Origin of the sequence: Puniceibacterium confluentis (assembly GCF_007923445.1) — a bacterium.
GTDB classification, from domain to species: Bacteria; Pseudomonadota; Alphaproteobacteria; order Rhodobacterales; family Rhodobacteraceae; genus Puniceibacterium; species Puniceibacterium confluentis.
On the sequence record NZ_VOJI01000008.1, the window covers coordinates 115,344 to 218,501 of the forward strand.

At 63.7% G+C, this 103,158-nt stretch carries 94 protein-coding genes and 1 pseudogene (1 of these 95 cut by a window edge); 46 read left to right on the top strand and 49 right to left on the bottom strand.

Annotated elements, in window-relative coordinates; all coding sequences use genetic code 11:
• Together FOY53_RS10930 and FOY53_RS10935 are read left to right on the top strand one after the other, a co-directional pair.
• Positions 1–392, top strand: partial view of a dihydrodipicolinate synthase family protein gene (locus FOY53_RS10930; RefSeq protein WP_146588687.1) — the 3' portion only. It extends 523 nt beyond the left edge of the window; only the last 392 of its 915 coding nucleotides appear in the window; its start codon lies off the left edge, out of view; its stop codon occupies positions 390–392.
• A gap of 109 nt (positions 393–501) precedes the next feature.
• Complete coding sequence (locus FOY53_RS10935; protein ID WP_246107357.1) at positions 502–1,434, top strand: LysR family transcriptional regulator; 933 nt, start codon at positions 502–504, stop codon at positions 1,432–1,434.
• A 197-nt stretch (positions 1,435–1,631) separates the two neighbouring features.
• Here the strand turns inward: FOY53_RS10935 and FOY53_RS10940 are convergent, their stop codons facing one another.
• The gene (locus FOY53_RS10940; protein ID WP_146588689.1) at positions 1,632–2,297 is read right to left on the bottom strand and encodes a TetR/AcrR family transcriptional regulator; all 666 of its coding nucleotides are present in this window, start codon (positions 2,295–2,297) and stop codon (positions 1,632–1,634) included.
• A 169-nt stretch (positions 2,298–2,466) separates the two neighbouring features.
• Here FOY53_RS10940 and FOY53_RS10945 point away from each other — a divergent pair, with 169 nt between their 5' ends.
• The 13 genes from FOY53_RS10945 (at position 2,467) to FOY53_RS11005 (ending at position 14,917) form a co-directional block, all read left to right on the top strand.
• A complete protein-coding gene (locus FOY53_RS10945) occupies positions 2,467–3,375 on the top strand; it encodes a shikimate dehydrogenase (RefSeq protein ID WP_246107358.1) in 909 nt (302 codons plus the stop codon).
• Entirely contained in the window at positions 3,372–5,264 is a 1,893-nt protein-coding gene (locus tag FOY53_RS10950) for a bifunctional sugar phosphate isomerase/epimerase/4-hydroxyphenylpyruvate dioxygenase family protein (RefSeq protein ID WP_146588691.1), read from the top strand. Before FOY53_RS10945 ends, FOY53_RS10950 begins: the two co-directional genes overlap by 4 nt.
• Positions 5,265–5,310: 46 nt before the next feature.
• The gene (dctP, locus tag FOY53_RS10955) at positions 5,311–6,300 is read left to right on the top strand and encodes a TRAP transporter substrate-binding protein DctP (protein WP_222435245.1); all 990 of its coding nucleotides are present in this window, start codon (positions 5,311–5,313) and stop codon (positions 6,298–6,300) included.
• Positions 6,301–6,359: 59 nt separating this feature from the next.
• Positions 6,360–6,866, top strand: a complete 507-nt coding sequence (locus tag FOY53_RS10960; RefSeq protein WP_146588693.1) for a TRAP transporter small permease — start codon at positions 6,360–6,362, stop codon at positions 6,864–6,866.
• The gene (locus FOY53_RS10965) at positions 6,866–8,164 is read left to right on the top strand and encodes a TRAP transporter large permease (RefSeq protein ID WP_146588695.1); all 1,299 of its coding nucleotides are present in this window, start codon (positions 6,866–6,868) and stop codon (positions 8,162–8,164) included. The genes FOY53_RS10960 and FOY53_RS10965 overlap by 1 nt, the downstream gene beginning before the upstream one ends.
• 4 nt (positions 8,165–8,168) lie before the next feature.
• On the top strand, positions 8,169–8,606 hold the full coding sequence (locus tag FOY53_RS10970; RefSeq protein WP_146588697.1) for a type II 3-dehydroquinate dehydratase: 438 nt from the start codon (positions 8,169–8,171) through the stop codon (positions 8,604–8,606).
• A gap of 204 nt (positions 8,607–8,810) precedes the next feature.
• Entirely contained in the window at positions 8,811–9,863 is a 1,053-nt protein-coding gene (gene nadA / locus FOY53_RS10975) for a quinolinate synthase NadA (protein ID WP_146588699.1), read from the top strand.
• A gap of 7 nt (positions 9,864–9,870) precedes the next feature.
• Positions 9,871–11,439 carry an L-aspartate oxidase gene (locus tag FOY53_RS10980; protein ID WP_146588701.1) on the top strand — a complete coding sequence of 523 codons (1,569 nt, stop codon included), beginning with the start codon at positions 9,871–9,873 and terminating at the stop codon, positions 11,437–11,439.
• Positions 11,436–12,281: a carboxylating nicotinate-nucleotide diphosphorylase gene (gene nadC, locus FOY53_RS10985; RefSeq protein WP_146588703.1), complete on the top strand. Its 846-nt coding sequence runs from the start codon at positions 11,436–11,438 to the stop codon at positions 12,279–12,281. Before FOY53_RS10980 ends, nadC begins: the two co-directional genes overlap by 4 nt.
• 60 nt (positions 12,282–12,341) lie before the next feature.
• Positions 12,342–13,094 carry an energy-coupling factor ABC transporter ATP-binding protein gene (locus FOY53_RS10990; RefSeq protein ID WP_186766576.1) on the top strand — a complete coding sequence of 251 codons (753 nt, stop codon included), beginning with the start codon at positions 12,342–12,344 and terminating at the stop codon, positions 13,092–13,094.
• Positions 13,069–13,668, top strand: a complete 600-nt coding sequence (locus tag FOY53_RS10995; protein WP_146588705.1) for a CbiQ family ECF transporter T component — start codon at positions 13,069–13,071, stop codon at positions 13,666–13,668. Before FOY53_RS10990 ends, FOY53_RS10995 begins: the two co-directional genes overlap by 26 nt.
• 26 nt (positions 13,669–13,694) lie before the next feature.
• Positions 13,695–14,237: a biotin transporter BioY gene (locus FOY53_RS11000; protein WP_146588707.1), complete on the top strand. Its 543-nt coding sequence runs from the start codon at positions 13,695–13,697 to the stop codon at positions 14,235–14,237.
• Complete coding sequence (locus FOY53_RS11005) at positions 14,234–14,917, top strand: nitroreductase (protein ID WP_146588709.1); 684 nt, start codon at positions 14,234–14,236, stop codon at positions 14,915–14,917. Before FOY53_RS11000 ends, FOY53_RS11005 begins: the two co-directional genes overlap by 4 nt.
• Here the strand turns inward: FOY53_RS11005 and FOY53_RS11010 are convergent.
• Positions 14,892–16,007, bottom strand: coding sequence for a thiolase family protein (locus FOY53_RS11010; RefSeq protein ID WP_146588711.1), 1,116 nt, complete (start codon positions 16,005–16,007; stop codon positions 14,892–14,894). The genes FOY53_RS11005 and FOY53_RS11010 overlap by 26 nt on opposite strands.
• Positions 16,004–17,248, bottom strand: a complete 1,245-nt coding sequence (locus FOY53_RS11015) for an AMP-binding protein (RefSeq protein ID WP_146588713.1) — start codon at positions 17,246–17,248, stop codon at positions 16,004–16,006. The genes FOY53_RS11010 and FOY53_RS11015 overlap by 4 nt, the downstream gene beginning before the upstream one ends.
• A 198-nt stretch (positions 17,249–17,446) precedes the next feature.
• Between FOY53_RS11015 and FOY53_RS11020 the strand changes: the two genes are divergently transcribed.
• Complete coding sequence (locus FOY53_RS11020) at positions 17,447–18,697, top strand: lytic murein transglycosylase (RefSeq protein ID WP_146588715.1); 1,251 nt, start codon at positions 17,447–17,449, stop codon at positions 18,695–18,697.
• Between the two features lie 9 nt (positions 18,698–18,706).
• Here FOY53_RS11020 and FOY53_RS11025 read toward each other — a convergent pair whose 3' ends face one another.
• The 8 genes from FOY53_RS11025 to chvE all read right to left on the bottom strand — a co-directional run bounded on the left by FOY53_RS11025 (position 18,707) and on the right by chvE (position 30,462).
• Positions 18,707–21,220 (bottom strand): heavy metal translocating P-type ATPase, encoded by a 2,514-nt coding sequence (locus FOY53_RS11025; protein WP_146588717.1) that lies wholly within the window; start codon positions 21,218–21,220, stop codon positions 18,707–18,709.
• A 122-nt stretch (positions 21,221–21,342) separates the two neighbouring features.
• A complete protein-coding gene (locus FOY53_RS11030) occupies positions 21,343–22,362 on the bottom strand; it encodes a cation diffusion facilitator family transporter (protein WP_146588719.1) in 1,020 nt (339 codons plus the stop codon).
• 542 nt (positions 22,363–22,904) lie between these two features.
• On the bottom strand, positions 22,905–23,822 hold the full coding sequence (locus tag FOY53_RS11035; RefSeq protein WP_146588720.1) for a dihydrodipicolinate synthase family protein: 918 nt from the start codon (positions 23,820–23,822) through the stop codon (positions 22,905–22,907).
• A complete protein-coding gene (locus FOY53_RS11040) occupies positions 23,819–24,769 on the bottom strand; it encodes a Gfo/Idh/MocA family protein (protein ID WP_146588722.1) in 951 nt (316 codons plus the stop codon). The genes FOY53_RS11035 and FOY53_RS11040 overlap by 4 nt, the downstream gene beginning before the upstream one ends.
• A complete protein-coding gene (gene araD / locus FOY53_RS11045; RefSeq protein WP_146588724.1) occupies positions 24,769–26,514 on the bottom strand; it encodes an L-arabinonate dehydratase in 1,746 nt (581 codons plus the stop codon). The genes FOY53_RS11040 and araD overlap by 1 nt, the downstream gene beginning before the upstream one ends.
• 24 nt (positions 26,515–26,538) lie before the next feature.
• Entirely contained in the window at positions 26,539–27,750 is a 1,212-nt protein-coding gene (gene mmsB, locus FOY53_RS11050) for a multiple monosaccharide ABC transporter permease (RefSeq protein ID WP_146588726.1), read from the bottom strand.
• A 14-nt stretch (positions 27,751–27,764) separates the two neighbouring features.
• A complete protein-coding gene (mmsA, locus tag FOY53_RS11055) occupies positions 27,765–29,282 on the bottom strand; it encodes a multiple monosaccharide ABC transporter ATP-binding protein (RefSeq protein ID WP_146588728.1) in 1,518 nt (505 codons plus the stop codon).
• Between the two features lie 127 nt (positions 29,283–29,409).
• On the bottom strand, positions 29,410–30,462 hold the full coding sequence (chvE, locus tag FOY53_RS11060; RefSeq protein ID WP_146588730.1) for a multiple monosaccharide ABC transporter substrate-binding protein: 1,053 nt from the start codon (positions 30,460–30,462) through the stop codon (positions 29,410–29,412).
• A 161-nt stretch (positions 30,463–30,623) separates the two neighbouring features.
• On the opposite strand from chvE, the gene FOY53_RS11065 reads away from it, so the two are divergent.
• Entirely contained in the window at positions 30,624–31,550 is a 927-nt protein-coding gene (locus tag FOY53_RS11065) for a LysR family transcriptional regulator (protein WP_146588732.1), read from the top strand.
• Between the two features lie 141 nt (positions 31,551–31,691).
• Here FOY53_RS11065 and FOY53_RS11070 read toward each other — a convergent pair.
• From FOY53_RS11070 to FOY53_RS11085, 4 genes and pseudogenes are all read right to left on the bottom strand, one after another.
• Positions 31,692–32,479: pseudogene (locus FOY53_RS11070) on the bottom strand (TRAP transporter large permease subunit).
• A 121-nt stretch (positions 32,480–32,600) separates the two neighbouring features.
• Positions 32,601–33,083, bottom strand: coding sequence for a TRAP transporter small permease subunit (locus tag FOY53_RS11075; protein WP_342784180.1), 483 nt, complete (start codon positions 33,081–33,083; stop codon positions 32,601–32,603).
• Between the two features lie 71 nt (positions 33,084–33,154).
• Positions 33,155–33,418 carry a hypothetical protein gene (locus FOY53_RS23075; protein WP_186766577.1) on the bottom strand — a complete coding sequence of 88 codons (264 nt, stop codon included), beginning with the start codon at positions 33,416–33,418 and terminating at the stop codon, positions 33,155–33,157.
• A gap of 64 nt (positions 33,419–33,482) precedes the next feature.
• Positions 33,483–34,517 carry an L-idonate 5-dehydrogenase gene (locus tag FOY53_RS11085; RefSeq protein WP_146588735.1) on the bottom strand — a complete coding sequence of 345 codons (1,035 nt, stop codon included), beginning with the start codon at positions 34,515–34,517 and terminating at the stop codon, positions 33,483–33,485.
• Positions 34,518–34,519: 2 nt separating this feature from the next.
• On the opposite strand from FOY53_RS11085, the gene FOY53_RS11090 reads away from it, so the two are divergent.
• Together FOY53_RS11090 and FOY53_RS11095 are read left to right on the top strand one after the other, a co-directional pair.
• Entirely contained in the window at positions 34,520–35,497 is a 978-nt protein-coding gene (locus FOY53_RS11090; protein WP_146588737.1) for a TRAP transporter substrate-binding protein, read from the top strand.
• A 59-nt stretch (positions 35,498–35,556) separates the two neighbouring features.
• A complete protein-coding gene (locus FOY53_RS11095) occupies positions 35,557–37,164 on the top strand; it encodes a TRAP transporter large permease (protein ID WP_146588739.1) in 1,608 nt (535 codons plus the stop codon).
• A gap of 146 nt (positions 37,165–37,310) precedes the next feature.
• Here the strand turns inward: FOY53_RS11095 and FOY53_RS11100 are convergent, their stop codons facing one another.
• Complete coding sequence (locus tag FOY53_RS11100) at positions 37,311–38,063, bottom strand: FadR/GntR family transcriptional regulator (protein WP_146588741.1); 753 nt, start codon at positions 38,061–38,063, stop codon at positions 37,311–37,313.
• A gap of 206 nt (positions 38,064–38,269) precedes the next feature.
• On the opposite strand from FOY53_RS11100, the gene FOY53_RS11105 reads away from it, so the two are divergent.
• Together FOY53_RS11105 and FOY53_RS11110 are read left to right on the top strand one after the other, a co-directional pair.
• A complete protein-coding gene (locus FOY53_RS11105) occupies positions 38,270–39,418 on the top strand; it encodes a mandelate racemase family protein (protein ID WP_146588742.1) in 1,149 nt (382 codons plus the stop codon).
• A gap of 34 nt (positions 39,419–39,452) precedes the next feature.
• The gene (locus tag FOY53_RS11110; RefSeq protein WP_146588744.1) at positions 39,453–41,042 is read left to right on the top strand and encodes an ABC transporter substrate-binding protein; all 1,590 of its coding nucleotides are present in this window, start codon (positions 39,453–39,455) and stop codon (positions 41,040–41,042) included.
• A gap of 162 nt (positions 41,043–41,204) precedes the next feature.
• Here the strand turns inward: FOY53_RS11110 and FOY53_RS11115 are convergent, their stop codons facing one another.
• The 11 genes from FOY53_RS11115 to FOY53_RS11165 form a co-directional block, all read right to left on the bottom strand.
• The gene (locus FOY53_RS11115; RefSeq protein WP_146588746.1) at positions 41,205–41,951 is read right to left on the bottom strand and encodes an ABC transporter ATP-binding protein; all 747 of its coding nucleotides are present in this window, start codon (positions 41,949–41,951) and stop codon (positions 41,205–41,207) included.
• Complete coding sequence (locus FOY53_RS11120; protein WP_146588748.1) at positions 41,948–42,787, bottom strand: ABC transporter ATP-binding protein; 840 nt, start codon at positions 42,785–42,787, stop codon at positions 41,948–41,950. Before FOY53_RS11120 ends, FOY53_RS11115 begins: the two co-directional genes overlap by 4 nt.
• A 4-nt stretch (positions 42,788–42,791) precedes the next feature.
• Positions 42,792–43,688 carry an ABC transporter permease gene (locus FOY53_RS11125; RefSeq protein ID WP_146588749.1) on the bottom strand — a complete coding sequence of 299 codons (897 nt, stop codon included), beginning with the start codon at positions 43,686–43,688 and terminating at the stop codon, positions 42,792–42,794.
• A 2-nt stretch (positions 43,689–43,690) separates the two neighbouring features.
• A complete protein-coding gene (locus FOY53_RS11130; protein ID WP_146588751.1) occupies positions 43,691–44,716 on the bottom strand; it encodes an ABC transporter permease in 1,026 nt (341 codons plus the stop codon).
• Positions 44,717–45,283: 567 nt separating this feature from the next.
• A complete protein-coding gene (gene pqqE / locus FOY53_RS11135) occupies positions 45,284–46,393 on the bottom strand; it encodes a pyrroloquinoline quinone biosynthesis protein PqqE (RefSeq protein ID WP_146588753.1) in 1,110 nt (369 codons plus the stop codon).
• On the bottom strand, positions 46,390–46,668 hold the full coding sequence (gene pqqD, locus FOY53_RS11140) for a pyrroloquinoline quinone biosynthesis peptide chaperone PqqD (RefSeq protein WP_146588755.1): 279 nt from the start codon (positions 46,666–46,668) through the stop codon (positions 46,390–46,392). The genes pqqE and pqqD overlap by 4 nt, the downstream gene beginning before the upstream one ends.
• A complete protein-coding gene (gene pqqC, locus FOY53_RS11145; RefSeq protein ID WP_146588757.1) occupies positions 46,665–47,426 on the bottom strand; it encodes a pyrroloquinoline-quinone synthase PqqC in 762 nt (253 codons plus the stop codon). The genes pqqD and pqqC overlap by 4 nt, the downstream gene beginning before the upstream one ends.
• Positions 47,423–48,319 (bottom strand): pyrroloquinoline quinone biosynthesis protein PqqB, encoded by an 897-nt coding sequence (gene pqqB / locus FOY53_RS11150; RefSeq protein WP_146588759.1) that lies wholly within the window; start codon positions 48,317–48,319, stop codon positions 47,423–47,425. The genes pqqC and pqqB overlap by 4 nt, the downstream gene beginning before the upstream one ends.
• 22 nt (positions 48,320–48,341) lie before the next feature.
• Positions 48,342–48,437, bottom strand: a complete 96-nt coding sequence (gene pqqA / locus FOY53_RS11155; protein ID WP_146588761.1) for a pyrroloquinoline quinone precursor peptide PqqA — start codon at positions 48,435–48,437, stop codon at positions 48,342–48,344.
• A 98-nt stretch (positions 48,438–48,535) separates the two neighbouring features.
• Positions 48,536–49,237, bottom strand: a complete 702-nt coding sequence (locus tag FOY53_RS11160; protein WP_146588762.1) for a response regulator transcription factor — start codon at positions 49,235–49,237, stop codon at positions 48,536–48,538.
• A 9-nt stretch (positions 49,238–49,246) separates the two neighbouring features.
• On the bottom strand, positions 49,247–50,872 hold the full coding sequence (locus FOY53_RS11165) for a sensor histidine kinase (protein ID WP_146588764.1): 1,626 nt from the start codon (positions 50,870–50,872) through the stop codon (positions 49,247–49,249).
• A 159-nt stretch (positions 50,873–51,031) separates the two neighbouring features.
• Between FOY53_RS11165 and FOY53_RS11170 the strand changes: the two genes are divergently transcribed.
• From FOY53_RS11170 to iolB, 13 genes are all read left to right on the top strand, one after another.
• A complete protein-coding gene (locus tag FOY53_RS11170; protein WP_146588766.1) occupies positions 51,032–51,235 on the top strand; it encodes a hypothetical protein in 204 nt (67 codons plus the stop codon).
• A gap of 431 nt (positions 51,236–51,666) precedes the next feature.
• The gene (locus tag FOY53_RS11175; RefSeq protein WP_146588768.1) at positions 51,667–52,698 is read left to right on the top strand and encodes a LacI family DNA-binding transcriptional regulator; all 1,032 of its coding nucleotides are present in this window, start codon (positions 51,667–51,669) and stop codon (positions 52,696–52,698) included.
• A gap of 160 nt (positions 52,699–52,858) precedes the next feature.
• Complete coding sequence (locus FOY53_RS11180) at positions 52,859–53,671, top strand: TIM barrel protein (RefSeq protein ID WP_146588771.1); 813 nt, start codon at positions 52,859–52,861, stop codon at positions 53,669–53,671.
• Positions 53,672–53,750: 79 nt separating this feature from the next.
• Positions 53,751–54,695: a sugar ABC transporter substrate-binding protein gene (locus tag FOY53_RS11185; RefSeq protein ID WP_146588773.1), complete on the top strand. Its 945-nt coding sequence runs from the start codon at positions 53,751–53,753 to the stop codon at positions 54,693–54,695.
• 84 nt (positions 54,696–54,779) lie between these two features.
• The gene (locus tag FOY53_RS11190; protein WP_146588775.1) at positions 54,780–55,862 is read left to right on the top strand and encodes an ABC transporter permease; all 1,083 of its coding nucleotides are present in this window, start codon (positions 54,780–54,782) and stop codon (positions 55,860–55,862) included.
• 14 nt (positions 55,863–55,876) lie between these two features.
• Complete coding sequence (locus FOY53_RS11195) at positions 55,877–56,653, top strand: ATP-binding cassette domain-containing protein (protein WP_146588777.1); 777 nt, start codon at positions 55,877–55,879, stop codon at positions 56,651–56,653.
• Positions 56,654–56,798: 145 nt separating this feature from the next.
• Positions 56,799–57,791 (top strand): inositol 2-dehydrogenase, encoded by a 993-nt coding sequence (gene iolG, locus FOY53_RS11200; protein ID WP_146588779.1) that lies wholly within the window; start codon positions 56,799–56,801, stop codon positions 57,789–57,791.
• Positions 57,792–57,839: 48 nt separating this feature from the next.
• Positions 57,840–58,961 carry a Gfo/Idh/MocA family protein gene (locus tag FOY53_RS11205; RefSeq protein ID WP_146588781.1) on the top strand — a complete coding sequence of 374 codons (1,122 nt, stop codon included), beginning with the start codon at positions 57,840–57,842 and terminating at the stop codon, positions 58,959–58,961.
• Entirely contained in the window at positions 58,958–60,862 is a 1,905-nt protein-coding gene (locus tag FOY53_RS11210) for a bifunctional 5-dehydro-2-deoxygluconokinase/5-dehydro-2-deoxyphosphogluconate aldolase (protein ID WP_146588783.1), read from the top strand. The genes FOY53_RS11205 and FOY53_RS11210 overlap by 4 nt, the downstream gene beginning before the upstream one ends.
• A complete protein-coding gene (gene iolD, locus FOY53_RS11215) occupies positions 60,859–62,691 on the top strand; it encodes a 3D-(3,5/4)-trihydroxycyclohexane-1,2-dione acylhydrolase (decyclizing) (RefSeq protein ID WP_146588785.1) in 1,833 nt (610 codons plus the stop codon). The genes FOY53_RS11210 and iolD overlap by 4 nt, the downstream gene beginning before the upstream one ends.
• 11 nt (positions 62,692–62,702) lie before the next feature.
• The gene (gene iolE, locus FOY53_RS11220) at positions 62,703–63,608 is read left to right on the top strand and encodes a myo-inosose-2 dehydratase (RefSeq protein WP_146588787.1); all 906 of its coding nucleotides are present in this window, start codon (positions 62,703–62,705) and stop codon (positions 63,606–63,608) included.
• Between the two features lie 3 nt (positions 63,609–63,611).
• Positions 63,612–63,821 carry a hypothetical protein gene (locus FOY53_RS11225; RefSeq protein ID WP_146588789.1) on the top strand — a complete coding sequence of 70 codons (210 nt, stop codon included), beginning with the start codon at positions 63,612–63,614 and terminating at the stop codon, positions 63,819–63,821.
• The gene (gene iolB, locus FOY53_RS11230; protein ID WP_146588791.1) at positions 63,814–64,620 is read left to right on the top strand and encodes a 5-deoxy-glucuronate isomerase; all 807 of its coding nucleotides are present in this window, start codon (positions 63,814–63,816) and stop codon (positions 64,618–64,620) included. The genes FOY53_RS11225 and iolB overlap by 8 nt, the downstream gene beginning before the upstream one ends.
• A gap of 12 nt (positions 64,621–64,632) precedes the next feature.
• Here the strand turns inward: iolB and FOY53_RS11235 are convergent, their stop codons facing one another.
• Positions 64,633–65,703: a LacI family DNA-binding transcriptional regulator gene (locus tag FOY53_RS11235; protein ID WP_246107359.1), complete on the bottom strand. Its 1,071-nt coding sequence runs from the start codon at positions 65,701–65,703 to the stop codon at positions 64,633–64,635.
• Between the two features lie 99 nt (positions 65,704–65,802).
• Between FOY53_RS11235 and FOY53_RS11240 the strand changes: the two genes are divergently transcribed.
• A complete protein-coding gene (locus FOY53_RS11240; RefSeq protein WP_246107360.1) occupies positions 65,803–66,915 on the top strand; it encodes a fatty acid desaturase family protein in 1,113 nt (370 codons plus the stop codon).
• A gap of 10 nt (positions 66,916–66,925) precedes the next feature.
• Positions 66,926–67,237 carry a MocE family 2Fe-2S type ferredoxin gene (locus FOY53_RS11245; RefSeq protein ID WP_146588796.1) on the top strand — a complete coding sequence of 104 codons (312 nt, stop codon included), beginning with the start codon at positions 66,926–66,928 and terminating at the stop codon, positions 67,235–67,237.
• A gap of 148 nt (positions 67,238–67,385) precedes the next feature.
• Here FOY53_RS11245 and purU (FOY53_RS11250) read toward each other — a convergent pair whose 3' ends face one another.
• The 11 genes from purU (FOY53_RS11250) to FOY53_RS11300 form a co-directional block, all read right to left on the bottom strand.
• Complete coding sequence (gene purU / locus FOY53_RS11250; RefSeq protein WP_146588798.1) at positions 67,386–68,270, bottom strand: formyltetrahydrofolate deformylase; 885 nt, start codon at positions 68,268–68,270, stop codon at positions 67,386–67,388.
• A gap of 130 nt (positions 68,271–68,400) precedes the next feature.
• Positions 68,401–69,426, bottom strand: a complete 1,026-nt coding sequence (locus FOY53_RS11255; RefSeq protein WP_146588800.1) for a Gfo/Idh/MocA family protein — start codon at positions 69,424–69,426, stop codon at positions 68,401–68,403.
• A 5-nt stretch (positions 69,427–69,431) separates the two neighbouring features.
• Positions 69,432–70,256 carry a 3-methyl-2-oxobutanoate hydroxymethyltransferase gene (locus FOY53_RS11260; protein ID WP_146588802.1) on the bottom strand — a complete coding sequence of 275 codons (825 nt, stop codon included), beginning with the start codon at positions 70,254–70,256 and terminating at the stop codon, positions 69,432–69,434.
• Between the two features lie 20 nt (positions 70,257–70,276).
• Positions 70,277–71,461, bottom strand: a complete 1,185-nt coding sequence (locus tag FOY53_RS11265) for an NAD(P)/FAD-dependent oxidoreductase (RefSeq protein ID WP_146588804.1) — start codon at positions 71,459–71,461, stop codon at positions 70,277–70,279.
• Between the two features lies 1 nt (position 71,462).
• Positions 71,463–71,774 carry a MocE family 2Fe-2S type ferredoxin gene (locus tag FOY53_RS11270; RefSeq protein ID WP_146588806.1) on the bottom strand — a complete coding sequence of 104 codons (312 nt, stop codon included), beginning with the start codon at positions 71,772–71,774 and terminating at the stop codon, positions 71,463–71,465.
• A gap of 12 nt (positions 71,775–71,786) precedes the next feature.
• Entirely contained in the window at positions 71,787–72,746 is a 960-nt protein-coding gene (locus FOY53_RS11275; protein ID WP_146588808.1) for a sugar phosphate isomerase/epimerase family protein, read from the bottom strand.
• Entirely contained in the window at positions 72,743–73,747 is a 1,005-nt protein-coding gene (locus FOY53_RS11280; RefSeq protein ID WP_146588810.1) for a Gfo/Idh/MocA family oxidoreductase, read from the bottom strand. Before FOY53_RS11280 ends, FOY53_RS11275 begins: the two co-directional genes overlap by 4 nt.
• A 97-nt stretch (positions 73,748–73,844) precedes the next feature.
• Positions 73,845–74,663: an ATP-binding cassette domain-containing protein gene (locus FOY53_RS11285; RefSeq protein WP_146588812.1), complete on the bottom strand. Its 819-nt coding sequence runs from the start codon at positions 74,661–74,663 to the stop codon at positions 73,845–73,847.
• 10 nt (positions 74,664–74,673) lie between these two features.
• Entirely contained in the window at positions 74,674–75,669 is a 996-nt protein-coding gene (locus FOY53_RS11290) for an ABC transporter permease (protein ID WP_146588813.1), read from the bottom strand.
• Between the two features lie 105 nt (positions 75,670–75,774).
• Positions 75,775–76,740, bottom strand: coding sequence for a substrate-binding domain-containing protein (locus FOY53_RS11295; RefSeq protein ID WP_146588815.1), 966 nt, complete (start codon positions 76,738–76,740; stop codon positions 75,775–75,777).
• A 156-nt stretch (positions 76,741–76,896) separates the two neighbouring features.
• Positions 76,897–77,919, bottom strand: coding sequence for a sterol desaturase family protein (locus FOY53_RS11300; protein WP_146588816.1), 1,023 nt, complete (start codon positions 77,917–77,919; stop codon positions 76,897–76,899).
• 219 nt (positions 77,920–78,138) lie between these two features.
• Here FOY53_RS11300 and FOY53_RS11305 point away from each other — a divergent pair, with 219 nt between their 5' ends.
• Complete coding sequence (locus tag FOY53_RS11305) at positions 78,139–79,176, top strand: LacI family DNA-binding transcriptional regulator (RefSeq protein ID WP_186766578.1); 1,038 nt, start codon at positions 78,139–78,141, stop codon at positions 79,174–79,176.
• A gap of 75 nt (positions 79,177–79,251) precedes the next feature.
• On the opposite strand, the gene FOY53_RS11310 is transcribed toward FOY53_RS11305, so the two are convergent.
• Together FOY53_RS11310 and FOY53_RS11315 are read right to left on the bottom strand one after the other, a co-directional pair.
• Positions 79,252–80,013 (bottom strand): potassium channel family protein, encoded by a 762-nt coding sequence (locus FOY53_RS11310; protein WP_222435246.1) that lies wholly within the window; start codon positions 80,011–80,013, stop codon positions 79,252–79,254.
• Positions 80,014–80,061: 48 nt separating this feature from the next.
• The gene (locus FOY53_RS11315) at positions 80,062–81,168 is read right to left on the bottom strand and encodes an endonuclease/exonuclease/phosphatase family protein (protein WP_146588821.1); all 1,107 of its coding nucleotides are present in this window, start codon (positions 81,166–81,168) and stop codon (positions 80,062–80,064) included.
• Between the two features lie 261 nt (positions 81,169–81,429).
• Here FOY53_RS11315 and FOY53_RS11320 point away from each other — a divergent pair, with 261 nt between their 5' ends.
• The 3 genes from FOY53_RS11320 to FOY53_RS11330 are packed head-to-tail and all read left to right on the top strand — an operon-like array spanning position 81,430 to position 86,705.
• Complete coding sequence (locus tag FOY53_RS11320) at positions 81,430–82,452, top strand: hypothetical protein (protein ID WP_146588823.1); 1,023 nt, start codon at positions 81,430–81,432, stop codon at positions 82,450–82,452.
• Positions 82,452–85,469, top strand: a complete 3,018-nt coding sequence (locus FOY53_RS11325; RefSeq protein WP_146588825.1) for an AAA family ATPase — start codon at positions 82,452–82,454, stop codon at positions 85,467–85,469. Before FOY53_RS11320 ends, FOY53_RS11325 begins: the two co-directional genes overlap by 1 nt.
• 21 nt (positions 85,470–85,490) lie before the next feature.
• Positions 85,491–86,705, top strand: coding sequence for a trypsin-like peptidase domain-containing protein (locus FOY53_RS11330; RefSeq protein WP_146588828.1), 1,215 nt, complete (start codon positions 85,491–85,493; stop codon positions 86,703–86,705).
• 17 nt (positions 86,706–86,722) lie between these two features.
• Here the strand turns inward: FOY53_RS11330 and FOY53_RS11335 are convergent, their stop codons facing one another.
• The 4 genes from FOY53_RS11335 to FOY53_RS11350 all read right to left on the bottom strand — a co-directional run bounded on the left by FOY53_RS11335 (position 86,723) and on the right by FOY53_RS11350 (position 90,346).
• A complete protein-coding gene (locus FOY53_RS11335) occupies positions 86,723–87,475 on the bottom strand; it encodes a hypothetical protein (protein WP_146588829.1) in 753 nt (250 codons plus the stop codon).
• 7 nt (positions 87,476–87,482) lie between these two features.
• Complete coding sequence (locus FOY53_RS11340; protein WP_146588831.1) at positions 87,483–88,349, bottom strand: zinc metalloprotease; 867 nt, start codon at positions 88,347–88,349, stop codon at positions 87,483–87,485.
• A 61-nt stretch (positions 88,350–88,410) separates the two neighbouring features.
• Entirely contained in the window at positions 88,411–88,929 is a 519-nt protein-coding gene (locus FOY53_RS11345) for a hypothetical protein (RefSeq protein WP_146588833.1), read from the bottom strand.
• Positions 88,892–90,346, bottom strand: coding sequence for a tyrosinase family protein (locus FOY53_RS11350; RefSeq protein ID WP_146588835.1), 1,455 nt, complete (start codon positions 90,344–90,346; stop codon positions 88,892–88,894). The genes FOY53_RS11345 and FOY53_RS11350 overlap by 38 nt, the downstream gene beginning before the upstream one ends.
• A 569-nt stretch (positions 90,347–90,915) precedes the next feature.
• Between FOY53_RS11350 and purU (FOY53_RS11355) the strand changes: the two genes are divergently transcribed.
• From purU (FOY53_RS11355) to FOY53_RS11365, 3 genes are all read left to right on the top strand, one after another.
• Positions 90,916–91,800 carry a formyltetrahydrofolate deformylase gene (gene purU, locus FOY53_RS11355; protein ID WP_146588838.1) on the top strand — a complete coding sequence of 295 codons (885 nt, stop codon included), beginning with the start codon at positions 90,916–90,918 and terminating at the stop codon, positions 91,798–91,800.
• Between the two features lie 478 nt (positions 91,801–92,278).
• On the top strand, positions 92,279–92,992 hold the full coding sequence (locus FOY53_RS11360) for a GntR family transcriptional regulator (protein WP_146588839.1): 714 nt from the start codon (positions 92,279–92,281) through the stop codon (positions 92,990–92,992).
• Positions 92,993–93,065: 73 nt separating this feature from the next.
• Entirely contained in the window at positions 93,066–93,962 is an 897-nt protein-coding gene (locus tag FOY53_RS11365; RefSeq protein WP_146588841.1) for a dihydrodipicolinate synthase family protein, read from the top strand.
• 233 nt (positions 93,963–94,195) lie between these two features.
• Here FOY53_RS11365 and FOY53_RS11370 read toward each other — a convergent pair whose 3' ends face one another.
• From FOY53_RS11370 to FOY53_RS11385, 4 genes are read right to left on the bottom strand one after another with little or no spacing between them, the layout of a single operon-like run.
• Positions 94,196–95,269 (bottom strand): tartrate dehydrogenase, encoded by a 1,074-nt coding sequence (locus FOY53_RS11370; RefSeq protein ID WP_146588843.1) that lies wholly within the window; start codon positions 95,267–95,269, stop codon positions 94,196–94,198.
• Positions 95,270–95,279: 10 nt separating this feature from the next.
• The gene (locus FOY53_RS11375) at positions 95,280–96,362 is read right to left on the bottom strand and encodes a tartrate dehydrogenase (protein WP_146588845.1); all 1,083 of its coding nucleotides are present in this window, start codon (positions 96,360–96,362) and stop codon (positions 95,280–95,282) included.
• Positions 96,363–96,376: 14 nt separating this feature from the next.
• Complete coding sequence (locus tag FOY53_RS11380; RefSeq protein ID WP_146588847.1) at positions 96,377–98,383, bottom strand: tripartite tricarboxylate transporter permease; 2,007 nt, start codon at positions 98,381–98,383, stop codon at positions 96,377–96,379.
• Between the two features lie 12 nt (positions 98,384–98,395).
• Positions 98,396–99,349 (bottom strand): Bug family tripartite tricarboxylate transporter substrate binding protein, encoded by a 954-nt coding sequence (locus FOY53_RS11385; protein WP_146588849.1) that lies wholly within the window; start codon positions 99,347–99,349, stop codon positions 98,396–98,398.
• A gap of 225 nt (positions 99,350–99,574) precedes the next feature.
• On the opposite strand from FOY53_RS11385, the gene FOY53_RS11390 reads away from it, so the two are divergent.
• The 3 genes from FOY53_RS11390 (at position 99,575) to FOY53_RS11400 (ending at position 102,751) form a co-directional block, all read left to right on the top strand.
• A complete protein-coding gene (locus FOY53_RS11390; protein ID WP_146588851.1) occupies positions 99,575–100,507 on the top strand; it encodes a LysR family transcriptional regulator in 933 nt (310 codons plus the stop codon).
• A gap of 59 nt (positions 100,508–100,566) precedes the next feature.
• On the top strand, positions 100,567–101,481 hold the full coding sequence (locus FOY53_RS11395) for a LysR family transcriptional regulator (protein WP_186766580.1): 915 nt from the start codon (positions 100,567–100,569) through the stop codon (positions 101,479–101,481).
• A 106-nt stretch (positions 101,482–101,587) separates the two neighbouring features.
• Complete coding sequence (locus FOY53_RS11400; RefSeq protein ID WP_146588855.1) at positions 101,588–102,751, top strand: mandelate racemase/muconate lactonizing enzyme family protein; 1,164 nt, start codon at positions 101,588–101,590, stop codon at positions 102,749–102,751.
• The last annotated feature ends 407 nt before the right edge of the window (positions 102,752–103,158 follow it).

The window sequence follows — 103,158 nt, forward strand, 5'->3', positions numbered from 1 at the left end:
TGCGCCAGCTGATCGCCGAAGGCGGCGACGCCATAGAGGGACCGTTTGACGGCGAAGAGGGCATCACCCTGCTGGCCGATCTGGACGCCGGGGCGCGGGGGTCGATGACCTCGGGGATGATCGTCGATCAGATCAAGCCGGTGATCACCCATCATCTGGCAGGACGGACACAGGCGGCGGTATCGGCATATGCCCGGGTGCTGCCCGCCATCAACCACGAGAACCGCCAGTGCGGCTGGCGCTCGTGCAAGGCGGCGATGGTCGAGGGCGGCGTGATCGCGTCGGAATTCTGCCGTCACCCGATCGAGCCGCTGCACCCGGCTGTCCGGGCCCGGCTGATCGACCTGCTGCTCCCGCTGGAACCTGTGGTGCTGACATGGGGCCGGACATGACGCCCCGGCCAAGAACAGGCTCGATAACAGCGGCATGAGGATGCTAGACACACCCCAGAGTGCAACTCGGTCCGCCCCCGCGCGGCCAGCTTCGCAAAGGGTGGTGTCGGTGAGCGACAGATTTGACATGTCGACCCTGACACGGCTGCGCTTCAAGCAGCTGGCGCTGGTGGCCAGCCTGTCGGACACGCGCAACCTTCATGCCTCGGCGCGGGATCTGAACCTCTCGCAGCCCGGCGCGACCAAATTGCTGCAAGAGATCGAACGCATTCTCGGCGTCGACCTGTTCACGCGCGGCCCCAAGGGGATGGAGCCGACAGTCTTCGGCGTGACTGCCGCCCGCCACGCCCGCGCGATTCTGTCCGAGATGGACCGCCTGACGCAGCAGATGGGCGCGATGGCCCGCGGTGAACTGGGAAGCGTGCGCCTGGGTGCGATCATGGAGGCCGTCCCCGGCGTGCTGACCGAGGTCTTCAACACGCTGGCAGTGGCGGGAACCGGGCCGCTGATCACGCTGACGGTGTCCACATCCGACCATCTGGTTGCGGCGCTGACCGAAGGCGAGCTCGACCTGGCACTGGGTCGCCCGGTCGAACATGTCGATATGGGCAATATCCGCTTTGAACCGCTATGGGCCGAAGAGCTGTCCATCGTCGCCGCCGCAAATCATCCGCTGTTCAGCGCGGGTGCGCTTTCGCTCGAGCAACTGCTGGATTTCGAATTCATTCTCCAGTCGCGTCCCAGCCCGATGCGCACCGCCATCGAACTCACCTATGCACGGGCCGGCCTGCCGTTGCCGAACAGCCGCCTGGAAACTTCGTCAATGCTGATGACGACAAATCTGGTCAGCTGCAGCAATCTGCTTGCCGTCCTGCCCCGGTCCGTCGCACGATTTTACATCGACACAGGCCTGATTGCCGAGATCGGCGTCGGTCTCGACGGGTTCATGGGGCGCTACGGACTTCTGATCCCGAACCGCGATGAACCGGACCCCGGGGTCGAAGCGTTGATCCGTCACATCCAGTCTGTGGTCACCCCCTAGCAGAAAACCCGCAGCGCGACTGGACCCGGCCCGGCCTGACTCCCGCGCCAGGGTTGCCGTGGCGATACCGGGGTGACAGTGGATGTGCGGCTCTGTGACAGCGCCCGGGTCATGCTCTGGCGCGATCCGCGCCCGGGCGGCGTTTCGTGTCGCGGGCAGGCTGGTGCGACCGTTCGCGGCAAGGCCCCCCCATGGCGTCAGGCCAGCACAAGTTTCAGCACCATTTCCCCGATGTGGCGCCGCAGCGCGTCCTGCCCCGGTTCCTCAAAAAGCTCATTGCCAAAAATGCGCGAAAACGTCGCCCGGTTCGAGACGTTGAAATAGCACAGCGCCGAGATGTGCCAGTGCAGTTCCAGTGCGCTCAGGCCCGGACGAAACAGCCCCGACGCCAGACCGCGTGCATAGATCTCCTCGAGCAGGCGGATGGCCGACGAGTTCTCTCCGGCCATATCAGCAGAATCGGGCATGTGACGGCCGCCATGCACGTTTTCGATCATCACCAGCCGAATGAAATCCTGCGACCGGCGGTGGTGATCAAAGGTGAATTCCGCCAGCCTGCGCAGTGCCTCATCCGGAGCAAGCCCGCCCAGTGCCAGCGCGTCCTCGGCCTTTCGGGTCTGGCGGTAAGCGTCCGCCAGCACTTCGCGGTACAGTCCCTCCTTGTCACCGAAATAGTAGTATATCATCCGCTTGGAGGTCGAGGTGCGGGCGGCGATCTCTTCGACCCGGGTGCCGGATAACCCCTTGTCAGCAAAGACTTGTCGCGCAACAAGCAGGATATTGGCCCGCACGCGGTCGGGATCCTGTTTCCAGCTGCGCCGAGGCTGATCCGCCGCCTTTCCAGAGGTTTCGGCCTTGTCCATCGCGTCCCCCAAATCCTGTTGGTCTGCATACGGGATTGTCCCGGACTTTTGCACGAATTTTTCGCCACCGCAAAGATAATTAACTGTAGCGAACATTCTGTTGACTAAATTAACCGAGTTGAACAATATACCGCAAAAGCGGCCAACGCCGTCGCAAGGGGAGGAGACCGTGAGCGTGCCAATGCACTGGATGCCAATGCTGATCGACCGCAGCGACTCCGACGCCCCGCACGTGCGCGTCGGTCTGCTGGGGCATGGCATTTCCGCCTCGCGGACACCGCGGATGCACATGGCCGAAGGGCGCGCGCAGGGGCTGGTTTACGACTACCACCTGATCGACCTCGCGGATTGCACACCTGCGCCTGCCATTGGCGACATCCTCGGTGAGATCGAGGCGGCGGGGTTTCGCGGCCTGAACGTGACCTATCCCTACAAACAGGCGGTGATCGCCCATCTCGACACGCTGTCAGACAACGCGCAGGCCGTCGGGGCGGTCAACACGGTTGTGTTCGGCGATGGCGCACGGCGCGGGCACAACACCGATTACTGGGGCTTTGCCGAAAGCTTCCGCCGCGGCCTGCCCGGGGTCAAACGCGACGTCGCGCTTCTGATTGGCGCTGGTGGTGCGGGCGGGGCTGTTTCGGCCGCGCTTCTGGGTGCGGGTATCGGGCGGCTGATGATCCTTGACACAAATCCGGATTCTGCCGAGCGTCTGGCACGCTCCCTGTGTAGCCGTTTTGGCCCCGGACGGGCCGAAGTGGCACCGGAAGTCGAAGCCGCCGCAGCCCAGGCAGACGGAATCGTCAACGCCTCACCGGTAGGAATGGCAAAATTGCCTGGTTTGCCGCTCTCAGCCAGCCTGGTCACCCCCCGCCACTGGGTGGCCGACATTGTCTATTTCCCGCTTGAAACAGAGCTTCTGGCCACTGCCCGCGCCAAAGGGTGCGCAGTGCTGCCGGGGTCGGGAATGGCATTGTACCAGGCGGTGCGGGCGTTCGAGCTGTTCACAGGGTTGCCCGCCGACCCGCAGCGGATGCAGGCGACATTCGACAGTTTCACGACAGGATCCGCGACATGAAAACCTCAATCGCAACTGTCTGCCTTGCCGGTGACCTGCGCGAAAAGCTGTCAGCAATCGCGGCGGCCGGATTTGACGGCATCGAGATTTTCGAACAGGATTTCATCGCCTTCGACGGTGGTCCGAAAGAGGTCGGCGACATGGTGCGCGATCACGGGCTGGACATCACCCTGTTCCAGCCGTTCCGCGACTTCGAAGGGCTGCCGGAACCGCTGCGCGCCCGCGCCTTTGACCGGCTCGAACGCAAGTTCGATCTGATGCAGGAACTGGGCACTGACCTGGTGCTGGTCTGTTCGTCGGTGCACCCCGAGTCGCTTGGCGGAATTGACCGCATGGCTGCGGATTTTGCCGAAGTCGGTGAGCGGGCAGCGCGACGCGGCCTGCGGGTCGGCTTCGAGGCGCTGGCCTGGGGCAAACACGTCTGGGACCACCGCGACGCCTGGGAAGTGGTGCGCCGCGCCGATCATCCGAACGTCGGTCTGATCCTCGACAGCTTTCACACACTGGCCCGCAAGATTGCACCCGACACCATCCGTTCGATTCCCGGCGACCGCATCTTCTTTGTCCAGCTGGCGGACGCGCCGCAGGTGGAAATGGATCTGCTGTACTGGTCGCGGCACTTCCGCAACATGCCGGGCGAGGGCGATCTGGATGTCTCGGGATTCATGCGGGCGGTGGCGGCTACCGGCTATGACGGGCCGCTCAGTCTCGAGGTGTTCAACGACCAGTTTCGCGGCGGCAGTCCGCGCACCATTGCCGTCGACGGGCACCGGTCGCTGGTGTACCTGATGGATCAGGTCGCCCGCCGCGAGCCTGGCATTGCACTGCAGCCGCCGCAGATGCCGGACCGCATCCGCAGCGCAGGCGTTGCCTTTGTCGAATTCGCCGCGTCCGAACGCGAGGCTGCCGATCTCGCCGGCCTGCTGCACAGCATGGGTTTTCTGCGGGTGGGACGGCACATCGCCAAGGCTGTCGAGCTCTGGCAACAGGGTGAGATCCGCATCGTGGTCAACACCGACCCCGAGGGATTCGCCCATGCCGCCCACGTCGCGCACGGGCTCAACATCTGCGACGTCGGCCTGTCGGTCAACGATGCAGGCGCCACGGTCGAACGGGCCAAGGCGCTTGGCGCCACGACATTCCGCCAGCCGGTCGGCCCGGGCGAGTTCGAAATTCCCGCGATCCGAGGTGTCGGCGGCGGGCTGTTGCATTTCATCGACGACCACAGCGGGCTGTCCGAGGTCTGGAAGACCGAATTCCAGCCGATCGAGGATGATGCGCCTTCGGAACCGGCGGGTCTGCGGCGCATCGACCATATCGCCCAGACGATGAACTACGAAGAGATGCTGACCTGGTCGCTGTTCTACATTTCGCTGTTCGACGTGGCCAAGCAGCCGATGGTCGATGTGGTCGACCCCCACGGGCTTGTCCGTTCGCAGGCGATCGAAAGCCCGGACGGCGCCCTGCGCCTGACCATGAACGGTGCCGAAACCCACCGCACCTTTGCCGGCCGCTTCATTGCGGACAGCTTTGGATCGGCGGTGCAGCATGTGGCGCTGGCAACGGACGACATCATGGCGGCCGCGCGGGCGCTGGAACGAAACGGGTTCCAGCCCCTGCAGATCCCGAAGAATTACTACGACGACCTCGCGGCCCGGTTCGGCCTCGATGACGCCTATGTTGCCGAGTTGCGCGAACTGAACCTGCTGTTTGATCAGGTCGGGGACAGCAGCTTCTTGCAGCTCTATTCCAAGCCTTTCGGCGACGGCATCTTTTTCGAGATCGTCGAGCGGCGGGACGGATACAGCGGGTACGGCGGACCGAACGCGCCCTACCGCGTAGCAGCCCAGGCCCGCCTGATGCGCCCGTCCGCGATCCCGCACAGCTGAGCAGAAGACCACTGGCCAGACAGACATATCATCAAGGAGGAGACAGATGATGAAAACCACCCGCAGAACCGCCCTCGGGCTGATGACCGCCGGCGCCCTGGCGCTGAGCACCGCGCTTCCCGCCTTTGCCCAGGACAAGCCCAAGCTGCGCTTTTCGGCGGTGTTCTCCGAGCAGGACATCCGCGCGGAAATGATGCAGAAGCTGCAAAGCGCCGTGGCGGACACCGCCGAGCTGGAGCTTTTTTACGGTGGCAACCTGTTCAAGCAGGGCACCGAGATCATTGCGATCCAGCGTGGCAACCTTGAAATGGGCAATGTCGCGCCGCAGGACATCGCCAACCAGATCCCGGCCTTTTCGATCCTGACCTCGGCCTACCTGTTCCGCGATGCCGAACATCTGAAGAATTTCTTCGCCAGCGATGCGGGCGCCGAGATGAAGAAGCTGGCGGAAGACCAGCTTGGCATCCACATTCTGGGCGCGACCTATTTCGGCACGCGCCAGGTCGGCCTGCGGATCGACAAGGAAATCAAGACCCCCGCAGACATGGCCGGCGTCAAGCTGCGTATGCCCGGCGGCGATTCCTGGCAGTTCCTTGGCGAGGCTCTTGGCGCCAACCCGACGCCGATGGCCTATGCCGAGGTTTACACCGGTCTGCAGACTGGCGCGATCGACGGTCAGGACAACCCCTACCCCAACGTCGAAAACATGAAGTTCTACGAAGTGATGAACCAGATCGTGCGCACATCGCATCTGGTCGGCTACGACCTTCTGGTGATCTCGAAGAAAGCCTATGAAGCAATGAGCGACGAGCAGCGCGCCGCCTTTGACAAGGCCGCCGACGAGGCCATCGCCTGGAGCACCGAGCAGCACATCGCCCGCGAGAACGAACTTGGCGCCTTTTTCGAAGAGAAGGGCCTGAAGATCTCGACACCCGATGTCGATGCCTTCCGCGCCCATGCGCAGGAGCTTTATCTTGGCTCGGACCTGTCGAAAGACTGGCCCGAAGGCATGATCGAGCGCATCAACGCGCTGTAATCGCGCAGGCCCTGCCCGGTGCACGCCGGGCAGGGTTTTCTTACGGGGGAGTAACGGCAATGGAACGTCTGAGGACGCTTGGCGGCTGGCTGCACCGACGTGCCGGCGATGTCGCGTCGATCATGCTTGCGGTCATGTTCATCGCGTTCATCTGCCAGGTGGTGTTCCGCTATGTGCTGAACCTTCCCGTCGGCTGGGCGTCGGAGCTGTCCATCGTGATGTGGCTCTGGCTCGTGTTGTGGGGCGCGGCCTTCGTGGTCCGCGAAGAAGAGGAAATCCGCTTTGACATCCTCTACAGCTCGGTCAGCCCGAAGGTGCGCCGGGGGATGGTGATCTTGTCGGCGCTGGCGGCCCTGTTCCTCTATGGGTATTCCTTGCCCGCCACCTGGGACTTCGTGACCTTCATGAAGGTGACAAAGACCTCCTACCTCGACATCCGCTATGACTGGCTGTTCTCGGTCTACATCCTGTTCGTGCTCGCCGTTCTGGTGCGCTACACCTACCTGCTGATCCAGGCCATCCGCGGCCGCGGCGGCGACAGCGCCAAGACCGGGGACCAGTTCTGATGTTTTTCGACCCCTTCGCCCTGAGCGTTCTGTCCATTGTCGCGCTGGCACTGCTGGGCCTGCCGATCGGTCATGCGATGATCTGTTCGTCGGTCCTGTATATGCTGCTCGAAGGGCAGGATATGGGCATCGCCGCCGAACAGATCCTGAACGGGCTGTTCACCAGCTATATCCTGCTTGCGGTTCCGCTGTTCATCCTCGCTGCCGAACTGATGAACTCGGGCTCGATGACGCTGCGGCTGCTGGCCTTCTGCAATGCCTTTGTCGGACGGTTCCGCGGTGGTCTGGCGCTGGTCAACGTCGTGCAGTCGGTGATCTTTGCCGGCATGTCCGGGTCGGCCATCGCCGATGCGGCGGGCACCGGCAAGATGATGCAGAAGATGATGACCGAGGGCGGCAAGTACCCGCCCGCCTTCGCCGCGGCCCTCACCGCCAGTTCCGCGGTGATCGGGCCGATCATCCCGCCCTCGATCCCGGTGGTGATCTACGCCCTGGTGTCTGACGCCTCGATCGGCTTCCTGTTTCTGGCCGGGGTGGTTCCCGGTCTGCTCATGGGGCTGTCGCAGGCCGGGATCATCGTATCGACCGCGCGACGCCGGAACTTCCCGGTGGAAGATCCGGTGCCCCTGCGTGAATTGCCCGGCGTCACCTTCCGCGCCCTGCCTGCCCTGATGATGCCGGTTGTCCTGCTCGGCGGCATCTACGGCGGCGCAACCACCCCGACCGAAGCCGCCGCCGTTGCAGCCCTTTATGCGCTGCTGGTCTCGACTCTGCTGTACCGCAGCGTGACCTTTGCATCCCTGCGGGAATCGCTGTCGTCCTCGGCCCGGACCACCGCGTCCATCGGGATGCTGATCGCCGGGGCGCTGGTCTACAACTACGTCGTCACGATCGAAAACATCCCCGCCAGCCTCAGCACCTGGCTGGCCGGGTTCGACCTGAGCCCGGTCGCGTTTCTGCTGATGGTCAACGTGATCCTGCTGATCCTCGGCTGTCTGCTCGAAGGCACGACCATCCTGCTGGTGGTGGTTCCGGTCTTTATTCCCACCGCCAATGCACTTGGCATCGACCTTGTGCATTTCGGCATCGTCTGTGTGGTCAACATCATGCTGGGCCTGATCACGCCGCCCTATGGCCTGCTGCTGTTCGTGATGACCACCATTTCGGGCCAGCCGCTGGGCCGCATCGTCAAAGAGGTGATGCCGTTCCTGCTGATCCTGATCGCGTCGCTGGCGCTGATCACGCTGGTGCCCGGCGTCTCGCTCTGGCTGCCGCGGCTCTTTGGTTACAACGGATAACGCCATGCCCGCACCGATCTACATCCTCAACGGTCCCAACCTCAACCGCCTGGGTCGCCGTGAGCCCGAGATCTACGGCCATACCACTCTGGCCGAGGTCGAGGTGCTGTGCCGGGACGCCGCGGGCGACTGGCCGATGGAGTTCCGCCAGAGCAATTCCGAATCCGAACTGATCGGCTGGATTCACGAGGCGACGGACAACGGCGCGGGGATGATCATCAACCCCGCCGCCTTCACCTTCTACTCGATGGCGATCATGGACGCGCTCAAGATGTTCCCCGGCCCGCTGATCGAGTTCCACATCTCGAATATCCACAGACGCGAAAAGATCTATCACAACTCTCTGGTGTCCGGCGTTGCCACGGCGGTGATCGCCGGGCTGGGCGCGCAGGGCTATCGCGTGGCGGTCAGCGAACTGCTCCGGCTGATCCGCAAGGATTGAACCTGCACCCTGACCATTGCGCCCGGGCGGCCCGATGGCCGTTGCCCTGACGGCGCGCGCGGCCAAGGGGCGGTTTGGCCAATCTGTCACCGCACTCTTGCCGTCGGGTCAACCTGCGCGTACACAGCCGCCGTGCCACCACCGGCACGGGATTGCGGCCGACCGCCGTGCTACAGACACACATGCAACAGAGGTTTCAGACCATTGCTTGACCAGCCTGCCTTCCGCGCCGAGCTTTCCGCGCACTATGATCTCGCGCCGTCGACCGCTCTGGCGCAAAGCATGTCAGACGCCTACGCCCGGATGTCACGGGTTGTCTCGCCCCCGGATTTTGCCGTTCACGCGCCGTATATCGCGGCGATCAACCGGCTCAAGGTAGAGCGCAACGCGGTGATCCTCGCCCACAACTACATGACGCCGGAAATCTATCATGGGGTCGCGGATGTTGTCGGTGACAGCCTGCAACTGGCAATCAAGGCGACCGAGGTCGAGGCCGATGTGATCGTGCAATGCGGCGTGCACTTCATGGCCGAGACCTCGAAGATCCTGAATCCCGCCAAGACGGTGCTGATTCCCGACATGGAGGCCGGCTGTTCGCTGGCGGAAAGCATCACCGCAGAGGGCGTGGCCGAAATGCGTCGCCGCTACCCCGGTGCGCCCGTGGTGACCTATGTCAACACCACGGCCGAGGTCAAAGCCGCTTCGGACATCTGCTGCACCTCGTCCAACGCGGCGCAGATCGTCGCCGCGATCGAGGGCGACACGGTGATCATGACGCCCGACAAGTATCTGGCGCAGAACGTCGCCAAACAGGTCCCTCACAAGCGTATCGTCTGGTGGGACGGTGCCTGCATCGTGCACGAACGCTTCACGGCACAGGATCTGCGGGATTTCCGCGACTGGAACCCCGACACCCGCATCATCGCCCATCCCGAATGCCCGCCCGACGTGGTGGCCGAGGCAGACTTCAGCGGCTCGACCAGCGGCATCATCGACTATGTCACCCGCGAACGGCCGGGCAAGGCCATGCTGGTGACCGAATGTTCGATGGCGTCCAACATTGCCGACGAACTGCCGGATATCGACTTTGTCGGACCCTGCAACATGTGCCCCTACATGAAGAAGATCACCCTGGAAAAGATCCTCTGGTCGCTGCACACCATGCAGGGTGCCGTCGAGGTTGACGCCGCGGTGGCCGCCCGGGCGCGTATCGCGGTCGAGCGGATGATCGACATGTCCCGCCGTCTGGCGGCCTGAGACCGCCATGCAGGAACTGGCCACCGAACGTGTCGTCATTGTCGGCGCGGGGCTGGGGGCGCTGTATGCTGCACTCAGGCTGTCACCCCGCCCGGTGCTGGTGATTTCGCCCGAAGCGCTGGGAACCGGCGCAAGTTCGGCCTGGGCGCAGGGTGGCGTGGCCGCTGCCATGGATCCGGCCGACAGCGCCGAGGCCCACGCCGCCGACACCGTCCGCGCCGGGGCGGGCACTGTTGATGCCGATGTGGCGCGGGCGGTTGCCGCCGAGGCGCGGGCGCATGTCCTGGACCTCACCGACCTTGGCACCTGTTTTGACCGGGCCGATGACGGCGCATATGTGATGTCACGCGAGGCGGCGCACAGCTTTGCCCGTGTGGTCCGTGTCAAGGGTGATCAGGCCGGGGCCGAGATCATGCGGGCGCTGATCGCCGAAGTGCGCCGCACGCCGTCGATCCAGGTGCTGGACGGTGTGATCGCGACCGGACTTGCGGTGCACGCGGGCGGGGTGCAGGGGGTCGAGGTGTCGCTGTCCCGGCCGGGCGGCTCCGTGCCCTGTCTGATCCGCTGTCCGGCAGTCCTGCTGGCGGGGGGCGGTTCGGGCGGGCTTTTTGCACAGACCACCAACCCGTCGCGCATCCGCGGACAGGTGATCGGGCTGGCGGCGCGGGCCGGCGCCGTCATCGCCGACGCCGAGTTCGTCCAGTTCCACCCGACCGCGATCGCCACCGGGGCCGACCCCGCGCCGTTGGCGACCGAAGCGTTGCGCGGCGCGGGGGCGACGCTGATCAATGCCGACGGGGTCCGGTTCATGGCCGCGTGGCATCCGGACGGCGAACTGGCGCCGCGCGACATCGTCGCCCGGGCAATCTATGCGGAGACGCAGGCCGGACGGCGCCCGATGCTGGACACCCGCGCCGCGCTGGGACAGCGGATCCTCGGCGAATATCCCGCCGTGGCCGGGGCCTGCCAGGCTGCCGGGATCGACCCGGTGCGGGATCCCATCCCGGTCGCCGCCGCCGCGCATTACCACATGGGCGGCATCGCCTCGGATGCCCGGGGCCGCGCCTCGCTGGACCGTCTCTGGGTCTGCGGCGAAGCGGCTTCGACCGGGTTGCACGGCGCCAACCGGCTGGCGTCGAACGGCCTGCTCGAAGCGCTGGTCTATGCCCGGCGCTGCGCGCTCGACATCGAGGCCGCCCTTGCCCCCTGCGCCCTTGCGCCTGCGGTCACGCTTCCCGATCTGGCGCCGCAGGCATCCCCCGATCCGCACCTTGTTGCCCGGTTGCGCCGCGCCATGACCGACGGTGTCGGTGTGGTCCGCACCGCGGCGGGTCTTCACCAGGCTCTGGGCATCATCGCGTCGGTCGAATCGGCACAGGCGGATTGTGCCGAGCTGCGCAACATGACGGCAACCGCCACGCTGATCGCCGCCGCCGCCCTGCTGCGCGAAGAAAGCCGCGGCGGCCACTATCGCGCCGATTTCCCCGACATGGACGGCGCCACCGGCAGCCGCAGCCATATGACGCTGGCACAGGCGATGACCCTGCGTGCCCGCACCGCACTGGAGACGACATGACTGCGCCCTTGCCCGACCTCATCCTTGAACCGCTAGTCCGTGCCGCGCTGATGGAAGATCTGGGCACCTACGGCGACATCACCACCCGCACGGTCATCCCGCAGGGCACGCGCTATACCGCCCGGATCCGCGCGCGCGAGGCCGGTGTCGTGTCTGGGATGCAGATCGCCACCATCGCCTTTCGTCTTGTCGATCCGGGCCTGAGCCTGCGGACGCTGTGCCGGGACGGCAGCGACATCGCACCCGGCGATACCCTGATGGAGATTACCGGCGACGCCGCCGCGATCCTGTCAGCGGAACGGGTGGCGTTGAACTTTGCCGGACGGCTGAGCGGCATCGCGACACTCACAGCGGCCTTTGTGTCGGAGACCGCCGGCACCGACACCCGCATCACCTGTACCCGCAAGACCACGCCAGGCCTGCGTCTGGTCGAAAAGCTCGCGGTGCTGCACGGCGGCGGCTTCAACCATCGGTTTTCGCTGTCCGATGCGATCCTGATCAAGGACAATCACATCGCCGCGGCCGGCGGCATCCGGCCGGTGTTGGCTGCAGTCAAGGCCAGTGCGTCGCACATGATCCGGGTCGAGATCGAGGTCGATACCCTGGCACAGCTTGACGAGGTGCTGGACGCGGGCGGCGCCGACGTGGTGCTTCTGGACAACATGGACACCGCGACCCTGCGGCAGGCGGTCGTCCGGGCCGACGGCGCGGTCGTGCTCGAAGCTTCGGGGAACATGCGACGCGAGCGCATTGCCGAAGTGGCGGCCACCGGCGTCGGCTATATCTCGTCCGGGGCGCTCACTCATTCTGCACCAACGCTCGACCTTGGTCTGGATTTCTGATTAGCACGGAACCTGCAAGGAACGGCAACCCGCTGCCCCGCCAGTAACAGAGACTCCGTAGTGCCCGCAAACACCGCTTCCAGACCCGCCGCCTGGCCCGAGCTGTTGCTCGAGGATGTTGGGCTGCGGCTGTCCGGTCGTGCGGTGCTGCAAGGCCTGACGCTGCGGGCGCGCGAACGTCGCATCGGCATCGTCGGGCGCAATGGCTCGGGCAAGACATCGCTGGCGCGGCTGATCGCCGGGCTGATCCCGCCCACCTCGGGGCGCATCACCGTCGCCGGTGTGGACATGGCGCAGGACCGCAAGGCGGCGCTGCGCATGGTCGGCATCCTGTTTCAGAACCCGGACCATCAGATCATCTTTCCGACCGTGGCCGAAGAGATCACCTTTGGCCTGACCCAGTTGGGTCACAACAAGGCCGCGGCAGCACAGCAGACCGCAGCGGTTCTGCACCGGTTCGGCAAGGCGCACTGGGCAGATGCCGCCACCCACAGCCTGTCGCAGGGGCAGAAGCAACTGGTCTGCCTGATGGCGATCCTGGCGATGGACCCCGGGCTGATCATCCTGGACGAGCCGTATTCCGGGCTGGACATTGCAACGCGGCAGCAGTTGATGCGCTATGTCGACCGCACTCCGGGCGGCGTCATCCTTGTCTCGCATGATCCCGATGCCCTTGCCGGATTTGACCGGGTGCTCTGGCTGGAACAGGGTAAGATTTTGGACGACGGTCCGGCTGACAGGGTTCTGCCACGGTTTCAGGCGCAGATGCAGGCATGGGGAGGGCAGGATGATCTCACTCACCTCACCGGTTAGGATCTGGGCCCATTCGGCCCGCGCGGGCGTCAAGCTGGGCCTGCTTTCGCTGGCCACAGGGGCGCTGTTTGCCACCGAAAGCCCCGTGCTCCTGGGGGTTGCGGCCGCGGGGGCCGGGGCGCTGTATGTCAGTGGCGGGACCGAGTTCGCCCGCGCCGGTCTGCGCAGTCTGCGCCTGCTCTGGCCGTTCCTGCTGGTGATCGCGATCTGGCACGGGCTGACCGGGCAGATTGCGGCCGGTATTGCGGTGACGCTGCGCCTGCTGACCGCAGTGGCGCTGGCGAATTTTGTCACCATGACCACCCAGCTCAGCGACATGATCGCGGTGATGTCATCCCTGCTGGCACCGGTGCGCCGCCTCGGTCTGTCGACCCGGGCGCTGGAACTGTCGGTGGCACTGGTGGTGCGCTTTACCCCCACGCTGGCCCGGAAAGGTCAGGATCTGGTCGAATCGTGGCGCGCCCGGTCGCCGCGTCGGCCCGGCTGGCAGATCGTGATTCCGATGGCAGCGCTGGCCATTGATGATGCAGAACAAGTTGCCGAAGCGCTGCGGGCGCGCGGCGGCATGGAATGATTCCCAAATCTGAAGAGGACCACTGAATGGAACGTAACCTTGCTCTTATCGCCCTGTTTGCCGCGTTGATCGCGGCACTCGGACTGATCCCGAAACTCACGCTGGCCTTTGGCGTGCCGATCACCGCGCAGTCGATGGGCGTCATGCTGTGCGGCACCGTTCTGGGCGCGCGGCGGGGGGCGCTGGCGGTGCTGCTGTTTCTGGCGCTTGTCGCGCTTGGCCTGCCACTGCTGGCCGGTGGGCGCGGCGGTCTTGGCGTGTTCGCCTCGCCCACGGTCGGGTTTCTGATCGGATTTCCCGTCGCCGCCTTCGTCACCGGCTTCATCGTCGAGCGCTGGCGCGGCAATCTGGCGCTGGTCTCCGCCCTCGCCTCGGTCATCGGCGGGATCCTGGTGCTCTATGTCTTTGGTATCGCCGGTCTGGCCTTCATGCTGGACAAGACACTGACCGAGGCCGCCCTTCTGGTCACCGCCTTCATTCCCGGCGACCTGATCAAGGCCGGACTGGCCGGCGGGATCACTTCGGGTCTGGCCCGTGCACGCCCCGAAAGCGTGCTGTCGCGGGGATGACCCCGACCGAGGCATTGCTTGCGGGGCGCCGGTCGGTCCGCGGGTTTCTGCCGGAGGCCGTGCCGCTGCAGGATCTTGAAAGGATCCTGCGCGCGGCACGGTCCGCGCCCAGCGGTGCCAATCTGCAACCGGGCCGGTTTCACGTGCTGACCGGCACGCCGCTTGCCGACCTCGGCCGCGCATTGACCCGGGCCGACCGGGACGGGCGGCCGCCGGTGGCCGAATATTCCTATTTCCCGCAGCCCATGCCAGCGGAGCTCAAGGAGCGACAGCGGGTGGCGGGTTTCGCGCTTTATGCCGCGCTTGGCATCGGGCGGCGCGATCTGGCGGCCCGCAAGGCGCAGTTCAGCGCCAACTACAGCTTTTTCTCTGCACCGGTGGGCATCGTGGTGACGATCCATCCCGACATGGGCAAGGGCTGTTTCATGGACCTGGGCATGGCGCTGATGGCGCTGATGGTCGCCGCCGAAGCGTTGGGGTATGCCACCTGCGGTATCGGCGCCCTGGCAAATCACGCCGACGTTGCCCACGACCACCTGGCCCTGGGCGACGACGAAATGGTGGTCTGCGGCATCGCGCTGGGACGGGCCGACCCGGACGCCGCAATCAACACCGTCACAACCGAGCGCGCGCCACTGGCGAGCTATGCCAGTTTCACCGGCTTTGATCCGCAGACATGAGCACCGCCGTGCCCAGTCCGCCGGCCGCAGCGATCGCAGCCAGCCCGATGCCGCCACAAAGTTGCAGTTCATGGAACAGCCGCACCGCATTGATGGCACCAGAGGCGCCGATGGGATGACCCCGCGCAAGGGCTCCGCCGCTGCGGTTGACGATACCGGGGGCAATTCCGGCAAGGCGAACGCAGGCCATCGCCTGAACCGCGTAGGCCTCCATCACTTCGGCCACCGCCAGATCAGTGGCCCGCAGGGATTGACGCGCCAACACCCGGTTGATCGCCGCCACTGGCGCGATGCCGGGGCAATCCGGTGTGTCGCCCACGGTTGCACCGTCCAGCAAGATCACGCCTGCCCGAGATTGCCCGGCCGCGACACGCTCTGACACCAGAATGCAGAAGGCCGCCGCATCCGCTGCCACCGCGGCATTGGCCACGCTGATCGTGCCGGTCAGCTGCGCAGCCCGGGCGCAGGTCCGGGCCGTCAGGTTGCGGGCAAAGCTGTCGTGGTCGAGCCCGCCCAAGGGCAGCAGTTCCTGTCGGCCGGGCAGAGAGGCCCGCGACTTGCGGTGGCTCTCCACCGCCCAGGCGTCCTGCTCGGAACGGCTGATGCCGAGCCGCACGGCAAGACCGTCGGCGGCGGCGTCCATTTCGGGGTCCTGCCCGGGCCAGGGCACGAACGCCGGGCGGTCATAGGGCAGCGGCGCGCCGCCATCCGGATCGGTGCGCAGGCGCAGCGGACGGCGCGAATAGGATTCGACGCCCCCCGCCACCACCACATCCGCCTGCCCCGAAGTGATCAGCGCCGCCGCCAGAACCAGCGCATCCATGCCGCCACAGCATTGCCGGTCGATGCTCAGCCCGGCAACACGTTCGGGCAGTCCGGCGGCCAGCGCGATCATCCGCGCCGGATTGCCGCCTGCGCCCAAAGCATTGCTGACGATCACCTCATCCACGGCGTCCGCGGCCAGCCCGGCGGCGCGGAGCGCCGCCTGCAGCACCGGCGCACCCAGGGCGTGCAGTTCGAAGCGCGCCAGGTCTCCGCCGCGCGGCGCCACGGGCGAGCGCATGGCCGCAAGGATGCGAACGCCGCTCAAGCGAGATCTTCCAGTCTTTTGGCGATGGCGCGCAGATCCGGCTTGCCCGACGGCAAAAGTGGATAGTCCGGCAGGGAAATCACCCGCCGCGGGGCGGCCAGCGGACCAAAGTGCGCGCGACAGAGATCCAGCAGGTCTTGCTGGCGGCTGGCGTTCGCCTTACCCGCGACCACCGCGACCAGCACCGTGCCGCGCAGCGGGTCGGGCACCGGCATCACCGCGCAATGGGCAGTGCCGGGGTGGCTTTGCAGCAGGGCCTCGATGTCCTCGGGAAAGACGTTCTGACCGGCGATGCAGACCATCCGGTTCTGCCGCCCCGCCACAAACAGGAATCCCTGCGAGTCCTGTCGGCCGACTTCGCCCACGGTAACGAACCCGTTGTCCCAGCGGGTTTCCGGGCTGTGCCCTTCTGCATAGCCGTCAAACAGATAGGGGCTGCGCACCCAGATCTCGCCGAGGCCATCGACCGGATTGCGGATGTCGATCTCGACCCCGGGATACGCCCGGCCAACCGACCCCGCAGGCCCGGAGCCATCCCCCCAGGCTATGAAACTGGTCTCGGAGGTGCCATAGAACTCGGTCACGACCGCTTGCGGGCAGAGCGCGGCCAGACGGGTGGGCAGGCCCTCTGGCATGCGTCCGCCGCCACACAGGATCTGCCGCAGCGACGGCAGCGCCTTGCCCGCGTCGCACAAGAGCTGCAACTGCGTCGGCGTGGCATAGAGCACCGTGCCCCCGGACCCGGCGATCTGCATCGCCTGCTGGCGCGGGCGCAGACCTGCCAGCAGGTGCAGGTCGGCGCCCAGATGCGCGGCCTCTGCAATGGCGTAGAGCGCCAGCGAGTGGACGGGCGCGCTCAGCACCGCATAGACATCCTGCGCCCCCAGCCCAAGGTGCTGGCGGGCGATCTCGAAGCTGGCGATCCAGGACCGGTGGCTGCGGCGGATCGCCTTGGCGGTCCCCGTGGTCCCGCCCGAGCGGCTGTGGAACTGCCCCGCCGCGCTGTCGGCCCGCGCCGACACCGTGACGCCCGCGGCCCCGGTGGCAAAATCATGCCCGCCCGAAATGGCCTGCCGCAGCGCCAGCACGTCCTTCTCTAACCCGGTTGCGCCGGGTACCCCCGGGGCGCAGAGCCGCCCCTGAACGTACAGGCGGGTGGCGGCGTGCCAGCCAAACCGACCCTGTTCGCCCTCTCTCGACGAGTGGGTCAGACCGACCAGGCCCTGCCCTGCATCCGACATTGTGTGTGCCCTTCCCTGCGGCGCCCGGGTGCATGCTAATGACTTGGCGGCACGGCCTCCAGCCGGTTTTCACGCGCCTGGCGCCACGGTTCGCCAACGGGCAGAATTCCGCGAATACCGGCGTCACGCGACGCGCGCCCCTTGTGCCGGGATGCGGTTGCGCACACTCTGCAAAAAACGGGCAGAAGGATCCATGAAATGCGCATCACACGGCGTTGGGTGACACTAGCAGGCGTTGCCGCGCTGCTGTCGGGTTGCGGCGCGGGTGGACGGGTGGGCCCCGTCGCCTCGGCGCGCAGCGCGCCGGACCCGGGCCTTATGCCGCAGCCGAACGCCGGATATGACGCCTGGGTCGCGGCGTTCCGCAACCGGGCGCAGCAGCAGGGTCTTTCGGATCAGGTACTGGGCAGCGCGTTCCGCTCGGCCGGATTTCTGCCCGGCGTGGTGGAACGCGACCGCAACCAGACGGAATTTTCGCGCTCGCTCGAGGATTACCTCGCGATCGTCGCCTCACCCGACAAGGTGGCGACCGGCCGCTCTGCCTTGTCGCAATATGGCAGCCTGCTGAACGAGATCGAAAACCGCTACGGCGTGCCGGCCCGCGTCACCGCGGCCGTCTGGGGCATGGAAAGCAACTATGGCGCCCGGCGCGGGGACATCCCGGTGATCTCGGCCACCTCGACCCTGGCCTATGACGGGCGGCGTGGGGTGTTTTTTGAAAAGCAGCTGATCGCCGCGCTGAAGATCCTGCAAAACGGCGATGTGACACCGGCCGGGCTGGTCGGAAGCTGGGCGGGCGCGATGGGGCACACGCAGTTCATTCCGACCACCTATCAGGCGTATGCCGTGGACTTTCGCGGCGACGGGCGACGGGACATCTGGTCGGACGATCCGACCGACGGGCTGGCGTCTACCGCGGCCTATCTTGCGGCGTCGGGCTGGCGGCGCGGCGTGCCCTGGGGACAGGAGGTGCGGGTGCCTTCCGGCTTCGACGCATCCCGGGCCGGGCGTGGCAACCGCCGCGCCGCCGGGGAATGGTCGGCTCTGGGGGTGCGCCCCGCAAGTGGCGGCGCACTGCCCGATCATGGACCGGCGGCGCTGCTGTTGCCGGCCGGTCCAAACGGACCGGCCTTTCTGGCGTATCGCAATTTCGACGTCATCCTGCGCTACAACAACTCGGAAAACTACGGCATCGGCGTCGGCTACCTGTCGGACCGCATCGCGGGCGCCGCGCCGCTTGCCGCCCGTTTCCCGCCCGACCGCAATGGTCTGACCATCGACGACCGTCAGCGTCTGCAACAGCGCCTGACCGCGCGCGGCTTTGACACCGGCGGCACGGATGGCGTCATCGGACCCAAGAGCGAGGCGGCAATCCGCGCCTATCAGGCCAGCGCCGGTCTGCCCGTCACCGGGCAGCCTTCGCCCGCGATGCTGGCGCAGCTCGGCTGATCGCCGGCACTACTGCGCCGGGACCGACACGGGCGCCACGCGGCTTTCCCGGCTGGGAGAGCCGTCGGCAACGGCCGCCGGACGGGTCCAGCGCAGGCGCAGCGCGTTGCTGAGAACAAACACCGACGACAGCGCCATTGCCCCCGCCGCCAGCACAGGGGACAGCAGGGTGCCGTTCCACGGGTACAGCACCCCTGCCGCTACCGGAATCAGCGCCACATTATAGCCAAAGGCCCAGAACAGGTTCTGGCGGATATTGCGCATCGTCGCCCGGCTGATGGCAAAGGCATTGACCACGCCGGTGATTTCACCGGACATCAGCACCACATCGGCGCTTTCGATCGCGACGTCGGTGCCGGTGCCGATGGCGATGCCGACATCCGCCGTGGCCAGCGCCGGAGCATCGTTGATGCCATCGCCGACAAAGGCAATTCCACCCGCGCCGCGCAGCCGCTCGACCGCCGCCACCTTGCCGTCGGGCATGACCTCGGCGACCACCGTGTCGATGCCCAGTTCCTGCGCGACGGCATCGGCCGTTGCCTGCCCGTCGCCGGTGATCATCGCAACATGCAGCCCCTGCGCCTGCAAGGACCGGACCGCCTGACGGGCCGACGCCTTTACCGGATCCGAGACGCCGACAACCGCCGCAATCCGCCCGTCCTGCGCCACGAACAACGCGCTGCGCCCGGCCTTTGCCAGTTCCGCCGCCCGCTCGGCCAGTGCGCCTGTGTCGATGCCCTCACGTGCCATCAGACGCGCGGCCCCGATCAGCAGATCATGGTCGCCAATCCGCGCCGCGACTCCCAGACCGGTCAGTGTCTCGAAGCGCTCTGGCGCCACCGGGGTCAGCCCCTCGGCCCGGGCACCGGTCACGATGGCACGCGCGATGGGATGTTCGGACTTTTCTTCGGCACCGGCCACCGCCGCCAGCAGCGCGGCGCGATCCACTCCCTCGGCAACCTCAAAGGTGGTGAGGGTCGGGCGGCCTTCGGTCAACGTGCCGGTCTTGTCCAGCGCGACAACGGAAACATCGCGCAGCCCCTGCAATGCATCCCCCCTGCGGAACAACACGCCCATCTCGGCCGCGCGCCCGGTCCCGACCATGATCGAGGTCGGGGTTGCCAGCCCCATCGCGCAGGGACAGGCGATGATCAGGACCGCCACACCCGCGACCAGGGCATGAGTCAGCGCCGGCGTCGGCCCGAGCAGCAGCCAGACCAGCACTGTGAGCGCCGCAAGAGCCATCACCGCCGGAACGAAGTACAGCGTGATCCGGTTCACCAGTCCCTGAATCGGCAGCCGCGCACCCTGTGCCTCTTCGACCATGCGGATGATCTGGCTCAGCACCGTGTCGGCCCCCACATGCGTGGCGCGAAACACCAGCGCGCCGGTGCCATTGATCGTGCCGCCGGTCACCCGGTCACCTTCGGATTTGCCCACCGGGATCGGTTCACCGGTAATCATCGCTTCATCGACCCATGAGTGCCCGCCCGTCACCGCGCCATCGACCGCGATCTTTTCACCGGGGCGCACGTGTACCAGATCTCCGGCGAGGATCTGCGCAATCGACACCTCGACCACGGCACCGTCCCGCTCGATCCGCGCCGTCTTGGCCTGAAGACCTGCCAGCTTGCGGATCGCCTCGCCGGTGCGGCCCTTGGCCCGCGCCTCGAGAAACCGGCCCAGGAGGATCAGCACCACGATCACGGCCGCCGCTTCGAAATAGACGTTGCGCGCGCCTTCGGGCAGCAGTCCGGGCAGGAAGGTTGCCACCACCGAAAAACCATAGGCCGCAGAAGTGCCCAGGGCGACCAGAGAGTTCATGTCTGGCGCCCCTTTGAGCAGCGCCGGGAAACCTGTCGCGTAGAACCGTCGTCCCGGCCCGAACAGCACCAGGGAGGTCAACAGGAACTGCACGATCCAGGAGGTCTGCAGCCCGATCGTCTGACCGATCCAGTGGTGAAAGGCTGGCAGCATGTGGCCGCCCATTTCCAGCACCAGAACCGGCAGCGCCAGCAGCGCCGCCAGCGTCGTGTCGCGCCGCAGCGCCGACAACCCAGCATCGCGACTGTCCTGGTCATTGCCGTGCGCCGGGACGCCCTCATGTACACGCGCCGCATATCCTGCCGCGGTCGCCACCGCCGCGATCTGTTGCGGTGTCAGCGATCCGTCGGTGTAGCGTACGGATGCCTGTCCGGTGGCCAGGTTCACCGTCGCCTCGGTCACGCCGGGCGCAGCGTTCAACGCCCGCTCTACCCGACCGACGCAGGAGCCGCAGTTCATCCCCGAGACATCCAGCAGCACGGTGCCCTGGCGCGCCGGATAACCTGTCGCGTCCAGCACCGACGCCACCATCACGGCTGTCACAGTGCCGTCGTGCGTGACTTTGGCAGTTTCGGTCGCAAGGTTGACCTGGGCCAGTGTGACACCCGGCATCGCCGCCAGCGCCCTTTCAACCCGTCCGACACACGACGCGCAGGACATTCCGTCAACCTGCAAGGTCAGTACTTTGTCATTTGTCATCGTCCGAATCCTACGGTTTCACTGCTGTTGGGCGCAGACATAACCATTCCAGTAACTGGAAGGTCAAGCTCTGTTGGCGCACCCCTGCCCTGGCGCTGCTCGGGAAGGATCCCCGTGTTTTGTCAGGCCACATTCCTGGTTGCCGGACCATGATGGTGCGCATGTCCAGGGTCAATGCCGGCTTCCGGGTCGGGGGCGGCCGGTCCCGCTTGCCCGGCATCCAGGACGCACGCGCCGCCGCTTTGGCCAAAGTCGACTTCGATGGTTGCATGTGCGATGCCAAAGTCCCGGTCCAACACGGCCTTGATCTTGCCGACAACGGTGGCAGGATCGGCGCCAGCCCCAAGTCTGACATCCATGGTTGCCAGCGGCTGGCCAGAGGTGATTGACCAGACATGGACGTGATCCAGACTGACCAGCCCCGGGGTTTTTTCCAGCAACGTCGCTTTCAGCTCGGCGAGCACGATATGGCTGGGCGTCCCCTCCATCAGAACGTTGAGCGATGCCTTGAGCAAGCTCCAGGCCGCGCGCAGGACGATGGCGGACAACACCACCGACAGGATCGGGTCAATCGGCGTCCAGCCTGTAAAATAGATGGCTGTTGCGGCGACGATGGCGGCCACGGAACCCAGCAGGTCGCCCAAGACATGAACCATGGCACCTTTGATGTTCACATGCTCCCTGTCGCCCTGCCGCAGCATCCAGAACACGCCGCAGTTCACGATCAGGCCCAGCACCGCGATGACGAACATCGGTCCCGCCAACACCGGCGCCGGATCCAGCAGGCGCTGCACGGCCTCGTAGGCGATCCAGAGCACCAGCAGGATCAGGGTGACCGCGTTGACAAATCCGGCCAGAATCTCGAACCGCATATACCCGAAGGTGCGCCGATCATCCTGCTTGCGGCGCCCGAAACGGAACCCGGCCCAGGCCAGCGCCAGGGCGGCAGCGTCGGTCAGCATATGCCCGGCGTCAGCCACCAGGGCCAGCGACCCCGACAGCAGTCCGCCGATCAGTTCTGCGAACATGAAACCTGCGGTCAGCAGAAAGCCGACCAACACCACCCTTTCGTTGTTCTCGGTGACATTCGGCGCATGGGTATGGTCGGTATGGTGGTGTGTGTGTTCGTGCTCATCTGGCATAGCTCATCCCCGGGGCTGAATTCCATTCGCATGATCATTCGGGATCGAAACCAAGTCCCGCCTTGTGAACCTAGAGTAGTGCGCCGGACGGGACTGCCCATAGTGTTCTTGCAAACGGGCTCCAGCGCAACCGTCCACGACCTCGCCCGGGCCACGCTCGGAAACTTGCTGCGGATCACAGCCGGAATGGCATCAAGCGCAATGTTCGGCCATGGCGCAGGTCGCTGCGAGCAGCCGTTACGTATGGTGGAACTGGCGTCTCTGACCTGTGCGACATTTCTATCGGTGAACGGGCGTGGCAAATTGCCCCCGTGCGGTAACGGCCCCAAGGCACCGGGCAGCACAGTGCCGGGTGTTGGCCGAGGAAACGATTGCGCAGAAGCGTCGGGCGTATCTTCAGGACAAGACGGTGATCAGGCAGATCCGGCGCACGGAGAATCCGAGCAGTCCCTTGCCTGTCGGGGGGAACCGGGTCGCGGCGTCCGCGAAATCCTCAGCCACAGCCTTGCACACCCGCACCGAAGACTCCCTGCGCGCTGTGCTCATTTCCCCCACTTCAGCGCGATGACGTCAAGGTCGCGCGCCAGCTGCAACAGGCGGGTTTTGGTGCGTGCGCTCATTGGTTGCAGCGGGGCGCGGACATAATCGCTCTGGATCACGCCGCCCTCCATCATCACCGTTTTCGCCGCGCGCAGACCACATTGGCGGTTTTCGTGGTTGATCAGCGGCAGGCAAAGCCGCCACTGATCCTGCGCGGCGTCCATGCGGCCCGCACGGTAGTCGATCAGGATGGGGCGGATTTTTTCCGGCTGCAGTGCCGAGGTCATCGTACCTGTGCAACCTGCATCCAGATCGGCCAGCAGCGTCACCGCCTCTTCGCCATCGAAGGGTCCGACAATGTCCTTGCCGCCTGCCTCGATCAACGCGGCGAGCTTGTCGGCGGCAAAAGGAGTTTCCATTTTGAAATAGGACACATTTTCGATCTCTTTCGCCATCCGGACCAGGAAGGGCACCGACAATGTCACACCGGACAGGGGCGCGTCCTGCACCATGATCGGGATGTTGATCACGTCGGAAACCGCCTTGAACTGGGCGAATATGGCATGTTCGGGCGGCACGAGGCCGACGCCATGGTAGGGCGGCATCATCATCAACATCGCGGCGCCCAGGGCCTGCGCCTCGCGGGCGCGGGCCACGACCACCTCATTGGCGAAATGGGAAATGGTGACGATGACCGGCACGCGCCCGGCCACATGTTCAAGACTGATGCGGGTCAGGTCGGCACGCTCTGCGTCGGACAGCAGGAACTGTTCGGAATAGTTGGCCAGAATGCAGATCGCATCCACGCCCTGGTCGATCATGCAGTCGAGCACACGCTTCATGCCCTCTTTGTCAACCTGGCCATCGGCCAGAAAGGGCGTCGGGGCGACGGGTAGAATGCCGGTCAAGGGCTGTTTCATCTGGGTTTGCTTTCCGTATCATCGTAAAAAGGCGCGACGGCGACGCGGCGGCCAAGAGCAAGCGCGTCCGAGACATGCACCATCGGGCGCAGGTCGGCGTCGATCCCATTTCGGGCCACCAATGTGGCCATGTTTTCATAAAGGCGCGGATATTCACCGGACAACGGGTTGCCGTCCGCCGAGGCTGTCTCGCGTCCATCGATCAGGATCCGCGCGCCGCCATCCAGCAGGGTCAGCGTTCCCTGATCGGTCTCGGCCTCGATGGTCCAGATCTGATCACCCTTTTGCCGCCAGTCGAAAGCGGCGCTGATCCTGGCCCCTTCGGGGTGGTAAAACGCCAGATCGGCTGCAATCGGCGTCTGGCGGTTTTCCGGCACCATCAGCGTCGCGTCGCGCAGGTGAATGTCCACGGGCAGGATTTGCGTCACAATGGACAGGGCGTTGATGCCGGGATCAAAGACGCCCATGCCCCCCGGTTGCCAGATCCAGTCCTGGTTCGGATGCCAGCGGCACACATCTTCCTTCCAGGTCACTTGCAGGCTGCGCAGGGTCTTGTCCGCCAGCCAGGATCTGGCCATCGCGACCTTGTCGGCTTCGCGCGAATGCCACGTGGCGTAAAGCGACAGGCCGTTGTCTTCGGCCAGCCGGGTCAGCGTATGGCATTCCGCCAGGGTCGCCCCGGGCGGTTTTTCCAGCATCACGTGGCGACCTGCCTTCAGCGCCTTTGCCGCATAGTCAAAGCGCGGTACCGGTGGCAGGCACAGCGACACCACGGGGATGTCGGGCCGCTGGGACAGAAACAGGTCGAAATCCGTGAAGGTGGCGACACCGCTGACAGATCCCTGACGGGACACGGTTGCCGCCAGTTCCCACTGACCAGAGGCTTTGATCGCAGGGATGTGCTGGTCCACCGCAATCTTGCCGATGCCGACGAGAGCCAGCTTCATCAATGTGAATCCCTGCCGACAGCCGAGCCGCGACAGCCCTTGAGAAAGTCGAGGTCGGCCCCTGTGTCCGCGCCTTCGACATGCTGCTGGTGCAGCCAGGCATAGCCACTTTCCGCGCGCTCGTGCTGCGGACTCCAGGCCGCAAGCCGCGCGGCCAGCTCCGCATCCGGAATGTCGAGATGCAGACGGCGGTTCGCCACATCCAGTTCGATCATGTCGCCGTTCCGCACAACCGCGAGCGGCCCGCCCGCGGCGGCCTCTGGCGAGGTGTGCAGCACAACCGTACCATAGGCTGTGCCGGACATGCGCGCATCCGACAGGCGGACCATATCGGTAATGCCCTTTTTCAGGATCTTTGGCGGCAGGCCCATATTTCCGACCTCCGCCATACCCGGATAGCCCTTCGGACCACAGTTTTTCATCACCATGATGCAGGTCTCGTCGATGTCGAGATCGGGGTCGTTGATCCTGGCCTTGTAATCGTCGATGTCCTCGAACACGACCGCCCGGCCGCTGTGCTGCAGCAACGCCGGCGTGGCAGCCGAGGGTTTGAGAACCGCGCCCTTCGGAGCAAGGTTGCCCTTGACCACGACAATGCCGCCCGACTGGGTCAGTGCATTGCTGGTCGGCAGGATCACGTCCTCGTTGTGGTTCACGACGTCCTTGACCTCGTCCCAGATGCTTTGACCCGACACGGTGATCGCATCCTTGTGCAGCAACCCGCCTTCGCCCAGACGTTTGAGCACCACGGGCAGACCGCCGGCATAAAAGAATTCCTCCATCAGGTATTTCCCCGATGGCATGAGGTTCACGATTGTCGGCACATCGCGGCCGCACCGGTCCCAGTCCTCGAGCGTCAATTCGATACCGGCGCGCCCGGCCATGGCCAGCATATGGATCACCGCATTGGTCGACCCGCCGATGGCAGCATTGGTGCGGATCGCGTTTTCAAAGGCCGGCTTCGTCATCACGTCCGAGGGCTTCAGGTCATCCTTGACCATCTGGACGATGCGGCGACCAGAGAGTTGTGCCATCACCCGGCGGCGGCTGTCGACGGCGGGAATGGCGGCATTGCCCGACAGCGCCATCCCAAGGGCTTCGGCCATCGACGCCATGGTCGACGCGGTGCCCATGGTGTTGCAGGTGCCGGTGGAGCGCGACATCGAGGCCTCGGCGTCCAGGAATTCGTCCTGACTCATCTCGCCTGCCTTCACCGCTTCGGAAAACTTCCACAGGTGTGTGCCCGATCCGACCCGTTCGTTGCGGTAATAGCCATTGAGCATCGGCCCGCCCGTCACCACGATCGACGGCAGATCAACCGATGCCGCGGCCATCATCAGCGACGGTGTGGTCTTGTCACAGCCGACCAGCAGCACGCAGCCATCCATCGGCTGGCCGCGGATGGTCTCTTCGACCGACAGGGCCGCCAGATTGCGAAACATCATCGCCGTCGGGCGAAAGGTGTTTTCCGACGCCGAAAACACCGGAACCTCGACCGGAAAGCCGCCGGCTTCCCAGATTCCGGCTTTCACCTTTTCCGCCAGCTCCTTCATGTGGATGCCGTTGCAGGGCGACAGTTCGGACCATGTGTTCAGGATTCCGATGATCGGGCGTCCGTCAAACAGATCATGCGGGTAGCCCTGGTTCTTCATCCAGCCGCGATGATAGATGGTGTCGCGGGACGTGCCGCCATACCACTCCTGGCTTCGGAGCTTGCGTGGCCATGTCGCGGGAGTAAATGCCATCGGGTGGCTCCTTTCCGTCAGGCCTCAGCCTTGTTTGTTCTTGTTGTAGACATCGAAGAATACGGCTGCGAGCAGCACCAGACCCTTGATCACCTGCTGGTAGTCGATGCCGATGCCCATGATCGACATGCCGTTGTTCATCACGCCCATGATGAAGGCTCCGACCACCGCGCCGATGATCTTGCCCGATCCGCCCGACATCGACGCCCCGCCGATGAACACCGCCGCAATCACATCGAGTTCGAGCGAGAACCCCGATTTGGGTGTCGCCGTATTGAGACGTGCGGCAAAGATCAGGCCCGCAAGCGCCGCCAGAACCCCCATGTTGACGAAGGCGAGAAAGGTCAGCCGTTCGGTCTGGATCCCGGAAAGCTTGGCGGCCTTTTCGTTGCCGCCCAGGGCATAGACCCGCCGACCGATCACCGTGCGCTCGGTGACAAAGGCATAGATCAGGGTCAGCGCCCCCATGGTCACAACCACATTCGGCAGGCCGCGGAAGGTCGAGAGCTTGAACATCAGGAAGATCAGCGCCGCGCTCACGATCAGTGTCCGCCCCCAGAAGAAGCTCGCAGGTTCGCTTTCGATGCCGTACTCCAGATCCCGCGCCCGCTTTTTCAGGCCCATGTGGATGACGGTTGCGGCGGCGGCGAGGCCAAGCGCAAAGGACAGGACGTTGAAATTGCGGGTGCCGAATACGGCGGCCAGTGCCGCGCCCCAGCTATCCGGGAACAGTTCGGGCACAAAGCCGGTCGACAGCAGCTGAAAGCTCTTGGGAAACGGGCCGACGGACTGGCCTTCCAGCAGCCACAGCGACAACCCGCGAAACACCAGCATTCCGGCCAGTGTCACGATGAACGAGGGGATGCGCCAATAGGCGACGAAATACCCCTGTGCCCCACCGATCAACCCGCCGACAACCAGGCAGACCATGATGGTGACAGGCACCGGCAGACTGAAATTGACAATCAACACCGCCGCAAGAGCGCCGACAAAGCCCATCACCGATCCGACCGACAGGTCGATATGGCCGGATACGATGACCACGAGCATCCCGAGCGCCATGATGATGATATAGCTGTTCTGCAGGAACAGGTTGGTGATGTTCACCGGCCGCATCAGGGTGCCGCCGGTGACAATCTGAAAGAAGGCCATGATGGCGATGAGCGCAAACAGCAGCCCATAGTCGCGCATGTGCGAGGCCAGATGCGCCCTGATGCCCTTTGAGGTGGATGTCATCACTCAAATTCCCTTTATTCGTTGACGATGAGCGACATGATCCGCTCTTGCGTGGCGTGGTCGGCTGGCATCTCGCCAACAAATGCCCCTTCGTTCATCACGTAGATGCGGTCGCTCATCCCCAGGAGTTCCGGCATCTCTGACGAGATCATCACCACCCCTTTGCCCTGTGCCGACAGCTCGTTGATGATGGCGTAGATCTCGTATTTCGCACCGACGTCGATGCCACGGGTCGGCTCGTCCAGGATCAGGACCTCGGGGGTGGTATACAGCGATTTCGCCAGGACCACCTTTTGCTGGTTTCCCCCCGACAGATTGCCGACTTTCTGAAACACCGACGGGGTTCGCGTCCGCAGCGCCTTGCGGTACTTCTCTGCCACCTGGGTTTCGGCATTGGCATTCAGAACGCCGCCCTTGGAGACACCCTGCAGATTCGCAAGCGTGGTGTTGAACCGGATGGTTTCGTCCAGGATCAGCCCGAGGCTTTTGCGATCCTCGGTGACATAGGCCAGGCCCGCCTGGATCGCACGATCCACGCGCGAGACGTCGATCTCCTGACCATGCAGCTTTACCCTGCCCTTGATGCCGCGCCCGTAACTCTGACCGAAAATCGACATCGCCAGTTCGGTGCGCCCCGATCCCATCAGGCCGGCGATCCCCACGACTTCGCCTGCCCGTACATTGAAGGCGATATCCTTGATGATCTGGCGATCGGAATGTTCGGGATGCCAGACATTCCAGCCCTCCACCTCCAGTAGCATCTTGCCCGCCCGGCGTTCGCGGGCCGGGTACCGGTCGGACATGTCGCGGCCGACCATGTCGCGCACGATCTGGTTTTCGGACAAACCTGCCTTGGCATCCAGCGTTGAGACCGAGCGGCCATCGCGGATCACCGTCACCGTGTCGGCGACGTACCGCACTTCGCCCAGCTTGTGCGAGATGATGATCGAAGTGACGCCCTGTGCCTTGATCTCCAGCATCAGGTCCAGAAGCTTGCGGGAATCGCCTTCCTGCAGCGCTGCCGTCGGCTCATCCAGGATCAGGAGCCTTACATCCTTGGACAATGCTTTCGCTATCTCGACAAGTTGCTGTTTGCCGACGCCGAGACTGTCGATCAGCGTGGTGGGGCTTTCCTTCAGTCCCACCTTCTTCAGCAGCGCGCTGGTCCGCTGGTTGGCCTCGTGCCAGTTGATCACCCCGGCTCTGGCCGTCTCGTTGCCCAGAAAGATGTTCTCGGCAATCGACAGTTCCGGAACCAGCGCCAGTTCCTGATGAATGATGATGATGCCGCGGTCTTCGCTGTTGCGGATGCCCTGGAACTCGGCCAGGGCGCCCTCGTAATGAATTTCGCCGTCGTAGCTGCCTGCCGGATAGACCCCGGACAGCACTTTCATCAGGGTCGATTTGCCCGCGCCGTTTTCACCGCAGATGGCGTGGATTTCACCCTCTTTGACCTTCAGGTTCACCTGATCGAGCGCTTTTACGCCGGGGAACTCTTTGGTGATGTCCCGCATTTCCAGAAGTGTGGTCATGATTGCCCCTTCAGGAGCCAAGGCCCCAGGTCGATGCCTTTGTCCGCGCCGGACAGGGCGCCAAAGGGAGTGGCGCCGACCGGACCGAAGCGGGCCAGGTCGGCGCGGATCTCAGTTCACGTGCGGGTTACTGGAACTGGTCCTTGGTGTAGTAGCCCGAACCGATCAGCACTTCTTCCCAGTTGCTGGCATCGACCGAGACCGGCTCCAGCAGGAACGAGGGAACAACCTTGACGCCATTGTCATAGGTGCTGGTGTCGTTGATTTCGGGTTCGGAGCCGCCAAGAACCGCGTCGACCATCCCGACGGTCACCTTGGCAAGCTCGCGGGTGTCCTTGAAGATCGTCGAATACTGCTCGCCTGCCAGGATGGATTTCACCGACGGCACCTCGGCGTCCTGACCGGACACGATCGGCATTTTCAGATCGCCGGAACCATATCCCACACCCTTGAGCGAGGACAGGATGCCAATGGACAGGCCGTCATAGGGCGACAGCACGCCGTGGACCTCTTGATTCGTGTAATTGGCCGACAAAATGTTGTCCATCCGCGCCTGCGCGACAGAGCCGTCCCAGCGCAGGGTGCCGACTGTCTCCATGCCCATCTGGCCGGACGGGACAACAACGGTGCCGTCGTCAATCAGGGGCTGAAGGATCGACATGGCGCCGTCGTAAAAGAAATAGGCATTGTTGTCATCCGGCGAGCCGCCGAACAGCTCGACATTATACGGCCCGTCGCCGAACCGCGACTTCAGCCCTTCGACCAGTGACGATGCCTGCAGGACGCCGACCTTGAAATTGTCGAAAGTGGCATAATAATCAAGATCACCGGAATCGCGGATCAGGCGATCGTAGGCAATGACCTTCACGCCGGCGGCAGCAGCATTTTCCAGGGCATTTGACAGTGTCGTACCGTCAATCGCCGCGATCACCAACACGTCCACACCTTTGGTGATCATGTTTTCAATCTGCGCGAGCTGGTTGGGAATGTCGTCCTCTGCGTACTGAAGATCGGCGGTATAGCCGGCCGCTTCGAGCGTTTTGACCATGTTGTCGCCATCCGCAATCCAGCGGGCCGAAGATTTGGTCGGCATCGCAATGCCCACGAATCCTTCTGCATATGCGGCAGACGACAGGGCAATGACCGCAGTTGCAGCGGCCAGAATGGTTTTAATCTTCATATTTCCTCCCGATCAAACGCTCCACACGGCCTCCCCGGCCGTCTCCCACGTTCAGTGACAGGGCTAATCCCTGCGTGACGCAACTGTAGGCAGGGTTAACATGCCTGTAAAATTCTATTATATGCCATCTGCATATCAATAATGTCATGTGATCTGCGCAAATGGCCTACCTCAGACAGACAAAACCAAGCCATCTCGGTCTGATCCTCAAGATCGCAGAGGTGGGGCAATTGCAAAAAGCGGCATCTTCCATGGCGATGTCGCAACCCGCAGCCTCGCGCATTCTCGCGGATATCGAGAAAAGCGTCGGCGCGCCGCTGTTCAAGCGCGGGCCGAAGGGCATGGAGGAAACCCTGCTGGGCGCCGCGGTTGTACGCCATGCCCGGGTGATCCTGTCGGAACTGGATGGGTTGGACAAGGACGTTCAGCGTCTGAAAAACGGCCTGGCCGGCGAGGTACGCATCGGCTCTGTCACCGGCCCGGCGGTCGCGATCCTGATGCCCGCACTCGAGGCGGTAAGGGCACATTCACCCCACATCGACGTCACCATCGAGGTCGGCCCCTCGACCGATCTCGTCCGGGGTCTGGACGAAGGAAGGTTCGACTTCATCTTTGCCCGCATGCCTGCGACACAGGACAGCCGTGATTTTCTCATACACCCGGCGCAGGAGGAAATCGTTCGTCTGATCATTCGCGACAGCCACCCGCTGGTCGGTCGCACCCAGGTCCAGCTTCAGGAACTGCACGCGTTTGACTGGGTGATCCAGGAACGGGGTTCGCCGATCCGCCTTGCCGTTGAAGAGGCGTTTCACAGTGCGGGCGAACCCACACCCACCAGGGTCATAAACAGCTCGTCCCTGTTGATCGTCGTGGCATTGCTGGAACGCTCCGACGTGATTGCCCCACTGGCCAACGAAGTCGCAGATCTGCTGAGCGGCCCCCACCTCGGCGCGCATCTGACAACGATCGACCTTGCGCAAAAGATAACCGTGTCGCCGTACTTTATCATCCGCAACAGGTTCAAGGAACTGCCACAGGTCGCCAAGGACTTTTTCGACGAAGTGGTGTCGCGGGTACGGGCCCCCTGAGCAGCGGGCCTGAGCCAGCCCTGCAAAGCCTGACAGTACAGATCGTCGCGCCTGCGCCCACCTTCTGCATCAGGGCGCCGACGTGCCCCGGAAACGCGGCGCCGGTGGCCGACAGGTCCGGGGCAGAGTCTCGCTCTGGCGTCAGTAGACAGCGATCCCCGGAAAGAAGATCAGCAGCGCCACGGCCAGCATCTGCAAGCCGATGAACGGCAGCAGCGCGGCAAAGATTTCGCCGAGAGAGATATCAGGTGGGGCGACCGACTTCAGGTAAAAGGCTGCGGGGCCAAAGGGCGGCGACAGGAAGGATACCTGCATGTTCATGCAGAACAGGACGCCGAACCAGATGGGATCCAGCCCCAGCGACTTGATGATCGGCACGAAGATCGGCATCGTCAAAAGCGCAATTCCGACCCAGTCGAGAAAGGCCCCCAACACAAAGAGGATTACCATCATCACCAGAACGATCACGGTAGGATTGTCAGAGAGTCCGGTCATCATGTCCGAGATGAAGCGGATTCCGCCCATCAGGTTGTAGACCCCGACCAGCGCTGTTGCGCCAATGCCGATCCAGACGATCATGCCCACCGTGGCCAGCGTCTGCACCGCCACACCGCGGCGCAGTTTGCGCCCCACCAGTGTCATCGCGTCAAACAGGTCGCGGGCGATGCCCGAACGGTCCAGCATCGCAGCCATCAGCACAAACATCGGCACAGAGATGAACACGAAACTTTCGACAAAGGTGTAGATGCGACTGGTGATCAGCGGCACCGAAATATGGCGCCAAAGCCAAGCAGGGCAAAGACCAGGGCCATCAGAAGGGTGACAAAGGCCAGCGGCATCCCGGTCAGCAGCAGCACGACCATCAGGCCAAACATCAACAGCGTGCTCGTGCCGATGCCGAGCGCGGCCAGATCCAGTATTGCGGTCATGTCAGGAAGGCTCCCCGCCCAGGCGCTTGGCGTGATTGAAGGTCAGGATGAGGAATTGCAGCGTCAGCAGGATCAGCATTCCGAACAGGAACAGCTTGACCAGGGCCGGTATCGGCGGGTTTCAGGCGCTGCCCGAGGTTTCCAGCCGGAACTGGCCGGACGGAAGATAAAGTGACTTGGTCACCATGATCCATGCTGCATAGGCAAAAAAGCCTGCGGCCAGCGCCGAGATCGCCGAGATGACGATGTCGAACATGCGCCGCGACCGCGGACCCAGCTGGTCGTAGATCAGAACCACCCGGATATGGCTGTCGCGCGCAGCACAAAGCAATCCGCCATACAGAAAGGCGATACCACACAGAAAGGTGGTCGTCTCATGCGCCCAGATCGTGGGCCGGTTCAACGCGTACCGCAGGAACACTTCTGTCAGAAGAATACCTGCCGCCAGCACGATGCCCGCCGCGAACAGATAACCGCCGGCATTGATGACGCGGCCCAGCCTGCCCGCTTCGCGGATCGCCCCGGGCTCTGGTTTGTGGATCAGGTCCGAGAGCGGTTCACTGGTCGATGCCAGGTCGATCTCGATCAGGTCTCGTTCGGACATGCTGGCCCTCTCTGGCGCAGGCAAAGGCACCGGGCAGGGACACGACCGTCCCTACCCGGTGCCCAGGCTGATCAGTCGATCAGGCCGTGTTGGGTCAGATATGCGTTCAGCGCCTCGAACACCTTCTGGGCATTGGGCGATTGCGCCGCGACCTTTTCCCATTCGCCACGGGCAAAACCGCGGAACTTGGCGCGCTCTTCGGGTGACCAGTTGTGGATCGTCACCTTGCCTGCCGGGTCCGAAGACTGGAACCGAAAGCTGTACTGCTGCGCCTGCGCCCCCAGCGCCGTCAGTCCGAGGGCCAGAGCGGTGGCCGCAAGTTTGAGATTTGTCATGATAGTCCTCCCTTTGGTGGTCATGGGTGACGGGCGCGGCGTGCCCCCGTCCCAGGAAAAATGGTCAGAATTGAAGCTGCACTTTCATCGCCCGGGTCTTGTCCGAGGCCATCTCGAAGGCGCGCACCGCGTCCTGTGCCGGGAAAATGCCGGTCAGAAGCGGGCGCAGGTCGACGCGGCCGCGGCTGATCAGATCGGCGGCGGTGGCGAATTCCCGGTCAAAGCGGAACGATCCCGAGATCCGGATCTCCTTGGTCACCACCAGGCCGAGCGGCAACGGAATGTCCGGACCCAGACCGACGGTGATCACCTGACCGCCGGGCCGGACAAGTTCACAGGCAGTGCGCAGGGCCGGGGCCGGGCCGGAGCATTCGAACACCACGTCGATGCGCCCCTTGCCGTCGCGATAGCGGTCCAGTGCCGCGGCGTCGCGGGTCAGATCAATCGTTTCGCCCGCGCCGACGCGGGAAGCGATGCGCAGTGGTTCGCCCGCGATGTCGGTGGCGATGATCTCGGAAGCGCCCGCATGGGCTGCGGCAACAATGGTCAGACATCCGATCGGGCCGCAGCCCGCAACAAGCACGCGCTGTCCCAGCAATGAACCGGCCTTGGCCACCGCATTCAGGCACACCGCAAAGGGTTCGGACATCGCCGCCAACGCCAGGTCGGTGTCCGGGTGCAGTCTGACCGCCTGCGGGGCAGGCACGATCACTTCTGCCCGGAACAGGCCCTGTTCATGCGGGAACCGCATGGCGGAACCGTTGAACCGCATGTCACTGCACTGGCTGCTCTGGTCGCGGCGGCAAAACGGGCAATGCCCGCAGGGCCGCGACGGGTTCACCGCCACCCGGTCTCCGGGGCTCAGCCCGACAACGTCCCGGCCGATCGCGGAAACCACACCAGAGACCTCGTGCCCCAGGGCCATCGGCTGCCGGAGCCGGACCACGCCAAAGCCACCGTGATGATAATAGTGCAGGTCCGACCCGCAAATGCCGCCATTGGCAACCGTTACCCGCACCTCGTCGGTGCCCGGCTGTCCGGCATCGGGAATATCTTCGATGCGCAGATCCCTGGGCGCGTGCAGGATGACTGCCCGCATACATGACCAAAATCGCAACCTTCGCCGGGGCGCTTGCCGCCGGGATCTGCCTGGGCAGCATGGCCATCGCGCAGGAATTCACCGCGCGCCTGTCGCTTGACGTGCAGGAGGGCAATCCGAAGTACGTCGCCGCCGAGAACTTTGCCAAGGCGGTGCTGGAGGCCACCGACGGCGCCGTCGAATTCAAGCTGTTCGCCAACGGCCTGCTGGGCGGCGAGGTGGAATCCGCCGAAGGCATGCGCCTCGGCTCGATCCAGGGCGGCATCATCACCAGCTCGGTCTATGCCACCTGGGTGCCCGGGATCCAGGTGCTCGATCTGCCGTTCCTGTTCCGCGACGATGCCCATGCGACCGCCGCCAATGCCGTGCTCACCGACCGTCTGGCCGACAAGTTCGACGCCCAGGGCTTTCATCTGCTGGGCTTTTCGATCAACGGCGCCCGTCAGCCGATGAGCACCTTCCCGATCGAAACCCCCGAGGATGTCGCCGTCAGGAAGATGCGCGTCATCCAGAGCCCGATCCACATCGCCCTCTGGGAAGCGGTCGGCGCCAACCCGGTCCCGATCCCCGCGACGGAGGTCTATAACGCGATGCAGACCGGCGTCGTCGACTATTTCGACAACACCGCCACCAACTACCTGACCTTCAAGTTCTTTGAGGTCGCGCCGCATTTCACCAACCTGCGCCACGTCTATGCCATGGGCACCTGGGTCGTCGCCAAAAGCTGGTGGGACACCCTGCCGTCCGAATATCAGGAGGCGATCACCACAGCGGCGAAGGCTGCCGAAGCCGATGTCGCCCCGATGCTCGCCGAAGTCGACGCCGCCTCGCTGGCGGAAACCGTCAAACTGGGCGCAACCCTCCACGAGGTCGAAGACAAGCAGGCCTGGATCGACAGGATGGAGCCGGTCTGGGCGCAGTTCGCCCCCAGCATTCCCGATGCCGAAGGCACCATCGCCGCGCTCAGGGCGATCCAGTAAAATCCGGGGGCGCGCGCGGTGGTGCGCACCCCGTCAGCACACACCGGGGAGGGGGCGCGATGCAGGACGACACAGAGGCAACGGCAGTCGGGTCCGGCCCGGACCGCAGCGACATCGCCGACAGCATTGCAGACGCGCTCGCCCGCAGCGCCGGCGCGCTCAACGTCGCCATCCTGACCGCAATGACCGTTGTCGTCTTTGCCAGCGTCATCGCCCGCTACGCCTTCAACGCCGGCCTGCCCTGGAGCGAGGAATTCGCCATCTGGGGCTTCACCTGGCTGATCTTCATCGGTGTCGCCCTCGGGGTTCGGGGCAACCGCCATGTCGCCGTCGACATCCTGCTGGACCTGCTGGGCCCGCGCCTGCGGCCCACGGCCGAACTGCTGCGCGACACGCTGGTCGCCATGGCCCTGTTTGCGCTGACCTTTTCCGGGTACAAGCTGGCGGCGATGGTGGGCGGCGTCAGCACCGGACTGCACTGGCCCAACGCCCTGCGCTACGCTGTCATTCCCGGGGCGGGCGCGCTAGCGCTGGTCTTTTTTCTGACCAACGACACCGGCCACGGCCTGAAGCGTCGCGCGGCCACGATGCTGGCGGGGGCGCTGCTGTACACGGCGCTCCAGCACCCTGCCCTGTCGCCCCTCGGCCAGATTTCACCCGGCCTTGTGATGGTCGCGGCGTTCTTCATCGCACTGGCCCTAGGCGTGCCGGTTGCCTTTGCCATGCTGCTGGGCGTGACGCTCACCACCTGGACCGGCGGCCTGCTGCCCGCCCCGGCCATCATGCAGAACATGGCCGCAGGCTCCAGCAAGTTCATCCTGCTGGCGATTCCCTTCTTTCTCACCACCGGCTACCTGCTCAACATCGGCGGGCTGTCGACACGGCTGATCGACTTTGCCGTGGCGCTCTGCGGCCACATGCGCGGCGGGTTGGCACAGGTCAATGTCATCAACAGCGTGCTTGTCGGCGGCATCTCGGGCTCTTCCGGGGCCGATGCCGCCAGCACCACCAAAGTGCTTGTGCCGCAGATGGTCAAACGCGGCTATCCGGCGGATTTTTCCTGCGCGATCACCGCCGTGTCTTCGACCCTGCCCAACGTGCTGCCCCCGGCGATCGCGATGCTGGTCTATGCCTCGGTCTCGAACGTCTCGGTCGCCAAGCTGTTTGTCGGCGGCATCCTGACCGGCCTGCTGATCGCCGCCGCGCTGATGACCGCCAATGCCCTGATCGCCCGCCGCCGGGGCTATGAATCCGCGACCACCCGCGCGCCACTGTCCGTGGTCTGGCGCAGCTTTCTGCGCGCCCTGCCCGCGCTTGCCATCGCCATCGTGGTGCTGGGCTGCATCCGCTTCGGAATCACCACCGCCACCGAAGCCGGGGTCATCGCGCTTGTCTGGGCGCTGATCCTCGGCAAGTTCGTCTTTCGCGAATGTTCGTGGCGGCAGTTGTACGCCTCGCTCGAAGAATGCAGCATCGACAGTGCCCTCATCGGCTTTCTCATCGCCGCCCAGATCAGCCGCACCGCGCCCCAGTCCGTTTTCCGCGAAGTCGTGCCGTTAGTTCTGGTGGTGCGTCATCCTGGCGCTGGTCTGCGCCTTTCCGGTGCTGTCGCTCGGTCTGTGGTCGCTGATCGGCTGACCATTGGCCGCCAATGCGCAGGGTGTTGATCCGTGGGCGTTGAAAGCCGACAATTTCGGTTGTGTGCGACAGCAAGGCGCCGAGCCATGCCGACAGCCGAGCCGATCACGTGCAAGGATTGACCCGGCGGGCCGACAACTCGCCGCCATCAGCCGCGGTGCGCAATGCGTGTCGATTACCTGGCTGGAGAAGAATGCAGCAAGGCGCGATACCGCGCGAGGCTGTCCTCCAGATGGGCTTTCATCGCCGCTTCGGCCTTGTCCGGATCGCCGTCGATAATGGCGTCTGCAATCCGCGCATGTTCCTGTACGATTTTCGGGTTGGGGTTGTATCTGCGTCCGCCCGGCTGGCCGGGCTCGAGATCCACCCGGGGAACGATTCCCGGGCGGATAAGCGACAGGAATTCAGGAAAACGCCGGTTCTGCGTGGCCTTTGCCACGGCGTAGTGAAACGCGAAATCCGCCTCTCGGGTGGATTTTCCAGACTTGAGATCCGCGTCCACCACATCATTCGCACGCAGAATCTCGTCGATCTGTTCGGCGGAACGGCGGCTGGCGGCAAGGCTGGCGGCGCGGATCTCGAAGGCCGAGCGCAGTTCAAAAAGTTCTATCACGCCGGAAAGCCGCTCGACGTCGAGATCCGCAAACGGGCCTGACTTGCGCGAGGCAGCGGGATCGAGCGCGAAGACACCCGAGCCTTTGCGCGCCTCGACCAACCCGTCAGAGCGCAGAAGCGCCAGGGCCTCTCTGACCACGGTGCGGCTGACCGAATGGGTGCGGGTCAGTTCCGATTCGCTGGGCAGCCTGTCCCCGGGGCGAAAATGCCCCTGTTCAATCTCGCGGCGCAGCGTATCGGCAATCTTTACGGCGCGGGTTCGCGCCGGAGTCGCATCGGAAACCGGAGATCCTGCATCATTTGCCTGCGCCATTTCGCTGAGTTTCAAGGTGAGCCCGCTTTCTGTCTTACAGATCCTAGAACGGCATTATCGCAGCAGAATCCAAATAATCAAACAAGTTCGGACCACATGGGCGGCACTGACTGGTGGCCGGGGAAAATTTTGCGTTGACCCGGATCGAATACCTGTAATACATTCCTGTTATACAGATTTACGAACGCGACCAGCAGGAGCCCGCAGTGATCATCAGCGACATCAGGGTGCGGGTTTTCGAACACGCGACGCGCCGACACAGTGACAGCGCCGGCCATGCCCACCCCGGACCGGTCCACAAGGTGCAGCAGGCCATCGTCACGATCCGCACCGAGGACGGTCACGAAGGCCACAGCTTTTGCCCGCCCGAAGTGGCCCGCCCGCATGTCATCGACAAGTTCGTGCGCAAGGTGCTGATCGGGCAGGATCACCGCGACCGGGAGCGGCTGTGGCAGGATCTGGCCCATTGGCAGCGCGGATCTGCAGCGCAGCTGACCGACCGGACGCTGGCGGTGGTCGACTGTGCCCTGTGGGATCTGGCCGGGCGGTCGCTGGGGCAGCCGGTCTACAAGCTGATCGGCGGCTACCGTGACAAGGTGCGGGCTTATGGCTCGATCATGTGCGGCGACGAAATCGAAGGCGGGCTGGCCACGCCCGAAGATTACGCCCGGTTCGCGGAAACCCTGGTCGCACGCGGCTACAAGGGTATCAAGCTGCACACCTGGATGCCGCCGGTGTCCTGGTCCCCGGACGTCAAGATGGACCTCAAGGCCTGCGCCGCGGTGCGCGAGGCGGTCGGCCCGGACATCGCCCTGATGATCGACGCCTACCATTGGTACAAACGCACCGAGGCGCTGGAACTGGGCAGGGGTCTGGAAAAGCTGGATTTTGCCTGGATGGAAGAGCCGCTGGACGAGCAGTCCATGTCGTCCTACCAATGGCTCACCGACGCTCTGGACATCCCCGTCATCGGTCCCGAAAGCGCGGGCGGCAAACATTGGCATCGCGCCGAATGGATCAAGAGCGGCGCCTGCGACATCCTGCGCACCGGGGTCAACGACGTCGGCGGCATCACTCCCGCGCTCAAGACCATGCATCTCGCCGAAAGCTTTGGCATGGAATGCGAGGTGCACGGCAACACGGCGATGAACCTGCATGTGGTTGCCGCCACCAAGAATTGCAAATGGTACGAACGCGGCCTGCTGCACCCCTTCCTCGAATACGACGACGGGTTTGACTACCTCAAATCGCTCTCTGATCCGATGGATGCCGATGGCTGGGTGCATGTGCCCGACCGTCCCGGACTGGGCGAGGACATCGACTTCGATCACATCGAGAACAACCGCGTCAGCTGACCGGTTTCATTGCACCAAAAATGGGAGGAGAACCATGAAACATCTTTTGACGGCCACTGCCCTGTCGGCGCTGATGGCGCTTTCAACGCCGGTGATGGCCGAGACACCGGACGATCAGCTGATCGTCGCCTTCACCATGACCAACGTGCTGAGCATGGACCCGGCGGCCATCACCGGCGGCGAAGCGGTGCAGATCCTCAACAACCTCTATGACGCGCTTGTCGAACTGGACCCCAAGACCGGCGCCCTGTCACCACGACTGGCAACAAGCTGGAAGGTGTCGGACGACAACATGTCGGTGACCTTCACGCTCCGACCCGGCGCCACCTTTGCCTCGGGAAACCCGATCACCGCGCAGGACGTAAAGTTCAGCTACGACCGGCTGATGACTCTGGGACAGGCGCAATCCTCGAACCTGGCAAGCCGAGGCTTCACCGCAGAGGCGATCGACACTCAGTTCGTCGTTGTCGACGACATGACGTTCCAGCTCAACCTGCCGCAAGCGGACGATCCCAAGCTGATCCTGATGTATCTGTCGCAGGCCGGTGTCGGCTCGATCCTTGACTCCAAACTGGTGCAGGACAATGCGGGCGACGACATGGGCCAGCAGTTCCTGACCAACAACTCCGCAGGCTCTGGCGCCTTCACTCTGGGACAGTGGCGGGCCAATGAATACGTCATCCTGACACGCAACGATGCGTTCTGGGGTGATGCCCCGGCGATGAAACGCGTGCTGATGCGCCACCTTCCGGAAAGCCAGAGCCAGCGGCTGGGCCTTGCCCAGGGCGATCTGGATGTCGGGTTCAGCCTGGCGGCCCCCGATCTGCGCGCGCTGGAAGAGGACAAGAACATCACCGTGGAAACGGTGCCGAGCAACGGCTTCTATTATCTTGCCGCCTCGGTCGGGGATGAAAAGTTCGCCAATCCCAAGGTGCGCGAGGCACTGCGTTACCTGATCGATTATGACGGCATCAACGGCGCCATCATGCCGTTCTTCGGCGTCAAGCGTCAGGGCGTCATCAACAGCCGTGCCTTTGGCGCGATGGACGATCCCGGTTATGCGCTGGACGTGGAAAAGGCCAAGGCGCTGCTGGCCGAGGCGGGCTATCCCGACGGATTCGACACCACCCTTCGGGTGATTTCGACGCAGGAGTTTCTCGACAGCGCCACTGCCATTCAGGGCACGCTGGCGCAGGCCGGTATCAACGCCGAGATCATCACCGGCGACGGGGGCCAGATCTATGGCGCCATGCGCGACCGTCAGTTCGAGTTGTTGGTCGGGCGCGGCGGCGGCGGTCAGCAGCCCCACCCCGACAGCAACCTGCGCGCCATGGTCTACAACCCGGACAACAGCCAGGAGGCAGGCCTCACCAACTTTCAAAGCTGGCGCACCTCGTATCAGGACGAAGAGCTGAACACCGCCATCGAAGCCGCGCTGGTGGAACGCGACGACGCCATGCAGGCCCAGCAGTACAAGTCGATCCAGCAGATGATCGACACCAAGGTCACTGCGATCCAGCCGTTTTCCGAACGAGTGGTGACGGCAGCGTATCAGGCTGACGTGTCAGGTGTGATGATCGACCCCTGGGTGTCGCGGTTCGAGGATGTCGTCAAGACCCGGTAACGGTTTCTCCCTGTCGTGACCGGATCAGATGCGCAGCCCACATCGGGGCTGCGCATTTTTTTACGGCCGGGACGCAGGTCAGGCGCGGCCGTAAAGCTCGGCACAAAAAAACCACGCCACACATTTGTGTGGCGTGGTTACGGCCGTTGCCGGGTTCAGGGGTCAGAGCGCGTTTTCGTAACTCAGGCTCGCACCGATCAGTTCACGGGCATAGGGGTGGGTGGCCTGATTTCCGACAATGGCAGAACGGGGCAGGATCTCGACGATTTCGCCCAGTTTCATCACGGCGAAGCGGTCGCACATGTGGTCGATCACCGCCAGATCATGGCTGACCATGACATAGGTGAACCCCTTTTCCGCCTGCAGGCGCACCAGAAGATTGATGATCTCGGCCTGCACCGACACATCGAGCGCCGAGGTCGGCTCATCAAGGAACAGCACATCCGGTTCGACAATCAGCGCCCGGGCAATGGCGACCCGCTGGCGCTGCCCGCCCGACAGCTGGTGCGGATAGCGGTCGAGAAAGGCCACCGGCAGGCCGACGTCGATCATCGCCTGCTCAAGCCGTGCGGCGTGGTCGTCGAAGTGGTGGATCTTGAGCGGTTCGGACAGCACTGTGCGCACGCTGTGGCGCGGATGCAGTGATCCATAGGGGTCCTGAAACACCATCTGCAAGGTCCGGCAACGGTCCGCCGGGCTCATCTCGCGCACCGAGGTGCCGCCGATCCGGGCCTCGCCACTCCACGTGTCCAACAGCAGCGACGCACAGCGCAGTATCGTCGATTTTCCGGAACCGGATTCGCCAACGAGACCAAAACACTCGCCCTCTGCGACGTCAAAGCTGACCTTGGGCAACACGGTCACCGCCCCGAAACGGATCGACATGTCCCTGATGCTGATGGGCTTCATAGTCCTGTCTCCTTCAACCAGGCGGGGTCACGTTCCAGTACCGGCAAGGGCGCGCGCGATCCGCCGATGCGCGGCTGCGCGGCGATCAGGCCACGGGTATAGGGGTGCTGCGCGAGATCCAGTTCGTCGGCTTTCAGCGTCTCGACCACCCGGCCCGCGTACATGATCAGCACCCGGTCGCAAAAATTGCGCACCAGGTTCAGGTCGTGGGAAATCATGATCAGCCCGATGCCGCGTTCTGCCACCAGATCGTCCAGAATTTTCAGCACCTGCAGGCGCACCGTGACATCCAGCGCCGAGGTCGGCTCGTCCGCGATCACCAGGTCCGGATTGGTCAGCAGCATCATCGCGATCATGATCCGTTGGCCCATCCCCCCCGAAACCTCGTGCGGATACAGCGCATAAACCCGGTCCGCATCGCGGATCTGCACTGCTTCGAGCATCGCGATGGCCTGTGCCCTTGCGACAGCCCTGGAGCATTTGACATGCGTTCGGTACGCCTCGGCAACCTGATCGCCGCAGCGCCGGATCGGATTGAGCGAAAACTTCGGATCCTGCAGGATCATCGACATCCGCGCGCCGCGCACCTTGAGCATTTCACGTTCCGACGCGGTCAGCAGGTCGACATCTTCGAACCGGGCCCTGCTGGCCGTGATGTCGGCGGTGGGCAGCAATCGCATCAGGGCGCGGCCCACGGTGGACTTGCCCGAGCCGGATTCCCCGACAATGCCCAGCCGTTCACGGCCCAGCGTAAAGCTGACCTTGTTCACGGCGGGTGCAGGGGCGCCACGATAATGGACGCTCAGATCCCGAACCTCCAGGATGGGGTTCTGCATGGCGCTACCTCCGGTTCATCTGTTTGGGGTCCAGGGCGTCGCGCAGCCCGTCACCCAGCAGGTTGAATGCCAGGCTGACCGCGAGGATCGACAGGCCCGGAAAGGTCACCAGCCACCAACTGTCGATCATGTAACGACGCCCTGTGGCGATCATCGCCCCCCACTCGGGCATCGGCGGCTGCGCGCCCAGTCCCAGAAAGCCCAGTCCGGCCGCTGTCAGGATCACTGTCGCCATGTTCAGCGTCAGCCGGATCAGCACCGACGGCAGACACATCGGCACAACCGAGCGCCAGATGATCCGCGCCGGACTTGCGCCCTGCAACCGGGCGGCGGCGATGTAATCGGCCTTGCGGATGGTCATCGTCTCGGCCCGTGCCAGCCGCGCGATGGGCGGCCAGGCGGTCAGCGAAATGGCGATGATCGCGTTGTTCAGACTGGGTCCGAGCGCGGCGACAAAGGCCAGCGACAGGATCAGCGACGGAAAGGACAGAAAGATATCGGTGAGCCGCATCATCACCATATCCACCCGTCCGCCGAAGTACCCGGCGACCGTACCGACAAACAGTCCGATCGGGCCGACGACGATGGTCACCAGCGAGATGATTGTCAGCGTGATACGCGAGCCATACAGCAGGCGGCTGAAGATATCGCGCCCCAGCTCGTCGGTGCCGAAGTAATGCGCGCCACCCGGGGGGGCCAGCGTGTTCTGCAGATCCTGCAGGTAGGGATCGTGGGTGGCGATCAGCGGACAGAACACGGCGGCCAGGACCAGTACCACCAGCACCAGCAGGCCAAAGGCCGAGGTGGGTGTCCGCGCCAGATACAGCACGATGTTGCGCAGTGAACGCAGCCATTCCAGATCCGGCGCCGGGCGTGTGGCGTAAGGTGTCTTTTCGGTCATGCTCAGCGCGTCCTCGGATCGAATATGCGGTACAACAAATCGGAAATGAGATTCAGCGCGATGAATATGACACCGACGATCAGCACACAGGTCATCACCGCGTTCATGTCACCGATCAGCAGGTTCGAGGTCAGGTACTGGCCAAAGCCCGGCCAGGCAAAGACCGTCTCGATCAGCACCGCCCCCTCGAGCAGCGAACCGTAGGCCAGTGCCACGATCGTCACCAGCTGCACCCGGATATTGCCAAAGGCATGGCGCCAGACCGTCTGGTTGGCGCTCAGCCCCTTGACCCGCGCGGTGGTCACATATTCCTGGTTGATCTGGTCCAGCATGAAGCTGCGGGTCATCCGGGTGATATAGGCGGCAGAGGAATATCCAAGCAGGGACGCCGGCAGGACAATGTGGTTGAGCGCAGACCAGAAGACCTCCCACGCGCCGGCCAGTGCGCTGTCGATCAGCAGGAAATTGGTTCGCTCCGGAACGAGGCCGATGTAGAACTGGCTCATCCGCCCGGAACCGCCGACCCATCCGAGACCGGCGTAAAAGATCAAAAGCCCGATCATGCCAGTCCAGAAGATCGGCATGGAATGGCCCATCAGGCTGAACACCCGGATCAGCTGGTCCTGCCACCTGTCCTTCTTGATCGCGGCCGCCACGCCGAGGGGAATGCCCAATCCTGCGCCGACGAGAATGGCAAAGGTGGCAAGTTCGATCGTGGCGGGCAAGACGTGCAGGATGTCGGTGAGCACCGGCTGGCCAGTGCGGATCGCGGTGCCGAAATCGAACTGCACCACATCGCGCAGATACAACAGGAACTGTTCCCAAACCGGACGGTCGAACCCCAGCTGGCGATAAACGTTTTCATAGACTTCGCGGGTCGCGTCCTCGCCCACAATGGCGCGCACCGGATCGTTCGGCATGATCCGCCCGATCACGAAGGTCAGGATCAGCAGCCCGAACAACGTGATGAATATTGATCCCGCCTGTTCCACGAACCGGCCAAACTGACGTCGATGAATTGGCGCCATGCCAACTGCTCCCCCCTTGTCGCAACGGGGTTGCCGAGGGTTACCCCCGCCTTCCCGTTCTCCGACGCCAACCTGTTATACAGACGAGGGGATGTCAAGCCACTCCGTAAGGTGCCAGCCACAGGCTTCCGCAAAAACCGCCGCAAAAATGCAGGAAAATTTGAATCTCCGGTGAAATTTCAACCCATTTTCTGTATGACAGATTTTCAATCAAGGTGAACACAGCGAGGCATGGCGAATCCTGGCGCCAAGCAGTATCCGGCTCGCGGCGGCACACAGTCCTATGCCACCCGCCGCCTCATCCAGAGGAGAGCGTGCCTGCGCCCGAAGGATTGGCCTGCCCTCAGGTGCGGCCGTGACCTATGGGTCCGGTCTCTCACGACAGGCCGCCGCCTTGTGAGACTGTGCAAGGCTTTCGGCGCTTTTGACAAGGTGGTGTGGCGGGCCGAAACCGCAGCGGGTCAACCCCCGGGCCGGTCCGTGATGAGCGTATGCGCTGGAACCCTTGTCCTGAAGGTCAGGACGCCGCCGCGATCACTCTGGTCGTCGATGTGTTTCTGCCGGCTCTCAGCCGACAGTCTCCGGGATCGGCTTGCCCGGCGCGGACCGATACACCAGCTCTTTGCCCTCAGCGCTGGCATGTGCCTCTGCCAGAGCCTGGAGGGCGCCGTGGCGGGGGGATTTGATGCAGACCGGGTCGGTTGCATTCGCATCACCGACAATCGCCATTGCCTGACAGCGGCAGCCGCCGAAATCCACGGTCTTGCGCTCGCAGGACCGGCACGGCTCTTGCATCCAGTCCGTTCCCCGATAGGCCTGAAAGGCGGCGCCTTCATACCAGATCTCGGCCAGAGGCTGGTCTTTGACGTTCTCGAACACCAGATGCGGAATGGTTTCCGCAGCATGGCACGGCAGCACCTTTCCCTCGGGCGTGACATTCAGCCCGGTTGTTCCCCAGCCACCCATGCAGCGTTTGGGATAATCCGAATGGTAGTCCGCCGGCACATAGTCGATGACCAGTGTGCCCTTGAGCCGCAGCCGCGCATCCCGGACGATGGCATCGGCTTCGCGGGCCTGTTCGCGCGTCGGCATCAGAGTGTCGCGGTTCTTCAGCGCCCAGCCATGAAACTGAACCGTCGCGACTTCGATCCGCCGCGCCCCCATTTCCACAGCCATGTCGATGGCCTGCGGCAACTGGTGCAGATTCCTGCGGTGCAGAACAGCGTTGAGTGTCAGCGGAAATCCGATGGCGCCGATCCACGCGGCGACCTGCATCTTGCGTTTGAACCCACCGGAATAGCCGCCAATCTGATCCGCCATCGCGGCATCGGTGCCTTGCAGCGACAGCTGGATATGGTCAAGCCCGGCGGCATCCAGCTCCCCGAGGCGACGCTCGGACAGCCCGATGCCGGAGGTGATGAGGTTGGTGTACAAACCGGCATCCCGCGCCGCCTGCACAAGCTCGACCAGATCACGGCGCGAGGCAGGCTCACCGCCCGACAGGTGCAGCTGCAGCACACCCAGTTCGGCGGCCTGACGGAACACCGATTTCCAGGTGCCTGTGTCGAGCTCCTGGTCCACGCGGGCCAGTTCCAGCGGATTCGAGCAATAGGGGCAGGACAGCGGGCAGCGATGCGTCAGTTCCGCCAGCATTGCGATGGGCGGACGGGTGGTCATGGCTGCACCTCCAGAAAGCGACGGTCGCGCAGGGCGCCAAGGAACCCGGCGGAGTCCTTTGCAATATCTTCGACCGGCGCGTTGTAGCGTGCCGCCAGCGCCGCGGTGATTTCACCGAAACTGCGCGCGCCGTCTATCTCGGTCAGGATGGCATGGGCAATTGCGTCCAGGGTGATGGCGCGTTCAGGGGCCAACAGCACCCAGGCGTCGCGGACTGTGTCGCGGTGTATCCGAACCCCGCGCGGCAGATAGGGAACGTCCTGCTCTGTGATCATGATGCCTTGACCCTCCGCGACTCGGCGACCAGGCCTTCATGTGGCTGCCAGCCGCCCGGAGGAATGCGGGCCGGAGCGACATAGGCTGAATAGAGCGCATCGAGCTGCGACCAGAGAACATCGGTCTTGAACTCCAGCGCCCTGGCGGCGGCGTCCTGTTTTTCCTGCGTGTCGGCATGATCCAAAACCCAGGACAGCCCGAACGCGACATCCTTTGGCGCCTCCTTCAGGCGATTCTGGAAATACGACAGCGACGACTCGTCCGCGAACGCGTAGTTTTTCAGAAGTCCGGCGATCCGGTCCTGGTGGATCTTGGGAGCAAAGAGTTCGGTGAGCGAGGCGGCGACGGCCTCGAGCAGCGACTTGTCCCGCACAAAACGGACATAGGCATCGACGGCGAACCTTGTCGCAGGCAGCACACCGCGCGCCGAGGCAACGTAGTCGCGGTCCAGCCCGACGGCATCGGCAAGGCGCAGCCAGCGTTGAAGGCCACCCTCGTTGGCATCGGTCCCGTCGTGATCCTCGATCCTGGAACGCCAGATGCGGCGCAGCTTCGGATCCTCGACCCGGGACATGAAGGCGGCATCCTTCATCGGGATCGAATGCTGGTAGTAATAGCGGTTGATCACCCAGGCGCGCACCTGATCGGGGGTGCAGCCGCCGCCGTGCAGCAGATGGTGAAACGGATGCTTGTCATGATAGCGCTCGGCGCCGATCTGGCGCAGGCGCGCCTCAAAGTCGTCGCGGCTCTGAGTCATGCTGTAACCTCCATACCGTCCTGTCCGATGGTCCAGCCAGCAGCTTCGGCCAGCGCGCGTTCCTGTGACTCGGGCCGCAGCACCGGATTTGTGTTGTTCATGTGCACAAAGATCTTGCGCCCCACGTCCAGCGCCTCGAATGCCTTGATCGACCCGTCTGGCCCACTCATTGACATATGGCCCATGCGCTTGCCGGTCTTCTGTCCCAGCCCGGCCTGAACCATCTCGTCGTCCTGCCACAGCGTGCCATCGAAAAACACCAGTGCTGCGCCATTCAGCCGGGCGCGCAGGTCGTCATTCAACAAGGCGCAACCGGGGATGTAAAAGGCATCCGTGTCACCCGCCTGCAAATGAACGCCGACCGTCTGGTCGCCAATGAGATCGGTCTGCACCGTCTCACCTTCCAGATAGAGCGGCACCTTGCCGGGCACAGGAAAGAGCGTCGCCTGCAAGCCGGGCGCGATTTCCGCAGGGGCATTCAGTTCCACGACCGCGCGGTCGACCACCTGGGCGTTGAGCGCCGAAAATATCGGATTTGCATCCAGAACGTCGTGAATGCCGGGTGTGGCGAAAACCGTGAACCGCTGCATTTCGCGCAGGGTCAGCAGGCCGGCCACATGGTCGATGTCGCCATTGGTCAGCAGCACCGACCGCAGCGGCATCTCGCGCAGACCGCTCGGATGCAGTGCGGAACAGTCAGCCATCTGCTGACGGATGTCGGGCGAGGCATTGAGAATGGCCCAGTCCGTTCCGTTGGCGCTGACCGCCAGTGACGATTGGGTCTGTGCCGGGATCTGTCCGGCGCGGGCAAGGTTGCAGTTCTTGCACCCGCAATTCCATTGAGGCAAGCCACCACCGGCAGCAGCCCCGAGAATGCGCGCGCGGAATGTCATTCAACCCTCCGCGCGCTGGTATTCAGAACAGAACGCCAGCGTCGTCTGCGTCCGGGCCGTACATGTTGATTTCCATGCCGCACTCGATTTCGCGGATGACGGGTTTATTCCAAGCCATGATTTTCCTCCTCAGGATGGGTTGCGTGAACACTTCTGAAGGCTGTTGCAAATCGCGATTCCACGCAATTCTTATGTTCTAAGAAAAAATAAAAATCGTTATTTGTCATGCGGTTGAGCAATCTCGGGCGCGCTGCCATCCAGCATGAAACCGCGGTTGCGCAGGGTCTTGATCTCGAATCCGAAATCCGCAGCCGGATCGAGCTTGCGGCGCAAGTAGCCCAGATAGACATCCACCACATTTTCCGAGCTTGTGCCTTCGCCGGCCCAGAGCGTGTCAAAGATCCGGCCCCGGGTCAGCGCCTCTCCGGCGTGGCTTGCCAGAAGCAGCATCAGGGCGAATTCACGCTCGGTCAGGACGACGTCCCGCGTCCGGCCGATGACTTTTCGGGTGGCCGGATCCAGCCGGGCGCGGCGCGGTGCGTCAGTCCGGGCGCGGCGCTCCTGCACCTTCAGCCTGGCCACCAGTTCGTCAAACGAGAACGGCTTGACGATATAGTCGTCGGCCCCGGCCTCGAGCCCACGCGCGCGATCTTCGACCTCGGACAGAGCCGAGAGCATGACGATCGGCAGGCCGATGCCCTCGGCGCGCAGCGCCCGGACCAGATCAATGCCGCTGTCCGCGCCGATCATCACATCGATAATCGCCGCGCCCATGGATTCTGCACGCAGCCGGGCCAGGGCTGCGTCGGTGCGGTGTTCGCTGACCGTGTCATAGCCGTGCAAGGCCAGACCGCGCGCCAGAGCCGAAGTGATCTCTGGGTCATCGTCGACGATCAGGATGCGTTTTGGTGTGCTCATGCGCTGACCCTAGGCCGCGTCCAGCGGCAAGCCCACCGTGACTTTTGTCCCGGGTGCGGTGTCCGTGGTCCCGGCGGGGGGCACGGGGCTGGTCAAGGCAATAAAACCGCCCTGCTGCTCGACCACCCATTTCGCCAGGGCGAGACCGATGCCGAAACCTTCGGCCTTCGCAGGGCTGCGCCCCTGCGTGAACCGCCCGAATACAGCCTCCTGATCTTCTGCCGCGATGCCAGGGCCGTTGTCGCTGACATGTATCCGGCCCATGCCGTCAGCACTGTCCAGCGCAAGCTCGATCCGCCCCCCGGCACGGGCATGGCGCACGGCATTCTGAATCAATCCCGTCACCACCTGACGGATCCAGTTCGGATCGCCGATCACCGCCACAGGGGCCAGGGGGCCCTGACTCAGCGTCATTCCCGCACTGTGCACTTCGGCGCGGGTATCATCGGCGGCGTCCCGCAGTACGCCCGCGAGGTCGAATGAGGTTGCTGACAGCGCGAGTTGCCCGGTTTCCGAGCGCGCGATCCGCAACAGGTCATCGATTCTGCGATTCAGGCGCAGCGCCCGGTTGTGGATCGTCTCGAACGCCGACGCGGCGTCGGGGGCGCCCTTCAGCCCCAGTTGCGCCTCCATCAGGATCACTGTCAGCGGGGTGCGCAGTTCGTGACTGATGTCGGCAAAGAACCGGCGGCGATTCTCGTCGGTGCGCGACAGTTCCGCATTGGCGGCACGCAGCGCCTCTGTACGCTCGGCGATGGTGGCGTTCAGGCGGGCCCACTCATGGTCAACCTTGGCCTTGCGGCGGGCCAGAGCGACCGCCATGCGATTGGTCTCGGTGAACAGCAGCCCGATTTCGTCAGGCTGATGGTCAGGCAGGGCGACGGCAAAATCTTCCTGACCGATCTGGCGCGCCGCCGACCGCAGCAGGTTCAGCCTGTCGAATTGCGGACGCACGAGGCCAAGGTAATAACCGGTCATCATCATCAGCGTGACCGCCGCAATGCCAAAGGCAATCCGCGTCAGTCGGCGACGCAGGTCGGCAATGCCCGACAGGATGGCGTCACGGGCGCGCACCTCGTCGGTGATCACACCGTTCAGCAACGGATCGAAACTGATGGCAAAGGTATCGATGTAGCCCTGCAGGCGTTCGCGGTTCGCGGCAGAGGACAGAAACGCATTCCGGGTCGACTGGAACAGGGCCTCCATGCGGGCGATGCCGATGCTTTGCGTGGCCCGCCGCGATTGTTCGTCGAGTCCCAGGGCCCGGGCTTCCTCGACCGCCTCCTCCAGATCCTGCCGCAGGCGCACAAAGGTGCGGGTGACACTGGCAGTGACGCTGTCGAGCCGGGCAGCGCGTTCCTCGGCCGGCAGGCCGGACTGGATCGCCTCGGCGGCAACAACAATCAGGGTCGAGACCTGGGTCGAGAGCACCGAATACCTCTCGATCCGCTTTTCGGCGGCCAGTGCTGCGTCAATGCGGGCCGAAACCTGCTCCATCCCGAGCACGATGAGCGCCGTGGTTGCCAATGCTGCCAGCCCCAGCAGCAAAGCTCCTAGGCCAAGGCGGGCGCGCAACGACAGGAAGCGACGGGCGCCGACCAAATTCGGAAGCTTTGGGGAATCCTGCGTGGACATTCGATTTCCGCCCACTTTGTCGGCATTTGCACAACGATTGCGCCAAAAACAGCATCTGCCACCCGGCAACGACCACCGTCCGGCAAATAATAACCACATTTACCTGTTTGTTCTTAGCTATGGCATTACGACCAATGACTCAGTTGACAAGAGGCAACCATGATAGAACTGCTTTTCGTTACATGCCTGAGCGTCTCTCCGACGGACTGTCAGGAACGCAGCATGCTGTTCACGGACATCACCCCGATGACCTGTATGATGGGCGCTCAGCCCGAACTGGCAAAGTGGGCAACCCAACACCCCAAGTGGCAGGTCGCCCGCTGGAAATGCCAGATGGTGCGGTCGGTCGGCCTCGAAGCCTGATCGGATTGCACGGCTCTGCAAACGACACCTGCAACGGGCTACAGGCCGGTCCGGCCTGTTCCCATCGCGTGATCCGGCTCGACGATTCCCGCACGGTCGGCCTGCGGCTCGAGTCGTTGCCTTCGGGCGCTGGCGACCACACCCCGGCGGGCCGCACGGCCTGACATCGCGCGCCTTGGCTTCGCAGCAACCCCTCCCCCTGACTGTACATGTCGCAACAGAGTCAGCCTGGCGCCCGCGGCGGCGCTCCGGGCGGGGATTTTCCTGACGTGAACGCTGCGCGATGCCCGGCCTCGCGACTGCGGTCAGCCGGTGCAGATCGAATGCGACTCCCCATGAATCCCGCGGTCGGTTGCGCGCCCTGACAGACAGTGGTTTCCGTCAATGATGGTTTCATGCCACTATGCTGAAAAGCTCTCATGGAGACGGACATGGCTGACAGACCAACCATCAAGGATGTAGCCCGCGAAGCAGGGGTAAGCGCCACGACAGTCGACCGGGCCCTGAACGGACGCTCTGTCGTGCGGGAAGACACCCTGCGCAAGATTGCGGATGCTGCACACCGGATCGGCTACCATGGCAAGGGCATCTTTCAGAGCAGGCTCGAAAAGCCGCTGCCGGAGATCCGGCTCGGGTTCATCCTGCTGAAGAAGACGCAGGAGTTCTACAAGAACTTTGAACGAGAGATCCACCATGCCATCGCACAGCGGCGCGATGTGCGGGCCACGGCGGACATCCGGTTTTCGTCCTCGCAATCGCCACAGGAATTTGCCGAACTGCTCGCCGATCTTGGCGCGACCTGTGACGCGGTCGCCTGCACCGCGGTCAATGACCAGCGGCTCAATCAGGTGGTGCAGGATCTGCAGGACCGGGAGGTGATCGTGATATCGATTCTCAACGACTTTGCCCAGGGCATACGGCACAGCTATCTCGGCCTTAACAACATGAAAATTGGGCGACTTGCGGCCTGGATGATCACCAGGACGGTGCATGATCCGGGCAAGCTTGCGGTATTTGTCGGCGGCAACCGCTGGCACGGCCACGATCTGCGCGAGGTCGGCTTTCGGTCGCTGGTGCGCGAAACCGGCCGGGGGTTCACCGTACTGGATACGCTTGTGAATCTGGAAACCCGCCAGGTCACTTACGAGGCAACGCTGGATCTGCTGCACCGGCACCCCGACCTCAAGGGCCTCTACATTGCCGGCGGCGGCATGGAAGGCGCCATTGCCGCCCTGCGCGAAGTCCACGACCGACCCAGGGTGGCGCTGGTGGTGAACGAGGTCACGGCAGAAAGCCGCAATGCGCTGATCGACGGCTATGTGGTCATGGCAATCTCGACCCCGTTGCCGGAACTGTGCCACCGGCTGATCGAGCTGATGGTCAGGTCCACAAGGGGCGAGGACGACAGCGCTTCGGGCCAGCACTTTCTCGAGCCGAAGATTGTCCTTCCCGAACTCCTGTAATGACGTAATCACGTCATTTATCTCATGTGATTACGTCATGAATGGCAGAAAATAGCTCTCTGTGAATTGACCGAATCCTCATCATAAGCGCATGGTATCTGCGCAACCCGCGACAACATGACGTCGAATGAAGTCAGTGTTCCGCGGCCGGAGGACTATCATGCAGACGGCACTGAATCATATGACGACACCCCATCTGGGGTATGTGGAATTTCTTGACCTGGCGGCCCGGCTGGGCTGTGTCGGGGTCGAGGTGCGCAACGACATCGCACGCCCGCTGTTCGATGGCATGGACGCCACCGAGGCCGGCAAACTGGCAGCAGACAGAGGTCTGCGTCTGGTCGGGCTGAGCCAGGTCTACCCTTTCAACAGCTGGGATGCCGCGCGTGAGGCCGCCGTCCGGGCGCTGATCGCGACGGCAGGGAAATGCGGTGCCGAAACCATCAGTCTGATCCCGCGAAATGACGGCACCGAGGCGGCGGACGGCGAACGCCAGGCCAATCTGCGCACCGCGATGACGGCCATTCTGCCGATGCTGCAGGATGCCGGGCTGACCGCACTGGTCGAACCCCTGGGCTTTGGCCGCTCTTCGCTGCGCTCGAAGGCGGAACTGGTCGAGGCCATCACCGAGATCGGCGGCGGTCATTTCAAGCTGGTGCACGACACGTTCCATCATACGCTGGCAGGCGGCGGCCCGCTCTTTCCCGAGCATACCGGGATCATCCACATTTCGGGCGTGGTCGATCCGGCCCTGAGTGTGGATCAGATGGAAGACGAACACCGCGTGCTTGTCGATGCGGACGACCGTCTGGGCAACACCGACCAGATCGCCGCCTTGCTCGCCGCCGGGTATCAGGGACCGATTTCCTACGAATGCTTCTCGCCGCAGACACATGCGCTGAGCGATCCGTATTCGGCGATCAAACGCTCTTTCGATTTCATATCTTCGCAGCTTCGGGAGAAAGCCGCCTGAAGATATGAGTGTTTGCCCCATTATCTTGGGGTTTCCGGAAAAACCGAAGGTGTGCCGGACACCACTTAGGGAGGACTCAATGAAAAAGACCTTTATCGCTGCGGGCCTTGTCTCGCTGTTGTCGAGCACGGCCATGGCCGAAAACGTCGGCGTGTCGATGGCGCTGTTCGACGACAACTTTCTGACCGTTCTGCGCAACGGCATTCAGGATCTGGCCGACGGCATGAGTGACGTCGATGTCCAGATCGAGGACGCCCAGAACGACGTGGCCAAACAGCTTGACCAGATCAACAACTTTGTCGCCTCGGGCGTCGATGCGATCATCGTGAACCCGGTCGACACCTCGGCCACCGAGGCGATGACACAGGCCGCCGCCTCTGCAGGCGTGCCGCTGGTGTTCGTGAACCGCCAGCCGATCAATGTCGACATGCTGCCCGACAACCAGGCGTTTGTGGCGTCGAACGAAGTCGATTCCGGCACCCTTGAAACCATCGAGGTCTGCGACCTGCTGAAGGCCGCCGGCAAGGACAACGCAAACGTCTACGTGATGATGGGCGAATTGTCGAACCAGGCCGCCGTGCAGCGCACCGCCGACATCCACGATGTGATGGCGGCCGGCAAATGCGCCGTGACGCTCAACATCATTGACGAGCAGACCGCCAACTGGTCGCGGGACGAGGCGCAGGATCTGATGACCAACTGGCTGTCGACCGGCGAGCCGTTCGATGGGGTCATTGCCAACAACGACGAGATGGCGATCGGCGCGATCCAGGCGATGAAGGCCGGCGGCATCGACATGGCTGACGTGGTCGTCGGCGGGATCGACGCGACGCAGGACGCCCTGCAGGCGATGCAGGCGGGCGATCTTGACGTCACCGTGTTCCAGAACGCGGCCGCTCAGGGGTCCGGGGCGCTGGACGCCGCGCTGAAACTGGCGCGCGGCGAAGAGGTGGACCAGAAGGTCTATGTCCCGTTCGAACTCGTGACACCGGACAACATCGGCAACTACCTGTCCCAGAACTGATTGCTTCATGACACGGGCCAGAGCGTTGCGCCGCATCGCTCTGGCCGAAATCGGCCTTTGTGCCAGACTGCGGGGGAGGGACCAATGGCAGATCAGACAACCCACGGGGTCGGAGGCCTGACCTTCGACGCCAGGAAACGAGCCTGGCCCAACGAGATGAACGTGTTCATTGCGTTGATCGTCATCATCCTGATCTTCGAGGCGCTCGGCGCCATGATGATGGGACAGAGCTTTCTTTTCGACAGCAATGACCGTTTTGGCACGATCTTCAACGAGGCCCGGCTGAAGATCATCATTCTTCAGGTGGCGATCATCGGGATCATCGCCATCGGTTCGACCCAGGTGATCATTTCCGGCGGGATCGACCTGTCGCCGGGCTCCATCGTCGGGCTCACGGCCATGGTCGCGATGAGCTTTGCCCAGACCGCGCTGGTCAACGGCAACCCCAATCCCAAGGCGATCTTCAGCGAGACCTGGATGGATCTGCCTGTGATCATCCCGATCCTTGTGGCGCTGATCATCGGCATGTTGGCCGGGATGACCAACGGCCTGCTGATCGCCTATACCCGGATCCCCCCCTTCATCGCCACGCTCGGGATGATGGTCGCGGCCCGTGGTGCGGCCAAGTGGTGGTCCAAGGGCAACCCGATCTCGTTCCCGACGGATCAGTTCGCCTCGATCGGCAATGGCATGAACGGCTGGGCGCCGGTGCTGATCTTTGTCGGCCTCGCCGTCCTGTTCCACCTGATCCTGAAGCACACGGTCTATGGCAAACACACCTACGCCATCGGTTCGAACGAGGATGCGGCGCGCATGTCCGGCATCAAGGTCGCGCGTCACAAGGTGCTGGTCTACACGATCGCCGGGATGCTGGCGGGTCTGTCGGCCATCGTGCTGGCCTCCAAGAACCTGACGGCGCAGGCCGGGATGGGCGTGATGTACGAACTCGACGCCATCGCAATGACGGTGATCGGGGGGATTTCCCTGGCCGGTGGCCGCGGTTCACTGATCGGCACAGTGCTGGGGGCGCTGATCTTCGGTGTCATCATCTCGGGTTTCACCTTCCTGCGGCTCGACGCCTATTATCAGGAAATGGTGAAGGGCTTCATCATCGTCGCAGCCGTGGTTCTGGACCAATGGCGTCAGCGCCGCGCCATTACGCGATAAAACAGGAGGGCACCATGAGCGATATCATTCTCGAAACCCGCGACCTGACGAAACACTATGGCGGCGTGCATGCGCTTCAGGGCGCGAACTTCATCCTGCGCAAGGGCGAACACGTGGCGATCATGGGCGACAACGGCGCGGGCAAATCGACCTTTGTGCGCCAGATCACCGGGGTCGAACAGCGCACCCGCGGCGAGGTCATCTTTGACGGCAAGCCGGTGCACTTTGAATCGCCGATGGATGCCCGCGAGGCCGGCATCGAGACGGTGTTCCAGACACTGGCCCTGGCCGACGAACTGGATGTGCCCGACAACCTGTTCCTGGGCCGCGAGCTGGTGCGCTTCAACCTCGGGCCGTTCTCGATCCTCGATTACAAGGCGATGCGCGAACGCACGATGCAGGCGCTGGAAAAAACCGGGGTGAAGATTCCCAACATCCGCAACACCATCCGCAACATGTCCGGCGGTCAGCGCCAGTGCGTCGCCATTGCGCGCACGGCCACCTTCCACTCCAAGCTGACGATCATGGATGAACCGACAGCCGCGTTGGGGGTGCAGGAAACCGCGCAGGTCGAAAACATCGTGCGCACCCTGAAAGCGGCCGGTGAACCGCTGATCCTGATCAGCCACAACATGCGGCAGGTCTTTGATCTTGTGGACCGCGTGGTGGTGTTCCGGCGCGGCAGGATCTGCGCCAACCTCGACATCAAGAACCAGGAGTTCTCTGGCGAGGACGTCGTGGCCTATATCACCGGGGCCAAGACTCAGCCCGAATACGAAGATGCCGCCTGAGCACTGAGACGGGGCCGTTCCACGGAAGAACAGCGGTTCTGCATCCAATGTGACCGATGGCGTCTGCCCATTGGCGCTGAAAATCCAAGACACTCCGGCGAATGACGCACCCCGCGCATGCGCCCACTCCAGACATGAGGTCAAGATGACTGTACGTTTCGCAATTCTCGGCGCAGGCCGCATCGGTCAGGTCCATGCCCGCGCTGTCGCATCCACCCTCGGCGCGACGCTTGTCGCCATCGCCGACCCGATGACGGAAGCGGCCCGAAAGGTGGCTGATCAATACGGTTGCGACATCCGCACCATCGACGAGATCGCACAAAGCGATGATGTGGACGCGGTGGCGATCTGCACCCCGACCGACACCCATGCCAATCTGATCGAACAATTCGCCAGGGCCGGAAAGGCGGTGTTCTGCGAAAAGCCGGTCGATCTGAGCGTGGCGCGGGTGAAGGAGTGCCTGAAAGTTGTCGAAGCGGAAGGCGCCACCCTGATGGTCGGCTTCCAGCGACGGTTCGATCCCGATTTCATGGCCCTGAAAAAGACCATCGACGATGGCGTCATCGGCACGGTCGAGATGATCGCCGTGACCAGCCGCGATCCCGGTGCCCCGCCCGCCGACTATATCAAGCGCTCCGGCGGCATTTTCCGGGACATGACGATCCACGACTTTGACGTCGCCCGCTGGCTGCTGGGCGAAGAGGTGGCGGTGGTGCAGGCCTCGGCCTCGGTTCTGACAGATCCGGCCATTCGCGATCTCGGCGATTATGACAGCGTCAACGTGATCCTGACCACGGCCGCCGGCAAGCAGTGCACCATCACCAACACCCGCCGTGCCACCTACGGCTATGACCAGCGCATCGAGGTGCATGGCTCCAAGGGTTCGGTGTCGGCCGAGAACCACCGCGAGGCGAATATCGAGATCGCCACCGAAGCCGGCTATACCCGCCCGCCGCTGCTGAACTTTTTCATGTCACGCTATACTGCCGCCTATGCCAACGAGATCGCGGCCTTTGTCGATGCCGTGGCCAATGGTGCCTCGACACCGACCACCGGCGCCGACGGCCTGAAAGCTTTGGAACTCGCCGATGCGGCGCTGAAGTCCGCCGAAACCGGGCAGGCGGTGCGATTGACCTGAAGCGGTCCGCCTCCGGCCCACCAGATCGAAAATTGAAAAGGCATCTCCATGCAAGAACAGTCCAAATCTCTTGGCGTCGCCCTGATCGGCACCGGCTTCATGGGAAGGTGTCACGCCCTTGCGTGGCGTGCGGTGGCCGCGGTCTTTGGTGGGCCGCATCCCCGGCTGGAATACCTCTGTGACGACACGGACGCCAAGGCCGGGGCGTTCGCGGCGCAGTTCGGTTTCGCGCGTGGCACCTCCGACTGGCAGGCCGCCATCGCCGATCCGAAGGTGGATGTGGTGTCGATCACGACGCCCAACGGTCTGCACCGTCCGATGGCCGAGGCAGCCCTGCGCGCGGGCAAGCATGTCTGGCTGGAAAAGCCGATGGCCCTGACCCTGAACGATGCCCGGGCGATGGCCGACCTGGCAAAGCAGCACCCCGGACAGGTCACGATTCTGGGCTACAACTACACCCGCAGCCCGGCCTTTCAGGCGGCGGTGGAAATGATCCGGCGCGGTGACATCGGGCAGCCGCACAGCTTTCGCGGTGTCTATGACGAAGATTATTCCGCCGACCCGGATCTGCCCTGGACCTGGCGGATGACGCAGGAACATGGCGGGCTCGGCGCGCTTGGCGACCTGGGGGTGCATCTGGTCAGCCAGATGCTGCCGCTGATGGGTGACGTCACCGAGGTGACCGGCATGACCCATATCGCGATCCCGAAACGCCGGTCGGACACTGGTGACCGGCCGGTCGAAAATGAGGACAGCGCCATGGCGCTCGTGCGCTTCGCTTCTGGCGCGCAGGGTCAGTTTTCCACCTCCCGCGTGGCGCGCGGGCGCAAATGCCGCCTGCAGTGGGAGATCCACGGCAGCCTCGGAAGCCTGGTGTTCGATCAGGAAAACATGAACGAACTCTGGCTGCATCGGAAGGGCGAGGCGGGTTTTACCCGACATCTCACCGGCCCGGATCAGCCGGACTTTGCCGCCTTCTGCCCGGCACCCGGCCACAACTTCGGGTTCAACGAACAAAAGGTCATCGAAGCCCGCGACCTGTGCCGTGCCATCCGGGGCGGCGCGCCCTGTGGTCCGGATTTCGCGCAGGGCCTGAAAATCGAAAAAATCGTGCATGCGGTCGCGACCTCTGGCGGCCGTCCCGTGCAAATCGAGGGGGAGGCTGCATGAAACAGCTGGATCTGATCACCATCGGCCGCAGCTCGGTCGATCTGTACGGCACGCAGGTCGGCGGACGGCTCGAGGACATGCGGTCGTTTGACAAGTACATCGGCGGCAGCCCGACCAACATCGCCTGCGGCACCGCGCGGCTGGGGCTGAAATCGGCGCTGATCACAGGTGTCGGCGATGAACACATGGGTCGTTTCATCATCGAGGAACTGGCCCGCGAAGGCGTGGACACGCGCGGCGTGAAGACCGACCCCGACCGGCTGACGGCACTGGTACTGCTGGGCATCCGCGATCAGGATCAGTTCCCGCTAATCTTTTACCGCGAGAACTGCGCCGACATGGGCCTGACGGTCGAGGACATCGACGAAGGCTTTGTCACCCAGGCACGGGCAGTGGTGGCCACCGGCACCCATCTCAGCAATCCGCAGGTCGCCGCGGCGACGATCAAGGCGCTGCGCATCGCACGCGACAATGGCATGCAGACGGCGCTGGACATCGACTATCGCCCCAACCTCTGGGGGGTTGCAGGCCATGGCGACGGTGAGAGCAGGTTCGTGGAAAGCGCGGCCGTGACCGACAAGTTGCAGGCCACGCTGCATTATTTCGACCTGATCGTCGGCACCGAGGAAGAATTCCACATCGCGGGTGGCAGCACCGACACCATCGCCGCCCTGCGGGCCGTGCGGGCGGTTTCGGGCGCGACGCTGGTGTGCAAACGCGGCGCCGCGGGGGCCGTCGCCTTTGGCGGCGACATTCCCGACAGCCTTGACGACGGCGAGGCCGGGCCGGGATTTCCGATCGAGGTGTTCAACGTGCTGGGCGCCGGAGACGGCTTCATGTCCGGTCTGCTGAAAGGCTGGCTCGACGGCGAGGACTGGCCGACGGCGCTGAAATACGCCAATGCCTGCGGCGCCTTCGCGGTCAGCCGCCACGGCTGCACCCCGGCCTATCCCAGCTGGGCCGAATTGCAGTATTTCTTCGAGCGCGGCGCCCAGCGCCCCGATCTGCGCAATGACGCCGCCCTCGAGCAGGTGCATTGGGCAACCAACCGTGATCTCGACTGGCCCGAGGTGCGGGTCTTTGCCTATGATCACCGCCAGCAGTTGCAAGAGCTGGACGGCGCCACACCGGAAAAGATCGGCCGGTTCAAGGAGTTGTGCCTTGCGGCGACCGGGCAGGTTGCCGGCGGCAGGCCGGGCTACGGCCTGTTGTGCGACGGGCGTCTGGGGCGCGACGCGCTGTACAAGGCGGCCGGCACCGGTCTGTGGATCGGGCGTCCGGTGGAATGGCCGGGCTCGCGGCCTCTGCAACTGGAGCCGGAAATCGGCGCCGATTTTGGCGGGCTGGCGCAATGGCCGCGCGACCAGGTGGTCAAGGTGCTCTGCTACTGCCATCCCGACGACGACGCCGCGACATGGGCAAATCAGGAAACCACCATCCTGCGCCTGTTCACCGCCTGCCGCCGCAACCGGCTGGAGCTTCTGCTCGAAGTGATCCCCTCCAAGGTCGGCCCGATCGCCGACGACACCACCGCCCGGATCATCCAGCGGTTCTACGATCTCGGGGTCAGCCCCGACTGGTGGAAGCTCGAGCCGATGCTGACGGAAGCGGCATGGAACATCACCTGTGACACGATCAACCGCAACGATCCCAACACCCGCGGCATCGTCATTCTGGGCCTCGGGGAATCCGAGGACAGGCTGGCCAAAAGCTTTGCTGTCGCCGCGCGTTATCCGTTGGTCAAGGGGTTTGCCGTGGGCCGGACGATCTTTGCCGAAACCGCGGCGGCCTGGATGCATGGCAGATTGAACGACGAGGATGCTGTCGCCGCGATGGCCGGAAATTTCGCCCGTCTTTGTGCTGTCTGGGACAGCGCACGCGCAGCAAAGGAAACACAATGACCAAAACAATCCGACTGACCGCGGCGCAGGCAATGGTGCGCTACGTTGCGGCGCAACGCAACGAAGACGGCGATGCCATCATCGCCGGCTGCTGGGCGATTTTCGGGCACGGCAACGTCGCCGGTCTTGGTGAGGCGCTGTATCACGCCAGGGAAAGCCTCGCGACATGGCGCGGTCACAATGAACAGACGATGGCCCACGCGGCGATTGCCTTTGCCAAACAATCCGCACGCAAGCGGGCGATGATGGTGTCCTCCTCGATCGGACCGGGGGCGCTAAACATGGTGACGGCGGCGGCGCTGGCGCATGTGAACCGGTTGCCGGTGCTGCTGGTTCCCGGCGATATCTTTGCCAACCGCGGCCCCGATCCGGTCCTGCAACAGATCGAGGACTTCGGTGATGGCACGATCAGCGCCAATGATTGCTTCAAGCCCGTCAGCCGGTATTTTGACCGTATCACCCGCCCCGAGCAGCTTCTGACCGCCCTGCCCCGCGCCTTTCGCACCCTGACCGATCCGGCAGACTGTGGTCCGGTCACGCTGTCCTTTTGTCAGGACGTTCAGGCAGAGGCGTTTGACTATCCCGAAAGCTTCTTTGAGCCGCAGGTCTGGCACCGGCGGCGGATTCGCCCGGACGAGGGCGAGCTTGCCCGGGTTGTCGCCGCGATCAAGGCCGCCAGAAACCCGGTCATCGTCGCCGGAGGCGGCGTGCATTACGCCGGGGCCTGTGACGCGCTGAAAGCCTTTGCCGCCGCGCACAACATCCCGGTGGCAGAGACCCAGGCCGGCAAATCCGCCCTGCCCTGGGACGATCCCATGAACCTTGGCCCCATCGGTGTCACTGGCGGCGAGCCCGCCAACCGGGTCTGCGAAGGGGCCGATCTGGTCCTTGGGGTCGGCACCCGGTTTCAGGATTTCACCACCGGATCCTGGGGCCTGTTCGCCAACCCCGCGCGTCGGCTGATCAGCCTGAACGTTGCCGCCTATGACGCGGCCAAACACGGTGCCGAGCCCTTGATGGCCGATGCGCTCAAAGGTCTGGAAGAGCTGACCGCCGCCCTTGGTTCGCACCGTGCGGCGACGCAGACCGACGGGCTCAAGTCTGACTGGTTCGCCAAGGTCGATCCGCTGACCGACGCGCCCACTGACACCAACGCGCTCGCGAGCGACATGCAGGTCATCGGCGCGGTACAGCGCGCGGCGAACAGGGACACCGTGGTCATGTGCGCCGCGGGCACGATGCCGGGCGAGTTGCACAAGCTGTGGAAGGCCGGGCGGCCCGGCAGCTATCACATGGAATACGGCTTTTCCTGCATGGGCTACGAGATTGCCGGCGCGATGGGCATCAAGATGGCCGAACCGGAACGCGACGTCGTCTGCTTTACCGGCGACGGCACCTACATGATGGCAAATTCCGAACTGGCCACAGCGGCGATGATGGGCATCGCCTTTACGGTCGTGATCACCGACAACCGTGGATACGGCTGCATAAACCGGCTCCAGATGGGCACCGGCGGCGCCGAGTTCAACAACCTGCTCGAGCACACGATCCACGAAACCCCGTCGCGGATCGACTTTGCCGCTCATGCCGCGTCGCTGGGGGCCACGGCGCTCAAGGTCGGTTCGATCGCCGAGATGGAAGAGGCCCTGGCGCGACGCGGCACCATCAAGGGCCCCTATGTCATCGTGATCGACACCGACCCGTACCCCAGCACACCGCACGGCAGCACTTGGTGGGACGTGGCCGTGCCCGAGATCAGCCAGCGCGCCGAGGTCAATGCGGCCCGCGCCGGTTACCTGGAAAACAAGAAATCGCAGCGCGCGGATTAAGGACAACACCCATGGGCGTGAAAATCGGAATATCTCCTATCGCGTGGCAGAATGACGACCTGCCGGACCTGACCGCAGACTATACGATGGAGCAGTGCCTGCGCGAGGCCCGCGAGATCGGCTATACCGGCGTTGAACGCGGACGCCGGATGCCCCAGGACACCGAAGGGCTGGGCCGTTACCTTGACGCGAACGATATCGAGCTGTGTGGTGGCTGGTGCTCGGGCAACCTGATGGTGAATTCGGTCGCGGATGAGATTGCGGCGATCCGTCAGCAGGTCGCACAGTTTGTGGCGCTGAAATCTCCCTGCCTGGTCTACGCGGAATGCTCAAACACCGTGCAGGGCGACATCGCCACGCCGGTCAACAACCGCCCGAAACTGACCCGCGACGAGATCACGCGCTACGCCGCCAAGCTGTCAGAAGTGGCCAAGTGGATGACGGACCAGGGCATGGTGCTGGCCTATCACCATCACATGGGTTCGATGATCGAGGATCAGCAGGACATCGACTGGCTGATGGAGGGCGCCTCGCCCGAGGTCACGCTGCTGTTTGATACCGGGCATCTGCACTTTGGTGGCGCCGATGTGCTGGGCACATTGCGCAGGTGGGGCGACCGGGTGCGCCATGTGCACTACAAGGACGTGCGCGCCGACGTGACCGCCCAGATCCGCGCCGAAAACAAGAGCTTTCTTGACGCGGTGATTGCCGGGGCCTTCACCGTGCCGGGTGATCCTCAGGGGTGCATCGACTTTGCTGCGGTCACGGACGAGCTCGCCGCGATGAACTATGACGGCTGGATCGTGGTCGAGGCGGAACAGGATCCGGCCAAGGCGCCACCTTACGAATATTCCAAACTCGGCTATGATCACATCGTCGCGCTCTGCGGCAAGGCGGGGCTGAAAATCGAAAGTTGACGGATGAAACTCTTTGACCTGCACCACCCGTTTTTCCTGCCGCTCTGGCGGCGGGTGGCAACCTTTGCCGTTGCCGGGGGCTGGGCGATCGTCGAAGTGCTCGGCGGCAGCCCCGGCTGGGCCGCGCTGTTCGCGGCGCTCGCCCTTTATTGCGGGTATCAATTTTTTGTCGCTTTCAACCCCGAAGACCACAAGGACCAAAGTGATGACTGACTTGCTGCGCAAACCCTTCGGCACCCACGGCAAGGTGCACGACATCACGGCGGCGAATGCCGGCTGGCGCTATGTCGGCTTTGGGCTCTATCACCTGCGCGCGGGTGAGACGGCGGCAGAGGCAACCGGCGACCGCGAGGTCATTCTGGTCATGGTCCAGGGCAAGGCGGCGCTGACGGGCGGCGGGCAGGATTGGGGTGTTCTGGGCGAGCGCATGGACGTCTTTGAAAAGACGCCGCCGCACTGCCTGTATCTGCCCGACGGCAGCGACTGGTCCGCCAGGGCCGAAACCGACTGCGTGATCGCCGTCTGCTCGGCCCCCGGCAAAGGCGGGCATGCGGCGCGGCGGATCGGGCCGGACGGCATCACCCTGACGCAGAGGGGCAAGGGCACCAACACCCGCCATATCAACAATATCGCCATGGAGCACGAAGACTACTGCGACAGCCTGCTGGTGACAGAGGTGTTCACCCCGGCCGGGCACTGGTCGTCCTACCCCAGTCATCGTCACGACGAAGACGACTTTCCGCGCATCACCTATCTGGAAGAGACCTATTACCACCGGCTGAACCCGGCCAGCGGCTTTGGAATCCAGCGGGTCTATACCGACGATCTGCAACTGAACGAAACCATGGCGGTTGCGGATGGTGATGTGGTGCTGGTGCCACGCGGCCACCATCCCTGCGGCGCGCCCTACGGGTTCGAGATGTATTACCTCAACGTCATGGCCGGCCCCTTGCGCAGATGGCGTTTTGTTGCCGCGCCCGAGGTGTCCTGGATCATGGAGCGGGATGCCTAGCGCGCCGACGGCTCAGAACGACTCGGGCACAAAAAGCTGCGGCGTCAGGAAATGCTGCCCCGCGCCGGTTCCCGCACCGTCCCGCGCGGCGGTGATCATCAGATCGACCAGATCCCGGCACAGCTCTTCCAGAGGCGTCGCGATCACCATCGTCACGTAACGCTCGCTCAGGGCCTTGCGGCTGTCGGCGGTCAGCTCGTTGACCACCAGCGCCACCTTTCCGGGCGGGCGGATCTCGCGCAGCGCTGCAATCGCGCCTTCCATACCGCCGCCCGCAACATAGATGCCACGCAGGTCGGGATGGCGGTCCAGGAGTTCCAGAGTCGCCTCATAGGTCACCTGCCGGGTCTCAAGGTTCACCACAGCATCCAGTATCCGGAATTCCGGCGCGAATTCACGGATGTAGCTTTGAAAGCCGGTCTCGCGCAGCAGATGTCCATGCCATCGGTTGCCGCCGACAAAAACCGCGAGCTTGCCCGGATCGCGGACCTGCGTGACAATCATCCAGGCCGCGATGCGGCCCACCTTGACGTTGTTCAGGCCGAGATAGTTCTGCCTGACACCCTGGGCAAAATCGTTCAGCAACGCAAAGACCGGTGTTCCCGTCTCGCTGAGTTCGGCCACGATGTCCGACAGGGTGGGATGGTTGATCGCCGATGTCGCGATCACGTCGCTGATGTCGGCAACCTCACGGATTTCCCGCGCGAAATCGTCTGGCGCCTGCGACGAGGCAAACCGCACCACGGCCCGGCCGCGAATGTCGGCACGCTGCGCAACCGCGCGTTGCAGCGCGCGGGCAAAGTTCTGATAGAATTCCTGCGCGCCCTTGTGCAGCACAAAGCCGAACCGCACCAGTGGCCGGTCGGCCTCGCTGCGCCGCGCCGCCAGCACGCGGGTCGGGTAGCCAATGCGCTCGGCGGCCTCAAGCACCCGCTGAAGGGTTTCACGCCGCACATTGGGACGGCCGTTCAGAACCCGGTCGACGGTGGCGACACCGACGCCGGCTGCCTGCGCCAGATCCTTGAGAGTGGGCCGTTGCGCCATACGCCACCTTGATGTGATTTCATCAGTTGCAGCCTGCATTTTTGATGTATTCTGAGGTGATTTCAAGCCGGAATATCGGCGAATCCCGATCATGCTGATACACCCGCCCCAAGCCACAACAGCCATCGGGAGATGACCATGAACACGCGCGACTACTCTCTGCTCGGCCCGGATGCCGCGCGGGCCGTGGACACCGGACTGGCTGCCGCAGACTGGTATCACACCGACATTCCCCGCAAGGACATGAAAGCACTGATGAAGCGCGAGGATCAGCCGGCGATCCGTGACACGGTCCTGCTTTTCGGACTGATGGTGGTTTTTGCCGCCCTTGGCATCGCGCTGTGGCCCTCGCTGTGGTCGGTGCCGTTCTGGCTGGCGTACGGTGTGCTGTACGGCTCGGCGATGGACAGCCGCTGGCACGAATGCGGTCACGGAACTCCGTTCCGCACCGGCAGATACAACGACTGGGTCTATCAGGTCGCCTCGTTCTGCATGGTGCGCAATCCGGTTTCGTGGCGCTGGAGCCATGCACGCCATCATACAGACACGGTCATTGTCGGGCGCGACCCCGAGATCGTCGCGATGCGCCCACCCGCCCTGTTTCGCATCTTCATCAATCTCTTCGGCGTTCTCGATGCGCTCCAGGGCTGGAAACGGATGCTGCTGAACGCCTCGGGCAGGCTCGACCCCGAAGAGGCCACCTATATCCCCGAGTCCGAGCACCCCAAGGTCATCCGCGTGGCCCGCATCTGGGTGGTGATCTATGCGGTCACGCTGACCCTGGCCGTGGCGATGCAGTCGATCCTGCCGCTGATGGTCATCGGTCTGCCCCGGCTTTACGGAGCCTGGCACCACGTGATGACCGGTGTGCTGCAGCATGCCGGGCTGGCCGAGAACGTGATCGACCACCGGCTCAACAGCCGCACGGTCTACATGAACCCGGTCAGCCGCTTCATCTACTGGAACATGAACTACCACGTCGAACATCACATGTTCCCGATGGTGCCCTATCACCGCCTGCCCGAACTGCACGCGATGATCAAACACGACCTGCCCGCGGCCAATCCCTCGATCTGGGCGGCCTATCGCGAGGTTCTGCCGATCCTGCGACGTCAGCTGGCCTATCACGACGATTTCCTGACACGGACCCTGCCCGAAACCGCGCGCCCCTATCGCGCCGACCTGCACCAGAGCGCCCTTGGCAACAGTGCCGCCGACACGTCAACCCCAACCGCCGTTCCGGCAGAATAAGGAAAAACCCATGACAAACTGGATCGACGCCTGCGGCGCGGACGACATCGAGGAAGAAGACGTGATCCGTTTCGATCACGAGGGCCGCACCTTTGCCATCTACCGCTCGCCCGACGACAACTACTTTTGCACCGACGGCCTGTGCAGCCATGAACAGGTGCATCTGGCCGACGGGCTGGTGATGGATCACACCATCGAATGCCCCAAACACAACGGCCAGTTCGACTATCGCTCGGGCGAGGCGCTGCGGGCGCCGGTCTGCGTCAACCTCGCCACCTACCCCGTCAAGGTCGAAGGGGATCGCGTCCTGATCGAAATCTAGACACCGCGCCATGCCGCAGACACGGCCACCCCGCGCCAGAACCGGCTGGCGCTGGGTATTTTTTGCGAAACTCACCGCCTGCGCGGGTCGTGGCCCATCTCTGGTCACGGCTGCGACCCCTGGAATCAGGAACCGCAGCGGCGTCAGGTCATCCCATCCGTTCGGAAGCGAAGGAGCCGGGTGAGGGCGGAAACACCACTGTCTTGTTGCCGTTGATGCAGACCCGGCGGTGGATATGCGCGTGGATGGCGCGGGACAGCACCTGCGCCTCGACGTCGCGGCCCAGCGAGACGTAATCCTCGGCGGATTGCGCATGGGTCACACGGATCGTGTCCTGCTCGATGATCGGGCCTTCATCCAGATCCGCCGTCACATAATGCGAGGTCGCCCCGATCAGCTTTACCCCGCGCTCGAACGCCTGCTTGTAGGGGTTGGCCCCCTTGAACGACGGTAAAAAGGAGTGGTGGATGTTGATGATCCGCCCCGACATTTTCCGGCACATCTCATCCGACAGGATCTGCATGTAGCGCGCCAGCACGATCAGTTCGGCGCCTGTCTCCTCGACCACCTGCAGGATCCGCGCTTCGGCCTCGGGTTTGTTGGCCTTTGTGACCTTGATGCAGTGAAAAGGGATGTCGTGGTTCACCACCAGTTTCTGATAGTCCATGTGGTTGCTGATCACCGCGACAATGTCGATCGGCAGGGCACCGATACGCCACCGGTACAGCAGGTCGTTCAGGCAATGCCCGAAGCGCGACACCATGATGACCACCTTGGGCCGCTCTGCCTCGTCGATGAACTCCGCCTCCATGTCAAAGGCGGCGGCGGTTTCCTGAAATCCGTCCGCCAGGTCATTCAGGCCCTGACCCTCTTCGGATTGGAAACTCACGCGCATGAAAAAGTTGCCGGTGTTGGCATCGTCGAATTGCGCGCTGTCAGTGATGTTGCAGCCGTGTTCGGCAAGATAGGTGGAAATGGCGGCAACAATGCCGCGCCGCGAGCGGCAGCGGACGCGCAGGGCGAAACTGGTCATTCTGATCTCCGGATTTCCGCGCCGCGTGGTCTGCGGGCGCGGGTTGTTGCAGGGTTGGGTGCGGTGCCCGGCGAAGGCACGGCGCTGTGTCACCGTCGGGTCATTGCGCGCGCGTGCGTCGCGACACTGGTTACAGGGAAACCGAATGTCCGATCCGGGCGCTTTCGCGGGCGGCATCGAGGATCGCGAGCGTGCGGATCCCGTCCTGTGGGGTCACGGGCGGCGGTGTTCCGGTCCGCGCGGCGTTTTCGAAGGCTTCGTAATAGTCGTGATAGCGGCCTTGTTCCGACGGGATGCGCTGAGCACCTGCCGACGAATGGAGCGTGCCCCAGCTGGTTTCGGGCTCGAATCCCCAGCCGGCCAGGTCCTGGGCCGGGCGCCGACCGGCCATGACCGAGGCGGCCTGCACATCCGTCCCGTGGCTGACGAAGGCGCCCTTGTCGCCATAGGCGCGCAACTCGCGCTGTGCGAGGTGATTGCGCTTGCTGGCCGAGACATGGCCATGCGCGCCGCTTTCGAACCGCAGGGAGATTACAAAGCCCGCATCGGTCCGGCCCTCGGGAAGATCCACGAAATCAAGCTGGGCATCGACCGTCCGCACCGGCCCCAGAAGCCAGGTCATCTGGTCCACCAGATGGCTGCCCAGATCCCGCAACAGCCCGCCCGTCGGCCCGGCCTCAAGGGTTGCGGCCTCGTCATAATCCATCCGGTTGTGAATACGCCAGATCCGACCCAGCCGGTCGTCCCGGATGAGCTTTGCCAAAGTTTGAAGGTCGGCATCGTAGCGACGGTTCTGAAACACGCCCAGGGTCACACCCTTGGCCCGTGCCGCATCCGCCAGTTCGCGCGCACCGGCGGCGTCCGGAGCAAAGGGTTTGTCGGCGACGACATGAAGCCCGGCGGCAATGGCTTCGAGCACCAGATCGCGCCGGGTTCCGGGCGGAGTGGTGATGGTGACGGCGTCGCAGACTCCGGCCGCGATCAGCGCGCTCAGACTGGGAAAGACCGGCACATCGGGCCAGTCCTGTCTGGCGGTTTCAATGGTCTGTGGCGCACGCGCCACGATTCCCGCAAGCGTGCACCGGCGCGCCGCGTCGATGAAGGGCGTGTGAAAATACCGGCCGCCCGAACCGTATCCGACAACACCGATCCGCATGATCTTCACCCCTCTGCCGCATCGAGAAAGGCGTCGAATTCGGCGTCCTTGATGGACACGGTGTGCCCCGCCTCGGGATAGCCGCCGGTCTCGACATCGGCCTTGAAATCCCTGAAGGCCGCAATCCGCTCGTTCTGCAAACGGTCAAGTTCCGGCCCCAGATTGCGGTAGACCTTGCCATGCCGGGGTTTGTGGTTCTTGCCATACCCGCAGACGTCCTCGGTAAAGAGATACTGCGCATCGGCATATTTACCGGCACCCATTCCCAGCATCACAAGTGGGGAATTCTCGCTCAGGTATTTTGCGACGCGGTCCGGAACCACCTCCAGTTCGGCGGCAAACACTCCGATGGACTCCATCTTTTGCGCATGACGCCACAGTGCCAGCGCCTCGTCCGAGGTCTTGCCCACGGCGCGCCAGCCCGTCCAGGTGATGTAGGATGGAATCAGCCCGATATGGCCGACCACCGGGATGTGGTTGTCACACAGGGTTTTTTGAATGTCGTAGGACGCGGCGCAATAAAAGGCATCGCCGCCAAGAGCGGAATAGTGAAAGGCGGCGCGCAGATAATCTTCGGCGGTGGCCAGCGGCCGACCCGAAAAGCTGCCCGATCCGCCGTAGGGCAGACCCACCTGCACAAAGCAGTCACCAGCGGCATCGCGCATGGTGGCATCGAAAAAGCGCGCCTCTATCGACAGCATGTGGATGCCCGCCGCCGAGGCCGCGGCGGCCTCTTCCGGGGTCGTCACAAACAGCATCGAGATCTTTTCGCCCCGCTTTTTCATCGCGCGGATGTCCTCGACGTGTGGACGCTTGTGATACATGGCCATGAAGTGCTCCTGAGGTTATGTCATGCCTTCAACAGGCGTTTGAGATTGACCGACGGATCGGCCAGAATCGACGGGTCGGCCTGTGTCTGACGCTCTATCAGTTTTTCCAGAATCTTGATTTCCCTGGCAGCGGCATTGCCGGGCCCGATCCCCGCAGCCGCCGAAATCGCGCCCGCCGGGTCGCACTGGAACACGATGCAGGTGTCGTCGCCGGTATCGCGGGTGTGCATGGCCCCGGCCAGATCGAACAGCCCCGCCACCTGAAGTGTCATGTCGAACTGATCCGACCAGAACCAGGGCACCTTTGAGAACACCTCGCCGGATCCCAGCATGGCCGCCGCCGCATGGCTGCCCTGATCCTGCGCCGCCTTCCAGCTTTCCAGCCGGACCCGATTGCCGCGCCACTCAAAGCTGCAGCAATCCCCTGCGGCGAAGACGGCGGGATCAGAGGTGCGAAAGGCGGCATCGACGGCGATTCCGTTGTCGCAGGTCAGTCCGGCCTCCTGGGCCAGTTCGACATTCGGAACCGCACCGACCCCGGCAACCACGATGTCAAAGCCGAGCTCTGTTCCGTCCGCCAGCGCAATCGTCGTTTCGTCGGCCCGCACAACGCCGGTGTCCGTCAGGATCTTGACGCCCTCATCTGTATGGCGCGCCTGCACCAGCGCGGCGATCTGCGGCGGCACGCCGCGTCCCAGAATGCGCGGCGCGGCTTCGACGACGGTCACTTCGGCCCCGGCGCGCCGTGCCGTCGCGGCGAGTTCGAGGCCGATGAACCCCCCGCCGATGATGCCGACCCGCGCGCCCGGCGTGAACCGCGACAGGATCCGCCGTGCATCCCTGTCGGTGCGCAGGGTCGCGCAATTCTCCATGCCGGGGAACAGACGGGGCCGCGCGCCGGTCGCGACAAGCAACTGGTCAAAGTCAATCACCCCGCCGTCCACAAGGCGCAGGGTCTTGCCTCCCAGATCGATGCAGGTGACCTGTGTGCCTTGCCTGAGCTCGATTTCCGCCGACAGATAGGCGTCAGCGTGACGGATTTCCCGCGCCTCACAGGCCAGATTCTTGGACAGCGGCGGTCGCTCGTAGGGCAAGGCCGGTTCCGCGTCGATCAGGGTCACCGGGCGGGTGTAGCCAAGTTCGCGCAAGGTAAAGGCGGCGCGGACTCCACATTCCCCCGCCCCCAGGATGACGATGCCTGCCATCTCAGATCTGAACCATCACGCGGCCATCCCTGACCACAGTGGGATAGGTGTGCAGGTTCTCGCAGGCCGGCGGCGTTTCGACCTCGCCCGTGGTGAAATCGAAGATCGAAGCGTGTTTGGGGCACTCGATGGTGTTTTCCACCACCAGTCCGTCGGCAAGATGCACATCCTCGTGGGTGCACAGCCCGTCGGTGCAGAAATACGCGTTGGCGTCATTGCGATAGATCGCAAATGTCCGGCCTCCGTGATCGAACCGGATCACGTCTTCTGCATCGATGTCATCGCTGGAACAGGCGTCGATCCAGTTGGTCATGTCCGGTCTCCCTCAAATGGCCTGTGGTGTGTAGTCGGCGGGAGCTGCGGGCATGACGCCTTGCAGCAGGGCCACGGATTTTTCCAGCCCTTCGAGACTGTTGAGCAGCACATCCTCGTGCTCGATGCTGAGCCAACCGTCGTACCCCGCCATTTTCAGCCGGTAACAAAACTGCCGCCACCATTCCTCGCCATGACCGAAGCCCAGCGTGACGTAGGACCAGCTGCGGGCCGGAATATCCATCAGCGTGCCGTTTTCCAGCAGCGAGGTTGTCGCCTGCACCGGCGGGTTCAGCATCGTGTCCTTGGCATGGACGTGGTAAAGCGCCGCGCCCAGAGCTTCGGCCGCGACCAGCGGATCGGCCCCCATCCAGAACAGGTGTGACGGGTCGAGATTTGCACCGATCACCGGCCCGACCGCGTCGCGCAGCTTCAGCAGCGACGGAACGTTGTAGACGCATTGATTGCCGTGCAGTTCCAGCGCGATCCGCGCGACGCCACAACCCTGCGCCAGGTCGGCGATTTCGCGCCAGAACGGGATCAGCCTTTGCTCCCATTGATACCGCAGAATCGCCTGCGTCTCGGGCGGCCAGCTTGAAACCACCCAGTTCGGCATCGTATCGGTGGCATTTCCGGCGGGCAGGCCCGACATGGTGCAGACCGTCGTGATCCCCATTTCACCCGCCAGCCGGAGGGTGTTCTTCAACCCCTCCCCCTGCCCCGGATCAGTGGGGTGCAGCGGGTTGCCGTTGGCATTGAGGCTGATGATCTCGAGCCCGCGGTCCGCAAAGGCAGTCATGAAGTCCCTTTGCGCCGTCGGGTTGCCCAGCATCCCGGCGAGGTCGAGATGCGGCGCGGTTGACCAGCCGCAGGTGTTCACCTCGACGCCGCTGACCCCCATGCGCTGTACGTGATCGAGCATCGCGTCAAGGCTCAGCCCCCCCAGACTGTCGGACACAAATCCCAGTTTCATGCGTAGAACTCCGGCTTGGTGATCCTGTCCACCGCGACTTTCCGCCCCGCGCTGAGCGCCGTCACACCGGCCTCGGCCACGACGGCGGCGCAGTAGCCGTCCCAGCAGTCCGAGCCGATCTCGGGGAACTGCCCGGTCCGTACAAATTGCAGGAAGGCGCGGTTCTGCCGCCGGTAGGCTTCGGCGTAGCGCCCGCGCCAGTCCGAGGAGTAGGCTGTCGCGCTGATCAGATCGGTGTCGCGCCGGGTAAAGGCGACCGGGTTCATGGCGATGCTGCCGCGCTCGCCTACAAGCTCGGCGCGGACATCGTAACCATAGGCCGCGTTGTTGTTGATTTCGATGGTGACAAGCTGCCCGTCGGTTGTCTCGAGCACCATCACCACCGGGGCGACCCGCGCATCCGAGCGGCGCGGCTGTGCTGCGGAAATCGTGGCGTAATCGCAGCCCAGGACGTGGCGCACCACGTCAAATTCATGCGGCGCGGAATTGGTGATCGCCATCGCGCCGGTAAAATCGGCAGCGGGCGTTTCCACGTTGCGGTGGAAATTGTGCATCATCAAGGCCCGGCCCAGCGAGCCGTCGGCCAGCGCCTGTTTCATCTCTGCATAGGACGGGTCATAGCGCCGCATGAACCCCAGCTGAACGAACCTGGCCCCCGCTGCCTGTTCGGCCACCATCACCGTCAGGCATTCAGCAGAGGATTGCGACAGCGGCTTTTCACACAACACTTTCTTGCCCGCCCGGATGCAGGCCAGGGACAGCGGCGCATGGGTGAAATCGGGGCTGGCAACAATGACCGCATCCACATCGCCGCGCGCGATCACCGCTTCGGGATCGCTTGCCGAATCTGCTGCGCCAAAGGCATCCGCCACGGATTTGGCGCGCGCGGCATCGCTGTCGCAGACCACCTGAAGTGTTGCGCCGGGCATGTCCTCGGTCACGATCCGGGCATGGTCCGCACCCATTGCGCCGGCGCCGATGATGGCAATTCTGATGTTCATCCTAGAAGCACTCACTGATTGAAAAAGGGGAGCAGAAGGCCGTGGCCGGGCGGAGAGGACGTTCCGGCCCTGGACGCTGCCCCCCAGAATCCGCCACCTAGGGAGAGGGAGGCGGCGGGTTGTCGGTCTGGGCCTCGGCGTATCCCTCGATCTGCGCTTCGAGATCGGCCATGGTTTCGCCGCCCGCCATCAGGTCGGTTATCTCTTCTCGGCTGCGTTCGCCCTTGCGGAAATCGGCGGCTATCGCACCCCGGATCAGGACGGCAAAGTGGTCACCCACCGCCATCGCGTGCATCACCTGATGGGTGATGAAGACCACGGCCAGTCCGCGTTTCTTGGCCTCGTTGACGATGCGCAGCACATGGGCCGCCTGCTTGACCCCCAGCGCCGCCGTCGGCTCGTCCAGGATCAGGACGCGGGCGCCGAAATGCACCGCGCGGGCAATGGCCAGCGACTGCCGTTCGCCACCCGACAACCCGCCGATCAGCCGGTCGCCATCGTCGACGCGGGTGATGCCGAAATCCTGCACCGCCTTCACCGCAATCGCATTGGCCTTCTTGCGGTCATAGATCTTGAACGGGCCCCAGCCCCTTGTCGGCTCTACACCGACAAAAAAGCTGCGCCCGATGCTCATCAGCGGGAAAGTCCCGCCGAACTGGTGCACCGTGGCGATGCCCATGTCCTGCGCGGCGCGCGGGCCGTCAAAGCTTACTTCTGCGCCGTCCATCAGGATAGTCCCGCGGGTCGGCTTGTGAACACCGGCCAGCGTCTTGATCAGGGTCGATTTGCCGGCTCCGTTGTCGCCCAGCAGGCACAGCACCTCGCCCTCTTTCACCTTGAGCGAGATTTGGTGCAGCACGTCGATCGGGCCAAAGGATTTGTCGACGTTGCGCAGTTCCAGAACTGTCTTGGTCATGGCGCGGCCCTCATTTCTTTTTGGGCGCATAGGACAGCGCCATGGTGCGGAAGGTGTTGTTCATCAGGACCGCGACCAGAAGCATCACACCGATGATCAGGCTCGACCAGTTGCGGTCGAAGCTGGTGAAATAGATGCCCTGATTGACCACCGCGAAGGTGATCGTGCCAAAGACGATGCCGACCACAGACCCGAACCCGCCGGTCAGCACCACACCGCCAACCACAACCGAAATGATGACGTTGAAAATATACGACATCCCCGCCGAGACCTGCGCCGAGTTGAACAAAAGCGCCTGGCACATGCCGACGAAGGAGGCGCTGGTGGCGGACAGGATGAACAGGATGATGGTCAGCCGGGTGGTCGGGATGCCGGCGTTGCGTGCGCTTTCGCGGTCGCCGCCCATCGCAAAGATCCAGTTGCCGAATTTCGAGTAGTGCACATAGAACACGTAGACCGCCGTCAGAAGGATCCACCACAGGATGATGACCTGATAGGTGCCGCCGATGAACTGCCCGAAGATCGCCTTGTACAGGGCCGGGGCCTTGATGGCTACGCTGGTGGTGCCGGTGATCAGCACCGAAAGTCCCAGCACCATGCCCGCCACCGCAAACAGCGTGCCCAGCGTGACGATCAGCGAAGGCACGGCGGTACGCACCACAAGCACACCGTTGATGGTGCCGACAACGACACCGAAGCCCAGCACCGCAAGGATCGAAAGCCACACCGGCATATCATAGTGCCCCGACATGATGGCGATGATCATCGAGCCCGCCGGGATCATCGACCCGATCGAGATATCAAGCTCTCCGGCGATCATCAGCAGGCCGACCGGAATGGCGATGATGCCGATGTTGGCCGCCACGTTCAGCCAGCTCGCGATGCCGGCCGGTTTCAGGAAGTTGATGCCACCGAAGACCAGAAAGAAAAGCACAACGGCGATCATGCCCAGAAAGGCCCCCGCTTCCGGTCTTCGCAGGAGATTGCCGATAGATATGGTGTTCATGAAATTTGTTCCCAGTTTGGCGCTATGGCCCATGCACCGGACAAGTGTCGGCAGGGCCGGGTGGACTGGCCCGCGGCACTGGCCACGGACCGTTCCGGCGCGGGTTCAGCGATAGCCCTGCTCGCCACCCTTCAGGGTTGCGTCGATGTTGGACGAATCCACGATCCCCGGCCCCGTCAACAGCGGCGAGGTCGCCATCGCCAGCCCGTAGTTCACATAGCCGTCCGACAGGGACACCGCGAGGAAGCCCTGCAGCCACGGCTGCTGGTCGATGGCAAAAAGCTGCTCTCCGTCGCGGATGCGCTCGAGACCGGAGACGTTCATGTCAAACGATCCCAACTGAACCGTTTCCGTCTTGCCCGCCTGCTGCATGCCGATGAACGCGCTGTCGGCATCGCCGGACGAGATGGCAAAGACGCCATCAATGGTTTCGTCCCCCAGCAGCGTCGCCTTGATCGCCTCGGCCACAGCCGTCGGGTCCCCGAACGCGCTGGACGGCAGCGGAAGCTGTTCGGCCTGGAACCCCGCCTCGGCCATGCCGTCGGCGATGCCGCGGCAGCGGTCTTCCAGGTTGCCGGCACCCGGCACGGTGTTGACACAGATCACGTGCTTGGCGCCGTGCTTGGCAAAGTAGCGGCCGCCCGCCAGACCGGCGGGATATTCCTCGTTGCCGATGTAGTTGATCGCGCCCAGTTCTTTTGCCTTGTCGCCGCCGCCAGCGTTGTACAGCATCACCGGGATGCCGGCGCCGATAGCCGCCAGGATGGCCTCGTCCTCGGAGCCCGGCACCCAGTTCGGTACGGCGATGATATCCACACCCTGACTGATGGCCGTCCGCACGAGGTTCGCCGCGTCGCCGCCAATATTGTCATAGGTCTGAAGTTGCAGGTAGTTGACCGAGCCGCCATGCGCCTCGACCACCAGCGTCGCGTCGTCAATGCCTTTCTTGATCTTGGCAAAGAAGGCGTCGTCCGCCTTGCCGCCGATGATGGCGATGTCCGCCGCCGAGGCTGTCGTGGCGCACAGTGCCGCAACCGCGACGCCTGCCAATAGTCCCTTGAGATTTTTCATGTCGTCTCCTCCCATTTTCCGTCCGTGGACGGGTTTGTGCCCATTCAGGCAATCATATTGCGGGGTGCGGATGGTCCTGACGCCCCATTCCCTATCCATCCTGGCCTTCCGGCGGGTCTCCTCAGCCCTCCGGAGCCTGTGGTTCCAGTCACGCGCCTACGGGGCCGAAGTGGTACCCTTGTCGCCGTTGAGCCTGGCTTTCTTTCTGCGGAACCGTTCCTGCATGGCCCGGTCGCCGTCCTTTGTCCCATCGTGCCAGGTGCCCATCCAGCGATCGATCGGCATTAGCCCGTCGGCATAGTTCACTTCGAAATACTTGTGATGCAGGTAGTGGGCGTAGGCGTGGGTGTCGAAAGCGCCGTCTGCCCCGGTTTCGATCTTGTCAAAACCGATATGGCCAACCACCGCGCCGGTCCCGGCGATGTTCAGGTGGTAGATTGCCAGAAGCGGATGAGACGGCAGGATCAGGTGGATCAGGCTTCCCGACCAGTAAAGCAGATGTTCGACCGGGTGCATCGACAGTGACGACCATGGCGAGGGGTTGACCGAGTTGTGGTGCACGGAGTGGATCCACCTGTAGAGCACCGGGATATGGATCAGCCGGTGAACGCAGTAGAAATGGAATTCGTGCAGGATCGGCAGCGCCAGACCGAAGCAGACCAGCCAGACCGGATGTTCGGCAAAGGTTGCCCACGGCCCCCAGCCATTGGCCCAGGCCCAGAGCAGAAGCACCTCATAGCCGGTCCAGATCGGCAGGCCGGTGCCGAAGGTGCGGATGATGTTGTCGATGTTCTGACTTTTGAACATGAACACATCCGAAGGATGTTCGGACGGGAACTTGCCATTGTATTTGAAATGGGTGCCCTGCTTGCGCTTGATGTAAAGCCGCAGCTCCAGCACACCGTAGAACAGCAGCACAATCGCCGAATTGCGCGCCAACAGGTACAGCGCCCAGCCCCAGTTCAGGGTCTCCAGCGTTTCGCGGGGCGGTGTCAGCAGAAACCAGAACACCGCGCCGATTGCAAAGAACATCACGTTCCACGGCAGAAAATAGCTGGGCAACCAGCGCAGGAACTTGAGCGGCCGCACCGGCCACACAAAGACCGGTGCATTTTCAAGCGCGGCATCTGGGCGCCAGTTGCCGCGCTTGTCGCGTGTGCCCGTGGTTGAATCGTCCAATGCGCTCCTCCCGAAGACGGGTGCTGCCCCGCCTCTCCTCTCGGTTCAGTCCGTTGCAAATTCTCCGGCCCGGTCGGTCCCTGCTGCGGCCCCGAGTCAGTCCGGCGTGTTGACGCGACAATAGCCGCTGGCGTCGTCCCCCCAACGATCGGAACTGATTGATTTACATCAGGGGCCATGAAATGGTCCTGCAACGGGGGTCAGACAACGGGACAGAAAATGGCCGGAAAGAACACGCCGCGTCCAAAGCTCAAGGATGTCGCCCGCATCGCCGGTGTCGGCACGGCGACAGTCGACCGGGTTTTGAACGAACGTGGCAACGTCAGCGAAGATGTGCGCCGCAAGGTGATCGAGACGGCCCGGTCCATCGGACTGCGCCGCCAGCTGCCGCCCTCCTACAAGCCGCTCATCCGGGTCAACCTGATCCTCGCCCGTCCGGATCTGCCGTTGCTGGTGCGGATGGCGGCAGAATTCCGCAATCTCACCAAGTCCATCGACCGGCGGATCAGCCTGCACATAACGACCCTCGCCGACGATCTTCCCGAAACGGTCAGTGATGCCCTGCGCGCCACGACCTGCAACGCCGTCATCGTCTATGCGCAGAACACCGCCGCGACCCGGGATGCCATAGATTACTTGCATGCGCGCGGCATTCCGGTGGTGTCGATCATCTCTGACCTGTCGGGGTCGAAACAGCTGGCCTATGCCGGAACCAACCATCACGCCGCCGGGCGCACCACCGGGTACTTTGTCGCCCGGATGAGCCCGAGAGCCGGGCCGGTGATCGTGCTGTGCAGTCACCTGGGGTTTCAGGCGCATGCGGAACGCATTGCCGGTTTTCGCGAATACCTCGACGAAGCCGCCCCGCACCTGACCATCGCCCGCATCGTCGAGGGGCAGGACGACCGCGTGCGGTCGCGCGCAAGGCTCGAGGCGGCGTTCCGCGAACTTCCCGATATCGTGGCGATCTACAACGTCGGCGGCGCGAATCTTGGGGTTCGTGCCGCGATCGAGGCTGATATCCTCAAACAGCGCCCGTTGTTCGTGGGCCATGAACTGACCGACCACACCACCCGGATGCTGCGCGAGGGCCTGATGACCCTGACACTAGATCAAAGCCCGCGTCAGCAGGCGCAGTTCTCGCTTGATGTCCTGATGGATCATTTCGGCTATGAAGGCATGCCTGTCAAACGCCCCTATGCCTCGAACGTGCCCATCGTGCTTTACGGGCCGGAAAACATTCCCCCGGACAGCTGACTGATTGCGGCGCTGTCGGCGGCAACACGGCCTGCCTCTGACACCGGACACGGCAGCACGGGACCGGGCGCAGCCTCAGACATGCCCCTCGGTCGGAATATGGATCGTGGTGCCGCAATGTTTGCAGTGCACGGCGTCGGGGTCGTGCAGAAACAATCCGCAGGTGCCGCATGTCACCCGCGCTTTGGACGGGCGAAACAGCACCTGGAGCAGACGCAGGAACAGCGTCACGCCAAAGATCATCACCGCCACCGACAGCATCCGCCCCCAGTCGCCTGTCAAAGTGATGTCGCCAAACCCTGTCGTGGTCAGCGTCGTGACCGTGAAATACAGCGCATCCGCGTAGTTGCCTATCTCGGGGTTGATGCCGACCTGCGTGGCATAGATCAGTCCGGTCATCACAAACAGAAAGACGCCCAGGTTGATCGCCGCCAGGATGACATCCTCGTTGTCGCGGAAATAGCGGAAATCCTGCCGCAATCGCGCCAGAAGCCGATAGGTGCGCAGCAGGTTGAGCGTTCTGAGGATACGCAGGAAGCCAAGCCCCTCTCCGGCGATCGGCAACAGGAACGAGACGATCGCCGCGATGTCGGCCCATGTGGTCAGACGCAGCAGGAACCGGCCCCGGTCCGGCTCGAGCCAGGTGCGGATCAGAAAATCCGTGAGGATCAGCAACCCGAGCACGGCGTCGATGATCTCGACGATCGGGGCGCGGGGCACAAACGACGTGGCGATGACAAAGCAGACAGTGCCGATGTCAAAGATCAGCAGCCCATAGCGAAAGGCATGCGCCGACGGCGTGTCATCCAGGTAGAGCGATCTCAGTTTTTCGAGCAACGGCGTGTCCCTCTGTGAATCCGGTGCAGCGCAGGTGTCGGCGTTTCGCTAGCCGTCTTCCCAGTCGGATCCAATCGGGTCACGGTCCTTGCGCCGCTCTTTGTGGATCATCTCCTGCGCTTCGGCCTGTTCCTCGGGATCGCTGTGGTCCGGCGTGTCATGGGCCGCTGCATGCGGAGTCAGCGCCAGGGTGAACAGCATGGGAAAGTGATCCGATCCGATGAAGGGCCCCCGGCGTATGTCGACAAGGCGAAACTCGGGATCGTGGAACAGGTGGTCCAGTGGCCAGCGAAAGGCCCAGTAGCGTGCATCGAAGGTGTTGTAGAAACCGCGTCCCACCCGGGGATCGAGCAGCCCGGAAAGCCGCTGGAACCGACGGGTGGTCGCCGACCAGGCCACATCGTTGATATCGCCGACAACAAGCGACGGCAGCGTGTCGTTCTTTGCCTCCATCCCGACCACGGCGATTTCGGCGTCGCGGCCTTCGCTGTCGTGGTTGGGGACCGGCGGCTCGGGATGGATTGCGTAGAGCCGAAACGCCAGACCGGAGCGGGTTTCGGCAATTGCCCGGACCGACGGCACACCATCGACCACCATGTTGCGCACCTCGATATCGCGCATCGGCAGGCGGGAATAGACGATCATGCCATAGCCGTTGTCCTGCGGGCGTTCGATGCGGTGCAAAAAATCCCCGGCAACGTCACGCAGGCTTTCGGCCCAGGGAGCGTCGGTTTCGAGACCGATGAATATGTCGGGCTGTTCCGTCCGGATCAGCTCCACCAGCTTGCCGTAGTCGCGGTTCGACATCTTGACATTGGCAGCGAGGACCGACACCTGCGCCTGTTTGTCTGCGGCCAGTTCCGCATCCGCCTGAACCGACTGGCTGTGCCACACCGGAGTAAAGCGTGCGACGTTGGCAATCTGCACCGCCAGGCTGATGCCGATCAGGACCAGCGCCGCAACACGGCCCGGACCCGAGAGCACCAAAAGGCCGACCGGGATCAGGGCCAGCAGGACCGCAATGATCTGCAAGCGCGGAAATTCCATCGACCGGATCGCGCCGTGGGCAATCCGCGAAAACGGCAGAACCGTTGCAGCCAGGCCCATCGCGACAAGCAGCCACACAATGACGGTTGCAAAAAACACGTCGGTCATCCCTCTGTCTGGAGTCTTTCATGACACTTAAGCCGGAAGCGTTGCGGGTAAAGTGCAAAGACGCGGACCGGATCACGGTTGCGCACCAGCATCACAACAGCATCGCGCCAGAGTTGAGCGGATCCTGTTGATGTCCCTTTGAAGGTTAGCAAATTTTTGGTATCATCGCGGCATTGTTCAAAATCCCTTCCTGCGTCTGCATCTGAACCCGGCGGAATCATTGTGCTGCTCGACCATGAAAAAGCCAGTGTCCTGAGAGAGTTGCTTGATGTTGTCAGCAGCGATCCCAGCCCGGCGCATGCGTTGCGCCTGCTTACGCCCGAGGCGTTGCGGCAGAATCTTTCAGCCTCACCAACTGTGGTGGCGGTCTTTGCCGAAGAGGTTCTGAGCGTCTGTATCCGCGCCGGGCCGGGGCCGGTTCTGGATATTCTGAACTACCTGATCGACGACAAGGGACGTCTGGGGCTGGAGATGGTGCGGCTCAGGTTGCGGGCGCCGCAGCCGGTCATTGCCCATCCGATCGAGGCGGAAATCATCGCCGGGGCCTATCCCTTTGCTGACCGCCAGCGGCTGCGCCAGACGCTGCGCAAGATGATCGACCCGGGCCATGACCGCCCCATCCTGCAGATCACCGGCGACAGACGTTCCGGCAAGAGCTGGACATATCAGCTGCTGCGACACTGGGCGCGGGAGGAAACCGGGCATGTAATCTGCCACTACGAGGTGACCGAAGACTCCGGTCCCGACGCCGGCCCGTCCGAAGTGGCCTGCGATCTGGTGGCGCAACTGGGTGGCATGATCGGCAACCTGTCGCAGACCACGAACGAAGACGCCTATGCCAATGACCTTGCACAGAGGGTGATCCGGGCGGCCAACACCGTGCCCGATGTGCCGGATGCGCGGGTCTGGTTTGTTTTTGACGGCTTCAGCCAGAAGGCTCTGCGCGCGGATACGGCCAAGTTCTTTCTCGCCCTGTCGCTGCATTGTACCAAGGGGATCAATGCCCGGCGGCATCGCGTGGTGTTCTGCGAACTGGCCTATGCCCTGGCGGCCAAGATCCGCATGAACGTGGCGACCTACGAAACCGAGCCGCTGACCCGCGACCACATCCGCAACGTCGTCAGTGCTGCGGTGGCCTTGCGGTCCAACCTGACGGCGACCGACATTCCCGCGATCACCGATGCGATCACCGATGCCGTCCTGCAAGGCAACGCCGAACCTTACGTCGACCTGTCCGAAATCGGCGCGCGGCTTGAATTGCATATCTGTGAAGGACAGGTGTGATGGCCCAGTTGTCCCAGGCCGGTCAAGCCTACCTCGACAAGGTTCTGCAACGCATGGATGCGCCAAAGGCCGCCGCAGAGCCCGAGGGCGCGGTCAGTGATGCCGCCCGCGCCAAGGCATTTCGCGCCGCGGCCGTGCAGCATGTCTTTTGCATCCCAGAGCTGGCTGCCGAGGCGACCGCAGAGGGTCGCGCCGTTGCCGCTGCGCTGCACGGCAACAGCTTTGCCGCGCCCGGCCACAAACGCGCGGGGCGGCGCACCCTGAACCGGGCCGAGCGGTTGCGGCAACTGGAAATCCTTGCCACACCCGAGGCGGCGCGGGCGGTGCTGGCCGGTCTGCCGCAACGGGTCATGACCCAGACCCAGACCCTGTTCGAATCCTTGCTGCAGGGCGCGACGCCATCACCCGAAAGGCTGACGCAAACCCAGCTGATCCGGCTGGGCGAAGTGCAGCGTTGGGCGCAGGCTCTGGGCATCATGCCGGTGCCGTCGGACAGGATGGAGCTTGCTCTGGGACTGGCGGCGGTGGTCAGCAGCTTCCAGCATCTGATCAGCGAACACTTTGTCGGCCGCGAAGCCGATGTCTCGGCGATGCTGGAGTTCCTGGGACTCGAGGATCAGAGCCTGCTTGCGCGCGCCACATCCTTCTTCCGGGGTGAAAAACCCCGGATCATGTTCATCGAAGGCGTGGGCGGGATCGGCAAGACGGCGCTGATCGGCCATGTGCTGAACACCTACCGCGCGGACAGCCGCGGCCCGCGTTTTGCCTTTGCCTACATGCCCTGCGACGATCCGACCTTTGATATCCTGCGCTCCGAGATCATGTTGGCCGAAGCCGCCGAGCAGGTGCTGCATCACGTGCGCCTTTCGGCAACCTACCTCGGTCAAGTCCCGCTGGACCGGTTCGAGGCGCGCTATCGCGACTTTCAGGACCAGCTGCAACGGTCCGAGTCCCTGACGCGGACGTTTTCGACCAGAAGTTCCAAGTTTGACTCGCAGGGTCACCGGCTGGAGAACACCCGGGATGTGCGCGAAGTGTTGTGGGCGGAATTCGCGCTTCTGGCCGATTCCGCAAGCGAGGCCCTGCGCCGGTCCGGCACCGATCAGCCCGCCGTGGTGTTGATCATCGACACCTTCGAGGATGTGCAGGGCCGGATCGACACCACGTCGCGGCACTTCTGGACTTGTCTGTCGATGCTGATGCAGTTCAGCAGCAACATTCGCATCGTCGTGGCCGGGCGCAGTCCGCTTGCCCGCCCGGACCTGGGGGTGCCCAGCCATTTCATCAGCATGCAGGAGCTGCACGAGACCGCCGCGCTTGACCTGCTGGCGCGCGAGACCGGCGGCCGGCGCGAGGATCTGCATGGCGTTGTCCGCAAGATCGGTGGCAACCCGCTGAACCTGCGCCTGGCGGCCCGGGTTCTGGGTGAGAACGGCGCCGGGGCGCTTGGCGATATCCGCACCCGCAGCCGCCTGTTTCAGCGGCTGGGGCCGGAAATCATCCGCGGACGGCTGTATCAGCGGGTTCTGGACCATATTCAGGACGACGACCCAAGGGTGCGCAAACTGGCGCATCCCGGCATGATCCTGCGACGCATAACACCCGATATCATCCAGACCGTTCTGGCGCGGATCTGCGACATCGCCATCGCGGACGATGCCGACGCGCAGCAGCTGTTTGACGCCCTGCAACGCGAACACACGCTGGTGCGGCTGGAGGATGACGGGTCGCTGCGGTATCGCCAGGACCTGCGGCAGTCGGTGCTGGATCTGCTGCGCGCCGATCAGCCCGAAATCACCCTGCGCGCGCATCAACACGCCGCACGCTATTACAGCGCCCCGCAAACGCCGATCGAGCTGGCGGAATACATCTACCACACCCTGATGCTGGGCGAGGAGCCGGATGCGGCGATCTATCTCTCCCAAAAACTGGGCACTCTCGATCCGGCGGTACACCCCTACCTTGTCAATGCCATGGACGAGCTGCCCCCGCGCGGGCGGTTGTTCCTGGCCAGCCACCTCGGGCTGGTTGTCCCGGATGACTTGCGCGCCGCAGCGGATACAGAGGAATGGGAACAGATCGTCGGTCCGCGACTGCTTCGGGTGCTGGCCAGCGCCGAAACCGCCGCCGCGCTTGAAATGCTGGGCGAACGCGAGGGGCGCACCGAAGACAGCCCGCTGATCGCCATCGAGGCGCGCTGCTATCTGTCGCTCGAGGACTATCAGACCGCCCAGGAGTTTCTGCGCGCGAAACTCGACAGCTTCCCGGTGATCGGCAATCCCGGACGGCGGGCCGAGCTGACCTGGTTGCTGGCGCAGGCACAGTTGCGGTCGGGCAACCGCGAGGGCGGGATCCAGACCCTGCTGACGCTGGAAGAGGCGGCGCGCACCCTGCTGAACCCGGTGGCGTGGATCCAGACGCTGGCACTGCTGGTCGATCTGGTCAAACCAGGCGACAGCCGCCGGGACGGGTTGCAGGATACGCTTGCTTCCGCCCTGCTGAGCTGTTCCGACGACCTGCTCGACAAGGAGGCCGATGTGATCCGCCACGCCTTTTCCCGCATCCACCCGGATCAGAGCCCAAAGCTGCCGCGCGTGGCGACAACGGCGATTTCGACACTGTTCGACATCGTGGCACAGCACAGCCGGTTTGCCATGACCCGGCCCATTTTCGACGGGTTGCGGGCGACCTTCGCGCCCTATGCCTCGGCGATGGAGCCCGCCAGCGAGGACGACAGGCAGGAACGGTCCGACGCCGCGATTCTCGCCGCCAGCGTCCTGAAGGTTCTTGACCAGCCGCAGCAGACCACGAGCGGTTTTCTCAGCCTGCTGTCCCTGATCCGGGCCGCCATCGTCCGCTCGGAGTCCCGTGCCGATTTGGTGATGCGGGTTGCCTGCCGGGGCACCTGGTGGCTGACGCAGGCGGTTGAGGGGTCATTGATGGCCGCCACACTGGGCGGGCTGGAACCCTATCGCGCCCCGTGGGAGCTTTCTGCGGATCAGGAAGTGCTGGCCTGAAGCTGCAACAGGAGACGGACAATGTCGGACTGGGACGGATTTCTGGAACGTGACACCCGTCGAAAGGTGCGCAACATTCTGGTGCAGAACGGTTTTGACGCCGACGCGTCGTTCCGGATGCTGCTGGCGGATGTGCCGCCCAACTACCGTGCCTCCTTGGGAATCCAGGGGTTGAACGGCCAGATGCGTCTGGATGAAACGCTGCGCGACATGAACAAGGTGGTGAGCCTGCGCAATGGCCAGAGGCCGCTGACGCTGTTTCTGGAGAATGCGCTGGACAACATCCAGGACAGCGCCGACATCGCGGTGATCGAGACCGCGCTGCGACGGGTGAAGGACGGCGGTGCCGCTGAAACGGCCGGGTTGGCAGGTGCCGCACCTGCCGCAGCCGGGGCGGATGCGGCCAAGTTGCGCGCCGCACTGCCCGACATGGCTGCGGTCGAAACCGGGATCACCCAGGAGGCGTTGATTGGCGGTTTCAACGAAACGCTGCCGGTGTCTTTCCTGCGCGCGGGCCTTCAGGCGTCGCAATCGGTGTTCAAGCTGGTGATCCACAGCCATCTGGACGGCGCACCGCTGTTCGGGGCCGACGATTCCGCCGATCTGTCGTTTGGCACCGCCTGGATGATCGGCCCCGGACTGGCGATCACCAACAACCACGTCTTCAATGCCCGGCGCGATCACGAACCGCCCGCCAGTGACGTCGACTATACACTGCAAGTGCAGACCGCGCGGCTGATCGCGGACTTTCACGAGGCGGACGCGGAACCCGCGGGACAGGTGCTGCCCGGCGGGGCGCTTGTCGCGCGCGATGCCGGGCTGGATTTCGCGATCTTCAAGGTGCCCGCGGAAGTCGCGGGTCGCGCGCCGCTGGCGTTGCGCCGCAACGCCTTGCGCAAGGGGCCGCAGAATGCGCTCGGGCTGCGGGTCAATGTGTTGCAGCATCCCGGGGGCGGCATCATGAAGCTGGGCTTTCGCAACAATTATGTCGTGGTCGGCGACAACGACATCCTCGCCTATCTCACCGACACCGCCAAGGGCAGTTCCGGGGCGCCGGTGATGGATGACAACTGGAAAGCGGCAGCGCTGCATGCCGGCTCGGACAGCATCGGCGACATGCAGATCGAGATTCTCGGCACCCGCATCCGGCGCCGCAATTTCGGCGTGCCGATCATCCGCATCCGCACGCACCTGGAAACCCATGCCCCAGCCGTGTTCGCACAGCTTTTCCCGTGACCGCAGAACAGATGGCCCTAGCGCAATGTGGCAAAACGCAGATCGCGCCAGTTCAGTCCTGATGTTTCGGTGGCGGGCACTTCGGCCAAAACCATGCCGGGAACGGTCAGCAGCGGCACAGCATCCGTCGGCGGGTCGCGCAACAGCCGCAGGCGTGTCAGATGCACCGCCCGTGACAGCACCTGCGCCCCGTCGGCGCGCAGGCCGTCGGCCTGGTCGCTGTTCTCGGTATACAGCACCACCGCGCCGGCCAGATTGGCCCAACTGGTCTGGTCGGCCTCGAACACGGCGCGGTGCAGGGTGTCGATGCTGGTCGACGGCGGCATGCGCAGCAACTCTCCGGTGATGTGATCCGGTGCCATCCGGCGCGGCACCGGCACCCCCAGTTCTTCGCGCAGCTTGCGATCCGCGTCGCTGACATCCTCCAGCCCGGTCCGCGCATCGCCCATCACCCAGTTGCGCAAGTCTCCCGCCACCAGTCGCAGCGACAGCAACAGCGGGCGACTGCCGGGCGGGCAGGCCTGTGCACCTGCCGGGGCGGGCACCCCGATCAGATCGCGGTCTGCCACGGCGCGCAGGGCCTGCGCGGCATCGCTGCCATCCTCTTCGAGCACCAGTGTCAACTCCGCCCCGGCCGGGTTGGCGTGCAGCTCTTGCGCAAGCCGCAAGACCGTGCCTGCGACCGAGACCGCCTCGGGGTTCAGGTGCCCGCCCTCGCCTGCCGCCAGAAATCCGGCCTCGAGGATCAGGCAGAGGGCCACCCCTGTCATGCCCGGTTCACCAAGATACCGCCGAGGCAAAGGCGGCTTCCGCCTCGCCCCGGTTGTCGGCTGTCAGCAGACCGGAGCGGAACATGCCGATCTGCGCCCAGATCCGCTCGATCTGGCCTTCGGTGAATTCGTTCATCCAATCGTCATCGACATAGTTCATGTAGTTGTGGATCGGGCACAGCACGCCAGCCGGTGCGGTCGGGCACAGGTTGTGCGGCTGGTCGGAGTCGCTGGGTTTGCCGTAGTTCGGCCCGGAATGCGCCGGGGTGTCGGCGACATCGTCACCGGGGGGCACACAGCCACCCTGAAAGGTGTGGTACAACCCCAGCCAATGCCCCACCTCGTGCACCGCCGTGGCGCCCAGATTGTACGGCGCCGCAGTGCCACCCGGCAGGGTGCCGTCCAGCATCACGACACCGTCCATCGCCGGATCGCCTTCCATCATATATGGAAAGGTCGCCCAGCCCAGCAGCCCGCCACCCGGCGCGGCAGTGTAGAAGTTCAGGCATTTCTGCGGATCATCGACCTGGTGCAGCGTCTTGCAGTTGCGTTCGCGCAGGGATCCGTGGCCCATACGATAGAAGTCGGGGTTATCCACCTCGACCACCATGTCTTCGTCATAGGCAAAGGAAATGCCGGTGGGCGCATAGGCGGCGTTCAGCACCGCAATCTGGTCCTCGCGCTGGGTCTGGCTGATGCGGCCCTGCGCGCCGTCGGTGACGTGGATGAAATGCGTCTTGATGCACAGGGCGCGCAGGCTCGATTCCATGCGGCTCGCGGCCCGAAAGCTGTCTTCCAGCGCGCTCATCCGGGCCAGATCTCCGGTGCTCAGCTCGTGTGTCGCGCAGCGGCGGCCATAAAGTGCTTCGGTCATTGTGATCTCCTTTGAATGGTCTTGCTAAAATTCAGGCCAATGGCCCGGCGAAGTCGCAGGACTAGCGCGCGTCCCGCAGAAGCAGACTGGCGGCGGCAAAACCGATCCGCCCGCCGGTTGCACCGATGGGCACAACCCGCAGACACAGCCTTCCCGCGGCGAGAGCGGCCACAACCGCAGGGGCATCGAGCGTGACAACATAGGTGCCCACCGCCGCGCGGCCCGTGGCGTCCGGGACCGGCGTGGGAAAGAACGCCGCGCTGCCAATCGGTTCGGACTCGGGCCCGGCCGTGTCGGACAAGCCGCGCGATGCACTCAGGAACACCCGCAACCCCGTAATTCCGTCACCCTGAACGACAACATCGCGCAGGGTCAGGCTCAGCCGATCCAGGCTGGCCAAGCTGTCCGGCGCAGGTTCCGGTTTCGGCACCAGAAGCCTGACCACCGGCAAGGGCTCGGGTGCGGCCCCAAGAGTGATCTCGACCTCCGAGGCATGTCCCGTTCCCGACCAGAACAGCACCGCGATCGAGCACAGGAGCGCCCTAGCCCAGGCTCTGCAGAACGATCTCGACTGTTCCATCAATCTCCAGTTCCGCCCCGCTGCCATCCGGAGCCAGTGCGATGATCTGCGGCCGCAGGGTTTCGTCGACAGGGCGGCCGGCTCGGGCCAGCGCGTCCAGAGTAGCGGCAAGATCGAACTGATAGTCGCTGCCGTGCCGGGCCGCATGATCGCTTGCCAGAAAGAACGCGCCCGAACCTACATAATGGGGATCGTTGGGCGGCGTTTCCACCGACAGGTAGTCACAATTCAGAAACACGCGGAACGTGGTCTGCCTGTCTTCGGGCGGCAGCAGCCCCCGGATCACCAGACGCGCGGTCTGCAACCGGGCGGGCAAGGCGACACGCTGCGCCGGGTTGCGCGCCAGATCCCGCAGCCGACCCAGCTGCGCCACCGCTCCCAGCCGGTCGGCATCCGCTGTAACGCGTGCGCCCAGGAACTCTCCGGCTGCGGCGCGTTGTGTCAGGGCGGTGCTGACGGTCTCGGCCAGTTCCGCGCGCGGGGCAAAGCTGCGCGCGGCCACCAGCACATTCGACTGCGGCGTCGGTTCCAGCCGGTCATAGTCGTAGTTCAGCGACGCGGTTGTGTAGATGTCCTGCACGGTAAAGGCGCGCGGCGCGCCGGTGCGGTCGACAAACTGGCTGGGGTTCACCGTCCCGCCCCGGTCCGGCTGATCCGGGGCAAAGGTAAAGGCGGCCAGATCCGGATCGGCGCTGTTGGCATTGCCGGCCGCATTCCAGCTGGCCCAGATCCGGTCGATGTTGCAATGATGCAGCCAGAAGATCGGGTCGAGCGGCGAAAGAAAGCTCTGCATGTCGCCGCCGATGGTGCCGTGCACGCTGTTGTGCGGCGAACCCTCGAGTTGCGTGGTGCCGCCGCCGGTGCCGCCGAAGGGTGCCGAGGCCTTGAGGCTGCCGAAATCCTCGAAGTCGGTTTTCTCCATGATCACTTCGATCACGTCCAGCCCGACGAATTCCGCAGTCATGTTGGTGCTGGCCGTTGCGGTGCGCGGATGGTTCAGCGCATTGCCGCTGCCCCAGAACGGCGCCGGGATCTGCGGATTGCGGCTCCAGTCCCAGTAGGGCAGCACAAAGCTGTCGTCGCCGGAAAGGCCGCGGATCACCTCTTCGAATTGCGCAAGGTACGCCCGGTGCCAGGGCAGAAAGAACCAGTTGCCGTGCGGGCAGTACCCGAGGTGGATGCGGGCCTGATGCGCCCAGGACCGGGGGTCGGTGTCGGGCAGCGCCTGCATCGCGGCAACGGTTTCACGATAGGTGGTGATCACCGGATCGTCGGGTGCCAGCGTGTTCACGTCCTGTCGGATCAGCGCGCCGGATCCATAGGCCGGCTGAGCCAATACCGCCCCTGCCCTGCTGAGCATACCTGCGGCGGCCAGTCCGGCGGACAGACCCATCAATGAGCGTCTCGTGGTCAACATGATTTTTCTCCAATAGCTGTCCGAAATGTCCGCGTCGCCTCACCCGAAAGGTGGCGGAGCTTTTGGTGCCGCGCGCACCGACTGCGGGCCGCCCTGCGGGTGCGCCTGTGTCGTTCAGTGCTGACAATCCGAAACCGGACATGAGCGGCCCCCCGGACCGTCTGAGCCTGCCATCAACGCAGATCCGTGCCAAAATGGGCGCGGGCCAATGGCGGCTTTGAATCACTCGATTACTACCTTAAGTAGAGCACAAAATCGCCATTTCGCATAGAGCAAAATTTTGCCCGGCAGTATCGGAGCGCATTTTGAACAGGGCCTATCGCGACCGGAGGCGCGGGCAAAACATGGCCTTTCTTGCGATCCGACGCTGATCTGCCGCGCTGTGCCTGATCTCCCCGGGATTCAGTTCGCGCGGATCAGGTGGCGGCAACACAGGAGCGCCGAGGCCGGAGTTTGATCGCTTGGGATTTTGTCGCATTCCGCGGGTTTCTCGCCGCATGCCCGCTATGGTTTGCCCGATCACAGGCGTAACACTGCCCGCAACGCCCCTGACCAGACAGAGTTATGCCATGTCCAAATACTGCCTCACGGTTACCTGCCCCTCAACGCGCGGGATCGTGGCCACGATTTCAAGCTATCTTGCAGCGAATGGCTGCAACATCACCGACAGTTCGCAATTCGACGATCTTGCAACCGACCGCTTTTTCATGCGGATGAGTTTTGTGCCCGAGACGGGCGCAACGCTGCAGGAGTTGCACGACGGTCTCTCCGAGGCGGCCGCGAAATTTGACATGACCTACGGGTTTCATGACGAACGCCGCAAGGAAAAGGTCGTGGTCATGGTGTCGCGCTTCGGCCACTGCCTGAACGATCTGCTGTACCGCTCGCGGATCGGCGCCCTGCCGATCGAGATTGTCGGCGTGATTTCAAACCACATGGATTATCAGAAGGTGGTGGTGAATCAGGACATCCCCTTCCACTGCATCAAGGTGACAAAGGAAAACAAACCCCACGCCGAAGCGCAGATCCTGCAGGTGGTCGAAGAGACCGGGGCGGAACTGATCGTGCTGGCGCGGTACATGCAGATCCTGTCGGATGCGATGTGCCGCAAGATGTCCGGACGCATCATCAACATCCACCATTCGTTCCTGCCCTCCTTCAAGGGGGCCAACCCCTACAAGCAAGCGCATGAAAAGGGCGTCAAGCTGATTGGCGCGACCTCGCATTATGTGACCACCGATCTGGATGAAGGTCCGATCATCGAACAGGACACGGTGCGTGTCACCCACGCCCAGAGCCCCGAGGACTATGTCTCGCTTGGCCGCGATGTCGAAGCGCAGGTCCTGTCCCGTGCGGTGCACGCCCATGTGCACAAACGGGTGTTTCTGAACGGCGACAAGACGGTGGTCTTTCCGGCAGCGGCGGGATCCTTTGCGTCCGAACGGATGGGCTGACACCTCTCAGGCGCGCCCCGCTCATCCGACCGCTGAACCTGCCGACAATGTCGCGGATGCGGGAAGAGACGCCACCCTCCGTGTGACAACGGCGGGGTGGCGATGTGCGGGGCGAACTGGATCGGCCGTTGACCGCTCAACCATGTCGGCGGTGAAGACGACATCCCCGCCAAACACCCCTGGAAGATCCGGCAGGTCGTGGTGGACGCTCTGCCCGGGCCCGAGGCCGGGTACGCGGCGCTCTGCCCGGATTTCAATCACTGCACCATCGCAAGGGAACGGCGGCCACGGGTCGGCCTGAACCGGAGTCCGTTTCGCTTCGTTGCGGCGGGCGTTGACGCAACCGGCGCCGGGACGGCTCACGTCTTCAAATAACGCGTCTTGATATATACTAATATTTTAGTTACGCATTGGCTCAACGGTCTGGTCGTGCCGCAGTCAGGGCCAGAACAGCATTTGGCATCAGCAAGGGGCAGGCATGGACTTACCGCACAGGGAGATGCGCGAACTCGGCCGGGCCGCCGCTTCGGCGCCTCGGCCATCGGCATCGTCGGGTATCTACGATGAACTGCGTCAGCGCATCCTGTCGCTGGAGCTGCCGCCGGGTACGAGCTTGCTGCGCACCGAGCTCGCCAGACAGTTCGATGTCAGCGTGACCCCCCTGCGCGACGCGCTGCAAAGGCTCGAGGCGGACGGGCTGGTCAAGATCTACCCGCAATCGCGCACCGTGGTGACCCGGATCGACACCGATCTGGTCCACGAGGGCAACTTCCTGCGTCGGGCACTGGAGACCGAGGTGATAGGCCGTCTCGCCGCCGACGGCGCAGCGGACACGATCGACCGGGCCCGGTCGGTCGTCGGGCTACAGAAGCAGATCGGCGACGACGCCACCCAGCTGCGTCTGTTTCAGGAACTCGACGATCATTTCCACCGGACGCTGTTTGATGGCATCGGCAGGATTGCCATGCATGATCTGATCCGGTCCCGCTCTGGCCACCTCGACCGGGTCCGGCGGCTGCAACGCCATTCACCCGAAAAGATCCGCGCGATCATCGAGGGGCACCTGCAGATCCTGGAGGCCATCGAGGCCCGGGACGTGCGCGCGGCCGTCGCGACGATCCGCGCGCATCTGCACCGGGAGCCGGATTGGGTCGATGAATTCCGCGACCAGCACAGGGATTATTTCGCCTGAGCCGCCCCTGACGCACGCCCCCAGACCGAAATCCAACCAAAACGCAGGGCGCAGACCCTGCGAAGGAGAGATCATGTCCGAAACCACCCAAGGCCTTCACGTCGTCGCGCAGACGCCTTTCCATCCCGACGGCGCCATCGATCATGACAGCATCGCCAGCCTTTCCGAGTTCTACTATCACCACGGTGCACGCGGGCTTACCGTGCTCGGTTTCAGCGGCGAGTCACAGACGCTGACGCCAGACGAATCCGTCGCGGTTGCCGCCTCCTACGTCGCAGCCAGCAAGGGGCGCGCGATCTTTGCCGGTGTGTCCTCGCCCAATCTTGCGATCCTGTCCGAGGTCGCGGCCCAGGTCATGGCCGAGCGCGCGCGGGGCGTGATGATCGCGCCCGCCGCATCCGCCCGCACCGATGAAGCCCTGTTCGCGTATTTCGACGCGGTCTTCTCACGGATTGGCGACGTGCCCACGGTGCTGCAGGATTTCCCGGCAGCCACCGGGGTGCAGATGTCCGTTCCGGCCATGGCACGGCTCGTCGCGTTGTTTCCCCAGATCACCGTGATCAAGGAAGAGGACATGCCAAGCGCGCGCAAGGTCGCCGCGCTGCGCCAAGCGCTGCCCGCTCATGTGCGTGTGCTCACCGGCAACAACGGGCTCTATCTGCCACAAGAGCTTGCGCGCGGGGCGGATGGGCCAATGGCGGGCTTTTCCTATCCGGAGATGCTGTCATCTGTGGACCGGCTCCTGCGCGAAGAGGGTGACACGGCGGCCGCGCACGCGGTGTTCAACCGCTACCTGCCGCTTCTGAAGCACGAGGCGCAGGGCGCCCTCGGGATTGCGCTTCGCAAGGAAACCATGCGCCGCCGCGGCGCGCTGGCCTCGGCCACGATGCGCGCGGCGGGCGGCAGGCTCGACGATGCGGACATTGCCGAACTCGATTCAATCCTGTCGCACATGGATCTGCCGGAATAAGTCCACGGTCCCCGAAGAACGGCCCCGGACGGGTGTGCCCGCTGCACAAGGCACCCGGTTTTGGCACGGGCGCCTTGAGGTCTGCCCATCGGGGCCGTTCTTCCTCTCCCAGCGCCGATCAGTGCGTAGGCCGGCCCTCTGGAATACCGGGACAGTCCGGCTGATGCCGTCCCCGCCCGCTGGCCGTTTCGGCAGCCCAGTTGGCCGCATCCTCCGGCGCCCCGTGCAGAGCCTCACCTGAGTGCATCGGCGACCGCCGTGCCGCAGGTCACCGTATCCGCCGTCCCGCCAAGGTCTCGCGTGCGCAGCGACGGCTCAGCCAGAACCCGTTCGATTGCCGCGACAATGTCGGCCGAAGCTTCGGCATGGCCCAGATGGTCCAGCATCATCGCGCCCGCCCAGATCTGGCCGATCGGATTGGCGCACCCTTGCCCCGCGATATCCGGGGCCGAGCCATGCACCGGCTCGAAGAGCGAGGGGAACGCGCGTTCCGGATTGATATTCGCCGACGGCGCAATGCCGATGGTGCCGGTGCAGGCGGGGCCAAGGTCCGACAGGATGTCGCCAAAGAGGTTCGACGCCACAACCACGTCGAACCGGTCCGGATTCAGGACGAAATGCGCTGTCAGGATGTCGATGTGATACTTGTCGACACTGACGCCGGGATAGTCCCTTGCCATCTCTGCCACCCGTTCATCCCAATAGGGCATGGTGATCGAAATGCCGTTGGATTTGGTGGCCGAGGTCAGCCTGGCCCGCGGCCGTTTCGCGGCCAGCTCGAAGGCATATTTCAGCACCCGGTCCACGCCGATCCGGCTCATCACCGTTTCCTGCATCACGATTTCACGCGGGGTGCCCTCGAACATCTTGCCGCCGATCGAGGAATACTCGCCTTCGGTGTTTTCGCGGACGATCCACATGTCGATGTCGCCCGGTTGACGCGCCGCGAGTGGGCTGGGCACGCCCGGCATCAACCGCGCGGGACGCAGGCTGATATACTGGTCGAACTGCCGGCGAAACTGGATCAGCGACCCCCAGAGCGAGATGTGATCCGGGACGGTGTCCGGCCAGCCGACCGCCCCGAAGAACAACGCGTCATGGTGACCGATCCGGGACTTCCAGTCGTCGGGCATCATCTGCCCGTGGGTCTGGTAATAGTCACAGGACGCAAAGTCGAACGCATCGAACCGCACGTCGATGTTGTGGCGCCTTACGGCGGCCTCGATCACCCGGATGCCTTCGGGCACCACTTCCTTGCCGATCCCGTCCCCGGGAATGACGGCGATGTTCACGTGATTACTTGGCATTTTTTGTCTCTCACTTATTGCGGCCGCGAATGGCGCCGATCACCGCATCCGTGACCATGCGCGTCGTCGCCTTGCCGCCAAGGTCGGGTGTGTGCAGTTCGGCATTGGCGGTGACCGCTTCGACCGCACGCATCAGCCGGTCGGCCGCCTGCTTTTCACCCAGGTGCTCGAGCATCATCACGGCGGTCCAGAACGTTGCGACCGGGTTTGCGACGCCCTTGCCTGTAATGTCGAAGGCCGAGCCGTGGATCGGTTCGAACATCGAAGGGGTGTCGCGCTCGGGGTTCAGGTTCGCCGTCGGGGCGACACCGATAGACCCCGAAAGGGCGGCGGCCAGGTCGGACAGGATATCGGCGTGCAGGTTGGTGGCCACAATGGTGTCGAGAGAGCCCGGGTTCATCACCATCCGGACGGTCATCGCATCGACAAGCATCTTGTCCCACTGGACGTCCGGAAACTCCTGCGCGATTTCGGCGGCGATCTGGTCCCAGAGCACCATGCCGTGCCGCTGGGCATTGGATTTGGTGACGACGGTGAGGAATTTGCGCGGCCGCGACTGCGCAAGCCGGAACGCAAAGCGCATGATGCGTTCGATCCCGGCACGGGTGAAGATCGAGACATCCGTCGCAACTTCCAACGGCAGGCCGGGATGCGAACGTCCCCCCTGCCCGGCATATTCGCCTTCGGAGTTCTCGCGGACGATCACCCAATCGAGCTCGCCGTCGTTCACATGGCGCAGCGGCGACTGAATCCCCGGTAGAACGCGGGTCGGACGGACATTGGCATATTGATCCAGTGGCTGACAAATCGCGAGCCGCAACCCCCAGAGCGTGAGGTGGTCCGGCACGTCCGGCGCACCGACCGCGCCGAACAGGATCGCGTCGAAGGCCCGCAGTTGATCCGCCCCTTCGGCGGGCATGAAGGCGCCGGTGCGTTTGTAACGATCGGTCGACCAGTCGAAAGCCTGGACATCAAAGTCAAAGCCCCCGTCCCTGTCGGCCAGGACTTGCAGGACCTCGAGGCAGGCATCGACGACTTCAACACCGATCCCGTCACCGCCGATGGCGGCGATCCTGTGGATGCGTTTACTCATTTTTCTCTCCGATTTCAGAATAGTAGCCCGGCGGGCATCCGAAGCAGCAGGACGTTGGCCATCAGCCACCAGAGGCCTGCACAAATGGCGGCAGCGGTGGCAATCCACAGCGCCCAGGTCTGCGGCGGCGGGCGGTCGTGATCGGCAATCACCATCACCGCGAGGAAGGCCGCGAAGCTGGTCACCAGAAAGCCGATCTCGGGCAGAAGGAAGACCCATGCCAGCATGACCGCGCCAAGCAGGAGCCGCCGCCAACCCCCGGTGTCCAGCGCGAACTTTGCGCGGCCCGCGGTTCCAACCGGGCGCCGCAGGTTCTGTGCGATCAGCATCAACGAGAACACGGCAAGCGCCATGGCTATCGTGCGCGGAAACACGGAGCCGAGCATCGTCAATCCCGAAGCGCCGCTCCAGATCGCCAGACCAAGCACCGCAAAGCTCGCCGCGAATGTCATGCCCGCTAAATCGCGCGTCTTGCCCTCGGGCGCGATGGATGCGCCGGCGTCGTCCGCAGGTGCGGACGAGGTTTCGAGCTGCTTGCGTCGCCGGGCTTTCCAGTCGACCCAGATCGGGAAGGTCAAGGTGACGAGCGCGGCAATGATGATCCCGATGCTGATCGGTCGGCCGAAGAACATCTCGGGAATGCGACCCGACGCATTGCCGATGAGCCAGGTCTGCACAAACCCCTGCTCGGCGATGGATCCGAGAACGAGACCAAGAACGATGGGCGACGGCTGAAACCCATAGCGGTTCAGAATCCAGGCGATGATGCCAAGGCCGACCATGAGCTGCGCGTCGTCCATGTTCGAATGGATCGCAAAGGAGCCGATGATCGTGAGCAGGGCCACGGTTGGCGCGAGCACCGTCTTGGGAACCTTGACGATCGAGGCATAGGCGTAGCGCCCGATCAGCAGCCCGACCGGCAGCATCAGCAGGGTCGCAATCAGCAGACCCCAGATAAAGGTATAGACGACCGGCGCATCGGTGGTGAAAAGCGTCGGGCCGATCTTGATTCCCTGCACGAGCAGGGCACCAAGGATGATCGCGTCAGGCGGGGTTCCGGGGATGCCCAGTACCAGTGTCGGGATGAAACCGCCGCCCACGGTGGCGTTGTTGGCAGCCTCGGTCGCGATGACCCCGTCCGGATTGCCCTTGCCGAAGGTCTCGGACTGTTTCGAGGACCTGCGCGCCTCTGAATAGGAAACCAGACCGGCGATGGAACCGCCGGCCCCGGGCAGGATGCCGATCACGGTGCCGATGACGGAAGAGCGCACCAGATTGAATTTGCTCTTCATCGCAATGGCCAGCCCTTCCCGCACCCGGAGCCCGCCTTGGGCAGAGGGCTTGAGGTGCGGGTCGGCGGTGGCGACGAGGTCCAGGATCACCGGGACGCAGTAGAGACCGATGATAGCTGAGGTCAGGTCGATCCCGCCAAGAAACCGTTGCATGCCCAGGGTATACCGGACATCGCCCCCGACGACGGCCACACCGATCATCGACAGGAACAGGCCGATGCAGGCGCCGATCAGCCCCTTGCTGGTATTGCCGACGGACAAGGCTGCGATCAGTGTCAGGCCGAAGATCGCGAGCCAGAAGTATTCCGTCGGACCAAAGGCGAGCGCGACCTTCGCCAGCGGCGGCGCCAAAAGCAGAAGCGCAACGGCTCCGACCACGCCCCCGGCGACCGAGGCGAAGGTTGCGACGGACAGGGCCAGCCCGCCATCTCCCCGCTTGGCCATCGGAAAACCGTCGAACGTGGTTGCGATCGACGACGGCGTTCCGGGCGTGTTGACCAGGATCGCGGCAAAAGCGCCGCCGTAGATCGCTCCGGTGTAGATCGCGCCGAGAGCGATAAGGCCGGCGGCGGGATCCATCGTGAAGGTGAAGGGGACAAGCACGGCCACCGCCATGGTCGCCGAGAGTCCGGGCAATGCCCCGATCACCGTTCCCAGCACCACGCCGACGAGGGCAAGCACCAGGTTGACAGGTGTCAGTGCGTCCCAAAGGAAGCCGATAATGTCCATCTTCGGGGTCTGCTACTGGATGATGCCAAGCGCTTTTGCGCCGGCGGTATATTCCTCGACGCGTTTGGCGACAAAGGCATCCATTTGATCATAGCCGACATCGGTCAATACAAAGCCACCGCTTTCCATCTTATCGACAAAGCCGGGCTGGGCGTTGATTTCGGACACGATGTCGGAAATGCGCTGGCGCAGGTCTTCGGGGGTGGATGCCGGAACCGCGACTCCGCGATATGCGCCACCAACGAGCTCATAGCCCAGCTCCTTGAAAGTCGGGACGTCGGGAAAGGCTGCAAGGCGCTCGTCCGCGGCCACTGCGAGCATTCGAAGCGCGTCCCCCTGGCTGACACCGGAAGTTGCATAATTGAAGCCCGCCATCGTCGATCCGCCGAGCACCGCCGTGATCGAGGGGCCGGTGCCGGAAAACGGAACATAGGTTGTCGTCACACCGGCCAGTTCGTTGAAGCGGATGGCGGCCAGGTTGTTCGACGAGTTCGAGCCCGACCCGGCGAAGGTGACAAGGCCCGGGTTCGCCTTGGCGTATTCGATCAACTGGTCCAGAGCCGTGAACTGGCTCTCCTTGCGCACAAAGATGGCGTCCGGCGTGTAGTGGAAATAGTGAACCGGCGTCAGATCCTCGGTCTTGTAGCCAACCGAGCCGGCCATCGGCTGCAGGATCGTGTGTGGCAGGTTGATCCCCATGACGGTGTAGCCGTCACCGGGCAGCGAATTGAGTTGTGACCATGCCTGTGCCCCGCCTGCGCCGGCCTGGTACTGGATCACGACCTGCTGGCCGGTCACGGATTCCCATTCGGCCTGCTGGAAACGCGCCGAAATGTCGGATTCGCCGCCGGCGTTGAAGGGGATGATGTAGGTCATCGGCTGGGTCGGAAAGTCGGCGGCTGACTGCGCTGCGAGCGGCGTCGCCGCGAGCAGACCGGCGAAGATGGTTGCAAGCGTCGTTTTCATGGTGTCCTCCTCATGAAGTTCTGCGTAGGAGCCGCAGCTTATGGTTGAAGGAGACGTCCCCGGACCCATGGTCCCCGGTGCGTTGGTCCCCCGATCCTGCAAACAGTTTTCAACCTGTCGACAGAGCCCGCCAACTCCTCCCAGACGGACAGGGTGGACCCTAGACTAATTCTTAAAAGTCTTTAATTTCATATTTGGAATATCATTATTGCGCTGAGGTAAGTAATGAGCGAAAGCGACCTTGGGTTTTTCGTACTGTTGGCGCGACGCGAGAGTTTTGTTGAAACCGCGCGTGAAATCGGGATCACCGCCTCTGCCGTCAGCCGGCGACTGGCACGGCTCGAAGACCGGCTGGGGGTGCGACTGATGAACCGGACCACGCGGCGGGTCAGCCTGACCGGCGAAGGTGAGGCGTATTTCAGCAAGGCCTTGCGCCTGCTGGGCGAAATTGAAGAACTTGAGAACAGTCTTCGCTCGGGACAGGAAAAGCCCAGCGGCCTGCTTCGGATCAACGCGACGTTCGGCTTCAGCCGGGAATACATCGCCCCGGCGGTGTCTGTCTTCCGCAGGACCTACCCGGATGTCGAAGTGCAACTGGTGGTGACCGACGCGCCGATGAACCTGATCGAACAGGGCTTCGATCTGAACATCCGCTTCGGCATCCCCTCGACAAGCAACCTGATCCAGCGCCTGCTGCAAAGAAACCGCCGGTTCATGTGCGCCTCACCAGCCTACCTGGAAATGCACGGCAGACCCGAAACTCTGCAGGACCTCCGCCACCACAACTGCATCGTCCTGAGGCAGGAGCACGACATCTACGATATCTGGCGCTTCGATGACCGTGGCGGCGAGAGTCCCTCGGCGCGGGTGAACGGCGGACTCAGCACCAACGACGGCGAAATGGCGCGCGAGTGGATGCTGAACGGCCACGGAATCATGCTGCGATCGGAATGGGATATCGCCCACCATGTGCGGGAAGGCCGCCTTCATGTCGTGCTTCCGGACTATTTCCAGACGGCCAACATCACCGCCATCTATCCGGAACGCCACCACCTGACCGCCAAGGTGCGGGTCTTTGTCGACTTTCTGGCAGAGCGAATCCGCGAGGCCAACACCAAGGCACCCTGTCAGCTCAGCGAGAGCGACCTGGCCTGTTGACGCCAATTGCGTGATGCGTTCATGCCAACTATGCATGGATGCGGGTAGGAGCCGCGGCGATGGACATCACACTTCTCGAGGACTTTCTGGAACTGGCGCGGGAATTGAATTTTTCCCGAGCGGCCGAAAACCGCAACATGACCCAGCCTGCCTTCAGCCGTCGCATCAAGAGTCTCGAGAGCGCGATTCAGACGCCTCTCATCCAGAGAACCACCCGTCAGGTCAGCCTGACACCTGCGGGAAAGGTGTTCCAGCCACGGGCAGAAGCCATCGTCAGGATGCTTTCCGACGCCCGCCTCGAAGCCCTGGAGGCTGCGGGTCGGGCGCGGCGCGGCCTGAACCTTGCGGCCACACATGCCCTGTCATACACATTCGTCCCCCGATGGCTGATGCAGGTGGGCGGCCCCGCGGAAATCGGCGCACTCAACATGGTTTCGGATACACATCGGCAGTGTGTTCGGCTGATGCAGAATGGCGAAATCAATTTTTTCATTTGTCACAAAGGGCCTGCCAGCGCCGAAGATCTGCCGGAAAAACAGTTCAGGTGTCATCCGATCGGCCGTGACCGCCTCGTGCCTCTCTGTGCGCCCGACGCGAACAAGCAGCCTTTGTGGACCCTGGGCTCGGGTCCGTCCCGGGTGCCGTTCATAGCCTATGCACAGGTATCCGGTCTCCACGCCATTCTCGAAGCGCACTGGTCCGGGCATGGGCGTCCCGACATCGCGCCGACGATGAATTCCGTTCTGGCCTCGACCAATCTCGAGATGGCCAAAGAAGGCCAGGGTGTCGCCTTTCTTCCGCTGTCACTGGCGCAAAGCGACATCGAACGCGGCAGGCTGGTCCCGGCCGGCGGCAAGGACCTGGATGTCCCGGTTCAATTGGTCATCTATCGTCCGCGGTCCCGTATGTCGCCGCATTGCGAAGCCTTCTGGCTGAAGGTCGTGGATGAAAACGCCCGAAAACTTATGCAATAATGGCATGGATATACCCATTATCGGCATTGGATTCCAACCCCGCTGCGCCACTATCAACAGCCAGGATCGCCACCGGGCGACACCCACTCAGCCAAGGAGCACGCCAATGCGCATTGTGGAAATCCGCGAGGTCACAAAACCGATCGCTTCGCCGATCCGGAACGCCTACATCGACTTCAGCAAGATGACGGCAAGTCTGGTGGCTGTGGTGACCGACGTGGTCAGGGACGGTCGCCGGGTTGTGGGTTACGGCTTCAACTCGAATGGCCGCTACGGACAGGGTGGCCTCATCCGCGAACGCTTTCGCGACCGGATCCTCGCAGCGGAACCCGCCTCGCTGGTCAATGATGACGGCACCAATCTCGACGGCCACAAGATCTGGGCGGCGATGATGCAGAACGAAAAACCCGGCGGGCATGGCGAGAGGTCGGTCGCCGTCGGCACCATTGACATGGCCGTCTGGGACGCCATCGCCAAGATCGCGCAAAAGCCGCTGTTCCGCCTGCTGGCTGACCGCAAGGGCGTCGCTGCCAATCCGCGGGTCTTCGTCTACGCCGCGGGCGGCTATTACTATCCGGGAAAGGACGATTCCGCGCTGCGCAAGGAGATGCGAAGCTACGTTGATCGCGGCTACACCGTCGTCAAGATGAAGATCGGCGGTGCCGCCATCGACGAAGACCAGCGCCGGATCGAAGCCGTGCTTGCCGAAATCGGGGATGAGGCACGGCTCGCCGTCGACGCGAACGGCCGGTTCGATCTCGAAACGGCGATGGCTTATGCAAAGATGCTGCGGACCTACCCGCTGTTCTGGTACGAAGAGATCGGCGATCCGCTGGATTACCAGCTTCAGGCGGCCATGGCCGAGTTCTATCCGGGTCCGATGGCCACCGGCGAGAACCTGTTCTCGCATCAGGATGCGCGCAACCTCATCCGCTACGGCGGCATGCGCCCCGACCGTGACTGGCTGCAATTCGACTGCGCTTTGTCCTATGGTCTGGTTGAATACCTGCGGACCCTCGAAGTCCTCGATCAGCTGGGTTGGTCACCGTCGCGCTGCATCCCGCATGGCGGCCACCAGATGTCACTGAACATCGCGGCAGGACTGGGTCTTGGCGGCAACGAAAGCTACCCGGATCTGTTCCAGCCCTACGGCGGCTTCCCGGACGGCGTCAAGGTCGAGGAGGGTCACATCGTCATGCCCGAGCTGCCGGGCATCGGCTTTGAAGGCAAATCCGACCTGATCAAGGTGATGAGGGAACTGGCCGAATGACTGGCAACGGACCCGAAGGGAAATCCTGCGCCGGACCATCCGCCTCTGTTTCCGGAAATCGGCTGATGGCCAAGGCTCCCCGAACCGTGGACAGACTTCCCCCACGGCTTCGGTGACGGGTATGCCGCGGGCGGTGTCGCGGTACAGGACGTCCATGTCGGCGTGAAGTTCGGCGAAGTGACAGCCGAAGTCGCTCGCCATGCGCAGCGGCGCCTGACCGCGTCATTCCCGGCTGGCCGGTTCACGATCATGCAGCGCGGCGGTGTGGGTCTGCTCATGCCCACATGCCGCCACGCTGGATCCGCGCGATGAATCCGTCCCGGGATTTGTGCAACATGTGTAACCGCCCCATGCGCAAGAGGTAATTTTAGAGCTGGCTTCAGCGCGTCACCGGGTGCTGACATGTG

Excerpts from the sequence above, each read along its gene's own strand:
- FOY53_RS10940 (WP_146588689.1), bottom strand. The coding sequence starts at position 2,297 with ATGGACAAGGCCGAAACCTCTGGAAAGGCGGCGGATCAGCCTCGGCGC.
- FOY53_RS10950 (WP_146588691.1), top strand. The coding sequence starts at position 3,372 with ATGAAAACCTCAATCGCAACTGTCTGCCTTGCCGGTGACCTGCGCGAA.
- dctP (WP_222435245.1), top strand. The coding sequence starts at position 5,311 with ATGATGAAAACCACCCGCAGAACCGCCCTCGGGCTGATGACCGCCGGC.
- FOY53_RS10960 (WP_146588693.1), top strand. The coding sequence starts at position 6,360 with ATGGAACGTCTGAGGACGCTTGGCGGCTGGCTGCACCGACGTGCCGGC.
- FOY53_RS10965 (WP_146588695.1), top strand. The coding sequence starts at position 6,866 with ATGTTTTTCGACCCCTTCGCCCTGAGCGTTCTGTCCATTGTCGCGCTG.
- FOY53_RS10970 (WP_146588697.1), top strand. The coding sequence starts at position 8,169 with ATGCCCGCACCGATCTACATCCTCAACGGTCCCAACCTCAACCGCCTG.
- FOY53_RS10980 (WP_146588701.1), top strand. The coding sequence starts at position 9,871 with ATGCAGGAACTGGCCACCGAACGTGTCGTCATTGTCGGCGCGGGGCTG.
- nadC (WP_146588703.1), top strand. The coding sequence starts at position 11,436 with ATGACTGCGCCCTTGCCCGACCTCATCCTTGAACCGCTAGTCCGTGCC.
- FOY53_RS10995 (WP_146588705.1), top strand. The coding sequence starts at position 13,069 with ATGATCTCACTCACCTCACCGGTTAGGATCTGGGCCCATTCGGCCCGC.
- FOY53_RS11000 (WP_146588707.1), top strand. The coding sequence starts at position 13,695 with ATGGAACGTAACCTTGCTCTTATCGCCCTGTTTGCCGCGTTGATCGCG.
- FOY53_RS11005 (WP_146588709.1), top strand. The coding sequence starts at position 14,234 with ATGACCCCGACCGAGGCATTGCTTGCGGGGCGCCGGTCGGTCCGCGGG.
- FOY53_RS11015 (WP_146588713.1), bottom strand. The coding sequence starts at position 17,248 with ATGTCGGATGCAGGGCAGGGCCTGGTCGGTCTGACCCACTCGTCGAGA.
- FOY53_RS11020 (WP_146588715.1), top strand. The coding sequence starts at position 17,447 with ATGCGCATCACACGGCGTTGGGTGACACTAGCAGGCGTTGCCGCGCTG.
- FOY53_RS11025 (WP_146588717.1), bottom strand. The coding sequence starts at position 21,220 with ATGACAAATGACAAAGTACTGACCTTGCAGGTTGACGGAATGTCCTGC.
- FOY53_RS11030 (WP_146588719.1), bottom strand. The coding sequence starts at position 22,362 with ATGCCAGATGAGCACGAACACACACACCACCATACCGACCATACCCAT.
- FOY53_RS11035 (WP_146588720.1), bottom strand. The coding sequence starts at position 23,822 with ATGAAACAGCCCTTGACCGGCATTCTACCCGTCGCCCCGACGCCCTTT.
- FOY53_RS11040 (WP_146588722.1), bottom strand. The coding sequence starts at position 24,769 with ATGAAGCTGGCTCTCGTCGGCATCGGCAAGATTGCGGTGGACCAGCAC.
- araD (WP_146588724.1), bottom strand. The coding sequence starts at position 26,514 with ATGGCATTTACTCCCGCGACATGGCCACGCAAGCTCCGAAGCCAGGAG.
- mmsB (WP_146588726.1), bottom strand. The coding sequence starts at position 27,750 with ATGACATCCACCTCAAAGGGCATCAGGGCGCATCTGGCCTCGCACATG.
- mmsA (WP_146588728.1), bottom strand. The coding sequence starts at position 29,282 with ATGACCACACTTCTGGAAATGCGGGACATCACCAAAGAGTTCCCCGGC.
- chvE (WP_146588730.1), bottom strand. The coding sequence starts at position 30,462 with ATGAAGATTAAAACCATTCTGGCCGCTGCAACTGCGGTCATTGCCCTG.
- FOY53_RS11065 (WP_146588732.1), top strand. The coding sequence starts at position 30,624 with ATGGCCTACCTCAGACAGACAAAACCAAGCCATCTCGGTCTGATCCTC.
- FOY53_RS11075 (WP_342784180.1), bottom strand. The coding sequence starts at position 33,083 with ATGTCCGAACGAGACCTGATCGAGATCGACCTGGCATCGACCAGTGAA.
- FOY53_RS23075 (WP_186766577.1), bottom strand. The coding sequence starts at position 33,418 with ATGACAAATCTCAAACTTGCGGCCACCGCTCTGGCCCTCGGACTGACG.
- FOY53_RS11085 (WP_146588735.1), bottom strand. The coding sequence starts at position 34,517 with ATGCGGGCAGTCATCCTGCACGCGCCCAGGGATCTGCGCATCGAAGAT.
- FOY53_RS11090 (WP_146588737.1), top strand. The coding sequence starts at position 34,520 with ATGACCAAAATCGCAACCTTCGCCGGGGCGCTTGCCGCCGGGATCTGC.
- FOY53_RS11095 (WP_146588739.1), top strand. The coding sequence starts at position 35,557 with ATGCAGGACGACACAGAGGCAACGGCAGTCGGGTCCGGCCCGGACCGC.
- FOY53_RS11100 (WP_146588741.1), bottom strand. The coding sequence starts at position 38,063 with ATGGCGCAGGCAAATGATGCAGGATCTCCGGTTTCCGATGCGACTCCG.
- FOY53_RS11110 (WP_146588744.1), top strand. The coding sequence starts at position 39,453 with ATGAAACATCTTTTGACGGCCACTGCCCTGTCGGCGCTGATGGCGCTT.
- FOY53_RS11115 (WP_146588746.1), bottom strand. The coding sequence starts at position 41,951 with ATGAAGCCCATCAGCATCAGGGACATGTCGATCCGTTTCGGGGCGGTG.
- FOY53_RS11120 (WP_146588748.1), bottom strand. The coding sequence starts at position 42,787 with ATGCAGAACCCCATCCTGGAGGTTCGGGATCTGAGCGTCCATTATCGT.
- FOY53_RS11125 (WP_146588749.1), bottom strand. The coding sequence starts at position 43,688 with ATGACCGAAAAGACACCTTACGCCACACGCCCGGCGCCGGATCTGGAA.
- FOY53_RS11130 (WP_146588751.1), bottom strand. The coding sequence starts at position 44,716 with ATGGCGCCAATTCATCGACGTCAGTTTGGCCGGTTCGTGGAACAGGCG.
- pqqE (WP_146588753.1), bottom strand. The coding sequence starts at position 46,393 with ATGACCACCCGTCCGCCCATCGCAATGCTGGCGGAACTGACGCATCGC.
- pqqD (WP_146588755.1), bottom strand. The coding sequence starts at position 46,668 with ATGATCACAGAGCAGGACGTTCCCTATCTGCCGCGCGGGGTTCGGATA.
- pqqC (WP_146588757.1), bottom strand. The coding sequence starts at position 47,426 with ATGACTCAGAGCCGCGACGACTTTGAGGCGCGCCTGCGCCAGATCGGC.
- pqqB (WP_146588759.1), bottom strand. The coding sequence starts at position 48,319 with ATGACATTCCGCGCGCGCATTCTCGGGGCTGCTGCCGGTGGTGGCTTG.
- pqqA (WP_146588761.1), bottom strand. The coding sequence starts at position 48,437 with ATGGCTTGGAATAAACCCGTCATCCGCGAAATCGAGTGCGGCATGGAA.
- FOY53_RS11160 (WP_146588762.1), bottom strand. The coding sequence starts at position 49,237 with ATGAGCACACCAAAACGCATCCTGATCGTCGACGATGACCCAGAGATC.
- FOY53_RS11165 (WP_146588764.1), bottom strand. The coding sequence starts at position 50,872 with ATGTCCACGCAGGATTCCCCAAAGCTTCCGAATTTGGTCGGCGCCCGT.
- FOY53_RS11170 (WP_146588766.1), top strand. The coding sequence starts at position 51,032 with ATGATAGAACTGCTTTTCGTTACATGCCTGAGCGTCTCTCCGACGGAC.
- FOY53_RS11175 (WP_146588768.1), top strand. The coding sequence starts at position 51,667 with ATGGCTGACAGACCAACCATCAAGGATGTAGCCCGCGAAGCAGGGGTA.
- FOY53_RS11180 (WP_146588771.1), top strand. The coding sequence starts at position 52,859 with ATGCAGACGGCACTGAATCATATGACGACACCCCATCTGGGGTATGTG.
- FOY53_RS11185 (WP_146588773.1), top strand. The coding sequence starts at position 53,751 with ATGAAAAAGACCTTTATCGCTGCGGGCCTTGTCTCGCTGTTGTCGAGC.
- FOY53_RS11190 (WP_146588775.1), top strand. The coding sequence starts at position 54,780 with ATGGCAGATCAGACAACCCACGGGGTCGGAGGCCTGACCTTCGACGCC.
- FOY53_RS11195 (WP_146588777.1), top strand. The coding sequence starts at position 55,877 with ATGAGCGATATCATTCTCGAAACCCGCGACCTGACGAAACACTATGGC.
- iolG (WP_146588779.1), top strand. The coding sequence starts at position 56,799 with ATGACTGTACGTTTCGCAATTCTCGGCGCAGGCCGCATCGGTCAGGTC.
- FOY53_RS11205 (WP_146588781.1), top strand. The coding sequence starts at position 57,840 with ATGCAAGAACAGTCCAAATCTCTTGGCGTCGCCCTGATCGGCACCGGC.
- FOY53_RS11210 (WP_146588783.1), top strand. The coding sequence starts at position 58,958 with ATGAAACAGCTGGATCTGATCACCATCGGCCGCAGCTCGGTCGATCTG.
- iolD (WP_146588785.1), top strand. The coding sequence starts at position 60,859 with ATGACCAAAACAATCCGACTGACCGCGGCGCAGGCAATGGTGCGCTAC.
- iolE (WP_146588787.1), top strand. The coding sequence starts at position 62,703 with ATGGGCGTGAAAATCGGAATATCTCCTATCGCGTGGCAGAATGACGAC.
- FOY53_RS11225 (WP_146588789.1), top strand. The coding sequence starts at position 63,612 with ATGAAACTCTTTGACCTGCACCACCCGTTTTTCCTGCCGCTCTGGCGG.
- iolB (WP_146588791.1), top strand. The coding sequence starts at position 63,814 with ATGACTGACTTGCTGCGCAAACCCTTCGGCACCCACGGCAAGGTGCAC.
- FOY53_RS11235 (WP_246107359.1), bottom strand. The coding sequence starts at position 65,703 with ATGCAGGCTGCAACTGATGAAATCACATCAAGGTGGCGTATGGCGCAA.
- FOY53_RS11240 (WP_246107360.1), top strand. The coding sequence starts at position 65,803 with ATGAACACGCGCGACTACTCTCTGCTCGGCCCGGATGCCGCGCGGGCC.
- FOY53_RS11245 (WP_146588796.1), top strand. The coding sequence starts at position 66,926 with ATGACAAACTGGATCGACGCCTGCGGCGCGGACGACATCGAGGAAGAA.
- purU (WP_146588798.1), bottom strand. The coding sequence starts at position 68,270 with ATGACCAGTTTCGCCCTGCGCGTCCGCTGCCGCTCGCGGCGCGGCATT.
- FOY53_RS11255 (WP_146588800.1), bottom strand. The coding sequence starts at position 69,426 with ATGCGGATCGGTGTTGTCGGATACGGTTCGGGCGGCCGGTATTTTCAC.
- FOY53_RS11260 (WP_146588802.1), bottom strand. The coding sequence starts at position 70,256 with ATGGCCATGTATCACAAGCGTCCACACGTCGAGGACATCCGCGCGATG.
- FOY53_RS11265 (WP_146588804.1), bottom strand. The coding sequence starts at position 71,461 with ATGGCAGGCATCGTCATCCTGGGGGCGGGGGAATGTGGAGTCCGCGCC.
- FOY53_RS11270 (WP_146588806.1), bottom strand. The coding sequence starts at position 71,774 with ATGACCAACTGGATCGACGCCTGTTCCAGCGATGACATCGATGCAGAA.
- FOY53_RS11275 (WP_146588808.1), bottom strand. The coding sequence starts at position 72,746 with ATGAAACTGGGATTTGTGTCCGACAGTCTGGGGGGGCTGAGCCTTGAC.
- FOY53_RS11280 (WP_146588810.1), bottom strand. The coding sequence starts at position 73,747 with ATGAACATCAGAATTGCCATCATCGGCGCCGGCGCAATGGGTGCGGAC.
- FOY53_RS11285 (WP_146588812.1), bottom strand. The coding sequence starts at position 74,663 with ATGACCAAGACAGTTCTGGAACTGCGCAACGTCGACAAATCCTTTGGC.
- FOY53_RS11290 (WP_146588813.1), bottom strand. The coding sequence starts at position 75,669 with ATGAACACCATATCTATCGGCAATCTCCTGCGAAGACCGGAAGCGGGG.
- FOY53_RS11295 (WP_146588815.1), bottom strand. The coding sequence starts at position 76,740 with ATGAAAAATCTCAAGGGACTATTGGCAGGCGTCGCGGTTGCGGCACTG.
- FOY53_RS11305 (WP_186766578.1), top strand. The coding sequence starts at position 78,139 with ATGGCCGGAAAGAACACGCCGCGTCCAAAGCTCAAGGATGTCGCCCGC.
- FOY53_RS11315 (WP_146588821.1), bottom strand. The coding sequence starts at position 81,168 with ATGACCGACGTGTTTTTTGCAACCGTCATTGTGTGGCTGCTTGTCGCG.
- FOY53_RS11325 (WP_146588825.1), top strand. The coding sequence starts at position 82,452 with ATGGCCCAGTTGTCCCAGGCCGGTCAAGCCTACCTCGACAAGGTTCTG.
- FOY53_RS11330 (WP_146588828.1), top strand. The coding sequence starts at position 85,491 with ATGTCGGACTGGGACGGATTTCTGGAACGTGACACCCGTCGAAAGGTG.
- FOY53_RS11335 (WP_146588829.1), bottom strand. The coding sequence starts at position 87,475 with ATGACAGGGGTGGCCCTCTGCCTGATCCTCGAGGCCGGATTTCTGGCG.
- FOY53_RS11340 (WP_146588831.1), bottom strand. The coding sequence starts at position 88,349 with ATGACCGAAGCACTTTATGGCCGCCGCTGCGCGACACACGAGCTGAGC.
- FOY53_RS11345 (WP_146588833.1), bottom strand. The coding sequence starts at position 88,929 with ATGGAACAGTCGAGATCGTTCTGCAGAGCCTGGGCTAGGGCGCTCCTG.
- FOY53_RS11350 (WP_146588835.1), bottom strand. The coding sequence starts at position 90,346 with ATGTTGACCACGAGACGCTCATTGATGGGTCTGTCCGCCGGACTGGCC.
- purU (WP_146588838.1), top strand. The coding sequence starts at position 90,916 with ATGTCCAAATACTGCCTCACGGTTACCTGCCCCTCAACGCGCGGGATC.
- FOY53_RS11360 (WP_146588839.1), top strand. The coding sequence starts at position 92,279 with ATGGACTTACCGCACAGGGAGATGCGCGAACTCGGCCGGGCCGCCGCT.
- FOY53_RS11365 (WP_146588841.1), top strand. The coding sequence starts at position 93,066 with ATGTCCGAAACCACCCAAGGCCTTCACGTCGTCGCGCAGACGCCTTTC.
- FOY53_RS11370 (WP_146588843.1), bottom strand. The coding sequence starts at position 95,269 with ATGCCAAGTAATCACGTGAACATCGCCGTCATTCCCGGGGACGGGATC.
- FOY53_RS11375 (WP_146588845.1), bottom strand. The coding sequence starts at position 96,362 with ATGAGTAAACGCATCCACAGGATCGCCGCCATCGGCGGTGACGGGATC.
- FOY53_RS11380 (WP_146588847.1), bottom strand. The coding sequence starts at position 98,383 with ATGGACATTATCGGCTTCCTTTGGGACGCACTGACACCTGTCAACCTG.
- FOY53_RS11385 (WP_146588849.1), bottom strand. The coding sequence starts at position 99,349 with ATGAAAACGACGCTTGCAACCATCTTCGCCGGTCTGCTCGCGGCGACG.
- FOY53_RS11390 (WP_146588851.1), top strand. The coding sequence starts at position 99,575 with ATGAGCGAAAGCGACCTTGGGTTTTTCGTACTGTTGGCGCGACGCGAG.
- FOY53_RS11395 (WP_186766580.1), top strand. The coding sequence starts at position 100,567 with ATGGACATCACACTTCTCGAGGACTTTCTGGAACTGGCGCGGGAATTG.
- FOY53_RS11400 (WP_146588855.1), top strand. The coding sequence starts at position 101,588 with ATGCGCATTGTGGAAATCCGCGAGGTCACAAAACCGATCGCTTCGCCG.